Annotated in this window: 104 protein-coding genes and 2 other RNA genes (2 of these 106 cut by a window edge); 28 read left to right on the top strand and 78 right to left on the bottom strand. The window is 50.2% G+C overall.

Annotation, left to right across the window (positions count from 1 at the left end; all coding sequences use genetic code 11):
* From O4H47_RS09895 to O4H47_RS09870, 6 genes are all read right to left on the bottom strand, one after another.
* Window positions 1-779, bottom strand: partial view of a phosphoadenylyl-sulfate reductase gene (locus O4H47_RS09895; protein WP_269393820.1) — the 5' portion only. Its footprint begins 508 nt before the window's first position; 779 of the gene's 1,287 nt are visible here — the first part of the coding sequence; it begins with the start codon at window positions 777-779; its stop codon lies off the left edge, out of view.
* Window positions 772-2,418, bottom strand: a complete 1,647-nt coding sequence (locus O4H47_RS09890; protein WP_269393819.1) for a nitrite/sulfite reductase — start codon at window positions 2,416-2,418, stop codon at window positions 772-774. Before O4H47_RS09890 ends, O4H47_RS09895 begins: the two co-directional genes overlap by 8 nt.
* Window positions 2,405-2,722, bottom strand: a complete 318-nt coding sequence (locus tag O4H47_RS09885; protein WP_269393818.1) for a DUF2849 domain-containing protein — start codon at window positions 2,720-2,722, stop codon at window positions 2,405-2,407. Before O4H47_RS09885 ends, O4H47_RS09890 begins: the two co-directional genes overlap by 14 nt.
* A gap of 4 nt (window positions 2,723-2,726) precedes the next feature.
* Window positions 2,727-4,175, bottom strand: a complete 1,449-nt coding sequence (cysG, locus tag O4H47_RS09880; protein ID WP_269393817.1) for a siroheme synthase CysG — start codon at window positions 4,173-4,175, stop codon at window positions 2,727-2,729.
* Window positions 4,176-4,381: 206 nt separating this feature from the next.
* Window positions 4,382-4,702 carry a 2Fe-2S iron-sulfur cluster-binding protein gene (locus tag O4H47_RS09875; RefSeq protein WP_269393816.1) on the bottom strand — a complete coding sequence of 107 codons (321 nt, stop codon included), beginning with the start codon at window positions 4,700-4,702 and terminating at the stop codon, window positions 4,382-4,384.
* 135 nt (window positions 4,703-4,837) lie between these two features.
* Window positions 4,838-5,221: an Hpt domain-containing protein gene (locus tag O4H47_RS09870; RefSeq protein ID WP_269393815.1), complete on the bottom strand. Its 384-nt coding sequence runs from the start codon at window positions 5,219-5,221 to the stop codon at window positions 4,838-4,840.
* 352 nt (window positions 5,222-5,573) lie between these two features.
* Here O4H47_RS09870 and O4H47_RS09865 point away from each other — a divergent pair, with 352 nt between their 5' ends.
* A complete protein-coding gene (locus O4H47_RS09865) occupies window positions 5,574-10,676 on the top strand; it encodes a hypothetical protein (protein ID WP_269393814.1) in 5,103 nt (1,700 codons plus the stop codon).
* A 305-nt stretch (window positions 10,677-10,981) separates the two neighbouring features.
* Here the strand turns inward: O4H47_RS09865 and O4H47_RS09860 are convergent, their stop codons facing one another.
* From O4H47_RS09860 to acs, 6 genes are all read right to left on the bottom strand, one after another.
* Window positions 10,982-12,196: an MFS transporter gene (locus tag O4H47_RS09860; protein ID WP_269393813.1), complete on the bottom strand. Its 1,215-nt coding sequence runs from the start codon at window positions 12,194-12,196 to the stop codon at window positions 10,982-10,984.
* A 157-nt stretch (window positions 12,197-12,353) separates the two neighbouring features.
* A complete protein-coding gene (locus O4H47_RS09855; protein WP_269393812.1) occupies window positions 12,354-13,154 on the bottom strand; it encodes a UDP-2,3-diacylglucosamine diphosphatase in 801 nt (266 codons plus the stop codon).
* A 146-nt stretch (window positions 13,155-13,300) separates the two neighbouring features.
* Entirely contained in the window at window positions 13,301-14,392 is a 1,092-nt protein-coding gene (locus O4H47_RS09850) for a glycoside hydrolase family 3 N-terminal domain-containing protein (protein WP_269393811.1), read from the bottom strand.
* A gap of 67 nt (window positions 14,393-14,459) precedes the next feature.
* A complete protein-coding gene (locus tag O4H47_RS09845) occupies window positions 14,460-17,258 on the bottom strand; it encodes an EAL domain-containing protein (protein WP_269393810.1) in 2,799 nt (932 codons plus the stop codon).
* A gap of 100 nt (window positions 17,259-17,358) precedes the next feature.
* Window positions 17,359-18,996 (bottom strand): FecR family protein, encoded by a 1,638-nt coding sequence (locus O4H47_RS09840; RefSeq protein WP_269393809.1) that lies wholly within the window; start codon window positions 18,994-18,996, stop codon window positions 17,359-17,361.
* A gap of 176 nt (window positions 18,997-19,172) precedes the next feature.
* Window positions 19,173-21,116, bottom strand: coding sequence for an acetate--CoA ligase (gene acs, locus O4H47_RS09835; protein ID WP_269393808.1), 1,944 nt, complete (start codon window positions 21,114-21,116; stop codon window positions 19,173-19,175).
* Window positions 21,117-21,389: 273 nt separating this feature from the next.
* Between acs and O4H47_RS09830 the strand changes: the two genes are divergently transcribed.
* Complete coding sequence (locus O4H47_RS09830) at window positions 21,390-21,980, top strand: GNAT family N-acetyltransferase (protein ID WP_269393807.1); 591 nt, start codon at window positions 21,390-21,392, stop codon at window positions 21,978-21,980.
* Between the two features lie 18 nt (window positions 21,981-21,998).
* Here the strand turns inward: O4H47_RS09830 and O4H47_RS09825 are convergent, their stop codons facing one another.
* The 4 genes from O4H47_RS09825 to O4H47_RS09810 form a co-directional block, all read right to left on the bottom strand.
* Window positions 21,999-23,126 (bottom strand): lipid II:glycine glycyltransferase FemX, encoded by a 1,128-nt coding sequence (locus tag O4H47_RS09825; RefSeq protein WP_269393806.1) that lies wholly within the window; start codon window positions 23,124-23,126, stop codon window positions 21,999-22,001.
* Window positions 23,127-23,296: 170 nt separating this feature from the next.
* Entirely contained in the window at window positions 23,297-24,079 is a 783-nt protein-coding gene (gene nagB / locus O4H47_RS09820) for a glucosamine-6-phosphate deaminase (protein ID WP_269393805.1), read from the bottom strand.
* A gap of 75 nt (window positions 24,080-24,154) precedes the next feature.
* A complete protein-coding gene (locus tag O4H47_RS09815; RefSeq protein ID WP_269393804.1) occupies window positions 24,155-24,934 on the bottom strand; it encodes a GntR family transcriptional regulator in 780 nt (259 codons plus the stop codon).
* A gap of 142 nt (window positions 24,935-25,076) precedes the next feature.
* Entirely contained in the window at window positions 25,077-25,715 is a 639-nt protein-coding gene (locus O4H47_RS09810; RefSeq protein ID WP_269393803.1) for a cupin domain-containing protein, read from the bottom strand.
* A gap of 181 nt (window positions 25,716-25,896) precedes the next feature.
* On the opposite strand from O4H47_RS09810, the gene O4H47_RS09805 reads away from it, so the two are divergent.
* The 4 genes from O4H47_RS09805 (at window position 25,897) to O4H47_RS09790 (ending at window position 28,687) form a co-directional block, all read left to right on the top strand.
* A complete protein-coding gene (locus tag O4H47_RS09805) occupies window positions 25,897-26,331 on the top strand; it encodes a GAF domain-containing protein (protein ID WP_269393802.1) in 435 nt (144 codons plus the stop codon).
* A gap of 93 nt (window positions 26,332-26,424) precedes the next feature.
* Window positions 26,425-27,249, top strand: coding sequence for a mechanosensitive ion channel family protein (locus tag O4H47_RS09800; protein ID WP_269393801.1), 825 nt, complete (start codon window positions 26,425-26,427; stop codon window positions 27,247-27,249).
* A gap of 77 nt (window positions 27,250-27,326) precedes the next feature.
* Entirely contained in the window at window positions 27,327-27,704 is a 378-nt protein-coding gene (locus O4H47_RS09795; RefSeq protein ID WP_269393800.1) for a MerR family transcriptional regulator, read from the top strand.
* The gene (locus O4H47_RS09790; protein ID WP_269393799.1) at window positions 27,701-28,687 is read left to right on the top strand and encodes an aldo/keto reductase; all 987 of its coding nucleotides are present in this window, start codon (window positions 27,701-27,703) and stop codon (window positions 28,685-28,687) included. The genes O4H47_RS09795 and O4H47_RS09790 overlap by 4 nt, the downstream gene beginning before the upstream one ends.
* 29 nt (window positions 28,688-28,716) lie before the next feature.
* Here the strand turns inward: O4H47_RS09790 and msrA are convergent, their stop codons facing one another.
* The 4 genes from msrA to O4H47_RS09770 form a co-directional block, all read right to left on the bottom strand.
* Window positions 28,717-29,322, bottom strand: coding sequence for a peptide-methionine (S)-S-oxide reductase MsrA (gene msrA, locus O4H47_RS09785; protein WP_269393798.1), 606 nt, complete (start codon window positions 29,320-29,322; stop codon window positions 28,717-28,719).
* Between the two features lie 129 nt (window positions 29,323-29,451).
* On the bottom strand, window positions 29,452-31,011 hold the full coding sequence (locus tag O4H47_RS09780) for a 2-isopropylmalate synthase (RefSeq protein ID WP_269393797.1): 1,560 nt from the start codon (window positions 31,009-31,011) through the stop codon (window positions 29,452-29,454).
* Between the two features lie 375 nt (window positions 31,012-31,386).
* Entirely contained in the window at window positions 31,387-31,812 is a 426-nt protein-coding gene (locus O4H47_RS09775; protein ID WP_269393796.1) for a hypothetical protein, read from the bottom strand.
* An 80-nt stretch (window positions 31,813-31,892) separates the two neighbouring features.
* The gene (locus O4H47_RS09770) at window positions 31,893-32,789 is read right to left on the bottom strand and encodes a PhzF family phenazine biosynthesis protein (protein WP_269393795.1); all 897 of its coding nucleotides are present in this window, start codon (window positions 32,787-32,789) and stop codon (window positions 31,893-31,895) included.
* A gap of 113 nt (window positions 32,790-32,902) precedes the next feature.
* Here O4H47_RS09770 and O4H47_RS09765 point away from each other — a divergent pair, with 113 nt between their 5' ends.
* Window positions 32,903-33,217 (top strand): NIPSNAP family protein, encoded by a 315-nt coding sequence (locus tag O4H47_RS09765; protein ID WP_269393794.1) that lies wholly within the window; start codon window positions 32,903-32,905, stop codon window positions 33,215-33,217.
* 92 nt (window positions 33,218-33,309) lie between these two features.
* Here O4H47_RS09765 and ilvC read toward each other — a convergent pair whose 3' ends face one another.
* Together ilvC and O4H47_RS09755 are read right to left on the bottom strand one after the other, a co-directional pair.
* Window positions 33,310-34,329, bottom strand: a complete 1,020-nt coding sequence (ilvC, locus tag O4H47_RS09760) for a ketol-acid reductoisomerase (RefSeq protein ID WP_269393793.1) — start codon at window positions 34,327-34,329, stop codon at window positions 33,310-33,312.
* A 56-nt stretch (window positions 34,330-34,385) separates the two neighbouring features.
* Entirely contained in the window at window positions 34,386-35,012 is a 627-nt protein-coding gene (locus tag O4H47_RS09755) for a TetR/AcrR family transcriptional regulator (protein ID WP_269393792.1), read from the bottom strand.
* Between the two features lie 277 nt (window positions 35,013-35,289).
* On the opposite strand from O4H47_RS09755, the gene O4H47_RS09750 reads away from it, so the two are divergent.
* Window positions 35,290-35,781 (top strand): flavodoxin family protein, encoded by a 492-nt coding sequence (locus O4H47_RS09750; RefSeq protein ID WP_269393791.1) that lies wholly within the window; start codon window positions 35,290-35,292, stop codon window positions 35,779-35,781.
* A gap of 4 nt (window positions 35,782-35,785) precedes the next feature.
* On the opposite strand, the gene O4H47_RS09745 is transcribed toward O4H47_RS09750, so the two are convergent.
* The 3 genes from O4H47_RS09745 to O4H47_RS09735 all read right to left on the bottom strand — a co-directional run bounded on the left by O4H47_RS09745 (window position 35,786) and on the right by O4H47_RS09735 (window position 38,535).
* Window positions 35,786-36,070: a putative quinol monooxygenase gene (locus tag O4H47_RS09745; protein ID WP_269393790.1), complete on the bottom strand. Its 285-nt coding sequence runs from the start codon at window positions 36,068-36,070 to the stop codon at window positions 35,786-35,788.
* 506 nt (window positions 36,071-36,576) lie between these two features.
* Window positions 36,577-37,041, bottom strand: a complete 465-nt coding sequence (locus O4H47_RS09740; protein WP_269393789.1) for a hypothetical protein — start codon at window positions 37,039-37,041, stop codon at window positions 36,577-36,579.
* Window positions 37,042-37,266: 225 nt separating this feature from the next.
* Window positions 37,267-38,535: an O-acetylhomoserine aminocarboxypropyltransferase/cysteine synthase family protein gene (locus O4H47_RS09735; RefSeq protein ID WP_269393788.1), complete on the bottom strand. Its 1,269-nt coding sequence runs from the start codon at window positions 38,533-38,535 to the stop codon at window positions 37,267-37,269.
* 272 nt (window positions 38,536-38,807) lie between these two features.
* Here O4H47_RS09735 and O4H47_RS18135 point away from each other — a divergent pair, with 272 nt between their 5' ends.
* On the top strand, window positions 38,808-41,000 hold the full coding sequence (locus tag O4H47_RS18135; protein WP_419719611.1) for a vWA domain-containing protein: 2,193 nt from the start codon (window positions 38,808-38,810) through the stop codon (window positions 40,998-41,000).
* A 60-nt stretch (window positions 41,001-41,060) separates the two neighbouring features.
* Here the strand turns inward: O4H47_RS18135 and O4H47_RS09725 are convergent, their stop codons facing one another.
* On the bottom strand, window positions 41,061-41,270 hold the full coding sequence (locus O4H47_RS09725; RefSeq protein WP_269393787.1) for a cold-shock protein: 210 nt from the start codon (window positions 41,268-41,270) through the stop codon (window positions 41,061-41,063).
* A gap of 233 nt (window positions 41,271-41,503) precedes the next feature.
* Window positions 41,504-43,477, bottom strand: a complete 1,974-nt coding sequence (locus O4H47_RS09720; RefSeq protein ID WP_269393786.1) for a putative bifunctional diguanylate cyclase/phosphodiesterase — start codon at window positions 43,475-43,477, stop codon at window positions 41,504-41,506.
* Window positions 43,478-43,705: 228 nt separating this feature from the next.
* Here O4H47_RS09720 and O4H47_RS09715 point away from each other — a divergent pair, with 228 nt between their 5' ends.
* Complete coding sequence (locus tag O4H47_RS09715) at window positions 43,706-44,626, top strand: DMT family transporter (protein ID WP_269393785.1); 921 nt, start codon at window positions 43,706-43,708, stop codon at window positions 44,624-44,626.
* 3 nt (window positions 44,627-44,629) lie between these two features.
* On the opposite strand, the gene O4H47_RS09710 is transcribed toward O4H47_RS09715, so the two are convergent.
* The 3 genes from O4H47_RS09710 to O4H47_RS09700 all read right to left on the bottom strand — a co-directional run bounded on the left by O4H47_RS09710 (window position 44,630) and on the right by O4H47_RS09700 (window position 48,473).
* Window positions 44,630-46,117 (bottom strand): carboxypeptidase M32, encoded by a 1,488-nt coding sequence (locus tag O4H47_RS09710; protein WP_269393784.1) that lies wholly within the window; start codon window positions 46,115-46,117, stop codon window positions 44,630-44,632.
* 103 nt (window positions 46,118-46,220) lie between these two features.
* A complete protein-coding gene (locus O4H47_RS09705) occupies window positions 46,221-47,420 on the bottom strand; it encodes a multidrug effflux MFS transporter (protein WP_419719624.1) in 1,200 nt (399 codons plus the stop codon).
* A gap of 219 nt (window positions 47,421-47,639) precedes the next feature.
* Window positions 47,640-48,473 carry a universal stress protein gene (locus O4H47_RS09700; RefSeq protein ID WP_269393782.1) on the bottom strand — a complete coding sequence of 278 codons (834 nt, stop codon included), beginning with the start codon at window positions 48,471-48,473 and terminating at the stop codon, window positions 47,640-47,642.
* 122 nt (window positions 48,474-48,595) lie between these two features.
* Between O4H47_RS09700 and O4H47_RS09695 the strand changes: the two genes are divergently transcribed.
* Together O4H47_RS09695 and O4H47_RS09690 are read left to right on the top strand one after the other, a co-directional pair.
* The gene (locus O4H47_RS09695) at window positions 48,596-48,988 is read left to right on the top strand and encodes a VOC family protein (RefSeq protein ID WP_269393781.1); all 393 of its coding nucleotides are present in this window, start codon (window positions 48,596-48,598) and stop codon (window positions 48,986-48,988) included.
* Entirely contained in the window at window positions 48,985-49,509 is a 525-nt protein-coding gene (locus tag O4H47_RS09690; protein WP_269393780.1) for a methylated-DNA--[protein]-cysteine S-methyltransferase, read from the top strand. Before O4H47_RS09695 ends, O4H47_RS09690 begins: the two co-directional genes overlap by 4 nt.
* Here the strand turns inward: O4H47_RS09690 and O4H47_RS09685 are convergent.
* Entirely contained in the window at window positions 49,501-50,247 is a 747-nt protein-coding gene (locus O4H47_RS09685) for a pyridoxine 5'-phosphate synthase (RefSeq protein WP_269393779.1), read from the bottom strand. The genes O4H47_RS09690 and O4H47_RS09685 overlap by 9 nt on opposite strands.
* Before the next feature lie 173 nt (window positions 50,248-50,420).
* On the opposite strand from O4H47_RS09685, the gene O4H47_RS09680 reads away from it, so the two are divergent.
* Entirely contained in the window at window positions 50,421-51,002 is a 582-nt protein-coding gene (locus O4H47_RS09680; RefSeq protein ID WP_269393778.1) for a histidine phosphatase family protein, read from the top strand.
* A gap of 7 nt (window positions 51,003-51,009) precedes the next feature.
* Here the strand turns inward: O4H47_RS09680 and O4H47_RS09675 are convergent, their stop codons facing one another.
* Window positions 51,010-51,420, bottom strand: a complete 411-nt coding sequence (locus O4H47_RS09675) for a winged helix-turn-helix transcriptional regulator (protein ID WP_269393777.1) — start codon at window positions 51,418-51,420, stop codon at window positions 51,010-51,012.
* Between the two features lie 111 nt (window positions 51,421-51,531).
* On the opposite strand from O4H47_RS09675, the gene O4H47_RS09670 reads away from it, so the two are divergent.
* Complete coding sequence (locus O4H47_RS09670) at window positions 51,532-52,425, top strand: SDR family oxidoreductase (protein WP_269393776.1); 894 nt, start codon at window positions 51,532-51,534, stop codon at window positions 52,423-52,425.
* A 57-nt stretch (window positions 52,426-52,482) separates the two neighbouring features.
* On the opposite strand, the gene ilvN is transcribed toward O4H47_RS09670, so the two are convergent.
* On the bottom strand, window positions 52,483-53,034 hold the full coding sequence (gene ilvN, locus O4H47_RS09665; RefSeq protein WP_419719610.1) for an acetolactate synthase small subunit: 552 nt from the start codon (window positions 53,032-53,034) through the stop codon (window positions 52,483-52,485).
* The gene (locus tag O4H47_RS09660; protein ID WP_269393774.1) at window positions 53,009-54,766 is read right to left on the bottom strand and encodes an acetolactate synthase 3 large subunit; all 1,758 of its coding nucleotides are present in this window, start codon (window positions 54,764-54,766) and stop codon (window positions 53,009-53,011) included. The genes ilvN and O4H47_RS09660 overlap by 26 nt, the downstream gene beginning before the upstream one ends.
* Before the next feature lie 366 nt (window positions 54,767-55,132).
* Here O4H47_RS09660 and O4H47_RS09655 point away from each other — a divergent pair, with 366 nt between their 5' ends.
* Both O4H47_RS09655 and O4H47_RS09650 read left to right on the top strand, forming a co-directional pair.
* Window positions 55,133-56,524 (top strand): dipeptidase, encoded by a 1,392-nt coding sequence (locus O4H47_RS09655; protein WP_419719623.1) that lies wholly within the window; start codon window positions 55,133-55,135, stop codon window positions 56,522-56,524.
* Window positions 56,521-56,997: a YbaK/EbsC family protein gene (locus O4H47_RS09650; RefSeq protein ID WP_269393772.1), complete on the top strand. Its 477-nt coding sequence runs from the start codon at window positions 56,521-56,523 to the stop codon at window positions 56,995-56,997. Before O4H47_RS09655 ends, O4H47_RS09650 begins: the two co-directional genes overlap by 4 nt.
* On the opposite strand, the gene O4H47_RS09645 is transcribed toward O4H47_RS09650, so the two are convergent.
* Both O4H47_RS09645 and miaA read right to left on the bottom strand, forming a co-directional pair.
* On the bottom strand, window positions 56,994-58,211 hold the full coding sequence (locus O4H47_RS09645) for an MFS transporter (RefSeq protein ID WP_269393771.1): 1,218 nt from the start codon (window positions 58,209-58,211) through the stop codon (window positions 56,994-56,996). The two genes, O4H47_RS09650 and O4H47_RS09645, sit on opposite strands and share 4 nt — an antisense overlap.
* A 68-nt stretch (window positions 58,212-58,279) precedes the next feature.
* A complete protein-coding gene (miaA, locus tag O4H47_RS09640; protein WP_269393770.1) occupies window positions 58,280-59,164 on the bottom strand; it encodes a tRNA (adenosine(37)-N6)-dimethylallyltransferase MiaA in 885 nt (294 codons plus the stop codon).
* A gap of 25 nt (window positions 59,165-59,189) precedes the next feature.
* On the opposite strand from miaA, the gene serB reads away from it, so the two are divergent.
* Both serB and O4H47_RS09630 read left to right on the top strand, forming a co-directional pair.
* Window positions 59,190-60,065 carry a phosphoserine phosphatase SerB gene (gene serB / locus O4H47_RS09635; RefSeq protein ID WP_269393769.1) on the top strand — a complete coding sequence of 292 codons (876 nt, stop codon included), beginning with the start codon at window positions 59,190-59,192 and terminating at the stop codon, window positions 60,063-60,065.
* Window positions 60,062-60,595, top strand: a complete 534-nt coding sequence (locus tag O4H47_RS09630; RefSeq protein WP_269393768.1) for a GNAT family N-acetyltransferase — start codon at window positions 60,062-60,064, stop codon at window positions 60,593-60,595. The genes serB and O4H47_RS09630 overlap by 4 nt, the downstream gene beginning before the upstream one ends.
* Here the strand turns inward: O4H47_RS09630 and O4H47_RS09625 are convergent, their stop codons facing one another.
* The 9 genes from O4H47_RS09625 to O4H47_RS09585 all read right to left on the bottom strand — a co-directional run bounded on the left by O4H47_RS09625 (window position 60,596) and on the right by O4H47_RS09585 (window position 66,941).
* Window positions 60,596-62,053, bottom strand: coding sequence for a Do family serine endopeptidase (locus tag O4H47_RS09625; RefSeq protein WP_269393767.1), 1,458 nt, complete (start codon window positions 62,051-62,053; stop codon window positions 60,596-60,598).
* A 48-nt stretch (window positions 62,054-62,101) separates the two neighbouring features.
* Window positions 62,102-62,290, bottom strand: a complete 189-nt coding sequence (locus O4H47_RS09620) for a DUF2065 domain-containing protein (RefSeq protein WP_269393766.1) — start codon at window positions 62,288-62,290, stop codon at window positions 62,102-62,104.
* The gene (gene hflC, locus O4H47_RS09615; RefSeq protein WP_269393765.1) at window positions 62,290-63,180 is read right to left on the bottom strand and encodes a protease modulator HflC; all 891 of its coding nucleotides are present in this window, start codon (window positions 63,178-63,180) and stop codon (window positions 62,290-62,292) included. The genes O4H47_RS09620 and hflC overlap by 1 nt, the downstream gene beginning before the upstream one ends.
* Window positions 63,181-63,182: 2 nt before the next feature.
* The gene (hflK, locus tag O4H47_RS09610) at window positions 63,183-64,253 is read right to left on the bottom strand and encodes an FtsH protease activity modulator HflK (protein ID WP_269393764.1); all 1,071 of its coding nucleotides are present in this window, start codon (window positions 64,251-64,253) and stop codon (window positions 63,183-63,185) included.
* A gap of 77 nt (window positions 64,254-64,330) precedes the next feature.
* Window positions 64,331-64,840 (bottom strand): dihydrofolate reductase, encoded by a 510-nt coding sequence (locus O4H47_RS09605; RefSeq protein WP_269393763.1) that lies wholly within the window; start codon window positions 64,838-64,840, stop codon window positions 64,331-64,333.
* A complete protein-coding gene (locus O4H47_RS09600; protein WP_269393762.1) occupies window positions 64,833-65,162 on the bottom strand; it encodes a phosphoribosyl-ATP pyrophosphohydrolase in 330 nt (109 codons plus the stop codon). The genes O4H47_RS09605 and O4H47_RS09600 overlap by 8 nt, the downstream gene beginning before the upstream one ends.
* Window positions 65,159-65,953 carry a thymidylate synthase gene (locus O4H47_RS09595; RefSeq protein ID WP_269393761.1) on the bottom strand — a complete coding sequence of 265 codons (795 nt, stop codon included), beginning with the start codon at window positions 65,951-65,953 and terminating at the stop codon, window positions 65,159-65,161. The genes O4H47_RS09600 and O4H47_RS09595 overlap by 4 nt, the downstream gene beginning before the upstream one ends.
* 53 nt (window positions 65,954-66,006) lie before the next feature.
* The gene (locus O4H47_RS09590) at window positions 66,007-66,486 is read right to left on the bottom strand and encodes a YHS domain-containing (seleno)protein (protein WP_269393760.1); all 480 of its coding nucleotides are present in this window, start codon (window positions 66,484-66,486) and stop codon (window positions 66,007-66,009) included.
* A 137-nt stretch (window positions 66,487-66,623) separates the two neighbouring features.
* Entirely contained in the window at window positions 66,624-66,941 is a 318-nt protein-coding gene (locus O4H47_RS09585; protein ID WP_269393759.1) for a DUF2853 family protein, read from the bottom strand.
* Between the two features lie 109 nt (window positions 66,942-67,050).
* On the opposite strand from O4H47_RS09585, the gene ssrA reads away from it, so the two are divergent.
* The 3 genes from ssrA to O4H47_RS09570 all read left to right on the top strand — a co-directional run bounded on the left by ssrA (window position 67,051) and on the right by O4H47_RS09570 (window position 68,238).
* Window positions 67,051-67,408, top strand: a transfer-messenger RNA (tmRNA) gene (gene ssrA / locus O4H47_RS09580).
* A 107-nt stretch (window positions 67,409-67,515) separates the two neighbouring features.
* On the top strand, window positions 67,516-68,019 hold the full coding sequence (locus O4H47_RS09575) for an SspB family protein (protein ID WP_269393758.1): 504 nt from the start codon (window positions 67,516-67,518) through the stop codon (window positions 68,017-68,019).
* A gap of 9 nt (window positions 68,020-68,028) precedes the next feature.
* Window positions 68,029-68,238 carry a ribbon-helix-helix domain-containing protein gene (locus O4H47_RS09570; RefSeq protein WP_269393757.1) on the top strand — a complete coding sequence of 70 codons (210 nt, stop codon included), beginning with the start codon at window positions 68,029-68,031 and terminating at the stop codon, window positions 68,236-68,238.
* Here O4H47_RS09570 and O4H47_RS09565 read toward each other — a convergent pair.
* The gene (locus tag O4H47_RS09565) at window positions 68,235-72,002 is read right to left on the bottom strand and encodes an AsmA family protein (protein ID WP_269394376.1); all 3,768 of its coding nucleotides are present in this window, start codon (window positions 72,000-72,002) and stop codon (window positions 68,235-68,237) included. The two genes, O4H47_RS09570 and O4H47_RS09565, sit on opposite strands and share 4 nt — an antisense overlap.
* 135 nt (window positions 72,003-72,137) lie before the next feature.
* Between O4H47_RS09565 and O4H47_RS09560 the strand changes: the two genes are divergently transcribed.
* On the top strand, window positions 72,138-73,772 hold the full coding sequence (locus O4H47_RS09560) for a chloride channel protein (protein ID WP_269393756.1): 1,635 nt from the start codon (window positions 72,138-72,140) through the stop codon (window positions 73,770-73,772).
* A gap of 129 nt (window positions 73,773-73,901) precedes the next feature.
* A complete protein-coding gene (locus O4H47_RS09555; protein ID WP_269393755.1) occupies window positions 73,902-75,785 on the top strand; it encodes a PhoX family protein in 1,884 nt (627 codons plus the stop codon).
* 100 nt (window positions 75,786-75,885) lie between these two features.
* Here the strand turns inward: O4H47_RS09555 and O4H47_RS09550 are convergent, their stop codons facing one another.
* Entirely contained in the window at window positions 75,886-76,863 is a 978-nt protein-coding gene (locus O4H47_RS09550) for an NAD(P)-dependent alcohol dehydrogenase (RefSeq protein ID WP_269393754.1), read from the bottom strand.
* Between the two features lie 154 nt (window positions 76,864-77,017).
* Window positions 77,018-79,207: an esterase-like activity of phytase family protein gene (locus O4H47_RS09545; protein WP_269393753.1), complete on the bottom strand. Its 2,190-nt coding sequence runs from the start codon at window positions 79,205-79,207 to the stop codon at window positions 77,018-77,020.
* A 148-nt stretch (window positions 79,208-79,355) separates the two neighbouring features.
* On the opposite strand from O4H47_RS09545, the gene O4H47_RS09540 reads away from it, so the two are divergent.
* Together O4H47_RS09540 and O4H47_RS09535 are read left to right on the top strand one after the other, a co-directional pair.
* On the top strand, window positions 79,356-81,689 hold the full coding sequence (locus tag O4H47_RS09540; protein WP_269393752.1) for an ATP-dependent helicase: 2,334 nt from the start codon (window positions 79,356-79,358) through the stop codon (window positions 81,687-81,689).
* Window positions 81,690-81,700: 11 nt separating this feature from the next.
* Window positions 81,701-82,570, top strand: a complete 870-nt coding sequence (locus O4H47_RS09535; RefSeq protein WP_269393751.1) for a 50S ribosomal protein L11 methyltransferase — start codon at window positions 81,701-81,703, stop codon at window positions 82,568-82,570.
* Between the two features lie 10 nt (window positions 82,571-82,580).
* Here O4H47_RS09535 and O4H47_RS09530 read toward each other — a convergent pair whose 3' ends face one another.
* The 3 genes from O4H47_RS09530 to O4H47_RS09520 all read right to left on the bottom strand — a co-directional run bounded on the left by O4H47_RS09530 (window position 82,581) and on the right by O4H47_RS09520 (window position 83,283).
* Window positions 82,581-82,727: a hypothetical protein gene (locus O4H47_RS09530; protein WP_269393750.1), complete on the bottom strand. Its 147-nt coding sequence runs from the start codon at window positions 82,725-82,727 to the stop codon at window positions 82,581-82,583.
* Between the two features lie 39 nt (window positions 82,728-82,766).
* Window positions 82,767-82,910 carry a hypothetical protein gene (locus O4H47_RS09525; protein WP_269393749.1) on the bottom strand — a complete coding sequence of 48 codons (144 nt, stop codon included), beginning with the start codon at window positions 82,908-82,910 and terminating at the stop codon, window positions 82,767-82,769.
* A 238-nt stretch (window positions 82,911-83,148) separates the two neighbouring features.
* Complete coding sequence (locus tag O4H47_RS09520) at window positions 83,149-83,283, bottom strand: hypothetical protein (RefSeq protein ID WP_269393748.1); 135 nt, start codon at window positions 83,281-83,283, stop codon at window positions 83,149-83,151.
* An 88-nt stretch (window positions 83,284-83,371) separates the two neighbouring features.
* Between O4H47_RS09520 and O4H47_RS09515 the strand changes: the two genes are divergently transcribed.
* Both O4H47_RS09515 and chrA read left to right on the top strand, forming a co-directional pair.
* Window positions 83,372-85,201 carry an aminopeptidase P family protein gene (locus O4H47_RS09515; protein ID WP_269393747.1) on the top strand — a complete coding sequence of 610 codons (1,830 nt, stop codon included), beginning with the start codon at window positions 83,372-83,374 and terminating at the stop codon, window positions 85,199-85,201.
* A gap of 35 nt (window positions 85,202-85,236) precedes the next feature.
* The gene (gene chrA / locus O4H47_RS09510; RefSeq protein ID WP_269393746.1) at window positions 85,237-86,424 is read left to right on the top strand and encodes a chromate efflux transporter; all 1,188 of its coding nucleotides are present in this window, start codon (window positions 85,237-85,239) and stop codon (window positions 86,422-86,424) included.
* Here chrA and O4H47_RS09505 read toward each other — a convergent pair.
* The 26 genes from O4H47_RS09505 to O4H47_RS09380 all read right to left on the bottom strand — a co-directional run bounded on the left by O4H47_RS09505 (window position 86,421) and on the right by O4H47_RS09380 (window position 114,210).
* Complete coding sequence (locus O4H47_RS09505; RefSeq protein ID WP_269393745.1) at window positions 86,421-86,741, bottom strand: AzlD family protein; 321 nt, start codon at window positions 86,739-86,741, stop codon at window positions 86,421-86,423. The two genes, chrA and O4H47_RS09505, sit on opposite strands and share 4 nt — an antisense overlap.
* 3 nt (window positions 86,742-86,744) lie before the next feature.
* Window positions 86,745-87,464, bottom strand: coding sequence for an AzlC family ABC transporter permease (locus O4H47_RS09500; RefSeq protein WP_269393744.1), 720 nt, complete (start codon window positions 87,462-87,464; stop codon window positions 86,745-86,747).
* 40 nt (window positions 87,465-87,504) lie between these two features.
* Window positions 87,505-87,759: a helix-turn-helix transcriptional regulator gene (locus tag O4H47_RS09495; protein WP_269394375.1), complete on the bottom strand. Its 255-nt coding sequence runs from the start codon at window positions 87,757-87,759 to the stop codon at window positions 87,505-87,507.
* A gap of 5 nt (window positions 87,760-87,764) precedes the next feature.
* Complete coding sequence (locus O4H47_RS09490; protein ID WP_269393743.1) at window positions 87,765-88,367, bottom strand: AraC family ligand binding domain-containing protein; 603 nt, start codon at window positions 88,365-88,367, stop codon at window positions 87,765-87,767.
* Between the two features lie 69 nt (window positions 88,368-88,436).
* The gene (ligA, locus tag O4H47_RS09485; protein ID WP_269393742.1) at window positions 88,437-90,545 is read right to left on the bottom strand and encodes an NAD-dependent DNA ligase LigA; all 2,109 of its coding nucleotides are present in this window, start codon (window positions 90,543-90,545) and stop codon (window positions 88,437-88,439) included.
* Window positions 90,542-92,215, bottom strand: a complete 1,674-nt coding sequence (gene recN, locus O4H47_RS09480) for a DNA repair protein RecN (protein ID WP_269393741.1) — start codon at window positions 92,213-92,215, stop codon at window positions 90,542-90,544. The genes ligA and recN overlap by 4 nt, the downstream gene beginning before the upstream one ends.
* Before the next feature lie 33 nt (window positions 92,216-92,248).
* Window positions 92,249-93,073: an outer membrane protein assembly factor BamD gene (locus tag O4H47_RS09475; protein WP_269393740.1), complete on the bottom strand. Its 825-nt coding sequence runs from the start codon at window positions 93,071-93,073 to the stop codon at window positions 92,249-92,251.
* A gap of 113 nt (window positions 93,074-93,186) precedes the next feature.
* Window positions 93,187-94,143, bottom strand: a complete 957-nt coding sequence (gene lpxC, locus O4H47_RS09470) for a UDP-3-O-acyl-N-acetylglucosamine deacetylase (RefSeq protein ID WP_269393739.1) — start codon at window positions 94,141-94,143, stop codon at window positions 93,187-93,189.
* A 118-nt stretch (window positions 94,144-94,261) separates the two neighbouring features.
* Window positions 94,262-95,893, bottom strand: a complete 1,632-nt coding sequence (ftsZ, locus tag O4H47_RS09465; protein ID WP_269393738.1) for a cell division protein FtsZ — start codon at window positions 95,891-95,893, stop codon at window positions 94,262-94,264.
* A gap of 144 nt (window positions 95,894-96,037) precedes the next feature.
* The gene (gene ftsA / locus O4H47_RS09460; protein ID WP_269393737.1) at window positions 96,038-97,351 is read right to left on the bottom strand and encodes a cell division protein FtsA; all 1,314 of its coding nucleotides are present in this window, start codon (window positions 97,349-97,351) and stop codon (window positions 96,038-96,040) included.
* Window positions 97,351-98,244, bottom strand: coding sequence for a cell division protein FtsQ/DivIB (locus O4H47_RS09455; RefSeq protein WP_269393736.1), 894 nt, complete (start codon window positions 98,242-98,244; stop codon window positions 97,351-97,353). The genes ftsA and O4H47_RS09455 overlap by 1 nt, the downstream gene beginning before the upstream one ends.
* Window positions 98,232-99,152, bottom strand: a complete 921-nt coding sequence (locus O4H47_RS09450) for a D-alanine--D-alanine ligase (protein ID WP_269393735.1) — start codon at window positions 99,150-99,152, stop codon at window positions 98,232-98,234. The genes O4H47_RS09455 and O4H47_RS09450 overlap by 13 nt, the downstream gene beginning before the upstream one ends.
* Before the next feature lie 2 nt (window positions 99,153-99,154).
* Window positions 99,155-100,132 (bottom strand): UDP-N-acetylmuramate dehydrogenase, encoded by a 978-nt coding sequence (murB, locus tag O4H47_RS09445; protein ID WP_269393734.1) that lies wholly within the window; start codon window positions 100,130-100,132, stop codon window positions 99,155-99,157.
* A complete protein-coding gene (gene murC / locus O4H47_RS09440; RefSeq protein WP_269393733.1) occupies window positions 100,133-101,545 on the bottom strand; it encodes a UDP-N-acetylmuramate--L-alanine ligase in 1,413 nt (470 codons plus the stop codon).
* A gap of 12 nt (window positions 101,546-101,557) precedes the next feature.
* The gene (murG, locus tag O4H47_RS09435) at window positions 101,558-102,652 is read right to left on the bottom strand and encodes an undecaprenyldiphospho-muramoylpentapeptide beta-N-acetylglucosaminyltransferase (protein ID WP_269393732.1); all 1,095 of its coding nucleotides are present in this window, start codon (window positions 102,650-102,652) and stop codon (window positions 101,558-101,560) included.
* Window positions 102,649-103,821, bottom strand: a complete 1,173-nt coding sequence (locus O4H47_RS09430; protein ID WP_269393731.1) for an FtsW/RodA/SpoVE family cell cycle protein — start codon at window positions 103,819-103,821, stop codon at window positions 102,649-102,651. The genes murG and O4H47_RS09430 overlap by 4 nt, the downstream gene beginning before the upstream one ends.
* A 99-nt stretch (window positions 103,822-103,920) precedes the next feature.
* Entirely contained in the window at window positions 103,921-105,006 is a 1,086-nt protein-coding gene (gene mraY, locus O4H47_RS09425; protein ID WP_269393730.1) for a phospho-N-acetylmuramoyl-pentapeptide-transferase, read from the bottom strand.
* A 24-nt stretch (window positions 105,007-105,030) separates the two neighbouring features.
* Entirely contained in the window at window positions 105,031-106,431 is a 1,401-nt protein-coding gene (locus O4H47_RS09420; RefSeq protein WP_269393729.1) for a UDP-N-acetylmuramoyl-tripeptide--D-alanyl-D-alanine ligase, read from the bottom strand.
* Window positions 106,432-106,434: 3 nt separating this feature from the next.
* Window positions 106,435-107,877, bottom strand: a complete 1,443-nt coding sequence (locus tag O4H47_RS09415) for a UDP-N-acetylmuramoyl-L-alanyl-D-glutamate--2,6-diaminopimelate ligase (protein ID WP_269393728.1) — start codon at window positions 107,875-107,877, stop codon at window positions 106,435-106,437.
* Window positions 107,878-107,887: 10 nt separating this feature from the next.
* Entirely contained in the window at window positions 107,888-109,591 is a 1,704-nt protein-coding gene (locus tag O4H47_RS09410; RefSeq protein ID WP_269393727.1) for a peptidoglycan D,D-transpeptidase FtsI family protein, read from the bottom strand.
* The gene (gene ftsL / locus O4H47_RS09405) at window positions 109,588-109,962 is read right to left on the bottom strand and encodes a cell division protein FtsL (RefSeq protein WP_269393726.1); all 375 of its coding nucleotides are present in this window, start codon (window positions 109,960-109,962) and stop codon (window positions 109,588-109,590) included. Before ftsL ends, O4H47_RS09410 begins: the two co-directional genes overlap by 4 nt.
* Window positions 109,962-110,942: a 16S rRNA (cytosine(1402)-N(4))-methyltransferase RsmH gene (rsmH, locus tag O4H47_RS09400; RefSeq protein ID WP_269393725.1), complete on the bottom strand. Its 981-nt coding sequence runs from the start codon at window positions 110,940-110,942 to the stop codon at window positions 109,962-109,964. The genes ftsL and rsmH overlap by 1 nt, the downstream gene beginning before the upstream one ends.
* 164 nt (window positions 110,943-111,106) lie before the next feature.
* An RNA gene (gene rnpB, locus O4H47_RS09395) (RNase P RNA component class A) lies at window positions 111,107-111,481 on the bottom strand.
* Between the two features lie 53 nt (window positions 111,482-111,534).
* The gene (locus O4H47_RS09390; protein ID WP_269393724.1) at window positions 111,535-112,233 is read right to left on the bottom strand and encodes a molecular chaperone DjiA; all 699 of its coding nucleotides are present in this window, start codon (window positions 112,231-112,233) and stop codon (window positions 111,535-111,537) included.
* Window positions 112,234-112,328: 95 nt separating this feature from the next.
* Window positions 112,329-113,240 carry a methylenetetrahydrofolate reductase [NAD(P)H] gene (gene metF / locus O4H47_RS09385; RefSeq protein WP_269393723.1) on the bottom strand — a complete coding sequence of 304 codons (912 nt, stop codon included), beginning with the start codon at window positions 113,238-113,240 and terminating at the stop codon, window positions 112,329-112,331.
* A gap of 19 nt (window positions 113,241-113,259) precedes the next feature.
* Entirely contained in the window at window positions 113,260-114,210 is a 951-nt protein-coding gene (locus O4H47_RS09380) for a metalloregulator ArsR/SmtB family transcription factor (protein ID WP_269393722.1), read from the bottom strand.
* Between the two features lie 160 nt (window positions 114,211-114,370).
* Here O4H47_RS09380 and O4H47_RS09375 point away from each other — a divergent pair, with 160 nt between their 5' ends.
* Entirely contained in the window at window positions 114,371-114,679 is a 309-nt protein-coding gene (locus O4H47_RS09375; RefSeq protein WP_269393721.1) for an ArsR/SmtB family transcription factor, read from the top strand.
* Between the two features lie 29 nt (window positions 114,680-114,708).
* Here O4H47_RS09375 and O4H47_RS09370 read toward each other — a convergent pair whose 3' ends face one another.
* A protein-coding gene (locus O4H47_RS09370; protein WP_269393720.1) for a DUF2336 domain-containing protein crosses the window boundary here: on the bottom strand, window positions 114,709-115,343 show its 3' portion. It continues 499 nt past the right edge of the window; 635 of the gene's 1,134 nt are visible here — the last part of the coding sequence; the start codon falls outside the window, past its right edge; it ends in the stop codon at window positions 114,709-114,711.

Here is a 115,343-nt window from a genome sequence, read left to right as displayed (position 1 = left end):
GGTTTTTGCCCAATTTCAACTGTTGGATGGGCGATCTTGCCGCTCACATCAAAATGGATACCACATTCGGTTTTATCTTTGCCCCGCCAACGGCCAGAACGAGGGTCTTCCCCCTCTTTCACGATAGACGTGCAAGGCTCGCAACCGATCGACAAGAAGCCTTTAAGGAACAATGGGTGCGCAGGCAAGCCATGCTCTTGGCGATAAGCGGCCACATCATCATTGTCCCAATAGGCAAGCGGGTTCACCTTAACCCGCTCATCCGTGGTCAATTCAAAGTGTGGCAACACGCCCCGATCATTGGTTTGGAAGCGCTTACGCCCTGTCACCCAACCACCGTAGGTTTTAAGCGCTGTATCAAGCGGCTCGGTTTTACGAATATGGCAGCAGCTATCCGGATCGGATTTCCAAAGGTCACCCTTTGGGTCAAACCGCTCAACGTCTTTTGTGTCTGGCTCAAGAAAACGCACATTGGTCAAGCCAAGGTGCTTCTTCATGATCTCGATATACTCAAGCGTTTCAGCAAAATGCTTGCCCGTTTCCAAAAACAGAACTTCTTGATGCGGATTGATCTGCGCAACCATGTGCAACAAAACCGAACTGTCGGCCCCAAATGAAGAAACCATAGCAATGGGCGCAGGCGATACATCACCGGTCAAAGCATGACGCAATACGGACAAGCCGTCTTTTTCGTCAAACATGCCATTTAGCGCCACCAATTCAAGATCAGTTGGCCGGGGCTTTGCTGTTTGGGCGTGAGCCAGGTTTGAACTAGCCATAAAGCGCCTCCTTAAATGGTGCGTCACCCAACCGGCGGTAGGCTTGAATGAACGTCTCATCAGCGCTTTGCCGCTCCGCCATATAGCGGTCGAGTAATTTCTCAAGTGCACCGGGCACTTCTTCAGCCGTCACACCACGGCCCAAAATGGAGCCAACAGTCGCATGTTCCGTCGCATCGCCACCCACGGTGATTTGATAAAGCTCGGTGCCTTTTTTCTCCACACCCAAAATGCCGATGTGGCCCACGTGGTGGTGACCACAAGCGTTGATGCAGCCTGAAATTTTCAGCTTCAATTCGCCAAACTCTTCTTCGCGGTCCGCAAACTTCTCAGAAATTGCTTGCGCGATTGGGATCGAGCGGGCATTTGCCAAGGCGCAATAATCAAGGCCTGGGCATGCGATAATGTCAGAGATCAGGCCCGCATTGCCTTCTTGCAATTTGTTGGCCACCAGTGCGTCATAAACAGTGCGCACATCTTTGATCGCCACGTGCGGCAACACCAAGTTTTGCTCGTGGGAAACGCGCAACTCGTCAAAGCTATATTGCTCAGCCAAGTCTGCCACTGCTTCCATTTGACTGTCTGTTGCATCGCCCGGCACACCACCAATTGGCTTCAGCGAGATGGTGACGCTGGTGTACCCCTCTTTAGCGTGGGGGTGCAGATTGTGCTTTAGGAATCGCGCATAGGCACTGTCCGTTGCTTCAAACTGTGCGATGTCAATCTTGGTGTCAGTTTGCGGCTCAAACGCTGGCTCCGCAAAATACTCTGTGATCCGCGTCAACTCACCTTGCGGCAGTTTCAACACACCTTCTTTGATTTCAGCAAATTCGGCTTCAACTTGCTCACGAATGGTTTCAATACCTGTTTCATGCACAAGGATTTTGATCCGCGCTTTATACTTATTGTCGCGACGACCATACATATTATAGACGCGCAAAATCGCTTCCAAATAGGGCAACAAGTACTCATGCGGCACATAATCTGAAATCTCTTTGGCCACCATCGGCGTACGGCCCAAACCACCACCCACAAACACGCGCCAGCCAACGTCACCCGCATCGTTGGTTGCGGCCATCAGGCCAATATCGTGAAACTTCACCGCCGCACGATCTTGCGGTGCGCCAGTGATCGCGATTTTGAATTTACGCGGCAAATAGCTAAACTCTGGGTGCAAGCTCGACCATTGACGGATGATCTCAGCCACTGGCCGTGGATCAATAATCTCATCTCCCGCTGCGCCCGCAAACTGATCTGTAGTCACATTACGGATACAGTTCCCCGATGTTTGGATCGCGTGCATTTCAACGCTGGCCAATTCTTCCAAAATCGCTGGCACGTCTTTTAGTTTGGGCCAATTGTATTGGATGTTTTGGCGCGTGGTGAAGTGGCCATAGCCCCGGTCATAGGTGCGGGCGATATGGGCAAGCTTGCGCATTTGCGTTGAATTGAGCGTGCCATAAGGCACCGCAACCCGCAGCATATAGGCATGCAATTGCAAATAAAGACCATTCATCAACCGCAGGGGGCGGAATTGCTCTTCAGTCAATTCACCGGACAAACGGCGCTGCACTTGGTGAGAAAACTGCTCTGTGCGCTGACGGACGAAGGCCGCATCAAATTCATCATAGCGATACATGATCGGCTCCTTCTAGGGTCTGACGGGCAAAGCCACCAACAGTTGGGCCGTTGGCCCGAATTTGTTCACGCAAACGGTTGGCCCAAACAGTGCCAGTTTCGCTCACCTCAACAGCAATTGCTTCCACGCTTACAAGCCGTGGATTTTTCAACGTCTTTTCAAGCGATGCATCGCGCACATCTTGCTCGTCAGCTCCAAAAAGCTTGGCTTTTTGCAAGTCGACGCCAAATTCGCCAGTTTCGTAAAGGTACACAACGGCACCTGAAATCAATTCGTTCGCTGTAATCGCATTCATATTTTTCATTCCTCTACGCCACCTGCATGTCAGGGCGCGTATCCCCATCTAATTCTAATTCGTTTGAAGGCTGGTCAATCTCATTCAGCCATTTGCCGCTGGCGACAGCTTCCCCAACAAATACAATCGCTGGACCGTCTGCCAATTGCGGTGCTTGATTTGAAATCTCTTGAAGGCTCGACAAACATCGCGCGCTATTGGCGCGTCCTGCGTTCACCACAATGCCCACGTGCGTGGTGCTTGAAAGGCCTTCAGCAATAAGCTGAGCAGCAACCTCTTTCATGATCGACTTGCCCATGTAAATGCCAAGGGTCAGGCCAGACTTGGCCAATGTCGCCCAATGGGTCACGGCTGTGTCGTTAGCACCATGCGCCGTTGCGTAAACAACGCCAGATGCCACATTGCGCAAGGTCACGGGCAAATGTGCATCCGAAGCTGCAGCTGCCGCTGCAGTGACACCGGGCACGATGGCATATTCAACACCAGCTGCATCCATTGCTTCAATTTCTTCTGCTGCACGACCAAAGATCATCGGATCGCCAGACTTTAGCCGCACAACCTGTTTGCCCTCTTGGGCCAATTGCACGAGCAGTTTATTGATCCGCTTTTGGGTGAAGGAATGGCGACCCTTGGCTTTGCCAACTGGCACCCGCTCTGCGTCACGGCGGCCCATTTGCACCACACCTTCGGGCACCAATTGGTCGTGCACAATCACATCTGCGCTTTGCAACACCCGTTGTGCACGAAGGGTCAGCAAATCTTCAGCCCCCGGCCCCGCACCAACCAAATGCACAAAACCACTGCGCTGATCAACATTGGCGTGATCCACCAACAAATGATTGGCCCATTGATTGGCCTTATCTTGATCGCCAGCACCCAGCGCAACTTCAACCTGAGGTGATGCCAAAAGCTCCTGATAGAATTTCCGACGACGGTCGCCCGAATGAATCAATTTCTCAACCAGATGACGCAACCCACCAGCAAGACTTGCCAATTTGCCCAAATGCAAAGGAAGCGCTGCTTCAATTTGCGCCCGGACCAAGCGCGCTAAAACCGGCGCTTCACCTTCTGATGAGATGGCAACAGAAATCGGTGCACGGTCAACAATGGCTGGGGTGAAGAAATCACACAGGTCAGGTTGATCCACCACATTGAGCGGTAAACCGGCCTCTTTCGCCAACCGTTTGGCGATCTCCGCATCTGGACCCTCATCACCCACAAACACCAAAGCTGCATTGTGCAAATGATGGGCGGCGAACACTTCTTCGCGCACGTCGAAATGGACATTTTCAAGGTCAAGGGAGGAGAAATCAGCTTCAATTTTGCGGGCGATCACAACAACATGCGCATCGGTTTTGATGGCCAAACGCGCTTTGGCCAGCGCTTCAGCGCCGCCACCTACGATGATGATTTTCTTGCCCCGAACTTTGTAAGAAACGGGGAAAATGCCTAAGCGTGTCATATTGCGACCTCGATTAATCGATGCCGCTAAAATAGTGCAGACTCAAGCCAATGCCAAGTCACTGAAATTGTTAGATTTTTCTTTATTCTACCAATATCAAAGATGATGAAACGCCAAGGAAGCATTTCACCATATTCGGAGCAATTTGATCTCAATAATCACACAATCAGTAGAAAAATTCTTCTCAAATTGGATTTTGAGAAAACCTATGCCTGGTTTTCAGGTACATGCACAACAAGCCCATCCAGCTCATCTGAAACCTTGATTTGGCAAGACAATCGGCTGTTGTCATTCACATCAAAAGCAAAGTCCAGCATGTCTTCTTCCATTACAGAAGGGCCACCAGCCTTAGCTGTCCATGCATCATCCACATACACGTGACAAGTAGCACACGTGCAAGCGCCACCGCATTCAGCCACAATCCCGGGTACATCGTTGCGTACAGCATTTTCCATCACGGTAGAGCCATTTTCAGCTTCAACTTCGTGCCGGGTACCATTGGATTCGACATATGTAATTTTGGCCATGCAGGACTTCCTTTATCTGAACTCAGCCCGTTCTATATCGCCCAAATCAATTGTGGGCAAGCGGCGCCTCGCCCTAAGACAGCGCGATAAATAATCACACCAAAAAATGGAGCAGACGATTAGGCTTTAGTGTGCCTAAGTTTCAAGGAGATGGCTTATAAAGTCGCTAGTTTGTCGCACCGCTTGACGCAGGCGATCCATCCCGCCCGGTTGCACATGCCCGTTGCTGAGCAGTTCTTTTTCAGCTTTTGCAGCAAGTTGAGCAACTTCATTGGCACCAACGCCAAAAGCCGCGCCCTTGATCGTATGTAAACGCACCCGCAATTGTGATTCATCTTCCATATGAGCCAATTGTGCGAGATGAATTTCAAGTTGCGATTTAAAGAGCTTCAGAATTTCAATTTCGAGCGACTTTTGGCCCATTGTTTGGCGCCCCAGAAACACCAGATCAATCCAACGGTGGTGATCATCATTTTTGTAACTGGAAACTCCATTTGCCGCCAATACAGCTTTGGCCATTTTTACGCCCTACTCAATTTACTCAACAAAACTTTGCACAACTTTATCATTGAGGGGTGAACATGGGCTTAAGCGTCACAAATCCGGCATATTTGGACGTCTTAGTGAACCCATGCTTTGACGCGTTAACCATTTATTAATAAAAAGATAAGTTCAACGTCGAAAAAGTGTATAAAGAAATGATACCAACGTTCGGCGGCGTTGAGTGTTTGGCCAAAAACACGTTGTTTTTAAACGTGTTAGATTTCTCCGGGGGACGCTTCGGGCGTGTTTTAACCATCAAACACGAATTGCCAAAGCTCACCTTAGCCGCCTTGTTGGGACGTGTGCGGACGCAAAGGTAGTATCGAGTATGGCAAAGAATAGTGGTTCAACACCAAAAGACCCAGCATCACTCGCTTTCTCAGCAGTGGAAAGTGCGTTGGAAGGTTCAGCGGCGGTAAAGAACCCCGCAAAGGATACACCTCCCTCCCAACCCAAACCTACGCCAAGCCGTACCCGCTCTGCCGAGCGCATTGCTGCGCGCACGCAAGGCATCGCAAATGATGACCGCTCGAGCGCCGCTGGCATTCTTTATTCTTTGCAATCAAAATCGACATCCACGCCATATTGGGTCGCCGCACTCGCCTCAATTGTGTGGGCACTGATCATTCTCACATTGGGCTTTTTCCAGTTTGGCGCCGGATTTGGCGACACATCGCTTTTTGCTGAAACCCTGCGCACGCCAGAGTTTGCAACCTATTGCGCACTGCTGATCATTCCAGTTTTGGCATTTTTTGCAATTGCCACCATGACCAAACGCGCCAACGATTTACGTCTTGCCGCCTCTTCAATGACGCAAGCGGCCATGCGCTTAACCGAGCCTGAAGCAACCGCTTCTCAACAAATCAAAACCGTTGGTCAGGCCGTTCGCCGCGAAGTGAACGCCATTGGTGACGGGCTGGAGCGTGCATTGTCTCGCGCCAGCGAGCTTGAGGTCATGGTCCACAATGAAGTGAACTCGCTTGAGCGCACCTATGCAGACAATGAATTGCGCATGCGCTCGCTTATTGAAGAGTTGGCGTCACAACGCAATGCGGTGGTCACCAATTCAGAGCGTGTGCGGGAAGCCATTTCCGATGTACATGCCGATTTTGCCACAAAATTGGACACTGTTGGCAGCGCATTCGTTGACCAAATGAAAACCGTTGGCGGCAATATTACCTCAACGATCGAAACGCAGAAAAAAGACGTTACCCAAGCCGTCCATGCAGCAGGCACCACAATTGATGGCGCCATTGCTGAACGCGCCCGCAACCTTGATGAAACCATCCAAAACCGACAAGTTGATTTGGTTGCCGCACTTGAGGACAGCACTGAAAAACTCAACATAACAGTTGATGAACGTACCGCAAACTTGGCGTCCCTTATCGCCGAACGCACTGGCGAGTTCGATCACGTGTTGGCCAACCGCACCAACCAGCTTGAAGCATCAATTGAAGACAGAACTTCTGCATTGGACAGCACCCTTGCGGGCCGCACCATGGAGCTGCAGTCTTCATTTGATGAGCGCAACGAAAAGCTTGATCGCATGATTTCGGCGCGTTCTACGCAGCTTGACCAAGTTCTGCTTGAGCGCACAGACGGCTTTGGCACCTTGGTGGACGAGCAAATGCACAATGTTGCGCAGTTGCTCGACAAAAACACCAATGCCTTCACCAGCCTATTCGATCAAAAGTCCAATCTTTTGACCGCAGCGCTTGATAAAGGCACAGATCAATTCAGCTCGAACGTGGACAACCGCATTTTGGCCCTTACCGGCACGTTTGAGAATGGCGCTTCAGCCATTACCGCCGCCGTGGACACACAAAGCGCGAAACTAAGCAATGTCTTGCGGGCATCAGGCGAAGCCGTTCTGGTGGATATGACATTGCGCGGCGAAGAGATTTCAAACCAAATGTCCGCCGTTGGAAAATCTCTAGCCAAGAGCGTTCTGGACAATTCGGCCAGCGCCCAAAACAGCTTGAGCGAATTTGGCACACGATTTGACGAGACCCTAGCCATTCAAACCAACAATTTGGAAAGCAGCGTACAATCAGCGCTGCTGCAAATTGGTGGCGTATTGGAAGAGCGCGCAGAGGATGCCCGCATCTTGCTGAGAACAGCTGGTGACGAAACCGCTGCTCAACTTACATCGCGCGTAGACGAGGTCGCTGTGATTTTGGATAGCCGTCTAAAATCAATGGATGAGATCGTTAGCGAAAAAGGCGGCAAACTGATCGATACAATCGACCAAAATAGCGCTAGCCTCACCAAGAACGCCAAGGCGCTTGAGGAAACTCTTGTCACGCACACAGAAGCGTTTAATGAGCGATTGCAGTCTGGCGCCTCTACACTTAGCGCGCAAATGCATCAACGCACTGAGGAGCTATCAGCAACGTTTGATCTGTCTGGCGAGAAGTTCCGCGACGAAATTGATGCAAGCTTGCGCAACGTGAACCAAACAATGGAAACACGCACCCAGCAAGTGTCTTCCATGATCGAGAACAAAGTTGCTGAAGTGAATGCGCACCTTGGCACTGAAATTGATGGCGCGATTGCCCGTCTCTCAGACGCTGAACATGGCGTGGCTGGCAAAGTGACCAGCGCTATTTCAAGCATCGAAGAAAGCACCGACCGTCTGGCTGGCAAAGTTGAAAACGCCCTTTCCCAGTCAACTGAGACATTTGAAACAGCCACAACGCAATTGGATAAAACCATTGCAGGCCGCGTTCTCAAATCTGCGGAAACACTTGGCCGTGCAACCCAGCACCTCACATCGTCTATTGAAAATAGCGTGTCGAATAGCGAAGCCCGCCTGACAATGACCATGCAAGGGCTCACAAGTGAGACCGAAGAGCGTGTGGCAGAAACCGAAGAACGCCTCACCACCTCGGTCAATCAGCTCACGTCCAGCATTCAAGAGCGCGTGGCCGGAAGCGAAGCCCAATTCAACGAAGCGACGCAAAACCTTGTTTCATCCATTGAAAACCGGATGTCAGATGGCGAGCAACGTCTGTCTTCGTCAGTTGAAAATCTTACGTCAACTGTTGAAACCCGTGTGGCAGATAGCGAACAGCGCTTGTCCTCTACTGTTGAAAACCTTGCTTCAAGTGTTGAAACACGCGTTTCTGACGGCGAGCAGCGCTTGGCGGCAACGCTCAACAGCTTGAACAAATCTGTTGAAGGCCGCATCAGTGATAGTGAAAAACGCCTTGCCGCATCCGCCAGCAGCGCGGTTGAAAACATTGAATCAAGCGCAACACAGAGCGAAACAAGCTTGGCAGCAACGGCTGAAAACTTCAGCCGCACGATCGACGAAAAACTCGGCACCTTGCCAGACACAATTGCAGCGCGTGCAAACGCAACAGCAGAGCGCTTGAACGAAATCAACTCTTCGGTTTCCTCAGCCCTTGGCAAAACCATGTCAAACATCGATGAAGGCGCGGGCCGCATCGCTGCATCGCTTGAGGAAAAACTTGCCGGCATGACCGCTGACATTTCCTCTGATGTGGAAGTGACCGCAACCCGCATGGACCAATTGGTGCGCAACGCCATGCAGCAAATGAACGCTGTAAGCGACAAATTGCAAGATTTGGTGGAAGTGCGTGGCGTCGCCACGGCTCAAGAGCTTGCTGACAAATCAAGCAATATGAACCGCATTGTCGCCTTGCAGTCTGAAACCCTGTCGAAATTGATTGATCAAAAAGCCAACGAACTCGACGACCGTTTGGCCAACCATAAAAACGTGCTCAATGCCGCACTTGAAAGCTCTGCCATCAGTGCTGAGGACATTATGTCCACCTCAACAGCTCGCATTGAAGAAGATGTGACGCGCGCCTTGGCCAAACTCAACGATTCAAACATGCTCTTGCAGCAGGTGCTTGAGACATCGGGCAATAATTTGGCAACGCTTGAAGGCAACATCGGCCAGCACACTGCCCGCTACTCAGATGCAGTACGCGACGCGCTTGCAGGCACCGATGACGCGGGTCGCTTGATGAGCGATCACGTTTCTGCCCTCCAAGCCACGATCAGCGGATTGTTGGCAGAAGTTGGCGAGGTCAAACATTCACTTGAAGGGCAAGCACACGGCTTCACCGATGCCGCACGCGACCTTACAAGCGCCAGCATGGTATCTATTGAAACCATTGAAGGCGGCCGCACTGCACTTGATGCATTGGCACAAGGCTTTACAAACCGCGCTGAAGAAATTGACTCTCGTCTGCGGATCTTTGCCCGCTCATTGGCTGAAACAGTCAACGAGGCAGAACAACGGATCAACGCAACACAAGAAGCGTTGGACGAAACAGTTCGCGGTGCATCTTCATCTGTGTCCAACAACCTGCGCACCCTCACCGAAACTGCAGGCATCGAAAGCCAGCGCGCGCAAGCAGCTGTTCAGCAGACGCAAAAAGCGTTGGTGGAAGAAATGCAAGACGCTATCCGCCAGGCCACCGCTCAGTTCAACGAAACGGCACAAGCTATGCGCCAAACTGCCGGCCAAATGAACGAAGAACTGCAAGCCACCCGTGGCGAATTGCAGCGCGGTATGCTTGAGCTGCCTGAAGAAACAAAAGCAAGCGCTGCCGCCATGCGCCGCGTAGTTGCTGAGCAAATTGAAGCTTTGAGCGAGTTGAATAACATCGTCAACGCCCAATCAAGTTCACACAGCTACACAGCAGCTGCCGCCCCCACACGCCAGGAGCCGACACCTCCTGCACCAAAACGCGAAATTCCGCGCCAGCCAGTGCAACAAGAAGTGCAACAACCTGCACCGCGTCCCGTGGAACAAAGCCGGCCAACGCCGCCAAAACGCAATCCAGAGCCAGCAACACCGGCACGCGATGAGGATATATCTTCAGAACAGATCGCCGCCCTGCTGGAACGTCAGATTGAAGCTGAACAGCAAAAAACGCAGGCCCAAGCGGCTGCCCGCCAGCCCTTGCGCCAGCAAGCTGCACCAGAACGCGCAGCACCTGCGCCGGTTCAACCCAAACCAGCTCCTGCACAAAATCAGGATGGAGACAGCTGGGTGCGCAGCCTATTGCGTAACGCTGAAGCCAACCAACAGGCCGAAACACAGCAACAACAGCGCGGTGGCAACCTCAATAGCCTCACAAGCGAAATGATTGCTGCTGTGGACCAAAAAGCGCTGGAAGACGCGTGGATGCGTTATCAAAATGGGCAAACCGAAGTCTTCTCACGTCGCCTTTACACCCTTGCTGGCCAAGGCACATTTGACGACGTGCGCAAAAAACTAAAGCGCGATGATGAGTTTGCCAATACAGCACGCGATTTCATGAGCGAGTTCGAATTGCTGCTGCGCGAAGCCGCAAGTGGACAAAACCCTGTCCGCGACACGCAAGCGCAGCTCACCTCCGACCGGGGCAAGGTCTACACAATGCTTGCCCACGCATTTGGCCGCATTGGCTAAAAGCGAGTTCGAACTAGCTGACAAATTCAAAAAAGCCCGCATCGTTTGATGCGGGCTTTTTCATGCAAACTTGCTAAATCGACCGCGGAAAAGACGGGGACCAAATACGCGCGCGCAAACCAACACCCACAATTATTGGTCCCGCATCAAGCGCGGGACGGTAAGCTGGGTGAGTGTTTGTTTTATATTTTGCGGTCAGATCAGGTCATGTTCTGGGCCTTGATCCGCGCACCGTCCCGGCCAACGAGCCCGGACAAAGGAGGCAAACAACAACTACCCCAGTCGAAATCAAAACAGCGCGTTTGCTAAGCTTCAGAACGTGGGTTGACCAGCAAGAGCGATCCCATGACACAAAGCCCACCGATTGCAGCAATCGCTGCAGACAAGCCAAAGGCATGCGCCCCCAATTGGGCATAAACAAAACCAAAGCCAAACACCAAAGTGGCCAGCAACCCCTGCGCGAGAACCTGCACGGTGCTTTGTGCTTCAGCGGCAAATTTCTCAGCTGTCCAATTGGCCACGAAATTCAAAGTGCCCAAGTAAGTTACACCAAAAGAAAAAGCGTGCAGCATTTGCAAGATGAAATAGCCATAAACGGGCAATTCAAGTGTCATGCCAAACCAACGTAAACACGTCATAAAGGCTGCAAACAGGATCAAATGACGGGCCGAAAATCGTCGTGCAATCCGCGCAAACGCCAAAAACACCAAGACTTCAGCAGCAGAACCAATCGCCCATAAGGGGCCAATGACTTCTTTGCCGATGCCTTGTTGGTCCCACAACAGAGAACCAAAAGTATAGAGCGGGCCGTGAGAAGCGGTAATCAGCGCCGAGCCAATGATGGCGAGTACAAACCAGGGGCGAAACATATGCCGAAATTCTTGCGCCTGCAGAGGATGCGGCGGCGGCGCGTGTTTGGCCTCTTCTTTCATTTGCGCGTCTTCTGGTGCTGTGGCTCTAAAAGCGGGTAGCTGAAAAGCCACCATGCCGCGCAAAAAGCTTAGACCGACAAACAGGGGCAAAAACAACGCAATGCCTGCCCACCCCAAATACCATCCACCAATCAAATTGGCAGCCACATAACCAACGGTTCCCCAAACGCGGATCATCGCAAAATCGGAGCCGCGCCGTCTGGTCATGCGCACCGTGGCCGCATCAATGATTGGAGACAATGCCATGACCGGCAGCACACACAAGGTCCAAACAACAATGATTGGCCATACGTCATTTGTGGCAAACAAAAAGAACGGCGCAAACGCCGCAATCAAACTGCAGAGCAAAATAACTTGTCGCCAGTCTTTTGCTTTATCTGCCAAGCGCCCCACAAAGATGTTGATCAACACCATCGTCCACACAGGTATCGCGTTTAGAATGCCGATATCTGCGTCGCTGAACCCCTTGTGGCGCAACCAAAGCGGCAAGAAAGGCACAGCCACACCAACCGCCAAAAACATGGAACCGTAATAGTATGACGCCCGTGCCTCAGAGGAGGACAAGCGCGAAAGAACACCGATGGACATGAGCCAAACCTTGGAAGACGTGCAAGAAGCTTGGCATGGTTGCCCCGATTTTCACATTGGAGCAAGCAGTTTTATACTTTGGTATGAGAAAATTTTAAAAATTTAAACGATCTGACGCCCAAAATTGGCCAAAACCGCTTAAAGCGACATAGCCACCTCAGGCCACTTTTTGTGATTTTTTGGGACGTGCTTCAGTTTTTGGTGGCGCCATTTCAGTCCAACGGATCAATTCAAACTCGCCATCGTGATGTTCAACAATGGCTGTGCAGCTTTCCACCCAGTCACCTGTATTGATGTAGCGTGTGCCATAATCATCGTGAATATCGGCGTGGTGAATATGCCCACAAATCACGCCATCAACACCACTCCGCTTTGCTTCAAGCGCCAAGGCTTCTTCGTAACGGCCAATGAAACTAACTGCATTCTTCACCTTGTGCTTTGCCCATGCGGAAAGCGACCAATAGCCAAAGCCCATTTTGCGACGGATAAAATTAATACCAATGTTGAGCCGCAGCGCGGCGTTATATGCCCAATCACCCAAGTGCGCCAACCATTTGGCATGCAGCACCACAACGTCAAACTGATCGCCGTGAATAACCAAATAGCGTTTGCCATCAACCCCGTGATGAATCGTGCGGTCCACAATTTCGATATCACCGAAATGGGTACCCAAATAGTTGCGCAAATACTCGTCGTGATTACCGGGCAAATAAACAATGCGGGCGCCTTTTCGCGCTTTGCGCAACAGCTTTTGCAGCAAAATGTTGTAGGTTGCAGGCCAGCGCCAGTTCTTTTGCAAGCGCCAACCGTCGATAATATCACCCACAAGATAGATGGTTTCCGCGTCGTAGCAGCGCAGAAAATCAAGAAGCTGATCAACACGGATCGTTTTCATGCCCAAGTGCACGTCAGATATAAATAATGCTTTGACGTGTTTTGACTGGGTTTCTTCTGTCATTCTTGCGCTCGTTTCATGTTCTGCTGTGCCGCATCATAAATGCGATTCCGGCTTCAGATTTATGACAATGTATAGCGATCAAACGCGCCAAGCAAAAGCCTCATTGCCAATTGGATCTTGATCTCGATCTCAAAACCAACTTCAGCCTAGTTTAAGCGCGATTTTAGGGCAACAATGCGTCTGTAACTCGCTGAGATTTTGTCAGCAAATGTAGGATCGCGGCGCGCCTCAGCCTCCAGCACATCCAAAATGCGCTTCGGTAGGCCCAACGACGGCTTCACGGTATTAGAAAACAACAAAATATCGTTGCCCGCGTTCACCGCACGCACAATAGCTTCCTCAAAACCATAGTGTTTTGTAATCGCGCCCATTTCCATATCATCCGAAATCACCACACCATCAAAGCCCATGCCTTGGCGCAACACTTTGGTCAGCGCCACAGGGGAAAGACTTGCCGGCACTTGCCCCTCACCTTCACGCACATATCCACTGTGATAAAGGTGACCAGCCATGATCATATCGGCTTTGCCTGCCCCGATCAGCGTTTCAAAAGGTTCATACTCCGCACTTGTCCAGCTGCTTGAAATGTCTACAAACCCGAGGTGCGAATCCGCAGCACTGGAGCCATGACCGGGAAAATGTTTTAGCGCCGTAACCATCCCGGCGCGGTGATGCCCATCAACAAAGGCCTGTGCAAACTTTGATGTTATGTCAGCGCGCGAGGAATAAGCGCGGCCATATTTAGCAATAATGGGGTTATTTGGATTTGCAATCAGATCAACAACAGGACCAAAGTTAGTGTTGAACCCTAGTTTTTTCATCCGCTTTGCAAGGTCGGTGTAAAGCGATAAGGCACTATCTTTGTTCATATTCAGCGCAACGTCGCGCGCTCTTGGGATTTCCTCAAATCCTACAGAACTCGTCAATCTTTCAACAACACCACCTTCTTGATCAATGGCGATAAAAGGGGGAAAGTCACTACCAGTTTGCAAAAAAGCTTTGTTCATCTTGCTAACTTCGGCAAGGCTTTTAACGTTGTATTTCAAATACATCACGCCGCCGATTTGCCCATTGCGGATCAAAGCGAGCAATTGCGACTGCTGATCGGACTTTGCGCTGTCGTGCGAAAACCCGATCAAGATCATCTGGCCAGCCATTTCACGAATATTCTGTGCCTGAGCAGCTCCCGCACCAAAAAAACAAACCAGCAGAAACACAAGCCGCGAGCAAAAACGCATAATAGGATCCATTTGTTGAAAGATAAGGAAGACATGATATTTGCCGAAAATGGCAACGGCATGGCCATTAGCCGGTGGCTTTGAGCAAAAACTCACTTGGTTCATCGCGGCGCAAGAATTCACAAAAACTCTCGTTGGTTTGCGGACGCCCGAACAAATAGCCCTGCCCAATGCCACATCCTGCCAAGCGCAAAACCCAGGCTTGCGCTTCGGTCTCAATGCCTTCGGCAACAACGCGCTTGTCCATTGCAGCGGACAGCGTCAAAACAGATTGCACAATCGCCATGGATTGCTCGTCATCAGGCAAGTTGCGCACAAAGGATTGATCGATTTTCACCTTGTCGACTGGCAACCGGCTAAGATAGCTCAGGGAAGAGTAACCGGTTCCAAAATCATCCAACGCAACCCCTACGCCCATTTCAACGATCTCGTTGAGTGTTTGAATAAACTTATCCTGCTTTGTAACAAACACGCTTTCGGTAATTTCAATATCAAGTCGCTCGACAGGTAGCTTTGAAATTTCAAGTGCCTTTTTGATCGCTGCGACCACATCGCCATACTCAAATTGCACCGCCGACACATTCACAGCAAGCTTGCCCGGTTTTGGCCAAGTCATTGCGTCTATGCAGGCTTTTTCCAGCACCCAGCGACCAATTTCAATGATCATGCCGCTGTCTTCAGCAACTGAAATAAACCGATCAGGACGCACAGCCCCCATTTCCGGATGTTGCCATCGCAACAAGGCTTCCGCCCCCAAGCATAGTCCAGTCGCCATATCCACTTGCGGTTGATAGTGAATGTGCAATTCATCCTTTGATATGGCGTCCAACAATTCCATTTCGACCCGTTGTCGATCTTGGATCCGTTCGTTAAGTTCTGCTTTGAACAGAAAATGACTATTGCCAGGCATGTTCTTCGCTTCGGAGAGTGCCATATCAGCGTGTGAAATCAGGTTGTTGGGCAAAAAGCCAGAATTTCGCGTGTCCGTTAAACCAACACTTACGCCCAACAACGCGCGGTGACCATCAAGCGCATAGGGTTGCGTGATTGAAGCTATGATCTTTTCCGCAAACTCATCCGCTTGTGCCTCGTCCATAATCTGCGGATAAGCACCGGCAAAACGATCAGCACCCAAACGCGCAACGCTGTATAGACCAAAGTCGTTCATCCGCTTGGCAACTTCTTTAAGCACCCCGTCGCCGGCCGCATGCCCAAGCGTTTCGTTGATGTTCTTAAATCGATCCAAGTCGAGCAGGACAAGGGTCAGCGGCTGTCGGTTTGATGTGCTATCACCAATGTAGGCAATAAGCTCTTCTTCCAATCGGGCGCGTGTAAAGGCCTCTGTCAACGGATCGTGATTAGCAAGATAGTCCATCCGCTTTTGGTGAATGTAGCGATGAGTAATATCACGAAAGGTTAGACAGGCGACGTAATCTTTCGCCTTCTCTCGCACATTAGTTTCTTCGATTTTCGCGATGGTGGAAACCGTCACTGAGTACTCGATCACCAATTCTGGCTCGCCAAACTCACTGGTTTTTACAACATAGATTTCGGGCACAACCGAGTTTTCACGCAACTGTTTTGAACGTTCAAGCGCCAGCGAAACCTCATTATAAAGCTTATCTGGAAGTACAGATGTGTTTGCCCCAATCAAGCTATGCGTGGGACTAAACATTTGCTCTGCAGGTTGGCTGGCTGCCAAGACAACCAGATCACTATTTATAATGACAACGCCATCAAAGTTATCTGCAACTACCCGGTCAAGAATGACCTGCATGCGCGAGTGCTCGTCAGAAACGCGCCGAACAAGCAAGCGCTGAACATCCATAGCTTCAAGGACCTTGAGGACAAAAACCAAGACCAATGCAAAATGGAACCAAAAGGTGTCAAAGAACATCAACAGGTTGGCTTGAGCGACAGATGCAAGGACCTCAACGAAGACTGAAGTGCAAACGAACGCCATTGCCAAACCGAATACCGGCGGCTTGCGCATACGAGACACAAACAGCGCCAGCAAAAGAAAGACGACCCAACCAAGAACCGAGCCACCGTTTTCAATTTCGCGATTTTGCAGCCGGGTTTCAGCCGCCAGCACCTGCACCAATGGCCCAGGTATGCGGCCATAGTGCGGGACCTCCAGCAAATCACCCAGTTCGAGAGCCGACGCCCCAATAATGACCTTTTTGCCAGTCACACGATTTGGGTCAATTTGTCCATTTAGCAAATCGATCAAAGGCACGCGATCAATTGAGTTCAAATCTAAGGCATAATCGATGAAGTAGCTATTTTTGGAGTTCTTTTCCGTTTTCGGTGAAAAAACCGTAGGCAAAGAGGGAACGATGCGGTCTTCAATCATCCCATATTTCGTAAAACTCCATACCAACCCGTCTTTGAGCGTAACAACATTCACCAAAGCTATATCGGAGTGCTCTCTAAATTCTTCCAATGGCAGATTGGTGACCAATTCGCGCTCACCATTGGTGTTAAACGCAAGCTGTTGCAGTGCTGCTAAATAGGTAAAGCCACCTGCTTTGGCCAGCGCGTCAGCAAGCATTTGATCATTTTCCGGGACTGATCGGCTGGAGAAGTCGACATCAAACGCGATCTCATCAGCGCCATATTCAACCAGACGATCCAACACCCCCGCGTAAACCCAACGCGGCCAAGGCCATTGACCAATCTGATGCAAACTGCGCACATCAATATCAACCAGCACAATTTCGCCCGTTGTATCAACGCTATGGTTGGCAAAACGCCATTCCCGAAATGTATGATCAATGCCCTTAAAGAACCCATTTTGGCTGGCCATAAACGAGGCAATAGCCAAGAGAAAGATTGCTGCAAAGTTTCTCAGTGATGGGCGCATTACGCGGGTTACTCGTAGGATTAAACAAAGAGAACGCCATAATGCCCTAATTGCATTACGACGTTCTTAATTGGACCGACCAATAAACTAGATGAATTCTCTACTTGTCTTTTTTGTCATCGTCATCGTCATCGTCACCATTTAATACATTCTTGGCAGCCTTTTTTGCGTCTTTGGCCGCATCTTTAGCAGCCTTATCTGCCTCTTTAGCTGCATCTTCAGCCGCTTTAGCGGCGTCTTTAGCTGCATCCTCTGCAGCCTTAGCGGCCTTTTCGTCCGCTTCCGCTGCGGCTTTGGCAGCATCTTCGGCATCCTTGGCTGCGTCTTTGGCCGCATCCTCCGCATTTTTAGCTGCGTCTTTGGCCGCCTTTTCTGCATTCTTGGCCGCATCTTCGGCAGCGTCATTTGCCTTTTTTACAGCCTCTTCATTTGCTTTTGCGTCTTCTGCAGCTTTTGCGGCTGCAGCAATAGCACTTTGATCGCCAGATTTCTTGGCGTCGTCTAGCGCATCTTCTGCCGCTTTCGCAGCATCTTTAGCAGCGTCCTCTGAATCTTTTGCGGCGTCTTTTGCCGCTTTTTCAGCATCCTTTGCAGCTTTCTCAGCGGCTTTCTCTGCGTCCTTGGCTGCCTTTTCTGCGTCCTTGGCCGCTTTCTCCGCTTCTTTTTCTGCAGATTTCGCCGCTTTTTCTGCCGCTTTCGCTGCAGCTTCGGCTGCTTTTTCGTTGGCTTTCGCTTGAGCAGCAGCTTTTGCAGCTTCAGCTATAGCTGCAGCATCACCGCTTTTCTTCGCCTCTTTTAAGGCTTTATCTGCCTGCTTCTTTTCAACTTCTGCTCGCTCTGCGTTCGCCGCAGCTGAGGAGGCATTCTTTGCTGCTCGTTGTAAAACAGCTGTCGCGGCACCTTGAGCTTTTGCAGCTGCAGCTATTGTTTGATCATCCTGTTGCGCAATTTGTGTTGAAACAACCGCCTGAGCAATGGCCTTTGCATTTCCAGATTTTTTTGCAGCCTTTAGTTCTTTCTTTGCGGCATATTCACGATCAGACTTGGACAAGCTTTTGCCTTGCTGAGCTGCCAGTTTTTGCACCTCAGCAAGACTAACTGGAGACGCTGGACGTGCTTTTTCGACCTTTTGAATGACCTGACGAACAGACAGAACAGCATCATTTGCCGTAGACCGAATAGGCTCCTTTGTGCCGCGCCCCTCAACAGTCAAAATAGGCTTGTCACTGGAGTTCAATTCAACTTCTTGACGTGGTTTAACGTCAACTTTCATGCCAGCTTTATTGTCACGCGCCTCAACGCGGCCACGCTCAACTTTGATGCTTGCTTTGCCTTTGGTCGCTGTAACGGTAAATTTTGTGCCTTTAACCACCGCAGCGAGCAATGGTGCGCGCACTTCAAAGTGTTGCACATTTCGCTTTTCAACATCGACGGTAATCGATCCAAAATCTTGCGCCACCACTGTTCGTTTGGAACCGGTCCTATCTGAAATACGGATCCGTGTATCGCCTCGCACATCAATTGTTTCCTTGCCCCGGGCAAAAAGCACACGCGCGCCCTTCGCCGTTTGGATGGCACTTTCATCAGAAACCACGTGTCCGCGTTTAATTTGTACCCACTGACCGGTTTGGAAAACGAAAACGCCGCCGCGCAGCTTTTTCGCAACCCAATCGTCAGCGAACGCTGCGCTGCTCAACGCAACAAAGATAAGGAAGATACCGAAAACTCGCTTTAACATGATGTGCCCCTGTGTGACATGACGTCCAAAATTCTTGATTTCGGACATTTTGGGCGCAGGAGGTGAATAAAGCGGTTAACACCATCAGGATTCAGATATTGCCGTAAACAACACATTAAAAAGGCGCTAAAACCATGGTCTTAGCGCCTGTTTAGCTTTAAAATTGTAAACGATCTTTATCGGTTTTGACGATTCTCGATCAAGTCATCAACAACACTGGGATCAGCCAAAGTCGATATGTCACCAAGTGCTCCATAATCGTTCTCAGCGACCTTGCGCAAAATACGGCGCATAATCTTGCCGGAACGGGTTTTGGGTAACCCGGGCGCAAACTGCATCATGTCCGGAGACGCGATGGGCCCAATTTCTTTGCGCACCCAATTGCGCAATTCCGCTTTCAACTCGTCGCTTTGTTCTTCGCCCGCCATCAGAGTAACATAGCAATAAATGCCCTGCCCTTTTACATCGTGAGGATAGCCCACAACGGCAGATTCTGAGACCTTGGGATGAGCCACAAGCGCACTTTCGATTTCGGCGGTGCCCATACGATGGCCAGAAACGTTCAACACATCATCAACGCGGCCCGTGATCCAATAGTAGCCGTCTTTATCTCGACGACAGCCATCACCACTAAAGTAATAGCCCTTATAGTCAGAGAAATAGGTCTTGATGAAACGCTCATGATCACCATAGACAGAGCGCATCTGACCCGGCCAGCTATCTTTGATGCACAAAACGCCCTCAGCCTCAACGTTCGTGATCTCTTCACCAGTTGTTGGGTCAAGAATAACGGGCTGAACGCCGAAAAATGGTGTGGTGGCAGACCCCGGTTTGGTCGGTGTCGCCCCAGGCAAAGGCGTCAGCAAATGGCCGCCGGTTTCTGTTTGCCACCATGTATCAACAATCGGGCATTTGCCTTTGCCGATTACATCATTGTACCAATTCCAAGCTTCAGGATTAATTGGCTCACCCACGGTGCCAAGAATGCGCAAAGAGGAAAGATCACACTTTTGAGCATATTCATTGCCCGCGCCCATCAAAGCCCGAATGGCAGTTGGTGCAGTATAGAATTGATTGACTTTGTGCTTTTCGCAAACTTGCCAAAAACGCGATGCATCCGGATAATTTGGCACGCCTTCAAACATCAAAGATGTCGCACCGTTCGCCAGCGGTCCATAAATGATGTAGCTGTGGCCAGTGACCCACCCCACATCCGCTGTGCACCAATAAATGTCGCCATCATGATAGTCGAACACATATTCATGGGTCATCGCCGCATAAACAAGGTAGCCACCGGTTGTGTGCAATACGCCCTTTGGCGTGCCGGTTGAACCAGACGTATAAAGAATGAACAAGGGATCTTCTGCATTCATGCGCTCAGGCTTACAGAACTCATCAACGCCCGTTGCAGCCTCGCGCCACCAAACGTCGCGCCCGCCCTTCATGGCAACTTCATTGCCCGTATTCTCAACAACAAGAATTTTCTCAATGCCCAGCGCGTGCTTCGCCGCTTCGTCCACATTGGCCTTCAATGGCACGGTTTTGCCACCACGACGCCCCTCATCTGCGGTGATGACCACAGTTGATTTGCAATCATTAATCCGCCCGGCAAGGGCTTCTGGTGAAAAGCCCGCAAAAACAATCGAGTGCGCCGCGCCAATGCGCGCGCAAGCCAGCATGGCATAAGCAGCCTCAGGGATCATGGGCAGGTAAATGGTTACCCGATCACCTTTTTGCACCCCAAGATTGCGCAAAACATTGCCAAATCGGCTTACCCGACGGTGCAATTGCGCATATGTAATGTGCATGTCTGTGCCCGGCTCATCACCTTCCCAAATAAGCGCCGTTTGATCAGCGCGTTCAGGTAGATGGCGGTCTATACAGTTGACTGAGACATTCAGCTCGCCATCTTCAAACCATTTGATTGAAACACTAGAATGCTCAAAACTTGTATTCTTGATCTTCGTCGGCTCTTTGATCCAATCAAGACGCTTTGCGGCTTCGCCCCAAAATCCCTCAGGATCTGCGACAGATTTCGCATACATGTCTTTATATTGGTCTGTGTTGATTAGGGCGTGTGAGACGATCTCTTTAGATGGCTGATAGATATCATCACTCATCGAGCGACTCCTCCTCGTTTTAAAGTCTACTAACTAGGGCATTACTGCCGGACTTACGGTTGGCGACACAAAACATTTGCGCCGCACGTTGTCCCCACAACACCGTGCACAAATGGCTAAAGGGTTGGTAGCACTTGGTCAATATCTGTTGGCATCTTTTTGGACTTGTTATGCTCAAAAGCAACTATTTTGAGACAGTTTGCTCATCGAAACCAAACTTAAAGGCGATCAGGTTATTTTCCACACAACCCACAAGATAGAGACCAAATGCGCATGAACACCACAAACCAACAGTCAAATGACACCGCTGGCCCGGCGGAACTAGCCGACTTGGATTGGGTCCTCACCCACGTTCATCAAGCCATTGACGAGCTAGAATTCTACAATGACGAATTCAAAGCTTTTGAAAAACAACGCATCAATGCCAATTTGATCCGCGCTCTTTTTGAATATGACCCCCACCACCTTCTGATCCTTAAAAAGAACGGGGAACGGGCCGGATTCATGATTTCGGGGCCAGACAATGGTGTGGTGTTTCTCTATTGGTCCTACATTTTGCCCGCATTTCGCAATTCGAAATTGGCCATCGTCGGCAACACCTATTTCAAAGAGTATTTTGACAACGGCAATTGGCACAAATTATCGACCCTAACCCGCACAGACAACCGCACCGCACGAATTATCCTAAAGCGATTTGGATGGACTGAAGTTGCTGAGCTCAAAAAGCATATCTTTGGCGAGGACTATCTGGTTTTTGAAATTGAGACAAAAAAGACAATCCCGGGATATCGCCCATTTGCTGTAAAAGGTCGATTGGGTCGACTAACGCAACGTTTTAAGGACGCTTTTGGCCCAAAGAGTTAGCGCTTTTAAGAAATCGAATTAGTCGTTCGGGCCTATAGTTTTTCGGGATTTGATCCAACGCATAACTTGGGCCTTTGTATCGCGGGCAAAAAACAGTGTTTCGCCTAAAAGCCGTGGCAACATCCAGTGCGCGTAATTCATAACTCTTGGCACTTCAGACACAATTCCGGCTTTTCCAACCATTCCGTTTTTGAATTGGTGCAGCCCCAAAAAACCATCGGTCCCACCTAAGTCGTACCATTTGATGCGGTCTTGGCGCGCAAGCCAGCGCATGATTTCCCAATGCATCAAATAGCCAGCGCGAAGTGGCAAGGCCTCATCATTGGTTGCACCATATAAATAAACTGCGGTATCGCCCGTAGCAAAAATCACTGCGCCAGCAACTGGCTCGCCATCATGACGCACCAAAAACAATTCAGGCCGCGCACTGTCGTCAATATTTTCCATCAAATGATGCAAAGAATCAAATGCAGAATAATCCGGAAATTGTTTTCGGTCTGTCATAGACCGATAGAGGTCGTAAAACACAGGCATTTGCGAAACATCACAATGCTCGAACTCAAGTCCGTTTTTCTCGCTTTTTTTCAAATGCGCACGCCACTTTTGGCCAAAACTTGCGCGCATCGCTTCGTCATCAACATGAACATTCACGAAATAACGATTGGGAAATGGCAGCCCAAGACCGGGCTTAAAGCGGCGGGCCAACAGTTGTTCAGTGGCAAAATTGACTTCCGATGGCCTGGGCCGTGGCAATATCGAAAGCATCAAACGCCCTTCAATTGCATATTTTTGCACCAACGCGTCTATAGCAAGACCATGGATAGCTTCCGCATCCACTGCTGTAGTATCCAGAACAACGGGGCCCCATTTACACACCGCCAATCCGCCCAATCCCAAAGGCGCGGCACGATGCATGATCAAACAACCTGCTACCAATTCGCCATCGCGTAAAAAATGCAGGCAGTCCACATTCATCTGTGGCCAGCGTTCGGCAGCAAAAACATTCATTTGCTCTTGGCAAATATCATCAAATTGATGCGCGGTTTGATCCCAAACGCGCGGGTCGACAGCCACCACTTCAAGCGTAGTGTTTTCAGCAGTTGAGGCTTTATATTTGTTGATCATTTTTGTCGTCAAGTCAGCCATCGCAGCACAGTTCGCCTCTAAATGCGAGCGACGTGCGCTGCACAATTTGGGATTAAATAGTCGACGAATAAGAGCCCCAAAACACATAATTTGAAGTAAATTAGAATGGAAAAACCCCGTCCTCATCTAAGAACGGGGTTTCCAATTGCTTAACGCTGGGTTTGATGCGGCTACATTTGTTCCATGGCGATATGGCGTGTTTCGGCCCAAATCGCATAGTCTTTCATGCTCAACAGTTCAGCCGCGGCCTCATCAACCACAACAATGGCGTGTTGGTGTAATTGCAATGCTGAAGCCGGACAAGAAGCGGTAACCGCCCCCTCAACGCATCCTCTGACAGCTTCAGCTTTATGGGCACCAGTGGCCAACAGAACCACCTGCTTCGCATCCAGAATGGTGCCAATACCCATGGTCATTGAATCAGTCGGCTGACGTTCGTCCGGTCCAAAAAACCGCGAGTTCGCTTCGATCGTCGACTTTGTTAGGGTTTTCACACGCGTGCGAGATGATAGGCTAGAAAGCGGTTCATTAAACCCAATATGTCCATTGATACCAATGCCCAACAATTGCAAATCAACGCCACCCGCAAGGGCAATCATTTCTTCGTAGCGCTTGCACTCTTCGTTGGGGTCTTTTGCGACCCCATTGGGGACAAATGTGCGCCCCTTATCAATATCGATATGGTCGAACAATTGCTCATTCATGAAATGGCGATAACTCTGAGTGTGTTCGCCGTTCAAACCCACATATTCGTCCAGATTAAAACTGGTGACCTTGGAAAAGCTAATGTCTCCGCCTTGCTGGCGTTCAATAAGCTTTTTGTAAAGTGTGGTGGGCGAAGAACCCGTGGCGAGGCCAAGAATGCTATTTGGTTTTTCCAAGAGCTGACGCGCAAAAAGATCGCAGGCAAATTCTGCCACGTCGTCAGAATTCGGTAAGATAACAAGACGCAAGGGAATTGCTCCGTGTGATGATTGTGAACGTAAAACGCCAGGCCGATACTTTGCCTTCCCGGTCGTCCATTAAAACTAGATATCGTCTCCAACGTCGGTTGAATAAATGTAACGATCGCCACGGTAATATGAGTGTGTAAACTCCACCGCTTTGCCCGTGCGGTCAAACGAGGTCCGCTCCATATCCAAAATGGCGGAACCTTTTTCGACGCCCAAATAACCACTCAATTCTTTATCGCAGTTGGTTGCTTTGATCGATTGGCGCGCTTTAACAGGTCTAAATCCACGCGCATCAAGATGGGCATACAAGCTGTCACCCTCCTCAACATTTTCCGCATCGATCGCCTCTAATGGAAAATAGGCCAATTCGTAGGCCATTATGCTACCGTCCGCATAGCGGATCCGTCGGAAACAGGAAACGCGCATATGTGGCGCAACGCCCAAGGCCTCGCACACCTCAGGAATTGGTGCAACTAGTCCCTTAAAGACCAATTGCGAACTCGGCTCCATGCCCCTGTTGCGAATATCTTCAGAAAAACCATTCAAAAACTTCAGCGACTTCTCAAGGGATTGTGGGCGATTGCGTGGCACGTAAGTGCCCAACCCCCGCTTTTGCACCAACTGCCCATCGTCAAGCAACGGTTTAAAGGCGCGCCGAATGGTGACACGGCTAAGCCCCAGTTTTTCGGATAACTCTCGTTCGGCCAACAAAAACTCGCCAGCGGTCAAAATACCATTTTGAATGGATTGACGTAACGCTTCAGCGAGCAACTCATAGCGAACACCGGGTCGCTCTAATGCGGCGCGAAGATAGGTAATTAAATCTGGTTGTGTAGCTTCGCCAACAGTTGTCATGCGCGGCACCCCTCAGTCTTACTTTTTGGAACGCCACATCATTGAAGAATCGTTCATGTTCGGGCGCACCATACCTATCAAATACCAATATGCAACCAAACATGCAACAAGCAATACCAGTAGTTCTATTTAGGGTCAGAGACTACTTTGCCGACGCACCATTTCTGAAAATGGGCACGGTACCTGTCCAAAGGATTCTGCAAATGGCATCGCTCACATTTTCCCAGCTGTGTGTCCGGGTTGACCGGAAGTGCAAGCTGTCCCCTGCGCTCAAAATCACCTTTTCATTCTCAACGTAGGTAACGACTTCACCTTCAAGAATGTAAATGATCTCTTCGCCCTCATGGCTTACCCGCTCAGATTTATAACCAGCAGGTACCGTTATAATGAAAGACGACAAAGCTTTCCCTGCGAAATCCGCACCAAGTCGTTCATAGCGGAGCGAAGAATCATCAACAGAAAAGCTTTCACGCTCGCCTTGGCGTGTCCGTCCGCGATGCACGGCAGGTGAAGAAACAAAAAACTCCATTTCCACATCAAGGCCCTTGGAAATCATCGACAATGCACCCAGCGAGGGGGTCGCTTGATCACGCTCAACTTGAGATAAGAAACCAACAGATAGATTGGCCAACTCGCCCAGTTCTTTAAGCGTCATGTTCATGCCCCGGCGGCGTTCACGGATCAAACCACCAACCAGCGGTGTTCCAGAGTGATGCACCGGCTTTTCCTCAACTTCGGCGGCAAAAAACTCCGACCGTTGATCCAAATCAGCATTTATCATATCGAATTTCCTGCCCGTCGTTCCTCTTTGGTGTAGAATAGTGTTTACACCAACCCCTTCAACTCCCTAAATGCGCTTTAAACTCATTGTTGCAAACCAAGAAGCGCAGATGGGTTCGCTTAAACCAAACTGCAAGCAAACGCGACAAAAAAACCAAAAAAATGAGAAATTGGGGCCGATTTTGGACATTTCAAAACAATTCGATACCAGGGATCACAATGCAATATTTGAAAGGCTAAATGCGGCCGCTACAGTTGCACCTGGGTTCAAACTACTCACGATTATGGAATTAGACCTACCTGCTCAATTGGCCCGTCGTTCATATTCATCAAATCCTACCACATACCCAACCAGCGGCACCAAACCCATTCTCAAAACACAGTGGTTCAAAGATGTTGTGGAATCACAAAAACCATTTCTGGCCAATTCGCCTGATCAAATGGGCGATCAATTTCCTGATCTGGACATTATTAAAAGTCTTGGCTGCGGCTCAATTGTAAATGTCCCTGTCGTCAAGTCAGGGAAAACGGTGGCAGTCATCAACATATTGCACGAGACAGGCTATTTCACCGACCAACGGTTCAAAGAGGCATTGGCGCTCGCAAAATTTTTGTAAATGCCAAACAGGGCATGCATTGCTTGACTTGACGATCAGCATGACCATCTTAGAAAAAAAGCCAACACAGCCACTGCAAAGGACCAGACAGCCATGGAAATATCGCAAATCGCAACTTCGACCGTCGATTGGCTTAATGGTTATGGCATGAACATACTCACCGCCTTTGTTGTTCTGATTGTTGGTTGGTTCATTGCGAAGTGGCTTGCCCAACTTGTCGTACAGCTCTTGCCAAATACCAAAGCATTTGACGAAACTGTGGCCCCCATGTTTGGCCAACTGGTGCGCTACGGTGTCATTATCACCGCTCTGGTGATCGCCTTGAGCGGACTAGGTGTGCAAACAGCCTCTATTATCGCGGTCATCGGTGCCGCTGGCTTGGCCATCGCCTTGGCGCTGCAAGGCACCCTATCCAACATCGCTGCTGGTGTGATGATCATCTGGCTGCGCCCCTTCAGCGTTGGAGACTATATTGAATCAAGTGCGGTCAATGGCACTGTTAAGCAAGTTGGACTTTTTGCAACCCAACTACGTACGGTCGACGGGCTTTATGTGTTCACGCCAAATGCGAAAATTTGGGATGCAACAATCATCAACTACAACAAAGAAATGACCCGTCGTATTTCATTTGATGTCGGCATTGATTATAGCGCCGATATCGACTTGGCGCGTAAGGTTTTGTTAGAAGTGGCAACATCTGATGAGCGCGTTCTCACAACGCCTGAACCCGTTGTATATGTCATGAACTTGGGCGCAAGTTCTGTTGATCTTCAGCTGCGCGCATGGACCCGCACCGCGGACCATTGGGAAGCCCGCATGGCAATCAATGAAGCAGGCAAAAAAGCGCTCGATAAAGCTGGTGTGGAAATACCGTTCCCACACATGCGCATTCTGGCGCCAGAGCTGTCACCAAAATAATTTGCACACCACTATTGACCTAGAGCAGCTCCAACCCCCTATTTATCTGAGATAGTCAGATATGAAAGGGTGACCAAATGAATATTGGTGAAGCAGGAAAAAAGAGCGGACTATCTCCCGATACCATCCGGTTTTATGAAAAGCGGGGCCTAATCCTTTCAACCAAGCGGGACGAAAAGGGCCATCGCTATTACGCCGAAAACGATGTGGGTTGGCTCGGCTTGCTCGCCTGTTTGCGCGGCACCGGCATGCCCCTCGCCGAAACAGAGACCTTCACCCATCTGGTGCACGAGGGTGAACACACCGTGCCTGATCGCATTGATTTGCTTGAAAATCACCGCAAACGGTTAGCGCAAAAACGTGCAGAGCTTGATGCCTATGAAACCCATCTCGACGAAAAAATCGCCTATTACAATTCCGTGCTCGAAAAACAAAACAAAGAGGCAGCCCAATGAGTAAGCCAGACATCGCACTGTGGACCGGGCAAACCATTCCGCGTCTTGGTTTTGGTTGTTGGGCCATTGGGGGCCCATTTTGGGCAGACGCGATCCCTGTGGGGTGGGGCGTTGTGGACGATAATGAATCAAAAGCCGCAATTGCCGCCGCGCTTGATGCGGGCATTCGCTTTTTCGACACCGCAGACGTTTATGGCGCGGGCCACTCCGAAAAAATCGTTGGTGAGGCCTTAAAGGGTCGCGACGACGTTTTTGTTGCGACAAAGTTTGGCAATCAATTCAATGAAGACAACAAACAAATCACAGGCAAAGGCGCAGACCGCGCTTATATCCGCAAGGCCGTGCAATCTTCCCTTCGGCGCTTAAAACGCGATGTAATCGACCTCTATCAACTGCATATTGATGACCTTGATGGCGACGATGCAAAAGAAACCCAAGCAGCCTTAGAAGAGCTTGTGCAAGAAGGTTTGATTAAGGGCTACGGTTGGTCAAGCGACCACCCCGACAACTCGAGCCAATGGCTTGGCGCACCCAACTACCGATCCATTCAACATGACCTCAACCTTTTCACCCCGGCAAACGAGACGCTGGCCATTGTGGAAAAGCACAACATGCTGTCCATCAACCGCGCACCCTTGGCGATGGGCATGTTGGGCGGCACCTATAAGATCAACCATAGTTTTGGCGAAGACGATGTGCGCTCCGGCGGCGCACCCTGGCTCAACAAAATGGGCCATGTTCGCTCTACAGAAGACGCCCAACAACGCCTTGACGGCATTCGCGAAATCTTGACCACAGGCGGAAGAACCGTTGCCCAAGGCGCACTAGCCTGGATTTGGGCGCACAGCGACAAAGCGCTCCCCATCCCCGGTTTTAGAACCGTAGCACAAGCTGAAGAGAACGCGGGCGCGTTAGAGTTCGGTCCGCTGGATGTGGACACAGTGCAAGAAATTGACCAACTCGTTAGCGGTGAAATGATTTAGCCTAAACTGGGCGGCGAGGTGCCGCCCAATCAATGGTCTTTGATGCCCTGATAGGCCCGTTTTCCCCAGATCTGCTCCACTCGTTTGTTGCGGCCGCATGTGAAGCGATAAAAACTATATTTCAGCTTATTCTTCTTGTAATAGTCTTGATGATATCCTTCCGCCGGATAAAAGGTCATCGCAGGTTGCACAACTGTTGCCACATGACTCTTAAGCTCAATAGCAGCTTGCCGTTTGGCATCGGCTGCCACTTTTAACTGTCTATCATCCAGCGCAAAAATGGCGGTGCGATAGCTGTCCCCCCGATCACAGAACTGCCCGTCTGCATCTGTCGGATCGACCGAGCGAAAAAAGATGTCCACCAATTGACTATAGGCAATCACGGTCTCATCATATTCGATCTCAACGGCTTCAAAGTGCCCTGTGTTTCCTGCGGTAACCTGTTTGTAGGTAGGATTTTCTACCGTGCCACCGGTGTAGCCCGAGCGTGCTTCAATTACGCCGGTCACCTGTTCAAAATCACTCTCAACGCACCAAAAACAACCACCAGCGAAAATCGCTTTCTCTGCCGCCTGCGCCATGGTTCCAGTCAATAAAATCGCTGTAATTACACCAATGTTAAACAGAATTCGCATGTTACCGCCTTTTCGTTGCTCAGCCCATGCAACCACCTTAGCCGAACACAAACAATTCACATTGGTTTGAATCAAAAAGGGCGCGGCCAATTTGGACGCGCCCTAAGTTCGAGTTTAAATCAAACAGCACTAGCCAGCCATTACGCCCTGCGCTGATGCACCCCGCTCCATCAACAAGCGGTTATAGGCATTCAAATAGGCCCGGGCGGATGCCACCAAAGTGTCTGGCTCTGCGGTGCGGCCAGAAGCAATTTTGCCGTTCATTTCAAGCCGGACATGGGCATTCGCTTGTGCATCTGTGCCCCCGGTTACCGCATCAACACCATAATGGACAAGGTGCGGGTTGGCCCCAACGGCTTCTTTGATCGCATTGAAAATAGCGTCCACAGACCCAGTGCCTGAAACCTTGACCGACTTCGCGTCGCCTTCAACAGAAACAGTTAGCTCACATGTGTGATCCCCGCCAATGGCTGAAGAAACACTCATGGCCACGAGTTTGATTTTATCTTCGATTGAGCCCATTTCATCGTCGACCAAAGCAATCAAATCTTCGTCGTAAACATTCTTTTTGCGGTCAGCCAATTCTTTGAAACGAACAAAGGTTTCTTGGAATGCATTGTCACCCAACTCATAACCCAAGTCTTTCAATTTATCTTTGAAAGCCGCGCGGCCAGAGTGTTTGCCCATCACCAAGGAGGTTTCTTTAATCCCTACGCTTGCTGGGGTCATAATCTCATATGTCTCTGCGTTTTTCAGCATACCGTCTTGGTGGATGCCACTTTCATGCGCGAAAGCATTTTTGCCCACGATGGCTTTATTGAATTGCACGGGGGTATTGCACGCAGCAGAAACAATTTTTGACGCGCGGGCCAAGTGGGTCGCGTCAATCTCTGTATGGAAAGGCAAGGCATCGCCACGGGTTTTAAGCGCCATCACAATTTCTTCAAGCGCGGCGTTGCCGGCGCGTTCACCCAAACCATTAATGGTGCACTCCACTTGGCGCGCGCCGGCTTGAACACCAGCAATTGAGTTGGCAACAGCCATGCCCAAATCATTATGGCAATGGGTAGAAAATATGGCCTTGTCCGCGTTGGGCACAGTCTCAATCAATGTTTTGAACATCGCGAAATATTCTTCAGGGACGGAGAACCCAACGGTATCTGGGATATTGATTGTCGTTGCGCCCGCATTGATAGCGGCTTCAACACATTTGGCCAAATAATCAATCGGCGTCCGGGTTGCATCCATGGCCGACCATTCAACATCGTCGATCAAATTGCGCGCTTGCGTCACAGATTGTGTAACAAGTTCCAAGACCTCATCTTGGTTTTTATTCATCTGATATTTCAGGTGAATTGGAGATGTCGAAACAAAAGTATGGATGCGCCCACGCGGCGCCAACCGCACAGCGGCCCCTGCCCGATCGATATCAGCAGGAATGGCGCGCGCCAACCCCGCAATCACCGAGTTCTTCGAACGGCGTGCGATTTCCGAAACAGCTTCAAAATCGCCATTTGAAGCGATTGGAAACCCAGCTTCGATAATATCGACGCCCATATTGTCAAGCAACTCAGCCACTTGCAGTTTTTCTTCAAACGTCATTGTTGCGCCGGGGGCCTGTTCGCCATCGCGCAATGTGGTATCGAAAATGAAAACACGGTCAGTGTTGGATTGTGAAGTGCTGCTCATGATGTAGTCCTAATATGGTCGACCCTTGATAAAACAATCGGGCCGGAAAAATTCAATTTCTTTCGGCTTTTGTTTTGTCTCCCCTAAACACCCGCTCTCACGCTGAGAACTGTCGGTACTCAGGGGCAAATAAGGAGGAGGTCGAGAAGGAGAGTTTGGTTGTCGCGCGCAAGATCACTTGCCGCAGCCAATTGGCGGGCAGTCTTTTGATCTTCAATTTCAAACGCGTCGCGGATCATGCAACCATTGCTCCAAAGCACTCATCAAAAAATCAATGCGATTCAACGCATAGCAAATTTTTTTGGCCCTGCAAACGGCCTAATTCATCATTTCCGTCCACATTGGCCAAAACCAAACGCAGATTGTGCTTTACCCTTAGAACGTCAGCACCGCCAAAATGAGCGCCAATGTGGCCATCCCACCGTTGAGCATGCCAAGTCTTTTGGCCTTGGCTCTTGCGTCTGCATCCCCTGCAGCAACAAGCGGACCAAGCCGTCCCGCCACAAATATTGAAACGGTCAACACGATAACCGCCGTTATTTTGGCGAAAAACGTAAGTCCCAAATCCATTGGGTTTGGATAAGCCACTAAAAGCATTGAAATGCCGGTGATCCACAAGAGTATTATCGCCGCACGGCCCAAACCACCAAATCTCTTAGTGATGCCCAGAACGGCTCTACCGGCGTCGCTTTTGACATCGCCCAATTGTGCGGACGCAACCGCGGTCGCTATTCCAATGCCAATACCAATACACATTGAAAACAAGTGCACCATCAGCAAAATCTTCAATAGAATGTCCATGCTATCCCCCCTAACATGATTGAAAAACCTAGGCCCAGCACAAAATCAATGCAAGGAGCGGCTGTTATAGCAAACTGCTGCTACTCACTACCTAGGAACAAAGTACCCTCGCCCACCAAAATGGCGTTGCCGCCAATTCCAGCATGGGTCAACTGACCATTTTCAAGCTTAATCTGCGCTTCAATATAGCTCGGACGACCCATTTCCATCCCTTGGGCGATGGTGAAGTCTACTAGCCCCTCACCCTCATAATATTGTTGTGCCAACAACCCGCAAAGCGCGGCTGCAGCGGAACCGGTGGCAGGATCTTCTTTCAGATTGCCCAGCCCAATGAACGCCCGGGCCGCGAACTGCACGTTGCGCATATGATCAACGGGTGTAAAAACATAGACTTTGTCGCTGACACCACCATAAACATCAGTCCAGCCCCGCCGCTCTAATTTGATCGCGGCTAACGCGTCTTGGTCGCTAACTGGCACCAACACAAAAGGCACCCCGGCGCTATAAATGGTGGGTTGCATGCTCCCCCAACCAATTTGCTCCGGTTGCAAACCCAAAGAGCCAGCAATTTTGTCTATATCAGGTGCATCGCCAACCTGTTTGGGCAATTCAGGAAGGCCAAACCGTGCATGGCCACTGACTTTGTTCAATCGTTCTGTGATCGCAACAATTGTGCCGATTTTTTCTTCCAATCGAACGGCTGTGATCCGTTGTTTCAAACCAAGCAAGACCGCTGTGCCAACCGTCGGGTGTCCTGCAAATGGCAATTCTTCAGATGGTGTAAAAATGCGCAGATTTGCGACATGGCGTTCGTTCTTGGGCGAACACACAAATACAGTTTCACTCAAATTGAATTCTTTTGCGATCTCTTGCATTTGATTTGTTGGAACATTATCCGCATCAAACACCACCGCAAGTGGGTTGCCCTGAAGGCGTTTTTTGGTGAAAACGTCAATAATCGAATATGGCAACTGCATTGTGCTCTCCCACCGCCCGCGTCAGCAATAAATTGAACACATCAATAGCATTGATTCGACCATCTGTAATGCGCATGAACAAATTCTCTCGTGCAAAAACATCGGAGAGAAAAATGATCACCTGCTATGTCCAATATGAGATTGAGCCAGATAAACTTGACGAGTTTGAACACTACGCCAAACTCTGGGTTCCCCTTGTGCAAAAGCACGGCGGCTATCACAATGGCTATTTCATGCCCCACGAAAGTGCAAATGATCTAGCGCTGGCGCTTTTTTCTTTTGAGACACTTGCCGATTATGAGCGGTACCGCACTGATATTGCAAATGACCCAGAATGTGTCGCCGCTTTCCAATATGCAAAAGACACCAAATGCATCCGCCGCTATGACCGGCAGTTTTTGAAGCCATTTATGGTGCCAAACATGTAGCATGTTGGCACAAAAAAAGGGGTGGTTAAAAACCACCCCCAAGTTAGCTCTGGGAGAGCTAGGGTTTATTCTTTTGAAAGCTTGGTGCAGATCTAGTTGCGGTCTTTATCAACCAATGCACCAGCTTTAATCCATGGCATCATATCGCGAAGTTTTGCGCCAACTTCTTCGATTTGATGCGCGTCGTTGTTGCGACGTGTCGCTTTAAACTTAGCACCACCCGCACGGTATTCTTGAATCCACTCAGAAGTGAACTTACCAGATTGGATGTCGTCAAGAACACGCTTCATTTCAGCTTTAGTTTCTGAAGTGATAATGCGCGGACCAGTTACATACTCGCCCCACTCTGCTGTGTTTGAGATCGAGTAGTTCATGTTGGCAATGCCGCCCTGATAGATCAAGTCAACAATAAGTTTTACTTCGTGCAAGCACTCGAAATAGGCCATTTCTGGTGCATAACCAGCTTCAACCAATGTTTCAAAACCAGCGCGGATCAATTCAACAACGCCACCACAAAGAACAGCCTGCTCACCGAACAAATCAGTTTCGCACTCTTCTTTGAAAGTTGTTTCAATGATGCCAGAACGACCGCCGCCAACGCCTGAAGCATAAGCAAGACCAATGTCTTTTGCGTTGCCAGTTGCATCGTGGTGAATGGCGATAAGGCAAGGTACACCGCCGCCTTTTTGATATTCGCCGCGCACGGTGTGGCCTGGGCCTTTTGGTGCAACCATCAAAACATCGATGCTGTCTTTTGGTTCAATCAAACCGTAGTGAACGTTCAAACCGTGTGCAAAAGCAATCGCTGCGCCGTCACGAATGTTTGGTGCGATTTCATCTTTATAGATGTCCGCTTGCAACTCGTCAGGCGTTGCCATCATCATCACGTCGGCCCATGCAGCTGCTTCTGCAACGCTCATGACTTTAAGACCATCAGCTTCAACTTTTTTCGCCGTTGCAGAGCCTTCACGCAAAGCAACAACCAAATTGGTCGCACCAGAATCTTTAAGGTTCAACGCGTGCGCGCGGCCTTGGCTACCATAACCAATAATGGCTACTTTTTTCGCTTTGATCAGATTTAGATCAGCGTCTTGATCGTAATAAACACGCATTGTGTTATCCCTCTTAAATTATCTTATTATTCGGGCGAGATTGTTCTCACCTTGTTTCATCGAACGCCGTAAAGCGTCACAAATTGTTCAACCGCGCGCTTGGCATCGCGCACCACATCGGTCTCGCTTAACACTAGATCTTCGCCAAGCAGTAGTCGGATTTGCACATCTTTGATCACCAAACCAAAAAATGTGCGAAATGCTTCTTCTTCGTCGCTAAAGTGCAACAAACCTGCCCCACGCCCTGCTTTCAGCAACGGTTTTAGCCGCTGGCCAACCGCAAAACGGCCATTCATCAAAACCGTAGTACCCAAATTGCTCAATGGCCCGGCATGGGTAATGGCCAAACGATTCAAAGCAACTGAAATGTCGCCAGAAATCACTTTGAGCCAATCAAACGCAAATTGTTCTAAATGTGACTGCAAAGCCTCACGCGACATACGTTGTGGGCCAACAGGGACAGAGCGAACCTTTGCTGCCTGCCATTGCACAATCGCTGTTAGCAATCCATCGCGATCACCAAACCATTTATAAAGAGACTCTTTTGAACAACGCGCACGCCGCGCCACACCGGTCATGGTCAGCTTGTCGCCAACCTCCACCAAAAGTGAAAGCGCAATATCAAGCACATCCTGCTGACGCGCCGTCAATTCTTCATCGCCTAAACGCACGGCTTGAGCCAAAGCAAATCTCCAATGGTAAAGTAAACACTAACAGAACCGTACCGTACGGTTCGGTAAATTGCAAGCAGAAAATTGATATTTGGTTTTGATCCCGTCAAAAGCGTAAGACTGTGACGCACAGCACTTTTCAAATCAGTTGTCGAAAATCCAAAAACCGTCTCTTTATGAACTCCGCCAAAGAAAGAGCACCCGCCCAATTTCCCGGCAAACCTTGACTTGCATCAGGGCATATCCCCTGCGCCCCGTCTATCATTCACCAAATCTCGGGGGAAAAACGATGCGGACACTGATTATCTATTTTTCAAAAACGGGCAACTCTCAACAAGTGGCCCGACGAATGGCTGAACGTCTATCTGCCGACCTTCAAGAAATACTTTGTGATCAATACTTAGGATCCGCGGGGGACCTTTGGGCGGGTTTTGACAATATTATCGGGCGCACACCAAAACTTGCGCCAATCAATGACCTAAATGAATATGATCGGATCATCATTGGCGGACCAATTTGGCTTGGCCGTCCGTCAGCCCCAATTCGCGCTGCCGCAGAACAATATGCAAAAGGCAGAGTAGATTGTGGAATCTTTGTTTGTGGCATGGGTCCTGAAGATCTAGACAGCGCCGCCAAGCAGCTTGCCGCACTGTTCGACCACAAGCCAGCAGCGGTTTTTAAAACGCATGGTAGTATGTTGGGTTCTGCCGAGTTTGAGAATGAGTTGGACCGCTTTTGTGGCGAATTCACAAACCAACTTGAAACGACCAAACACGCGTAATCAGTTACTCACCGACCCGTATTTCATATTCGCGGGGAATCCCCTCAGTCACCTTAAACCATGCCGACGCTTTGGTTCGTTTCTGATGTGCCTCAAAGGCTGCCTGATCAACAAACAGCTCCGCCACCTTAAACCGCCCCTCAATTTGCGTGGATGGCACCACCTCAAACGAAACACACCCCGGCTCGCCACGCGAAAGCTCAATATGCAACGGCAACGCCGCTTCAACTTTAGCTATTCGGTCCTTCGGCACATCAATGTGGCCGTTTAGATATACCATTTGTGACATGTGGGTTTGATCTCGTGTGTATGATGGTTTGGGCAATGCGGTGCGAAGACACACTATTAGGTGTTGTAGATTTCGCCAATGTTTTTGTGTCGATGGTTACGTGCAAGGAATGGTGTTTCGTAGCTTAAATCATGAATACAAGATATGCTCATGCCACAACAACAATAAATGGTGCGGCCAAAAAGAAATGTCGTTTCGTCCCATACCAAAACAAAGTCCCAATTCCCGCATAGATCAACGAGTTTACTGCTACGGCAAAAAAGTGATGAATTAGCCAGACGTCATCTCTGCCGCCAATGTAAAGCATGCTAGCAGGCCAGAAGAAAAGCCGATTTTCCATTGGGTAGTGCTGATAAGGTTTGACGCCCAAATTTAACATGTTCAAAAATACAATACACGGTATCAAGCCTACGAGCGCAAAGATCCTGATGGTCACCGAAACAATCTCCCTTGTTACGACAAAATTGCGCATCTAGTCTGCCATTCAACTGGATGCAGACATCACCCTATTGAGATAAATAGATGCTATTGTTGTCAGTAACTAGCTGTTGAATTGAAGCCAGGTCTGAGGCGATCTCAACTTCCTCAAGTGCGGCATCTAGGTATGCAATTGTTGTCAAGTTGACTGTCGCAAGCAACTCAAACCCGCCCCACGTCTGTCTAAAATGGTGATCTACTAGATATTGAAGACTTTGTTCGTCATTTGTAGTCACCAATACATTTTCAGTTCCTTCCCTTCCATCAGCCAAATATCGAGCACCCGCGGGAAAATAAGAAACATGAACTAGCCGCTGGTAAGGCAGGGAAGCAAAGTACGCCAACCATTTTGAACCAGTCCACCAATGAGACTCCTGGTCGGAAAAACGCGCAGATGTAAGACCGTTTTCCTGCACGACATCCTTGTTTATCCCTGTTCCTGGAGTTGCTAAAGATTCAAAAATGTTTCTCTCGAATTGTGACCATTCGAACATATCAGTGCAGACCTACTAAATGAGTTTTCAACAGCTAGAATTACGAAATTGCGGTGACAGTTTACTTAATTCATTGCCCCAGCCTTCACCTATTGTTCCAAGAATGGGACATGCCAGTTCAGCACTTCGGCACACACAGACTAATTGAAAAACCCAAAAACATCCCAAAATATCATCAAAAAACACGGGCCGCACGTCGCCGCACGGCCCATAGTCAGCTAAATTCTAAACAGCAGCCAATGCCTGCTCAATATCGGCAATAATATCGTCAACATGTTCAATGCCAACGGAAATCCGCACAAGATCTTCCGACACCCCCGCCGCTTTCAACTCGTCTGCGCTAAGCTGACGGTGGGTTGTGGAGGCTGGGTGACACGCCAGAGATTTTGCATCGCCAATATTCACCAAACGCAAGATCATGTTCAAACCGTCGATGAACTTACCGCCGTTTTCGCGGTCACCCTTGATGCCAAAACTCAAAATGCCTGAGGCTTTGCCGCCGGAGATTTTGGCCGCAAGATCATGATACGGAGACGATTTTAGACCCGCATAATTGACCCATGCGATCTTGTCGTGCGCGACGAGATATTCAGCGACTTTTTGAGCGTTTTCGCAGTGGCGCTCCATGCGAAGGCCAAGTGTCTCAAGACCCTGCAAAATCAAGAAAGCATTCATCGGGGAAATCGCAGCGCCGGTGTTGCGCAAGGGCACAACCCGTGCCCGGCCAATAAAGGCCGCTTCGCCCAATGCTTCGGTGTAAACAACGCCGTGATATGATGGATCAGGCTCGTTCAACAAGGGGAAACGTTCTTTGTTCGCGACCCAATCAAACTTGCCACTATCAACAATAATACCGCCAATTGAAGTGCCGTGTCCGCCGATATATTTGGTGAGGGAATGCACAACAATGTCTGCACCATGTTCAAACGGACGGCACAAAAATGGTGTGGCAACAGTGTTGTCAACAATCACCGGAACCCCATGGGCATGAGCGATTTCAGCCAGTTTTTCAATATCAACAACATTGCCTGCCGGGTTACCAATACTTTCGCAGAACACGGCTTTGGTGTTTGCGTCAAACAGTTTTTCAATACCTTCAAAGCTGGCATCAACCATGCGCACATCAATGCCCTGGCGCGGCAATGTATGTTCAAACAGGTTGTATGTTCCGCCATAAAGCTGCGCCACAGAAATGATGTTGTCGCCAGCTTCTGCAATGGTTTGAATGGCATAGGTGATTGCTGACATGCCTGATGCAAGGGCAAGGCCCGCAATGCCACCTTCCATTTCCGCAACCCGTTGCTCCAAGACAGCGGTGGTTGGGTTCATAATGCGGGTATAAATATTGCCCGCAACTTTAAGGTCAAACAGATCAGCGCCATGCTGCGTGTCATCAAAAGTATAAGATGTTGTTTGATAAATCGGCACGGCCGCAGCCTTCGTGGTGGCTTCAGATGTATAGCCATGGTGAAGGGCGAGTGATTCAAGTTTCATCGGTCAGTCCTTGCTAGTGGTTTTCGACCTTCACACTAGCAATTTTTGCACAGACTAAGCTAGTCAGATTGCCGCACAATCGGAACACTGAAATGCTATTCTATTTGGGCCCAACTGCGCCAATTAATCATCTTGATAAATGTCATTTAATGGCCAATAGTGGTGCTCAATAATACTATTTGTGAAAATGATTTTTCCAAAAAGAAAACTAAATCGCTGAACATAGCGCACAATAAGAAAAGTCATTTGCACGGATTCTTGGGAGGAAGACCATGCATTTTAAGACTATGTTTCTTGGCGCTTGCATTGCACTTGCAAGTTCATTCGGCGCAGCGAGCGCGCAAGAGCGCACCATGATTGTTCTGGATGGATCTGGTTCTATGTGGGGCCAAATTGATGGCGTGCCCAAGCTGCAAATCGCCCGCGACACGTTGCGCGACGTTTTGAAAACCGTACCCGAAACGACAGAGCTGGGGCTAATGGCCTATGGGCATCGTAAAAAAGGCGATTGCACCGACATAGAGTTGATGGTTCCGCCTGCCACTGGCACGGCTTCACTAATCGCTGACAAAGCGGACAAGATGAAGTTTTTGGGCAAGACCCCCCTCACCGACGCGGTAAAACGCGCAGCAGAAGAACTAAGATACACCGAAGACACCGCTACTGTGGTCTTGATTACCGATGGTCTAGAAACCTGCAAAGCAAACGTGTGCGAACTAGGCAAATTGCTTGAATCCCAAGGCGCAAATTTCACCGCGCATGTGGTTGGCTTTGGTCTTTCAAAAGAAGAAGGCGCCCAAGTTGCCTGCCTGGCTGAAAACACTGGCGGTCAATATATTTCAGCAGATAATGGCGATGCCCTTGCTGAAGCATTGAAGGAAACTGTGGTCGCCATTGTTCCAGCGATCACTTTGATCCCTGTTGATCAAAACAACACAAAAGTTACAGACATTACGCTGAATTGGAGCATTCTGGACAAAGACGGCAACGAAGTTCTGACCGACTATGGGTTTGGCGACGCCCACGGACGTCTAGATGCGGGCACTTACAATGTTAGCGTTTCTGGCACCGCAGCTTCCGGCGGTGGCGCAATTGACATATTGGCGGACGTCGCAAAACAAAGCTTTGAAATCACACTTGAAGTGCATAGACTTGAGGCTACAGTAACCGCCCCTGAACAGGTTAGCGCCGGTGCTGAATTTGAAGTGAATTGGGAAGGACCGGATCACCAAAGTGACTATGTCACCATTGTTGAAAAAGGTAGCGATGAAGGCACATACAACGATTACGCCTACACCAAAAACGGCAATCCTGCCCAAATCGATGCACCCGATGGTTTGGGGGCTTACGAGGTGCGCTACGTGCATGGTGAAACCCGCAAGACTTTGGGCCGGGCCGACATAGAAGTTGTGGCCATAACTGGCTCTGTTTCCGCGCCCTCACAAGTTGGGGCAGGAAGCGAATTCGAAGTCGCCTTTACAGGCCCCGCCTATGGGTCCGATTACATCACCATTGTTGAAGTAGGTGCAGAGCAAGGCACCTACAAAGACTATGCTTACACCAAAAATGCCAATCCTGCTGTCATTCAAGCCCCGGATGGATTGGGCGAATATGAGGTGCGGTATGTCATCGGCAAAAGCAAGCGCACTCTCGCTTCAACAATAGTGGAAGTCACCGCCATTTCCGGCACGTTGGAATCACCCGAAAGCGTGCCAGCGGGTTCCGAATTTGAAGTGCATTGGACCGGCCCAAGCAACAAAGGCGACTATATAACCATCGTAGAAAAAGGTGCCGCTGAAGGCAGCTACAAAAGCTATGCCTATACCCAACACGGCTCACCGGCCAAAATCGCCGCGCCAGACGCAGTTGGAGTGTACGAACTGCGATATGTGATTGCTTCAAGCAAACGCACATTGGTCAGTCGCCCCATCACTCTAACAGAGGTCACAGCAACCCTGAGCTTTGATGGCACGCCCATTCCGGGTGGCAAATTGCGCATCGATTGGACGGGACCAAATACACCAAGTGACTACATCACAGTGGTTGAAATCGGCAGCGACGAAGGCAGTTATAATGATTACGCCTACACTAGGAACGGCTCACCAGCCGAAATAGACCTGCCAAAGGCTCTCGGAGCATTTGAGATTCGGTATGTGATCGGATCTTCAGATCGTACGCTCGCCGCGCTGCCTATCACACTAAAACCGGCCAGCGCCAGCGTTTCCGCCCCGAGCAATGCCAAGGCGGGCGACGCGATTGAGGTGAGCTGGACTGGTCCTGCCGCAAAAGGCGATACAATTGAAATCGTCGCAACTGGTTCGCCAGACAATGCCGCCCCGATTACAAGTGCGGGCACTGTTCAAGGCAGCCCATTGTTCATTTATGCTCCCGGCAGCTATGAAGTGCGGTACAAGGTCAAAGACACTGGTAAAACATTGGCAACAACGCCGTTGAGCGTTGAATAAACCACAAACAAAAAAGGCCACCCAAATGGGTGGCCTTTCAAACTCAAAAGCGAGTTGGACTTAGTCCAAAAGCTCAAGATTTGTAGCAGATTCACGACCGTCGCGACCAGCTTCAAGATCGTAAGAAACTTTTTGACCGTCTGCGAGACCTGAAAGACCTGAACGCTCTACAGCTGAAATGTGCACGAATGCATCTTTGCCGCCATCGTCAGGTGAAATAAAGCCGAAGCCTTTAGTTGAATTGAAGAACTTAACTGTACCGTTAGCCATGGTAATACCTATTGTAGTGATGTTTGACGCAACACACGCCAAACTAATTGTCCCTCATGCAACATGCACAAAGGGGTAACGTTCGCCATTATAAGGGGAAAACCATTCTAACCGGCAAGCCGGGCATCAAGTTAGCCAAAGACGGCTGAAAACGTAAGAAGCTCTATAACTCATTGACAAGAAAACGCAAGCTTTAAGTGTGGGGCGCCAACATTAATTGTCGCGCCGCCATATCAAGTATTTATAGTCGTTGCACTTTTCGGCGCATCCAGCGCAAGAGCAGCATCCAATGTAGACCCTCGAAAGTGCTTCAACAAATCCGCACCGGTTATTGGACGTGACAACAGAAAACCTTGCAGCAGCTGGCAGTCCATATCCAACAATAGCCGACGCTGCCCCTCAGTCTCAATTCCCTCAGCAACAACAGATATGTCCAGCTCATGTGCCAGCCGAACAATCGAGCGCACGATGCGACGAGTTTTGTCGTCGTTCTCAATTTCTGAGACAAAGCTTCGGTCAAGTTTCACGCGATCAAAAGGGAGTCGCTGTAAATAGCTCAAGCTTGAAAAACCAGTTCCAAAGTCGTCCATGGCGATATTACTGCCGAGCTCTTTCAACTTCGAAAGCGCCGCTTCAGCGCGCCCAAAGTCCTGTACAATGGAGGTTTCTGTTATCTCAAATGTAATGCGTTCTGCTGGGAATCGTGACCGCAAAACTAGGTCCGTAATGTGAGCCATTGTTTGGTGCGAACCGATATCCGCAGCGCTCAAGTTGAAGGACAAACCGACATCACTTGGCCATGCGCGGGCAGCTCGAAGCGCTTTTCGGAGTAATACTGACGTCAGTTTGCCCATAATGCCGCAACGCTCGGCCTGGCAGATAAACACATCAGGCGTAAATTGCACACCATCTCTTGACCACCTGGCCAAAGCCTCTACTGCGGATATACGGCCAGTCTCTTGATCATAAATTGGTTGAAATGCCAAAGTAAGCTCTTTGTCCAAGTCTGCATTTTTCAGTTCAGTCTCTACAAAGCTGCGTTGCCGAATGGCATTTTCATGTTCTTCAGAAAACATAACAATCCGACCGCGTTGGTTCTGCTTAGCAAAGTAGAGAGCATGATCTGCCTTCTCAAATAGCTGATTTGCTTCAGCAGAGTCACCGCCACCACTGATGATTCCAATGGAAGCCGTAACCCGCACACAGCTTGCCGCCAGCTGAATTGGATCTGCAATCGCATTACCAATTTTCTCCCCGAGCGCATGTGCATCTTCATCACTAAGCGCAGGGGTTGCCAAAAAACCAAACTCATCGCCGCCAAGGCGAGCAACTGTCAATCGGTCACTTGTGAAATCACAAAGTCGTCGCCCGATTTCCATCAACAATTGATCACCAACAATATGCCCGTAAACATCATTGATCGGTTTAAACCCGTCAATATCTAGCAGACCAACAGTAACAGGCGTATGATTTTGCTCACCTTCAACCCATCGCTTCAAGACATCAAAGAACACCCTGCGGTTCGGCAACCCGGTCAAACTGTCATGGTTGGCAAGCTTAAGATTTTCGTCGCTCAGTTTTGCCGTTTTGACGTTGCTAGAGATCAGCTGCGAGAAATCGTTATAGTAAGTCAACATGACATATACAACGGCGCTAACGACCACGATTGTATTCACCGCCATAGCAAAGTGAACTGCTTCTTGAGTTAAAAGGTAGTGACCAAAAAACGGAACCAACACCGATGTGGCCACCGCCAGCGCTGCTGCACGCAAATAGAGCAAGCAACACACAACTCCCACAACTGTTACAACAATAAAGAAAGCAATATAGGTGTGCAAAACCGCATCGCCATATCGATACAAACTCAAACACCAAATAACGAATGCGAACCCCAAAACACTGCCCAAGCGAACGGATGCTCGAAGCCGTGCAATAGCTGCCCGGTGGGTATAAATGCGCCCTTTGTCCATCAGCCAATAGCGCAACCGGGCAATACACGCCAGCACCAATATGAGCGGCAACGCGAGTGTTAGCCAAACAGGGGCGACGTCATAGTGAGTGAAGGATAGACCCGCAGCGCTGATACAGGTGATCAAGTAAACCAACGGCATACGGCGTGCCATTTCTTTGACCTGCGCCTGCGCCAACGCCCGATCGTTTATCGGCACGCTATATAGATCGGCAAATGCACGAAGATGAGTCAGCATCTTCTTCCCCACTGCTTGAAAACGATTTCAGCAGCATAGTGCGCACAGCAAATAAACATTGCGTTAAATGCCTTCATTACGGCTCGGCGTTCAATGATTGTGGCAACAACCCATTGCCGACAATCTTTACGATGTGTATCGTTTGAATTGTTCATTTGGACAGACCCCTGATTGCCAAATCTGTTTCGGGCGCGGTCGTCCACTTTCCAACGAAAGACCGCAAATCCTATGCCTGATCACAAAGCCTTTGCACAAAAGCATGCCAATCCGCGACTTGGCATGATCTTGATGATCTCAATGGCTTTGTTGCTGCCGGTTATGGATTCGATCGGGAAATACCTCACTGCATTTCTGTCGCCCGGCACCATTGCCCTGTTTCGCTTTATCATTCAGGCGGCATTGTTTATGGCCCTGCTCGGTGTTCGACGCCAGCTAGATTTCCCCCGACTTCATTGGCGCACACTCGTTTTGCTGGGGGGCATCATTTGTGTGGTCATGCTGACCTTAATGCTGGGTTTAAGCGTCTTGCCCCTGGCGACCTTCATCGCCATCTTTTTTGTAGAACCCCTAATATTGGTGTTTTTTTCGATCCTTTTCTTAGGCGAAAAAGTCGGGTGGCGACGCATCACCGCTTGTTGTGTGGGCCTACTTGGGGCCTTAATCATCATTCGCCCCAACTATGCAACCTTTGGTGTTTACGCGCTTATGCCCGTCATCACCGCTATTTGTATGGCGGGTTATTTCACCATCACCAAGCAACTTCAGGGCAAAATGGACGGCATTGCCGTGCAAGGATGGGCAACGCTCTTTGGGTCGTGTTTTCTTGCCATTGCGATCTTGGCAGGCACAATGTCAGGCATTGAAGATTTAAGTTTCAGCTGGCCCCAGCAACCCCATTGGGGATGGCTTGCCCTATCAGCAACAATAGGCGTGCTCGCTTATGTGCTCATCGCAGAAGCCTTCAAGCGCGCGCCTGCAAGCCTATTGGCGCCATTTCAATATATCGAAATCGTCGCGGCAACCATTCTTGGGTATTTGGTTTTCGGAGATTTCCCTGATGCTCTCACATGGCTCGGGATCGCGATCATTCTGGGCTCTGGCCTTTATGTGTTCTATCGCGAACAATATGCCGACCAGAGCCCAGATTAGATATTATGCGCCCAAATAACGTTCGCGCAGGTGTGCTTTAAAAATACCAACATCCAACGGCTTGCCGGTGGCTTGAGTAATCAATTCAGGCGTTGAATGCAGTGAAGCCTTGTGGTGCACATTTTCGCGCAACCACTTAAAGACAGACCCAAAGTCGCCTTTTTGCACATCATCCGCCCATGTTGGCACTTGGGCTTTAAGCGTGTCAAACAGCTGCGCTGCAATCATCGCGCCAATGGTATAGGTTGGGAAATATCCAATTGCGCCGCTGGGCCAATGGATATCTTGCATGCAACCGTTGCCAACGCCATCCGGCACCACCCCAATCGACTTTTTCATCTCGTCGTTCCAAGCCGCTTCCATATCATTGATCTGCAAATCACCAGACAGAAGCGCTTTTTCAAGACGATATCGCAACATCACGTGGAGCGGATAAGTCACCTCATCTGCATCCACACGGATCAAACCCCGCTCAACCTTGAGCAAAGAGCGCTTGAAGTTTTCAGCTTCCCAAGTATCACCGCCAACACCAAAAGTATCGCGTACAACTGGCAGCGCGTACCTTAAAAACTCGTCTGTGCGGCAAAGCTGCATATCAAGGAACAGGGATTGGCTTTCGTGCATCGACATGCCTCGTGCTTGCCCAACGGGCTGGCCGCGCCATTGTTCTGGCAAACCAAGCTCATACATCGCATGGCCTGTTTCATGCAAAACCCCATAAAGGCTTTGGCTGAACGCATCATCATTGTAGCGTGTGGTCAGGCGCACATCGCCGGGCACCCCACCGCAAAATGGGTGCGCCGAAACATCAATCCGACCGTGATTAAAATCGAACCCCAAGGCCGTCATAAAAGTGCGACCCAACTTCTCTTGCGCCTCAGTTGAGGTTTTGCCTTCCAAAGGCTTAAACTGGCGATGAGTAGCTTGATGATCCAACGCTTCGTTTAAAAAGTCGGGCAGAAATGCCTGCAACTCTCCAAAATATTGGTCCACCTGCGCAGCGCTCATGCCTGGATCATATTCATCCAACATCGCATCATAAGGGTCCAACCCCAATGCTTCGGATTTAGCGACAGAGGCTTCGCGCACAAGTTTAAGAACAGGCTCGAAGGCTTTGGCAAAGGATTCAAAATCGTTCTTCGGCCTTGCGGCCTGCCAAACGTGAGTACAGTGAGATGTAGCTTTAGTGAGTGCGGCCACCAAATCGTTAGGCAACGCGTTGGCATGGCGGTAGCTGCGGTCCATTTCGCGCAAATTCGCCGCTTCCCAGCCTTCAAGCGGTTCAGCTTTTGCAGCCTCGAGCAAATCACTTAGACCAGCATCAGTTATTTTTTCGTGTGCAACGCCCGCAAGCGCTGCCAATTGTTCACCGCGAACCCCAGCCGCGCCATCTGGCATCATGGTTTCAGCATCCCAGCCCAACATGGCCGAAGCGCCACGAATGGCTGAAATCTGGTTAAAACGATCAACGAGCTGACGATATGCCGACATATTATCCAACATTTTTTGATGAGACTAAAACGGTGTGAAATTTGAATAGAGCTGTTTGGATTTCAACTGTCAAATGCCATTTCCCAAAAACTCGGATTTTCGCCTATTCTGCCGCCGCGGTCTCTCGTTGCTGGCGCAAACTGACCATTGTGATGGTCAGCCCGATCAAGGCACAAGCGGCAATAGAGCCAACCATCGGCAAAGCCGTGCCATCAAACAATGCACCCGAAACAGCCATGGCAATCGCAGCGGTTGTCATTTGCAATGTCCCCATCATGGCAGACGCCGTTCCTGCATTTCTGCCGTGATTTTCCAAAGCCAAAACCGCTGTCACTGGCACAACAAGTCCCAAAAAGCCGTATCCAACAAACAAGAACGTGGACATAACGGGCCAAGCGTTAAACCCGATAGCCATCACCACAAACATCAAAATCATTGTGCTGGCAAAACCAAACACACCAAAACGGATCAGCGGCAGCAAACCATAACGCTTCGACAATATGCCATTGAGCTGTGAAACAGCAAAAAACGACACGGCATTAATGGAAAACGCAAAACTATATTGGGTGGGGTTAAGGCCGTAGTGGTCGATAAACACAAAAGATGAGTTGGCCAAAAACACCATGAAGCTGGACATGCCGAATGCGCCCACAAATGTCATTGCTAGGAAGTGCTTATCTTTAAGCACATCCCAATAGCTTGCCATGATCGCCTTCACATTGCCTGACGTGCGGGCCGCTTCTGGGTGGCTTTCTTCCATAAAAAACAGCACCATGAGGAAACCAAGTACGCCAGCGATCGTCACCACCCAAAAAATCGTGCGCCAATCACCAAAGGCAACGATGCCGGACCCGACCAACGGCGCGAGAATGGGCGAAATGGAAAAAACCAGCATGAGCAAAGACATAAGTTGTGCAGCTTCGGCACCGGTGTGCAAATCACGCACAACGGCCCGTGCAATTACGCCACCGGCGCAAGCGCCAACCCCTTGGAAAAACCGCAGACCAATAAGCCAATTAATATCAGTCGCCAGCGCACAGCCAACGCCACACACTGCAAACAATATCATGCCGAAATAAAGGGGTTTCTTGCGGCCAAAAACATCTGAGATCGGCCCATAAATCAGCTGCCCAACGCCCAAGGCGATGAAAAACGACATCAAACTGGCTTGAACTGCAGCGGTATCTGCACCCAAATCTTGCCCAATTGCAGGCAAAGCAGGCAAATACATATCAATAGCAAAAGGGCCAATTGCTGTTATTAGGCCCAAAATCAGGGCGTTCTTGAGCATTCTCGAATTTATCATTGCGTCACCAATCGGCGCACCTAAACGGCGCTAGAGAAATCAAAACTGTTGGTAGGTGCTTTGCACCACTTCAATAGGACGGCGAGTAGATTGAGCCCGCAATGGTTTTTTATTGGTCCTAATGTACTTCTACCCGTATCTGATTTCATCCGTTTTGCAAACACAAAAAAAGGCCAGCAGAAGCTGGCCCTAAAGTTTTCCGTCAGGAAGAAATACCTAGTGAGCGATCAAAACCGGCACTTCGGCTTTGGTCAAAACATCGCGAGTTACCCCGCCAAGCACCCATTCGCGGAACCGCGAATGGCCGTAGCCACCAATTACAAACATATTGGCGTCAGTGCGTTCAATCTCATTCAACAGCGCTTCACCAGCATTGTCCCAGCCTGAAATATTGCGCAGTTCAACATTCACGCCGTGCCTGTCCAAGTGGCGGGCCATATCAGCGCCTGACTCAATCCGCAGTTCTTCATTTGAATCAGCTTCATGCACCATGGCCAATGTGACCTTTTTGGCTTTTTGCAAAAATGGAATGGCATCAGCAACGGCACGCGCTGTTTCGCGCGAATTGCGCCAGCCGACCACAATGTCAGATAGTGGCTCTTTTGCCGGAATGGCCGGAGGTACGAACAGGCAAGCGCGCCCAGAACTAAACAGGATTTTTTCCATCAATTCAGGTTGTTCCGAAAAATGTCCGTAAGGACGTGTCGCCACAAAAACATCGGCCACGCGGGCCTCGTCAGCGATCGCAGCGCCCATCTGCGCCCCCACCGTGTCTATGCGGCGCAACTCGCAACGCACATCAAGTTTGGAAAATGCTTCCTTTAACGCGGATTCAGCTTTGTCACCATATTCGTCGGCTTGTGCTTGCAACTCTGCGGCAACCTTGCCCACCGAAAACACGCCATCCCCGGCACTGATTACATCTGGGATCTCCACGCACAAAAGACCGGTTAAAACCGCTTCATGCTGCTCAGCGATCGGCACAGCGTAGGAAAGCCGAACCTCGTCTTCCTTGCTCCCGTCTAAATAAACCAAGATGTCTTTAATCATTTTGTCTCTCCACCAAAAGATAAACCCAAAGTGCCCGTCCGAGGTGATCATGCATTCTTCGCTAGATCCGCGCGTTGATCTCAATCAACATGTTAATTAGAGTTAAAATAAGGAGTGCGGCAATGGAAAAAGTAACAGGAATTGGCGGCGCATTTTTTCGGGCCAAAGACCCAAAGATGCTCGCTCAATGGTACGAGGACCACCTCGGCATCGACCAATTGCCTGAAGAATATGGTATTTTAGGTTGGCGCCCAAAAGGCGGCGCAACTGTTTTCATGCCGTTTGATAGTTCAATGAAGGACTTCAAGAACATCACCAACCAAGACTTCATGTTCAATTTTCGCGTGGCGAATATGGACGCGATGGTCAAACAATTACGCAACGCTGGCATTGAAGTGAACGTTGGTGAAAAGCCTGAGCCAAATGGCCGGTTTGCTTTGTTGGCCGATCCTGAGGGCAACGTTATTGAACTATGGGAACCCGCTGGTGTTGAAAAAGATGTCGAGGAAAAGTGAGCGCTACAGCAAAAAATAGACGGCCCGATTTGCTCTATGCTCAAATGGACAGCCCTTTGGGCACGATAATGGTTGCGGGCACCAACAGCCATTTGCTCTATTTGGATTTTCCCCTCAACGGGAAACCACCTGCCTCGCACCCCAGTTGGCAGCATGATCAACCGCGTTTTGCCAGTGCGATCATGCAACTCAATGAGTATTTTGCGGGCGAACGAACAGTTTTTGATTTGAACATTCAACTTGAGGGCAGCGCCTTCAACAAATCCGTTTGGACCGCCCTCACCCAAATCCCATTTGGCGATGTGATCACCTATGGCGAATTAGCAGGACGCATTGGGCAACCTGAAGGGGCGCAAGCTGTGGGCAATGCAAACGGGCAAAACCCACTGCCCATAATTGTTCCGTGTCACCGGGTGATCGCCGCCAAAAACAATATTGGCGGCTTTACGGGAGGCGTCGAAAAGAAACAGTTTTTGCTTCAGCTCGAAAAAGCAAAAAACGTCCAGTTCAACCTATTCTGATAATTCTTTGCCCAGAGCCTTTTGATATTGGCGCACCGCTTCTGCAAAGCCCATCAACAAAGCATCAGCTGTTATGCCGTGACCAATGGACACTTCGGCCACATTTGGCACCTGTGCCAAAAATGCCGGCAAATTCTCAAGCGTTAGGTCATGCCCTGCATTGATCACCAAACCGGCAGCACTTGCTGCTTGTGACGTCACTTGCATGCGCTGCAAGTGATGGTCACCTTCCGGCGTACCAAAAGTACCACCAAATGGCCCGGTGTAAATTTCAACGCGATCGGCACCAATTTCTGCTGCATCAGGTGGAATGTTGGGGTCTTCATCAATGAACAAAGACACGCGGATACCCGCCTGCTTCATCTGGCGAATAGGATCAGCCAAGATATTGTGCGAGCCTTTAACATCCCAACCATGGTCCGAAGTGGCTTGGTTTGGATCGTCGGGCACAAAGGTTACTTGATGTGGCTTATTCTCTAAAACCAGATCAATCAGACCATTATCGGGATAGCCTTCAATGTTGAACTCTTTATCTGGATATTCGTCGCGCACCAGCGCCGCCAAATCATAAACATCTGAGCGTCGAATATGACGTTCGTCTGGCCGCGGATGCACGGTGATACCATCAGCGCCCGCGTCTAGGACCACCCGCGCCATGCCCACAACGCTGGGCCAAGGTAGGTCGCGTTGATTGCGCAACAGCGCCACTTTATTCAAATTTACAGAGAGTGCGGTCATCTGATCTCCCCACACTTACAAGGAATGATTATTCAAAGGGTTATGCGAATTTGCCTCAACTGGCAACCACACAACACGTAAAGTAAGACGAAGGGATGACAAATAATCGCCACTAAGCCATAAGAAGCGGACCTACCCACCAGCACGACCAAAACACATAAAGCGAGATATTTGTGAGCTACCCCAAGATCCTTTTGATGCGCCACGGCGAAACCGAATGGAACGTGTTAGGTCGCACGCAAGGCGTTCTAAACTCTCCGCTCACAGCAAATGGCCGCGCACAAGCCGAACAATTGGGCCGCATTCTATTTCGAGAAATTGGCTCTGCATCTGGCTTTGACCAATATGTCAGTCCATTAGGGCGCACGCTTGAGACTGCTGAGGGGATCAAAAAGCACTTTGATTTGGCCCCGAAAGAAGACGATCGCATCCAAGAAATCAATTTGGGCAAAATCGGCGGCATGACGCGATTTGAAGTTGAAAACGAAATGCCCGAGCAACTCGAGGGTAAAAAGGGATATGAGTGGTACTATGGCGCACCCGGTGGCGAAACCTTTGAACAAGTCTATGCCCGTTCAATATCTTGGCTCAACAGCCTAAAGGGCCCAACCATTGCCGTATCCCACGGCCAAGTCGGCAAAGTCATCCGCGGTATCTATTGCGGCTTTAGCAAAGCGCAAATGCTCGACCTTGGTGAACCCCAAGGGGTCGTGCATGTGCTCGAAAATGGGTACGAAACTTTGCTAAGAATCTAAGCGTTGCTCAACCTGCAGAGGAATCAAAATCCATATGCGACTTCTCGATGTCGCTCGCATGTAAGGCGGTCCAATCAACTAGTACTTTGATCGGGTGAAGCAGGGTTTCTCCACGCTCCGTCAACCGATATTCAACCGCTGGCGGACGTGTATCGTAGACTTTGCGATGTACTAAACCATCACGTTCCAAAGATCGCAACGTCACAGTCAGCATGCGTTGCGAAATACCGTCAACCGAGCGTAGCAAGGCCCGGAATCGAACCGGCCCAGCGCCCAACCGCAGAACAACCAAAACCGTCCACTTGTCGCCGATACGATCCAACGTATTGCGAACAGCGCATGGCACTTTATATCCAGCCTTTTCCCAAGCTTGATACTCAAGGCAAATACTGGGCATTTGTACAATATCGTCCGCCATAGGGTTACCTTTTAGTGCCTACCAAATCTCAAAGTGCCTTCTTTCGCACCTTCCAATTATGCATATATATAACAGTTCTAAATCGTAACCAACGTACAAAGTGGAACTAGTATGACTTACAAAGTCGCTGTCTTTAATGCCAATTCTTCCCAAGCCGGACCTGTCGTCACCCAAGCTCTTGATCGGGGCTATTCGGTTCGAGCAATTGTGAGAAAATTACCACCCAAAGACGAAAGCGTTTCCAATCAAAATCTGGAACATTGCAACGCAGATTTGCTGAATAAGCAACAAGTCGTCGACGCCCTGACAGGAGTTGATGCAGCGTTCTTGCACTTTCCTGTGCCAATGGATTTTTCTCATCCTGAGATTTGGCTTTCAAACTTTATTGAAGCCGCCCATAAAACCAAATTGCCGCTTCTGGTGTTTTCAACTTCAGGACCAGCGGGCGACAGCTTTGCACCAACACCAATGATTGATGGCAACACCGCCATAATGTCTACGCTGCAGGCAAGCGGCTTAAATGTCGTTTATTTGCTGCCGACCGTCTATTTGGAAAACCTGTTCGTGCCGCCTTTTGTGCCGCGCTTACACAGCGAAGGTGTGCTGAACTATCCCCCTATACCGGCGGACCAAAAAATCGCGCTGGTTTCGCATTTAGATCAAGCAACTATTGCAGCAGCAGCGCTTGAACGCCCTGACCTTGCTGGGCAGGTGTTCAAAATTGCCTCGCCGAACCCCATGACAGGGCCCGAACTTGCAAAGGAACTTGAGCAATGGGTCGGCAGAAAAGTCGAGTTTGCGCCGCAGAACCCAGACGAGTTTGGTGCTTATATCGGCAAGGTCTTAGGCAGTGAAGTCGCGGGCCAAGGGTTAGGTGGACTTTATAAATCCATCATTGCGGGTGGTGATGCAGTCGCTTCTATTGACATTGAGAGTCTTGAGAGAACTCTTGGCGTCAAGCTAACCAGCATTGCCGATCACATTGCAAGCTGGCCAAAACCATAAAAAAAAGGCTGCGCCAAAACCTCGGCGCAGCCAACGATAATTCAAACGCGAATACGCCTACATACCTTCCTTGCCCCGCGAAATCGCGGTGAGACCCGTACGAACCACTTCAACAAGCCCAAGCGGCTGCATCAAAGAGATGAACTGCTCTACCTTGTTTGGCCGACCAGTAATCTCAAACACAAAACTATCGATTGATGCATCGACAACGTTCGCCCGGAACGCTTCTGCCAACCGCAGAGTCTCAACGCGGTTTTCACCTTTGCCCGCAACCTTAACCAGTGCCAACTCGCGCTCAAGCGCTTTGCCTTCAGCGGTCAAATCATGCACCCGATGCACAGGCACCAAACGTTCCAACTGCAATTTGATTTGCAGCAAAACTTTTGGGGTGGCAACGGTCACGATAGTAATGCGCGACCGATGGCGATCATGTTCAGTTTCTGAAACTGTGAGGCTGTCAATATTGAAGCCTCGCGCAGAGAAAAGCCCCACGACACGGGCAAGGACACCCGGCTCGTTGTCGACAAGTACAGTCAATGTGTGACGCTCAACCAGCTGGTTGCGTTCTAAATCCCAACTTGGTTTAAACAAGGACCTTCCCCTTTTCATCAATGATGTTGCCGATATCTGCCGTGTCCGGCAAAATCATCTCATGGTGTGCCTTGCCCGATGGGATCATCGGCAAGCAATTTTCGTCTTTGGTCACGCAGCAATCAAACAGAACCGGTTTGTCGCTATTGATCATTTCCAAAATTTTGTCGTCCAATTCGGCCGGGTCTTCACATCGAATACCGTGCGCGCCAAACGCTTCTGCCATCTTCACAAAGTCTGGCAAGCTTTCAGAATAAGAACTTGAATAGCGACCGCCGTGCAGCAATTCTTGCCACTGACGCACCATACCCATGCGTTCATTGTTCAAAATGAAGACTTTAATCGGCAAACCATATTGAACCGCCGTCGACATTTCTTGCATGGTCATTTGCACGCTGGCTTCGCCAGCAATATCGATCACCAAAGCATCACGATGCGCTGCTTGCACACCAACCGCTGCGGGCAACCCATAACCCATAGTGCCCAATCCACCAGATGTCATCCACCGGTTCGGCTCATTGAAATGGAAGTGCTGCGCGGCCCACATTTGGTGCTGACCAACTTCGGTCGTGATGTAAACATCACGTTCTTTGGTCAATTCATAAAGGCGTTCAATCGCATATTGTGGCTTAATAACCTTTTCGGATTTCGCGTACTGCAAAGATTTCACATCACGCCATTCCCCGATTTGTTTCCACCAACCAGACAATGCTTCTGTACGTGGTTGGTTTGTACGTGATCGCCAAATCCGAACCATTTCTTCCAACACAAACCCGCAGTCGCCAACAATCGGCAAATCAACCGCAATGTTTTTGTTGATGGATGAAGGATCAATATCGATATGGATTTTCTTTGAGTTTGGCGAAAACCCATCAATGCGGCCTGTAATACGATCGTCAAATCGCGCACCAACACAGATCATCAAGTCGCAGTCATGCATTGCCATGTTGGCTTCATACGTGCCGTGCATGCCAAGCATGCCCAACCATTGGTCAGACGACGCTGGAAAGGCGCCTAATCCCATCAATGTTGACGTCACTGGAAAACCAGTTAGTTCCGCAATTTCGCGCAGCTCCACTGATGCCTCAGGGCCAGAGTTGATTACCCCGCCACCTGTATAAAGGATCGGCTTTTCAGCCTTCAACATCAAATCAACCGCCATCTTGATGGCTTCCAAATCGCCTTCAGTTTGCGGCTTGTATGTTGGATGTGAACCATTGTTTGGCTTGGCATAACTTCCAAGCGCAAACTGAACATCTTTTGGAATGTCGATGACAACAGGGCCCGGGCGGCCACTTGTGGCCACATAGAATGCCTCATGCAGAACCCGAGGCAAATCTTCCACTGACTTCACCAAGTAATTGTGTTTCGTGCAATTCCGGGTGATGCCAACTGTATCACACTCCTGAAATGCATCAGAACCGATCAACGGTGTGGGCACCTGCCCTGTGATACATACCATGGGAATTGAATCAAGAAGCGCATCTGCTAGGCCGGTAACCGCGTTGGTTGCCCCCGGGCCTGATGTCACAAGAACCACGCCACATTTTCCAGTTGAGCGCGCATATCCTTCTGCCATGTGTGTTGCACCTTGTTCGTGCCGCACCAGAATATGCTCGACTTTGTCCTGCTGGAAAATTGCGTCGTAAATCGGCAAAACAGCGCCGCCGGGATAGCCGAAAATGTGTTCGACGTCCTGATCGACTAACGCTTGAATGACCATTTCTGCACCGGTCATTTGCTGAGCCATCGTTCTATCTTCTCCTCAGTTGCCGTACCCAAGAGTACCTTAGATACGTTTTAGTCATAAAAAAAGGCCCCGCTTGGGACCTAGACATGCACCGACACTCGCAAACCTCCTCAGATGTTTGCGCCGCCGGTGCAGGTAATAACGAGTACGAGAACGGTCCGCATGGGACTCCCTTACATAAATTGCTTGTTGGGCAACATTGGTAAGGGCCAGAAATTTATCGGTCAAGCCCCAATTTACCCCAAATCCGTTCGGCACGACGTTTTTACTTGACTGGTCCAACCAAATTTGAAAGCAAAGATGACAAAAGCAACATTCTCCCCCTGTGGACCAAATGGTCCAAAATCACCGGAACACTATATGACTTTGAATAAACTTGCTGCTGTCACAAGCTATATTGACGACAACTTTGATCACTCTGTTGATCGCCTAATCGAATGGCTCAAGATACCTTCCGTCAGCACAGATTCTCAATTTGACGCAGAGGTGTTACGCGCAGCCAATTGGATGGCCGACCAACTGGCCGCGCTTGGGTTCGAAATCAAGCTGATTGAAACAGCGGGACACCCGGTTCTTTACGCAGAACGCAATTCCAAAACGGTGGATGCGCCAACCACCCTTTATTATGGTCACTACGACGTGCAACCGGGCGACCCATTCGAGTTGTGGGAAACCGCACCATTTGAGCCTGTCATCAAAGACAGCAAATATGGCAAAAAGCTTGTCGCTCGTGGCGCACAAGACGATAAGGGCCAAGTGATGACTTTCATCGAAGCCTTTCGTGCCTGGATTGAGATCGCTGGCGATTTGCCCTGCAACGTCAAAATCATGCTTGAGGGCGAAGAAGAAACAGGCAGCCCAAGTCTCGCTGGCTTTCTTGAGGCGAATAAAGACCTCTTAAAGGCTGATCTGTGCGTCGTGTGCGACACGGGCATGTGGGACATTGATACCCCAGCCATTACCTATTCGTTGCGCGGCCTGCTCGACGCAGAAATCAGCATCACAGGCCCGACGCGCGACCTGCATTCAGGCATGTACGGTGGCACTGTGGTCAATCCGCTGCACGCCATCTCCTCAATCGTCGCGCAATTGCATGATGAAAACGGCAAAGTCCAAATCAGAGACTTCTACGAGGGCGTACCAACCCTCACCCAAGAAGAACGCGCCGAGCTTGCAGCGCTCAAGCACGATGATGCTGGTTTCTTCGGCGAAATTGGCCTGTCGGGTCCAGCGGGCGAGCCTGAGTTTACAGCGCTTGAAAAACTTTGGGCGCGACCAACCTGCGACGTTAACGGCATGTGGGGCGGCTATATTGGCGAAGGCCACAAAACGGTCATCGCCTCAAAAGCCAGCCTTAAACTGTCTTGCCGTCTGGTCGGCAACCAAGACCCGCACGCCATTTTGAAAAACTTGGAGGCGTTCTTTAAAGAGCGCTTGCCAAAAGATTTCACGATGACCCTGAAAAACCACGGCACAGGTGTAGCCGTTAAGCTGCCTGTTGATAGCCCCTACCTAAAAGCGGCAAAAGCAGGTCTGGATCATGAGTTTGACAACCCGACCAAACTGACCGGCATGGGCGGCTCAATCCCAGCTGTTGGCCAAATCAAAGAAACATTGGGTCTGGACAGCGTGATGGTTGGTTTTGGCCTGTCCGACGACAATATCCACTCGCCAAACGAAAAATACGAGCTGACATGCTTACAACGCGGCATTCGCTCACATGCTGCCATTTTAGCCAAGATCGCTGAGGTAAAATGAGCGACCTCTCTGCATCCGAAAAGCGCGTAGACAAAGTTCTGCGCGCCTCAGGCTCTAAGGCAGAAATCGTGCAGCTTGAAGAGCTAGCCCACACGGCTCTTCAAGCAGCCGACGCTCTCGGCGTTGATGTGGCGCAGATCGTTAAATCCCTCGTGTTTAGGGGCGCAGAGACGAACAAAGCTTATCTGCTGCTGGTTTCAGGTGCCAACCGCGTCCACGAACGTCGGGTGGGCAGGCAATTAGGCGAAAAACTTGGACGGGCCGATGCCGACTTTGTGCGCACCCACACAGGGTTCGCAATCGGCGGTGTTTCACCACTCGGCGCAGTGGGCAATGTCAACATCTACATCGACCAAACTCTTTTAGATTTGGGCAAAATTTGGGCCGCAGCTGGTCACCCTCGCTCTGTATTCCCAACCACCGCCGATGAATTGATATCCATTACCGGCGCAATCCCAATTGATGTGCGCTAAGACGCTGCCACAACCGACTTTGGCCTGATCAACAAGATTGCCACCGCGCACACCATACCAATACCAAAGACAGTGGGCCAAATCATTTCAATGCCCCACTTATCGATAAACAATCCGCTCAACAGCGGGCTCATGCCATAACCAGCGCCAATGAGCAGATTGAGCGTGCCGGACATCCGACCGCGAAAGTTCTTAGGACTTTCATTGGCAATGTGGGCTTGCGAATTGGTTGCTGACATCACCTCACCGAAGGTGAAGACTGCGATCGACATGGACAAGAGCATAAAACTGTTCGTGCTGCCCAAAAGACTAAATCCAATACCATAACAAACCGCCGCAATTGCGATGTTGAAATATGTTGAATACCGTCCAGATAAGCCCGCAACAAATGGTGTAAAAACCACCACCATCAAAGCGTTGACCATCCACAATTGTCCAAATATGGCGGGCCCGTCTGCCCCAAAGGTTGCGTCCAAATGGATTGGCACGCTAAACGCCATCTGCCCATAGATAAGGTTTAAGAAATAACCCACAAGCGCAAACAACAATAGGCGTGGGCGCGACAGCAATAAGGACCACATGCCGCCTTCATGCGCTTTTTCGGCCTCTCGCTCCGGGCTTTCTGTTTCTGTTTGCTCTGGCTTTTCGTGCGGCAACAAAAACAAGATCAACACCATCGCACAAAACGTGGTGAAGGCGTCGCCCCAAAACATCAATTGGAAGTGGTTGTTGAACAACAATCCAGCCACCGCAGGGCCAATAGCAAAACCAAGGTTCCAGCCGAAATAGGACGTGCCAAAAACCATTTGCCTGTTTTCTGGTGTTGAGTAATCAGCCTGCCAAGCCTGCATCACCGGGCTCACCATCCCGTTCATAAAAGCTATGGCAAACAAAAAATAGATCAGCTCAAACTGATTGGCATAAAAGCCCGCACAAGCCGTTGCCAAAATCTCCAAACAAATGGCACCAATATAAACCGTCTTGCGTCCAATTCGATCGGTCAGCCAGCCGCCCAAAATGGTGGCGGGCACATAGGCGACGAAAACAATATTGACGTAGAACGCAGCCTCAAGTGTCGACATGCCCAATTTCTTGGTCAGCATCAATGTAAGGAACGGCATCACAAATGCGCCAGCCGCAATTACAAAGTTCGATACTCCAAAAATATAGGCGATCCGCGGCAAGCGCCGCCACTTATCAATAAAAGAATGCATTGAAATGTTCCGAAAGATTACGCAACCCAAATAGCTGCATTAGACAAAGTGCGAACCAAAATAGGTCTTTATGCCAAAGGGTCAACCCACTGCCAGTCCGTCATGCGATTGCGAAACCACGTGCGTTGACGCTTGGCATATTGTTGCGTGGCGATAATTGATTTCTCCCTCGCCTCGTCCAGTGTCATATCGCCGCGCAAATAGGCAGAAATTTCCGGCACCCCAATGGCACGCATGGCGGGCAATGTGGGATCAAGGCCTAGGGCTGTGATCGCCTCAACTTCTTCAATCGCACCTGCTTGCATCATCAAACCAAAACGCTTTGCAATCCGGTTGCGCAAAATATCGCGTTCGGGATTGAGCACAATTTTCTCAAGTTCAAAGCCCTCAAGAATTGAAGGTTCATTTGGCTCGTCTTGCCAATGCGCTAACGATTTGTTTGTAGCTTCCATGACAGATATGGCCCGCGCAACGCGCTGCGGATCAGGCGCTTGCAAGCGCTTCGCCATTGCGGGGTCTTTTTGAGCCAACAATTTGGCCCGCTGATCTGCATCTAGCGGTTGAATCATCTCTTCAACTTGTTGAATCACTTCTTGAGGTACGTCGGGTATCTGCGCGAATCCATTTATCAACGCATCAAAGTAAAGCCCTGTGCCACCAACAAAAATAAGCTTCTCGTAGTTAGCACCCTCGCCTTGAATCAATGCTTGAACATCACGCAGCCACGCCCCGGTTGAAAACCGCGTCACCGGTGGCACATAGCCATACATACGGTGCGCCGCTTGCGCCATTTCTTGTGCATTTGGGCGCGCAGAAATGACATTGAGCACATCATAGACCTGCATTGAATCAGTATTGATGATCAGCGATTTCTCTTCCGCCGAACGCTCAATCGCCATCGCTGTCTTGCCGCTTGCGGTAGGACCCGCTATCAACAATGCGCGTTGCGCCATTTTACGTATCCTTTAAAGGAATGACATGTCGATTCTTGTGCTTACAACTAACCCGGCAAACCCGAAATTAGACGAAGAATTGGTTCGCGCCATACATGCTGAAATTGGCGGCACCGTCAACTGGCTGCACCAATCTATCGCGATTGAATTCATCAATCCAAAAGCTGCAGCATCGTTGCAAATTGCAAGAGACATCATTGGTGACACCAAGGTCGATGCCAATTTGGTGCCGGTCCTAAACCGGCGCAAAAAACTTCTGATCGCTGATATGGATTCAACCATGATCAACGAAGAGTGCATTGATGAGTTGGGCGCAGCGCTTGGCATCAAAGAGCAAATTGCAGAGATCACCGAACGTGCCATGCGCGGCGAATTGGACTTTGAAGAAGCGCTTGATGCACGTGTTGGCTTGCTCAAAGGCCTGCCGCTTGATCAGGTCAAAGAAGTCCGCCGCGAACGCATTTCCTATGCGGCTGGTGGCCGAGTGCTGATCCAAACCATGAAAACCCACGGCGCATATACAGCGCTCGTCTCCGGCGGCTTCACGCTGTTTGCAGATTATTTCGGCAAACGCATTGGCTTTGATGAAGCAACGGCAAACGTACTTGAATTCAACGACGACCGTTTAACTGGAACGGTTGCGCGCCCAATTGTCGACAAAGACACGAAATTGGCAAAATTGCAGCAGCTCGCCGCCGAACAAAACCTGTCGCTAGATGACACCATGGCAGTTGGCGATGGGGCCAATGATTTGATGATGATCAGGGCCGCTGGCATGGGTGTTGCCATCCACGCCAAACCAATTGTTGCCGCTGAGGCACAATATCAATTCAATCACTCGGATCTAAGTGGTTTGCTGTATTTACAAGGTTATGAGGAAGCCGATTTAGTGCGGCAATGATTGAAACTGAACGCCTTATCCTGCGGCCATTTGTAGATGCCGATACCGACACATTCGCCAGCTTCACCGCGGACCCTGAGGTCATGCGCTTTTATCCCGATGTGCAAACACGCCAAGAAGCCGAATTGTGGCTAAGCCGTTGCGCCGAACGGTTCGCAAAACACGGTTTCCACATGATGGCGGTTGAGCGCAAATCCGATGGTGCCCTTTTGGGCCTAGCAGGCTGTGGCCGCATCCCTTATGACGTCCCTGGGCCAAGCGATGTTGAAGCGGGCTGGTTGTTCGGCAAACAATATTGGGGAAAAGGCTATGCCACAGAAGCCGCAAGCGCCGCGATCGCCCATACATTCACCAACTTTGATGTGCCAGAAATCGTTGCCATCACCTATCGTAACAATTGGCCCTCGCGCAAAGTGATGGAAAAGCTGGGCTTCATCCACAACCCTTTGCGCGACTTTGAGCACCCTCAATTGCCACGGGACAGCAAAGTGCTGCCCCATGTTCTCTATTCTTTGAGAAAGCCAATCTAGTTACTTGTTGAGCCGCACGGCAACGAAGCGACGTGAACCCGTTGGGTCCGCCAACTTGAGCAAAATCACTTCGCGTCCCGTTTCAGCCGCCGTGCCAACAATTGTCTCCACATCTTTGACCGAAAAGACCGTCTGTTGATTAACTTCAACCACCGTATGGCCAATCCGAATGCCCTTGTCGTCGGCATCAGACCCTGGCTCGACCTCGGTCACCACGACGCCGTCTATGCGGCCAGAAATAGCAAACTGCGCGCGCAGCTCGTCGCTCAAAACCGAAACTGTAAGCCCCAGCAAGGAATCCGCATTGGCCGGAATTTCTTCCGGTGGCAAATCCTCAATTTCTGCGAACAGATCAACCGGTTCCAATCGACCAAGCGTAATGTTCAATTTGACATCTTTTCCACGCCGCAGCACGCCAACCACAACCTCTTTGCCAACGGCTGTCTCCGCTACAATCCGCGGCAGGTCACGCATCTTGGTCACAGGCCTGCCATCAAAGGTCAAAATCAGATCGCCTTCTTCAACAACCCCTTCACTAGGAGAACCGGGCACAACGGTTGAAACCAATGCACCCGCATTGTCGGGTCGCCCAAGGCTAGAGGCAATATCATCGTTTACGTCTTGTATTTCAACGCCTAACCAGCCCCGTCGCGTTTCACCAAACTCGATCAATTGATTGATCACCGGTTTGGCAAGATTGATCGGGATTGAAAACCCAATACCTAATGACCCGCCAGATTGGGAGATGATTGCCGTATTAATGCCAACAACTTCACCATCCATATTGAACAATGGGCCGCCAGAGTTACCCTGATTGATCGCCGCATCTGTCTGGATGAAATTATCATAAGGTCCGGAACGAATATCCCTATTGCGCGCAGATACAATGCCCGCGCTCAAGCTGCCACCCAATCCAAACGGATTGCCGATCGCAACCACCCAATCACCCACCAGTGCCTTATCGGAATCGCCCATTTCGACAAAATTGAGTTTGCGCCCAACATCCACGCGCAACACCGCCAGATCCGTCTTCTCGTCAGCACCAATCACCTTGGCTTCAACGCGCGTTCCATCGGTGAAGGCGACAAAAATCTCGGTTGCGCCTTCAATCACGTGAAAGTTGGTTACAATGACCCCATCCGGGTCGATTACAAAACCAGAACCAAGCGAACGGCTTTCAATCGGCTCTTCAGATTCAAGGGGTTGCTTGGGTTGCAATTTGTCGAAAAACTCGCGCAATGGCGAGCTTTCTGGCACGTTGGGAAATGGAAAACCGCGCCCGTTTGAGCTGATCAGGTGGGTGGTAGAAATATTGACCACAGCACCTTGCAATTCAGCCGCGAGTGGCGCGAATGAAACGGGGCCACGGGCAAATGTGGCCATCGCACTCGCCAGCACCAAAACCAGCGCCAGCGAAATGCGCAAACACGAACACATCGATGCTTTCAAAATCGGCATAAAACCCTCCCTAACAGCACCGCAGCAGCAAGGGTTCTTGCGACCCTTTTATCCTTGGCGGAGCCAAAATAGCACAATAAGCCCAATAATTGCAGTTGTAAGCCCGATCACACGAATTTGCGCGTCAGGCGATTGCAGGATTGTTGCAATCGTTTTCTTCATAAAAACAGGAAAGGCTGCATAAAGCAGCCCTTCCAAAACCATCGCCAATGCGAGTGCTACAAATAAATCTTGCATCACTGCCCTGTAGACGTCTTTTTCGTATCAGATTGGAAATACTGGAAGAATTCCGAATCTGGTGACAGAACCATAGTCGTGCCATCGCTCTGTAGCGCTTCACGATATGACTGCATTGAGCGGTAGAATTCAAAGAATTCAGCGTCTTTGCCATAGGCTTGGGCAAAAATATTGTTTCGCTCACCTTCGCCTTCACCGCGAAGAATGTCAGCATCACGTTGTGCGGTCGCCACAAGTTCAACGGCTTGACGGTTAGCTTGCGCCCGAAGGGTTTGGGCCAACTCTTGACCACGTGCGCGCAAACGCGCCGCTTCTGCCAAACGTTCCGCTTTCATCCGGTCATAGGTTTGTTGCGATACTTGTGCGGTCAAATCAGTTCGCGTCACACGAACGTCAACAACAGCCAGGCCAATAGTAGCCAAAGCAGGCTCCACTTGGTCGCGCACTTCACGCATCATCTCAGAGCGTTGCTCAGAAAGAGCCGCGTTAAAGTCACGCAAACCGTAAACGTCACGAAGGGCGTTTTCTAGCGCAGTGTCAACACGATCTTCAGCGGTTGAAATTCGACCAAATACAGATTCACGGAAGCGAACCGGATCAACAATCTTGTAGGTCAAAAAGGCATCAACAACATAGAACTTGCCGCCCTTAACCTGAACACGCAAATCGTCAAGTTCGTAACGAATTACTCGATCGTCGATTATTTGAACAGTTTCAACAAAGTCTGTTGGAATTTTGAAATTTAGGCCCGGCTCTTTTTCAACCCGAACGATTTCACCAAAGCGCAATACAATTGCTTGCTGGCGTTCAGTCAACACAAAGATTGACGACATGAACACATAGAAACCAGCAACAATGATTACGGCGAGAATTGCTAAACGATTATTCATGATTAGTTCCCCGCATTCGAGTTAGAGCGCGCATTGATTTCTGGCAGCGGCAGGTATGGGACAACACCTGAACCAGCACCGCTTTCAATGATCACTTTTTCTGAACTGCCGAGCACAGTTTCCATTGTTTCAAGGAACAAACGCTTGCGCGTCACTTCAGGAGCTTTTGCATATTCGTTATAAACCGAAACGAACCGAGCAGCTTCACCTTCTGCTTGCTTAACGATTTGATCTTTATAAGCTGCAGCTTCTTCACGAAGTTGCGCCGCTTGACCGCGTGCCTGGCCCAAACGAGTGTTTGAATATTGGCGCGCTTCTTCTTGGAAACGATCTTCATCCTGTTCAGCACGTTGAACTTCGTCAAATGCATCAGCCACTTCAGTCGGGGGCGCCGCGTCTTCGATTGAAACACGAATAACGTTGATGCCAGTACCATAGCTATCAAGAATGGTTTGCGTGATCGTGCTTACTTCCAAAGCGATTTCCGCACGTTTGTCGCGGAACACGTCTTGTGCAGGCCGACGACCAACCACTTCACGCATCGCGCTTTCAGAAGCGGCCCGAAGCGTACCTTCTGGGTCTTGCACATTGAAAAGATAATCAGACGGATCACCAACGCGCCATAGAACGGAGAAGGCAACATCAACGATGTTTTGATCGCCAGTCAGCATCAAGCCTTCAGCGCTTTGCGAAGACCGAATGCCACGCACCGAACCAATACGAGTTTGGTTTTGCGTTGTATTGACCTTTTCAACCGTCTCAATTGGCCAGAAATGGAAGTGAAGACCTGATTGGGAAAATTCAGCCTTTGGCTTACCGAAAAGCAACTCAACGCCAACTTCTTGCGCTTCAACTGTGTAAACAGCCTGAGAGAACCAGACACCGATCAAAACAACAATAATGCCCAGAATGCCCCATCGGCCACCCGGCACACCACCTTTGAATTGATCGCGCCCTTGCGAAAGAATATCCTCAAGCTTTGGAGGCCCATTAGGACGTCGAGGTCCACCACCACCGCCACCGCCGGGAGATTGGCCCCACGGGCCGCCATTATTATTTTCGTTCCAAGGCATTGGAAACCCTTCGATTAATTTAAACTGTAGTTGTTATATAGGAAAACCGCGCGTTTGGATCAATGTGAACGCGAATTTTATCTTTTTTCGTAAACCGAAATCTCATATTGAGCCGTATCTTTTTCGTGCGGCTCAACTTTGGGCTTTTCAACACAGGCCCAACCATCGTCAATTTGAGGAAAAACAACATCTCCCTCAGGCTCAGCATCAATATGCGTTATATATAGTCGGTCCGCAATCGGCATGGCCAATTTATAAATCTCGCCGCCCCCGATCACCATCACTTCATCTACGCCATCAGCAACAGCAATAGCTTTTGCATGTTCAATTGCTGCATCAAAATCATTGATCACAATGACCCCGTCCGGCTGATAACCCGTTTGACGCGTAACGAGAATATTGGTTCGGCCGGGCAAAGGCTTACCCACGGTCTCAAACTGTTTGCGGCCCATCACCATGGGCTTTCCCATGGTTTGCGCTTTAAAGAATTTGAAATCTGACGGCAAATACCACGGCATTGAGCCATTTGCACCAATAACGTGATTTTTGGGCACTGCAGCAATCAGCGAAATTTTAGGTTCAATCATGGTCATTCTTGTCCAAATACACGAACCATTTTTCGCGTAACTCTTTTTCTAAATCGATATTGTTGTTTTGGGCAAAAAGCAGCAGATGAGCCAATACATCCGCACATTCGGCCCCCAGATCATCCCTAATTTGGGGGATAGTTTTGCCCTTGGTTCGCCCGCGTCCTGTCAGCCGCAAATATTCAGCGTTTAGTTCGCCAACTTCTTCAACCAATTTCAGCGCATACCAATCATCGTCGCGCCGGATATCACAGCGCTTCGCATATCTATCGCTGACCAATGCCACCTTTTTTGACAGCGCATCGATGGGAACCCCGCTCATACGGCAATCGGCGCTTTGATCGAAGGATGCGCTTCATATCCATCAAAAGAGAAATCCTCGAACTGGAAATCAAAAATCGATGTGCGTTCCTTGTTCATCAAAAGCGTTGGCAACGGTTTTGGCGAACGGCTAAGCTGCAGCCGCGCTTGTTCAAAATGATTGTGATAAATATGCGCATCGCCAAACGTGTGCACAAATTCGCCAACTTCAAGCCCTGTCACCTGTGCCACCATGTGGGTGAGCAACGCATAAGAAGCGATATTAAATGGCACACCCAAAAAGATGTCCGCTGATCGTTGATAAAGTTGGCAGGACAATTTGCCATCCGCCACAAAGAATTGAAACAAACAATGGCACGGCGGCAGGGCCATATGTTCTATTTCGGCCGGGTTCCACGCGCTTACAATGTGCCGACGTGAATTTGGATTTTCTTTGATCCCCTCGATCAGCCGTTCAATCTGATCAATGGTTTCCCCATCACCAGCCGGCCAAGACCGCCATTGCGATCCGTAAACAGGACCAAGATCACCGTTCTCGTCTGCCCACTCATCCCAAATGCGAACGCCATTTTCTTTGAGATAGGCAATGTTTGTTTCGCCCATCAAAAACCACAACAGCTCGTGAATAATCGACTTGAGGTGAAGCTTTTTGGTGGTGAGCAGCGGAAAACCTTTTTGCAGGTCAAACCGCATTTGATAGCCAAACACGCCGCGCGTGCCCGTGCCCGTGCGATCGCCCCGATCAACACCATTTTCCAAAACGTGACTGAGTAAATTCAAATAGGTCTGCATGAAAGCGACATTAGATGATTCTCAAACCACCGTTGAGTCTTTCCATGATCGACCTACCACTCCGTGACATTTGGCCAAGTCTCAAGCAATTTGGGAAAATTCGTATTCGCCTTTTCAATATGTCCCGGAATATCTTGCTGCCAAATGGACCGCACAGATTTGGAGAAATTGAGGTAAAGCTTGCCCTCATAGATTGTCCAGGCTTCAGGATCGCCCTTTGCCAACGCCCCTTTAGAAGCAGCATATGCACAATAGCCACCATATTGCGGTGCATATTGGCTTGGCGCTGCAAGAAATGCATCAAGATTCTCTTGGCTCGCAAAGCGCCACTCGGCATTCTCGTAGTTGGTCACAAAAGCGCCATCGCCCAGCTTTGCCTCCCCTGCCGAAAAATAAGCAACCGCATCATATCCGCCAATGGCAACACCAGGAAGCAGGCCGGTAAAAAACTTTTCGGCAGAAAACGCTTGGTTTGAGAACAAAATCAAACTGGTTGCCGCAACAGCAGTTGAAATAAAAGCACGTCGATCCATTGACCAATCTCCTATGTCGATCTTCCCCATATTAGCAGGACAAGAACAGCAGTGATCTCAACTGTGCATCACAAATCCGCGAAGAAAAACGGCGCCCTCAGGGCGCCGCGCAATTGCTTTTGTTCGCAAAACGTTTTTTACGAGAATACGGACAATTTGCCTGCTTTTTTGGCGCACAGATAGTAAAACGTCAGACGTTCTTTCATACGATCTGCTTTCATATCCTCAACAACTTCAGCAATAATGGCGTCAAGTTTGTCGTCGCTATCTTTCATGCCGAGTTTCTTTTTCAAGAAATTCTCGCGCACTGTTTTCAACTCTTTCTCATCACTCGCTGCAACAAATGCACTGTCGCGCTTGCTCAGCACCAGACGATACGTCTTAGCCATTTTGTCCACAATTGCCGCATCGGCCTTTGCATCATATTTCTGAATTTCTTCCAAGTGCTTGCTCATCGCCACACTACTCCCTCAAATTTGCCGCCAATGGCCAGATTTATATGGCCCCACCACCCAGACGATTCCACAACAAAATCGGCAAGTAAAGTCATTTAGATGCAAGCTGTGGATTGCATTTTTAGGAATCGCGCCTATATTGAAGGTGCTGGAAACAGCTACGGCGATAAATCGCGATCGTAATAAACCATTCGGACCCGGGGGCGGTACCCGGCGCCTCCACCAAAACATCTGATGCTCTGCTAAAGCACGGATTTTGGGGGCGAAATAGGATCGACGAGGGTGTAAAGGGTTTGCTTTCGCTCGGCATGGTACCACCGCATCGGGCCATTATGATAGTTGCAAATGACAACTTCGCTGAGGCACGTTTGGCTGCGTAATGCGGTTCGACACCTCGAATTGAAGCCCTATACTCCTAGCAGGGTATAGGCGGGGTTCGCAGGTACCTGGCAACAGAAACCTGCACTCAATATTTACTGCATCCCCAGTTTCAGGTACCTATCCGCTTGCAATTGCAACAAATTTAGGGCTGATATGGTCTTGAATTGGATTCGATAAAAAATAGGGAAAAGCGATGTCCGAAGACCTCATTCGCTACGACGTTTTAGCACAAGAAGCACTGCGCGGCGTGGTCCGCAAAGTTCTTACTGAGGTTGGAAAAACCGGGCTCCCCGGCGAACATCACTTCTTCATCTCATTTGTTACAACGGCACCAGGCGTGCGCATTTCAGAAAAATTGCTTAAGCAATATGAAAATGAAATGACCATTGTTTTGCAGAATCAATATTGGGATCTCAAAATCAACGACACCGGTTTTGAAGTTGGATTGTCGTTTGACGGACAGCCTGAACTGCTTGTTGTTCCCTATTCTGCGATTAAAGGCTTCTTTGATCCTTCTGTTCAATTTGGCTTACAATTTGACGTTATGGATGAAAATGGTGACGTCACCGCCCCTATCGAAGAAGCTGATGATAGCGACGACGAAGACGACGTCAATCAAGCCAAAGCAAAATCTGGCGATGATGACGACGAAACAGAAAACGTCGTTAGCCTCGATTCGTTCCGCAAAAAGCCTTAGATCATCAAAATGAAAAAGCGATCTCTAACAATTGCAGGGCATCGCACAAGCGTTGCCCTTGAGCAAGAGTTCTGGGATGAAATTGATGCGCTAGCAAAAGTGCAATCGCTAACCCTTTCCCAATTGATCGAGCAAATTGATCAAAACCGTGACACCGAAAACCTTGCCTCTGCTTTGCGTCTAGCCGTGCTCAGATCGCTCAAGAGCCAACAAAACTAATTCCCACCCTCAATAAGATCTATAGGCAGTTGCTGATCTGTAGCGCTTGGATCAAACGGCGCATTGGGATCAAACAAGGCGTCAAGATCAAGCAAGGGCAATGGCTGGTCATCTGGGTTGATGGGCGGAACTTCAACGATACTTGAGTTCGTGTCTTGTTGGATAGCGGCTTCCGCCGCTGCTTTGGCTGCGGCCTCGGCTTTTTTCTTCTGCCGTTCAGCTTCAACTGCAGCCGCTTTTGCGGCCTCTTCTTTTGCCAATTGCGCAGCTTGTTCTGCCATCCGACGCTGTTGCTCTTCCGCTTGCGCCAGCGCCCTCGCTTCTTGCTCAGCTCTTAGTTTTTCAAGCCGCTCAACTTCCAATTCGAAGGCCTTTACCTGAATTGAATCAACCATTTGTTGAATATCAATTTTGTAGATAGGTGCATCTAAGGTACCAGAAATCAAAGCGTCCACCCGCCCGGTGGTTTCATCCAATACTGAGCCATCGCCAATATTTTGGGTTGGGGTAAGCGACCAGCCACTCTCAAGCCCTAAATCCACCAATGCTAAACTCGCATCACCAAACAAGCGTGTGCGCTCATCTTCCATTGCCACATTGGAGATCAGCACTTTGCCCGCCGCAAGACTGAAAATACCCTCAAATCCGTTTGACAAATAGGGCGCGCCCTCAAGATCCGCCAAAACCTGCGCCTCAAGCTGTTCAGCCTCTAGTTCAAGTACATTTTCGACCGCATTGATTTTTTCAAAAATCTTGGGATCAAAATTTTCAATTGCGACATCCATGACGGTAAAGCTACCTTCGCCGCCCAATTTCGCCACAACACTGGCAAAATCCTCACCAGCGCCTGAGAACTGACCGCTACCAGACAGTTGGCCCGACACACGATGCGAAACTGCTGCTGGGAAAATATCGTCCAGCGAAACCCCGTCTACAGCAAATCGGCCAGAAACTTGCTTTTGTGCAACCCCGCCATGACAACAAAGAGAAATATCCGCAGTAATTTCCCCCTGCCCACGCGCACCAACAAGGTTGCGAATGCGGTTTTCTGCATTCGTCCAAGAAACATCAAATCCGGCTTCTGTAAGCAACACGCCACCGTTGATCATCAACAATGGTGTTTCAACGTGCAATCGCCCTCTTGTATTACGGGCATCACCATTTACGCTGAAGGGGCCATCGGGCCAAATTTGCTGCCCGGTTTTCAAGGTCGATGCATTGCCCCCAAGGAATGCGGCAAATGCTTTAACGTCCAGACGGCCAATGTTTAAATCACCCGTGATCACTTTGACATCGCCAAGTTGGCGCAGCTGCATGGCGCCAGCCACGTCTTCATCACCAGCGCGCAATTGGATGTCTTGCAACTCAATATCGTCAGCGCCAACAAATTTCAAAGTGGCTTTGCCGTTTACAGTTGGAACTTGAAAACTCTCCAGCCCCACCCACGCCGCAAAACCTTCGGGGTCGCTTAATTTCGTTCGAAGTTCACCCGTACCACGCAACCGATCCAAATCACTCACGATCAGCGATCCTTGATAACCCAACGCCTCTTCAGCGCTTGAATAGAGGGCGGTCAGTTGTACACTGTTGAAAATTGTTCCTTTGTATTCAACTTCCAACTTGGCGGGAAGCTGATCGTCGAACAAAGCGCTCTCAATGCCCAATTGCGAGAAAAGCGAGTTCGCAGAAGGAGCATTTATCTCAAATGAGCCAATTGTTGGCGACGTAAATGCGCCGGTTAATCCCGCGCTAAGCGCCACATCAGCATTCATGCTCAACTCGCCTGCACTGCTGGTCAAAATCAGTTTTTGCTCATTCGCACTGCCCGGCTCGGTCAATTCAAAGTCAAATCGGGCGGGACGGTTTGCAGAAAAGATACGCTCGATAGAGGGATGTAACTTAGGTAGCGGCAAGACGCTCCAGAGGGCGCCAATGTCGGCCTGTGGCTGAAAATCCGTGCGCAATGCGCCACTTAAGCGCGGTTGGTTGAGCGGCCCTTCAATTTGACCATGCCCCTCCATGCGGATGTGCGCGATATCATCTACTCTAACGTGGGCAACATCTATCGCATTTTCATCCCATTGCCCCTCTAGCAGAACACCGTTTGCCAGTTGCCCGGCAATGTCTATGCTTTGGGCCGATACTCTAAAAGCACCGATGGGAAAGCTGCTGTTAAACTTCCTTGGTCGGTTGGGATCAGGCAACAACCCGATAAGTTGTGCTGTGGCCAAATCATCAAAGGCACCAAAGTCAGCATTGATTGAAAGCAGACGTTTATTCTCTTCGCGCCAGTCCACTTTTCCCGTCGCCTCAAATCCATCTAGATTGAGATTGAGGTTTGAAAAAGTGGCGCCCGAATTGGAGAAGTCCACATCACCAACCAAGCTCGCTTTTGCGCCAAACAAGGGGTTTGTTTCACCAAAAGCACGCCACGAACGAGCCAAAGCATCCAACCGTTCGGTTTCCATCGAAAACCTGCCATCAAACGCGGCGTTCCCTTGGGCACTTATCAACTCGCCAGACAGACTAAGCAAAGTGTCACCGGGCAATTTTGCGCTAAAGCTCTCTACCGTCCAATTTTGACCATCTGTTTTGGCATCAAGCAAAACATTTCTAAGGCCCAATGCCTTTAGGCCCAATTCTGTTACATCAACGGACACATGGCCCGAAACATTGCCCAGCGCCGGCGGCGCGGGTAATTGGGAAAGCAGAGACACAAGTGCATAAGGGTCGTCGGCCGTTGCACTTAGCGCATCGTCAGGGAGCAAAGGCACAACACCGCCCGACAGCACAACATCAAATTCTCGATTTTCACCAAGCCGCACATCCACCGCCCCCGTCAAACGGGTGCCCGCCCGGTTTTCGTCTGGCTGCAGCGTATACTCGGTCAACTTGAAGCGATCCGGGGACAATTGCACCTTGCCATCCAAAATCATGTCGCCGCGCACTTCGTTTTCCGCCAGATTTTGCGGCGTAATGCGCAAGGTCAACTCGCCATCAAAAAATGGAGACAACGATGCGGTTGTTAATAAACCCTCTGTGGACAGCGAAAATGATTTATCGGATGGCGAAACAAAAGTGCTTATTCGGATATCACCGCGCTCATTCAGATCTGAAGTGTTGATACGAAGCGCCAACTCGTTTTCCTCCAACCGTCCTGATCCGGTAAACTCAAACGGCCCGCGCATGGCCGCTGCGCTTAATTTACCTTTTACGCCCTCCACCATCCAATGTTCATCGGCGCGGGTATCGCTAAGCAAAAACGAACCATTGATGATTTGCGCGTCTTCAATCGCAACATTGTCACGCCCACCATTTTGCGCCAGTGCCAAGGGCAGTTCTAATCCACCATCTTGGGCAATACGCAAATGGAATGATGGGGTATCCAAAACCAATTTTTGCACATCATATTGATCGCGCAAGAACTGCATCAGCGCCAAATGTGCATCAACACGTTCAATTTGCAATATCGGAGAGTCGGTTGGTCCAACAGCCACTTGAGACATGACCATTTGTGGTTGTGGCAATAAGACGAACGAAAGATCGCCATTGATCCGAACATCTGTCCCCAACGCATCAGAAGCTATTTGCTCCATTCGCTGGCGATAAGGCGACCAGTCATAAAGACGCGGCACCACAAATGCTGCCGTGAGCAGCAATATGAGAACAACACCAATTACTATATAAACCCGATTTAACAACGAACTGACCGCAGCAATTCTGGAACCATGCAAAATCCTATGCGTTTGCGTATCATTCGTCACCCCAAATTGTCGTAAAATCTGCAATTTGGCATTTGAAATCACACCTTTATCCCATTTACCCTTGCACTAGTACGCCAAACGGGCCTATCACCGAAGGGTGTTCAAGTGCGGTTTTAAGGGGGATCGCGCAAGATTATGGCAAAAAACGCCCGTCTAATTTATCGTGTCGTCCACCGTTGGGTGCAACCCCATCTGGCCTCGTTTCAGGCCGCCCAACAACCCAAAATGTGGCTATTATCAATCGGTGCAGGCCTTGCCGGCGGTATTGTGGCGATTCTATTTCGCTCCATGATCGGATGGCTCCAGTTCTTGTGGATCGGAACAACCTCTGAACGCATCTTGGACCGACTTGCACAACTCCCATGGTGGTTCACTATGGGCGGACCAATTTTGGCTGGTGGCATTATTGGCATCATTTTATTTTTCCGCCCACGCTCCCGATATGGCGGTGTCGCCGATGTTATTGAAGCACGCGCACACGACGGGAAAAAGCTATCGCTCAAAGAAGCGATTGTGGGCACTGCAATTTCTCTTATCACGCTTGGCTTTGGCGGCAGCGCCGGGCGCGAGGGACCTGTCGTTTATTTCGCAGCGGCTGTGTCAAAAGCCTTATTCCGCTATTTCGAGCTGCCCCCGTCCGCCCGCCGGATCATGCTTGGTTGTGGTGTAGCAGCCGCCATTTCGGCAAGCTTTAATGCGCCAATCGCAGGGGTATTGTTTGCACACGAGGTCATTCTTGGGCATTTTGCGATGTCCGCATTTGTGCCAGTTGTTATTGCCTCAGTTATCGCCTCAACCATGTCACGCGCCTGGTTTGGTGATAACCCAGCATTTCTGGTGCCAGACTTTCAAATCACCTCCTATTGGGAAATTCCAGCTTTTGCTTTGCTCGGCGTAACATGCGCCATCGTTGCAATCTGCTTCCAATCCTCCCTTATTGGCGGCGACTGGATAGCACGCCATTTCAAAATCAAAGCCTACTTGCGCCCCGTCATCGGTGGCGCCGCCGTTGGTTTCATCGCGCTCGCGTTCCCACAAATCCTGGGGGTTGGCTATGAGGCAACCGACTCGGCTCTAACAAACCACTGGTCCTTGCAAACCATGTTGGCGCTAATTATCGCAAAAACGGTAGCCACATCCATCACCCTGGCCTCTCGAATGGGCGGCGGTATTTTCTCGCCCTCACTCTATCTCGGCGCGATGACAGGTGGTGCATTCGGCCTTATGGCGGCAAGTGTGTTCCCTGAGCTGGCTTCATCCGAAGCGCTTTACGCCATAATTGGCATGGGGGCCGTGGCCGCAGCCGTGCTCGGCGCACCAATCTCTACAACGGTGATGATATTTGAACTCACGGGCGGTTTTGCCTTTTCAATTGCTTTGTTGTTTGCGGTTTCAATTTCAACCGGCATCAGCCAAGCAGTCATGGGGCGCTCATTTTTCTACTGGCAGCTCTATACGCGCGGCATCATGCTTGAAGAAGGGCCACACAAGCACTTTGTTAAATATTTCAAAGTGCGCGATTTCATGAAGCCATTTGACAAAGATGGCGAAGAAGAACCATTCGACATACTGTCAGGCGAACCCTGGCTGAAATCCAATGACACTTTGGAAAACGCCCTACGCGCATTTGATGCAACCCACAAAGAATGCTTGCCCGTGATGCAAGGCACCGGCAAGCGCATGCGACAAGTGGGATGGGTGACCCATGTTGATGCATTATCGAGTTTCAACAAAGCCCTAGTGGAACAAAGTCGCGAAGAACACCTTTGAGCAAAAAGCGTTATAAAAGCTTCATACAGATGTCACCGATTTGAGACGACGTGGCTCTATCTGTTGCAAAATCCCAAGGCAACTACCGGCCCTTGGGCAATTGACGTTATGCAACAGGGGGACACAAACGTGGCCGACAAAAATTTGGTCGATCTTTCATGGGACGACTTTGATGAGCACCGCGATCCGCGGCCAGTTTCCAACCAATTTGACGCCGTAGTTGAGCGCGCCATATCGCGCCGCGGTTTCCTGGGTGGTGCAATTGCATTCGGCTCAGGTGCAGCGGTGTTTGGCACAGGCTTATTCTCCAACACACAAGACGCTTTGGCTCAAGAAGCCAGCCGATTTGCTTTCAAACCGATTGATATTGCAACAGATTTTGCAATTCATGTACCTGACGGCTACCAGTCAAAAGTCTTGGTACGCTGGGGCGATCCTCTTTGGTCAGACGCCAAAGACGCCTATTCTGCCACCCAAGGCGTACCGGTTGATATGTCGGATCGGGTGTTCGGGGAAAACACCGACGGCATGGAGCATTTTGAAGTTGATGGTCGTCAAATCATCGCCGTGAACTCTGAATATGTGAACCCTAAAATCAACCTGCCCGAAGCCTCTGAAGGCGTGCCACAAACCGCTGACGAAGTGAAACTGTTGAAGAACCTGCAAGGTGTCACCGTGATGGAAGTTGCCGACACAGGCGCAGGGTTTGAAGTGGTATTGGATAGCCCATACAACCGACGTATTACCCACGAAACAGAAATGACTTTGGCAGGGCCATTGGCTGGACACGCGTTGGTCAAAACCAAAGCAGACCCCACAGGCAAACTGGTCAAAGGTACAATGAACAATTGTGGTTCTGGCAAAACGCTTTGGGGCACTTACCTAACGTGCGAAGAAAACTTCAACGGCTATTTTGGAGCAACCGGGGTAGAACCCGAAGGCGAAGGCTATTCACGCTACGGCATCGGCGGGCAAGGCCGCTACGCTTACGAATTGTTTGACCCCCGCTACGATATTTCAAATGAACCAAACGAACCGCATCGTCATGGTTTCATCACTGAAATCGATCCCAAAAACCCAGAATCTGTGCCAATCAAACGCACAGCGCTTGGCCGTTTCAAACACGAAAACGCTGAAATGGTGCATGCAAAAGATGGTCGGGTTGTTGTCTATTTGGGCGACGATGAACGCGGTGAATTCTTGTACCGCTATGTATCAACTCAGACATATACGCCCGGTGGTCCAACAGAAAGCTTACTTGATGAGGGCACGCTTTACGTGGCCAAATTCAACGATGACCAAACCGGCGAGTGGCTGCCTTTGACCCCTGAAACCACAGGAATGGACGCTGCTGAAATCTTGTGTTTCACCCGGATGGCAGCTTCTGCAGTGGGCGCAACGACAATGGATCGCCCGGAATGGGTTGCTGCAAACCCACTCAAAGCAGAGGCTTACTGCGCACTTACAAACAACAAGAACCGGGGTGTAAAGCCCAACGCTGGCGGTGATGACACCGCCGCAAACGGTCCAAACCCGCGCGAAACCAACAATTATGGCCAAATCGTTCGTTGGACACCTGAGCAAGAAAACCACGCCCACGATCGTTTTTCTTGGGATCTATACGTGATGGCGGGCAACCCCACTGTCTATGACAATGAATATTCTGGCTCTGCCAACATCAACACAGGCAACATGTTCAACTCCCCTGATGGCATGGCGTTTTCTTCTGATGGTATGCTGTGGATACAAACAGACGGCAATTACAAAAACGAGGAAGAATTTGAAGGTATGGGCAACAACCAAATGCTGGTTGGTGACCCTGAAAGCGGGGAAATCGCCCGTTTCATGACCGTACCTTACGGCGCGGAAGTGACAGGTCTTTGCTGGTCTTCAGACAAAAGAACTGCCTTTGTTGGCGTTCAGCACCCGGGTGGGTCTTGGCCAGATAACGAAGGCAAACCGCGCTCTTCTGTAGTCACCGTGTGGCGTGAAGACGGCATGCCAATTGGTTAGTGAGTTTGAAGTCGGGTCTTTTTAAAAAGGCCCGACTTTTCGCCTATCGGCCTAAAATCTAAAACAGACAGCACTGCCAATGCGCGCATAACTCAAAATGCTAAGATCCGATCCTAACCACAACCGAACCAACCTTGTGGCCCGTATCCACGTGATTATGCGCAGCCACAATATCGGCAAGCGGATAGATAGCATCGATTACGGGTTTCAGCGCCCCTTGGGTAGTTAAGCTCATCAATTCATTGTACATTTTTCCAGACATAACGTCTTTTTCATCCTCACCACTCAATAGTAGCGCACGTTTGTTGAAGCTGTTTTTGATCATTTCCCAGCCATTTTTGAAAATCACCACCAGCAATTTTCCATCCGGCTCAAGCAGATGCTCAATTTCATTGAACGGGGCATTGCCCACATTATCCATGATGAAATCAAACTTCTCGCCCGACGATTTAAAGTCCGCTTTGGTGTAATCAATCACTTTGTCGGCACCAAGCGAAGTCACCAGTTCTGCATTTTTGCCGCTGCACACAGCGCTCACATGCGCGCCCAAATGCTTGGCCAGGGTTACCGCCGCCACGCCCACTGCGCCCGACGCGCCATTGATCAAAATCTTATCGCCCTTCTTAAGCCCAGCCGCATCAAAATAGGCTTTTGCTGTCGCGCCACCAAAAAGCACTGAAACTGCTTCTTCGTGGCTCAATTGCTCGGGCTTTTTCGCAATAGCACCGCTTGCTTCAAGGCAAACATATTCCGCATGACAACCAAACTTAAAACCTGACGAGCCAACAATTTCATCGCCAACTTTAAAAGAGGTCACGCCCTCGCCTAGCGCTTCCACCACGCCAGACAATTGCAAGCCAAGCACCGGATATTTGGGTTTAAAAGGCCCCATGGCCAATCGCGTTGGAAGGGCAAGGCCTTTGGGCACCCGAATAGCCCGCACCCGCACATCGGCAATATCAACGGTGGATGCAACAACCTTCACCAGAACCTCGCCCGCTTTGGGCACGGGCTTAGGCATTTCTTCAATTTTGACATTGTCGGCAGCGCCGAACTTGCGGCAAACCGCGGCTTTCATTTCAGGCTCCATAGACTATGTTTGCAATTGATTGCCTTACAAACATAGCGCGACTGGTCCCAGTTTCAAGGTTCATCCGTTTTTCAGCACCGCACGCAAAAATGCCCGAACCAATGGGCCCGGGCATTTCACAGATTAAACTCTCTGCGACTAATTACATTTTATCAATCGAAAAGAACAATGTTTCACCCGAATGATCATCAACACCATCATTGTCGGTCATCGCAAAACCTTCGCCAGACGCATCGATGGCAAAGCCTTCAATTTTGTCCTGAACATAACCATTCAAAGACTGAAGGTTTGGAACAAAATCGTGCACTTGTTCTTTTGCAACAACAGGCAAGTCTGAACCAAGGGCCGCTGGCTGCAAATCGGCAAGCTTCACACGATATAGCTTTTTGATTTTCGCATTTGCGCCGATTTGATTGTCCCGCTCAATCACATAAGCATAATCGCCGTGCGCAGTAATCTCAGAAAGACCAACCCAGCCTTTTTCGCCTGCATCAAGCTGATAGCGTACCGCACCCCATTCGCCTGTTGAAGGCTTGTAAGAAACCAACTTGACCTGGCCCTTTGGGTCGTCTTGCCATTCACGCTGGATGGCGATCCACAGCACCATCTCATCGCCAGATCCAACCGCTGTAATGCCTTCAGAACCGAAACGCTTTTCAACAGCAAGCAATTCAGCTGGGAACGGCACTTCTTTTTTGATCTCACCTTTGGCATTCACGTTGTAAATCGCATGTGGGATCAAACGATCCGTACGTCCTTCAGAAGCCAACCAGAACCCGCCATTTCCGTCCAGCGCAATGCCTTCTAGATCAAGCTTTTGTGCTGGCGCGCCATCACGCGTTACACCGATGCGTTTAACAATTTTTGCCGGCTTTGATGTTGCATCAATCTCATAGATTGAAGGTTGAGCACGCAAAAAGCTGTCATTCACGGCGTAAAGCTTGCCCGGTGTTTGTGCATCTGCCACCAAACCCGATAAAGCAACCCAGCCAATTGGTGTGTTCTCATCTGCCATTTCAGACATGATTTGCGGGTAAGCTGCTGGCGCGTCCTGCAATTCATAAATCATCACGTGTGAACGCACGCCACCATCTTCTATCAAGTCAGCTTCATTTGCTGACACAAACAAGTTGCGCGAAGGAATGGTCAACGCACCCTCTGGGGCGATGCCTGATGGCAAAAGCTGCACGAATTCTGGCTCTGCACCTGTGTCTTTATAAACCCCCACAAGCGAAGCCCGCTCAAGCAGCACAAAGAAATACTTTTGATCGCCAAATGTGCCCGTTGCTAGCCCCTCAGGTTCCACACCCTTGTTGCCAGAGCGCTTTTCGGGATAGTGACCTGCACGCGCCGCAAGAACCTCCAAAGAAGTCCCCGATTCAAATGAAACAGATCCATCTTTATTGTAGATCGTAAAGCTGCGTGAACCGCCGTTATAGTCACCTTCGTTGGCGCCCACGAAGCGATTATCATCAAGCCATTTCACCGCGTCAGGCTCACGCAGACGTTGGGTTTGCGCCCCGTCAAATGTAAACGCGCGCTCCTCTTCAACGTCAATAAACGTCAGATCAACAGCACCAGCTGAGAAGTGGTTTTTAACCACACCAGTTGCACCATCGATGATCGCGTAATGGTTGTTTTCCTGCATAGAAACAACGATCTCGTTCATCGAATTGAAATCAACAAACTCTGGCTCAGGATCAGATGCGCCAATCAAGGCCAACCCAGCAAGATCGACAACTCGTTTGCTGCTACAATCAGCAACTCCATTCGCGATATCAAAGATAGTGACAAAGCCAGCTGGCAATTGAGGAAGTTCCCCTTCGTTCAAATCCTCATCGCGCTCATTTTCAATCGCCACCGCAACCAATGACCCGTCACCAGAAACCGCAACGCTGTCAGGTTGACCGCCAAGATCGCAAGAGGCCGTTACCGTTTTTGAGGCAATATCAACAATCGCCAAGTGGCCCGATGGCGCAACGTAGCTTTCAGAAGTATTGACGCCAACAAACGCTTTTCCGCCCAAAATCGAAACCGATGTCGGTTCACCGTCTAACGCCAAAAAACCCTGTGCAACCGGCGCTTTTGGGTCAGCAATACCCACAAAGCCAATGCCGCCCAAAGGGCTATCTGAATAAATCAATGTCATGCCGTCTTCAGTCGCAGCAATAATTTCAGATGATGAAACGCTTTTTGCGTCCATATCAGCGGGAATATTGCTGGCCACTGGAAAACTAGAGATACGGTTGAAGTGCGGCGCAGCAGCTGCATTTAAAGCCGTTATGCTGACCGCGCTAAACGCCAATGCGCCAAGCAAGTGTGAAGGTTTCATGATTGAGCAGTCCCTTGGTTGTGAGCTAAATCGCCCTTGCCAATAGGGTCCCAATGCTACATTGAGATGACAAATCTAACTTCACCTCCGCATATACAAATATTTGCAGGTGACTTATAAAGAACAAAACGAGATTCGAGCGCACGTAATGATTGCAAGGCCGGGCAAAGCCCCCAGTTCACAACCAGGACCGATTACGTCGCAGTTTGGCGGCGGCGCACCGCGCTATCTTGAGGGTATGAACGCTGAACAGCAAGATGCTGTTGAAAGCATCGACGGACCGCTACTAGTGCTGGCAGGTGCGGGCACCGGTAAAACCCGCGTATTGACCACGCGGATTGCACATATTCTGGCGACACGCCGTGCGCGCGGCCACGAAATCCTTGCGGTAACCTTTACCAACAAAGCGGCCCGCGAAATGAAAGAGCGGATTGCAAAATTCGTTGGCGGCTCGGTTGAAGGCATGCCTTGGCTTGGCACGTTCCACTCCATCGGCGCAAAAATCATCCGCCGCCATGCCGAACTGGTGGGCCTAAAGTCTGATTTCACCATTCTTGATACAGACGATCAGATCCGGCTGTTAAAGCAGCTCTTACAAGCTGAAAATGTCGATGAAAAGCGCTGGCCCGCTCGCCAGCTGGCGCACATGATTGATGGGTGGAAAAACAAAGGCTTACAGCCCAAACAATTGGACGCTTCTGATGCAGGCGCATTCGCAGATGGTAAAGGCGCAAAGCTTTACGCCGCTTACCAAGCGCGCTTAAAAACCCTCAATGCCGCTGATTTTGGCGATCTGTTGCTTGAATGCATTCGCTTGCTCAAAGACAATCCAACGGTGCTCGAAGAATTTCATCGCCGCTTTAAATTCATGCTGGTGGACGAGTATCAAGATACAAACGTCGCCCAATATTTGTGGTTGCGCCTACTCGCGCAAGGCAACTCCAACGTTTGTGTGGTGGGTGATGATGACCAATCAATTTACGGCTGGCGCGGCGCTGAAGTTGATAACATTCTGCGGTTCGAAAAAGACTTCCCCGGCGCAAAAGTTATCCGCCTAGAGCGCAATTATCGCTCCACTTCAAAAATCCTACGTGCTGCATCGCACTTAATTTCGCACAATGAAGATCGCTTGGGCAAAACCTTGCAGACGGATGTGGGCGAAGAAGGCGATCCGGTCAGTGTCACCTCTGTTTGGGATTCTGAAGAAGAAGCCCGCCACATTGGCGAAGAAATCGAACAGTTCCAACGCCAAGGCCATCAGCTCAACTCCATGGCGATCCTTGTACGCGCGTCTTTCCAAATGCGCGAGTTCGAGGAACGGTTCATCAAACTGGGCCTCAATTACCGCGTTATTGGCGGACCACGCTTTTACGAGCGCAAAGAAATTCGCGACGCCCTCGCCTATTTGCGTGCCACCGCACAGCAAGCTGACGATTTGGCGTTTGAGCGGATCGTCAATGTGCCAAAACGGGGTTTGGGGGACGCCACCATCCGCTTGCTGCACGATGCAGCACGGGCGGCCAACGTGCCAATGATCCAAGCCACGCGCGATCTGATTGAAACCGACGAATTAAAGCCCAAACAACGCTCAACCTTGCGTTTTTTGATCAGTCAGTTTGACGATTGGGCCAACCGGTTGCAAAACCAGCCCCACGCAGAAGTGGCTGAAGCCATTTTGGACGAAAGCGGCTACACTCAAATGTGGCAGAACGACCGCTCAGCGGACGCGCCAGGTCGGCTTGAAAACTTAAAAGAACTCATTCGCTCCATGGAAGAGTTCGAAACACTTGGCGGATTTTTGGAACACGTTTCCCTTGTGATGGACCGCGATAGCGGCGATGGCTCAGACGATGCCGTTTCCATCATGACATTACACGCGGCGAAGGGCCTTGAGTTCGACACCGTGTTTTTGCCCGGTTGGGAAGAAGGCCTGTTCCCCCATCAACGCTCGCTCGATGAAAGCGGCAAGACGGGATTGGAAGAAGAACGTCGCCTCGCCTACGTCGGGATTACCCGCGCCAAAAAACGCGCCAAACTGACGGTCGCACAAAACCGCCGCATCCACGGCCTTTGGCAAACCTGCATCCCCTCTCGTTTCTTGGACGAATTGCCCGCAGACGCCGTTGAAGTCAAAGACACAGGTTCAAGTTATGGCGGCTACAACTATGGTGGCCGCAACACAGCCTCAAAATTCGATAACCGCGATCCGTTCGACAGTGTTTATGAAACACCGGGCTGGCAACGCGCGCAAAAACAGCACAAATCCCGTGGCACAGATCGAGGCCCGACGATTGAAGGTGAGCTAATCGCACGTTCTGGCTCTGTCAGCTCATCCTCATCAAGCTTTAAACAAGGCGACAAAGCCCTTCACCTTAAATTTGGCGAAGGCATTGTGGCCAGTGTCGATGGCAATAAACTCACCATTGACTTTCCCTCTGTAGGGCGCAAAAAAGTCCTCGAAAGCTTTATCAAGCGGGCATAAAGGCCAATCAAATGACCCTAGAACAAATCACCGTCCCCATGTCTAAACAAGATGCATTTGCGCTGGCTGATGCAGTGATGGAAGAATACGGACTGGCCTTGTCCGCTTCGGCATTTGAAAATGCTGATGGTGATTGGGTATTTGAAGCCACATGTGATCAAAAACCAGACATTGCGCGCTTTAACGAACTTGCGCAGCGGGTTTTGAACGGCACGGTTGAATTTACACTGGCAAAAGTGCCAGACAAAGATTGGGTGGCCCATTCTCTTGAAGGTTTGTCAGCAATCGATACGGGCGAGTTTTTTGTCCACGGCAGTCATGTTGAGGCGCCAAATCCTGATGATAAAATCGCCATTAAAATTGACGCGGGCCAAGCTTTTGGCACCGGACACCATGAAACCACAACGGGCTGCCTTGAAGCCATTTCATTGATTGCAAATTCTGGTGTGCAGCCTGAAACGATTTTGGACTTGGGTACTGGCACGGGTATTTTAGCCATCGCGGCAGCAAAACGGTTCAACAACAACGTGCTGGCCACCGACATTGACGCCAAAGCGATTGAAGTCACAATTGAAAATACGCAAATTAACGGCGTAAAGGACATGATCGAAACAGCGGTATCAACTGGCATGGATCACGAGATCTTTGAGCAGCGCGGCCCGTTTGATTTGGTGCTGGCCAATATTTTGGCTGGCCCATTGGTCGAATTAGCACCAGACATTGCCAAACACACAAAAGTTGATGGCATTGTGGTTTTGGCAGGACTTTTGAATCGCCAAGCAAATAGCGTTATTGAAGCCTATGCAGAAAACAAAATCGCCCTTCTCGAACAAGTCGAAAAGGGCGATTGGACAATCCTGAGATTGCAACGTCAAGCTTAAGGTTTAAACCTTAGAAGCCGTTGCGTGAACGATCTTCGTTCAGCAAATTGCGGTAGCCATGTGTTTCAACAAAGCGAGCAACTTCGCGCTCTGCATGTTTGCTGCGTGATGTTACAATCGCGTCCATCACGTTGCGAAAGAAACCAGTTTTAGCCATTTTGTGTATCCTAAAAGAGCAAGGCGAAAGCGCCTAAAATCAAAATCCGTTCATACGATCATTGTTGATCGCATCATGTCCGTGGGTTTTCAAAAACTTCGCAACTTGACGATCTGCATGCTTGCTGCGTGATGAAACCATTGCGTCTACTACGCCGCGGAAAAAACCAACTGTCTGTGCCATTCTCGTCTCCTACAATTTCAACCAAAAGTGGGGTTGCTTTTTTGAATTCTTGAAACCAATGTAGCCATGTAAAAAAATTTAGGTAGAGGCAGAACCGCACCACAGCCATGCGTTTTCAGCATACCGAAAAAAGGCACAACTTTTCGTTGGAGAAAACAAAACGCGCAACGAACTTAATCATTGCGCGAACAAACAAATAAGGACCCCCTTGGGCCAGTGTTGGCAGTTTACACCAGCTTCACAAAGAGCGATTTCGATTGGTGTCATAATGTTCAACTTCTGCAAAATGATCGATATCGCGATCAACTGCTTTGGCCCGAGACTTCATCATCGAAGAAAACAGACCAAACATGAACGCTAATGGATTTGCCATTTCTATCTCCTGTTTGGTTGCTTAAAGCATCTTCGATGCACAAAAATTTCGACGCGCCAAAAATGCGATCTAGAGGATAACGTACCGCATGTTCAACAACGACAGCTCAATCCAATTTCAACAATTTGATGAAAAAGCTGATCCATCTCTGGTGAAACCTCGACTGGCGCACCTTCGTGCTGCGATGGAAAGCGCCAATGTAGATGCCTTTTTGATCCCACGTGACGATGCGCACAGGGGCGAAAATGTACCTGCCGGCGACGAACGTCTAGCCTACATGACTGGTTTCACCGGCTCTGCGGGCTATGCCATTGTCACCAAAGATCGCGCAGCGCTTGTGGTTGATGGGCGCTACACCATTCAAGCGCCCGCCCAAACAGATACAGACGCGGTTGAATGCGTTGAAATGAAACCAGACGCGGCCCAAAAATGGTTGGCAGACGCCCTGCCAACAAACGCACGCGTGGGTTTTGATGGCTGGTTACACACCCCCAACGCCATCGAGACCTTGCGCGATGCGCTGAAAAAGTCTGAGATCGAATTGGTCGAATGCACCAATTTGGTCGATGAGATCTGGCAAGACCGACCAGCCCCACCAACAGATAAAATCTTTACGCTTTCGTTGGAACAAACCGGAAAGTCTGCTGCCGACAAAATCTCAGATCTTGCCAAAACCATTGCAGAGCGTAACGCAGACGCGTTGGTGCTCACCCTGCCTGATAGCTTTTGCTGGCTGTTCAACATCCGGGGGTCTGATATCCCCAATACGCCAGTTACGCTGGGCTTTGCGACAATTGAAAAATCAGGCACCGCAAAACTATATGTGCAACCTGAAAAGATCACATCGGTTCTAAGTGCAGAGTTGGGCGATGCAGTTACCCTTTGCCCCATCAGCACCCTTGAAAGCGATCTTAAGGGACTTGCTGGCAACAAAACAATTTGGATGGATGGCAACACTTGCCCATCAAAACTCTCCAACATTGTTATTGAAGCAAATGGTGAGTTGTTGAATGAAGCCGATCCCGTTTTGGCCATCAAATCACGTAAAAACGCAACAGAGATCGAAGGCATGGTATCAGCCCAACGCACTGATGCCGCCGCGATGGCCAAGTTCCTTTCGTGGCTAGACGCTGAAGCGCCAAAGGGTGAACTCACCGAAATCGCGATCGTCAAGCAACTCGAGCAAATTCGCCGACAAGCCAATTCGTTGGTCGACATTAGCTTTGAAACCATTTCCGGATCTGGCCCAAATGGCGCGATTTGCCATTACCGGGTGACCGACAAAAGTGACAGGACCTTAGTGCCGGGCGAATTGATGCTGGTGGATAGCGGCGGCCAGTATCTTGAAGGCACCACCGACATCACCCGCACCATGGCGACCGGCCCGGCCACAAGCGAACAAAAAAAGCACTTCACGTTGGTGCTCAAAGGCATGATTGCCTTAAGCGTTGCAACTTTCCCCAAAGGGACGACCGGCACACATTTGGATGTACTTGCCCGTCAGTTCTTGTGGGCAGAAGGCTTGGACTACAATCATGGCACGGGGCATGGTGTAGGCGCATTTTTGGGCGTGCATGAAGGTCCGTGTGGGGTTTCCCCACGCAATCATTCGCCGCTTGAAGTGGGCAACATCATCTCAAACGAGCCCGGCTACTATCTTGAAGGCAGCCACGGTATCCGTATTGAAAACTTGCTGGTGGTCAAAGAAAGCGACAAAAGCACTGAAAATGCTCCATTCCTGTCGTTCGAAACGATCACCTTCACCCCAATCGACGTGCGCCTAATCGACAAGGACTTGATGACCCCAAGCGAAATTGCTTGGCTCAACCATTATCACAAACAATGTTTTGAAATCGCAGCGTCACAATTGGGCGATAGTGACAAAGCGTGGCTGCACCAAGCAACGCAACCGATTTAGGCAAATCGTGGCGTGGCCAAAGGAGAAACTACCTAATGTCACGCCCGCTTCCTGAAATATTCGCCGCCTTTACAAAACTTGGCCTCACCTCCTTTGGTGGGCCGGTGGCACACATGAGCTTTTTTCGCGCAGAATTTGTTACCAAGCGCAAATGGCTATCCGAAAGCGCCTATGCAGATTTGGTGGCGCTGTGCCAGTTTCTGCCTGGGCCTTCAAGTTCACAAGTCGGTTTTGCTTTAGGTCTTCAGCGTGGCGGACTGCTGGGCGGCCTAGCGGCATTCACCGCATTCACTTTGCCGTCCGCTGTGTTTTTGGTCCTGTTTGCGCTGTTTGCTGACACACTTTCGGCACTCTTTGGCACAGGTCTCATCCATGGGCTAAAACTTGTGGCAACCGCTGTAGTCGCCCAAGCGATTTTGGGCATGTCACTTTCCCTATGCAACACCCGCACAACAGCAACCATCGCCATTTTATCCCTCTTGATCGTCACAATCGTCGTCGGGCCGCTCGGCCAAATTGCAGCCATCCTTTTTGGCGCAATTTTGGGACGTTTCGCGATCAAATCGGTTCAAAGCGAACCAAATGAGCATGTTTCACCCCTACTTATCCCCGTTTCAGCGGCAAATTCAGCGCTGATTATTTTTGTAGTTCTACTGTTCGGATTGCCTATTTTGGCCCAAAATACGACCGACTTGCGGCTCGAGCTTTTTGACAGTTTTTATCGTGCGGGCGCACTGGTTTTTGGTGGCGGCCATGTGGTGTTGCCCTTGCTTGAAACCGAAGTCGTCGCCACTGGAATTGTCAATAAAGACAGTTTCTTAGCAGGATATGGCATGACCCAAGCCGTGCCGGGCCCCATCTTTAGTTTTGCCGCCTTTTTGGGCGCAGCAAGCGCACCATTTCCCGACGCAATCTTCAATGCAATCATCGCCACCATCGCGATATTCCTGCCAGGTTTTCTATTGGTTTATGCCATTATGCCTTACTGGCAAAAATTCAGAACAATGCATGCCGCAAAATCACTTCTATCCGGCGCAAACGCCGCTGTGGTGGGGCTTTTGGGTGCTGCGTTTTTCTCACCCATTTGGCAAAGCACGGTGCTCAACCCGCTCGATTTCGCGCTTGTTGCGATGGCTTTTGTTCTGCTCACCAAGTGGAAAGTTCCGCCTTGGTTGATGGTGCTGGTTGGCGCAATTGTCGGCTCTTTGCTGGGTATGCTTTAAAGCAATCCAAGTGCCGCCCGAAATAGCGCCACAGAAACAACACCTACCGCCACAACCCCAAGTAAAGGCAGGCGAAATGCCGCAAGCATAGTCACCACAGCCGCTGCTGTTTCTGCTGGTCCGGTTGCTAAAACTGTAGGGGCAATAACAGACATTAAAACCGCCACAGGCACCGCCTCCAAAGCCGCACGGGTGCGCCCCTTAAGGTCGATATACCGCACCAGAACAAGGCCCGAAATACGGGTCAAATAGGTAGCGACACCCATGCCAAGAATGGCCAATAAAGTCAGAGGATCTGTTTGAAAAAATGCTTCCATGATCTATGCCTCCAAACTTTCAGGATCGGCTAAAACCGCGGCGACCAAAACGCCAGCAACGGCCCCTGCCGCAATGTACCAAGCGCCGGGTACAAAGGCTTTGCACGCAATTGCGGCCACCCCGCTAGCGCCCAAAATAACACCTGTTTTTTGGCCCTGCCAAAACCCCATAATCAAGCCAATAAAGATCGCCGGGAACGCAAAATCAAAGCCCCATTTGGCCGGGTCAAGATCAGCCAACAGAGTGCCCAAACTGGCCCCAACCCCGGTCATCACAAGCCAATTAACGTAAAATGGTATGGCCAATCCCATCATGAAAGCAAAGCTAGTGCCTTGTTTTCGCGCGCGATGTTCAGAGAGCGCCCAAACTTCGTCAGCCAAAAACCCAAAGGCAATCAACTGCCAACCAAAGCCCATCTGTTTGGTTTTTGCGCCCAATGATGCACTCATCAAGACGTGGCGTATATTGACCAACAAAGCGCTGATGGTGATAGCGACCCAAGGCACCGGCGTGGCCCAAAAATCAATTGCCACAAATTGCGAACCACCGGCAAAAACCACGCTACTCATCAACATGGTTTCAAAAGGCGACAGCCCTTTTTGCGCCGCCAAAGCGCCAAACACCAAAGCGATGGGAAATGCCGCAACCACCAATGGTGCAATGGCACGAAGCCCATCAGAAAAATCACTTCGGCGCGTCAAAGCTGATCCAGAAACACTCATTTTTCTCTCCAAGGGCGTGCCACCCAGCAATCAGATGCAATTAGTGCGCATGCATGTTTTTGTATGCACCAGGGGTGGTGCCAATACGGCGTTTAAAATGCCGGTTGAGGTGAGATTGATCAAAGAACCCGCATTCAATAGCCACACCCATTGGGTCTTGCCCTTCGTGAAGCATTTTGCGGGCAGCCCGCACCCGAATATCGGTAAGATAGCTGTGGGGCGTTTGGTTCATATGTTTGGCGAATAGGCGCACAAAATAGGCACGGCTCATCCCGGCAACATTGGCCAACATCACAAGGTTCAATTCCTCACCAAAATGGGCATGCATATATTCGCAAACCCGCTCAATGGCTTTTGGTTCGCGCTTTTCCAAAACACTGGTGGACCAGCTACCATATCGCTCCACAAGCGCGCCAAACGAGCGAAAAGTGCTTCATCTTTTTCAAGCGGGTCTTTGCTGTTTTCAAGCACGTCATGGGCAGCGATGAGCCCTGCAGCAATATTCTTGTCACTACACATGAGCTCGCGGAAAAACAACGAACCAGATTGACGCGCGCGGGGCAATTCAGCAGCGATTTCATCCATCAGTCTCACCGAAGGATAAAACATACGATAGCTGTAACCCTGCTCCATCGGACGGCCATCATGCACATCTTCGGGGTTCAACATGAAGACCGAACCCGGGCCACCAACTGACTCGGCCCCCTTCAATTTGTGCCGCTGATAGCCTGAAACAACCGCACCAATTACAAATGTGTCATGCGTGTGGGGTGAAAACTCGTGCCGTAAAAAGGTCGCCTTAAGGCATTCCAAACTGTCATAGGTTTCCTCGCGCCAAAATTTGGCGCGCTCCCCCTGCTCTAGCTCCATGTTTGTGGCATCTTGTTGCGAAATCATCTCCATGGTGCAAAGACTATCCCAAGACAGCAAAACCGTCTTGGACAAAATTGCACATGATAAATTCGCTAAGGTTTAGCGCCCAACAAGATCAAACCAGCCTTGTTCATCGGTGGTTTCAACGCCCAAATCTTGCGCCTTTTTAAGCTTAGACCCAGCGCCTGGCCCGGCCACCAGCAAATCGGTTTTGGCCGAAACCGACCCGGCAACTTTCGCGCCTAACCGTTCCGCCATCGCCTTTGCTTCAGATCGCGACATTTGCTCAAGCGATCCTGTAAACACCACTGTTTTACCCGCCACCGGGCTTTCATCGGCTGAGGCAACCACATATTCGAGTGGTGAAACTTGCGCCAAAAGCGCATCAATTGCGGCCCGGTTTTGTTGATTGACAAAAAAACCAACCACAGACTGCACCACCGTTTCGCCAATACCATCGATGGACAAAAGGCTTTCGCGTGCCGCCATATCCCCTTCGCCTGCTGCAATGCAAGCGCTCATCCAAGCGTCGAACGTGCCATAGTTTTTGGCGAACATCGCACCGGTTGTGCTGCCCACATGGCGAATGCCAAGTGCAAAAATGAATTTGTCGAGTTCTGGTTTGCGCCGCTCATCAATCGCGTCGAACAGTTTACGAACTGAGGTTGCGCCCCAGCCCTCCTGGTCTTTAAGCTTCTTGAAGCTCTGTGCATCCCGCTCACGCAAGGTGAAAATGTCAGCAGCGGTTTTGATCCGCCCTTCTTCATAAAAAGCAGTGACCTGTTTTGTGCCCATGCCGTCAATATCTAGCGCATCGCGGGCAACAAAATGCTTGAGTTGATTAACCGCCTGTGCCGGGCAAATCAGTTCGCCAGTGCATCGACGCACCACGTCCAACTTGCCCGTCTTTTCGTTCAACTCACGCTCAGCCGGCGAGCCACATATTGGGCAATGGGTTGGAAACTCAAACTTTTTCGCATCCGCTGGGCGTTTTTCAAGCACCGGACCCAATACCTGTGGGATCACGTCGCCTGCTCGCTGAATGATGACCGTATCACCAATCAACACGCCTTTACGCTCAATCTCATCTTCGTTGTGCAGCGTCGCGTTCGACACAACCACACCACCCACGGTAACGGGTTTCAGCTTCGCCACAGGGGTTAGCGCCCCGGTGCGGCCCACTTGAATTTCAATATCTTCAAGAATGGTGGTGGCTTTTTCTGCTGGAAACTTAAAGGCAATCGCCCATCGCGGTGCCCGCGCCACAAAGCCCCAACGGGCCTGCAAATCCAATCGATCAAGTTTGAACACAACACCGTCAATATCATAACCAAGCGTTGCGCGTTGCTCGCCGATTAAGGTGTGGTGGGCAACCATCTCCTCAACAGTTTTCACTCGACGCATCAAGGGGTTGACCTTAAACCCCCAACGCTGAAACGCCTCAACCACGCCCATTTGCGTGTCCGCGGGCATGGTCGAATTGTCGCCCCATGCATAGGCGAAAAACTTCAGGTTACGACTGGCAGTTACGTTGGAATCAAGCTGACGAAGCGACCCGGCCGCAGTGTTGCGCGGGTTAACGTATGTCTGCTTTCCTTCGGCCTCTAGCTTTTTGTTGAGCGCTTCAAAATCCGCGTGCGACATATAGACTTCGCCACGCACCTCAAACACATCTGGCACATCATCGCCAATAAGCTTTTGCGGTATGTCTTTGATGGTCTTCAGGTTTTCGGTTATGTCTTCGCCTTCAGCCCCGTCACCTCGGGTCGCCCCTTGCACGAAAATTCCGTTTTCGTAGCGCAAGCTGGCGGAAAGTCCGTCGATTTTCGGCTCTGCCGTAAAGGCCAATTCAAGCCCTGCATCTTTGGCGAAAAACTTGTGTGCTCGGCCAACATAGTCCGCTAAATCTTCATCAGAAAAGGCATTACCAAGCGAAAGCATTGGCAGCCGATGGGTTACTTTTTTGAAGCCATCGGCAACAGCGAAACCAACTTTTTTGGTTGGACTGTCTTCACGAACCAAATCCGGAAACTCAGCTTCAAGCGCCTCATTGCGGCGACGCAGCGCATCATATGCCGCGTCAGAAACGACTGGAGCATCTTTTTGGTGATATGCCGCATCATGCTTTGCAATTTCGCTGGCCAATTGGGCAAGCTCTTGCGCCGCTTCTTCGCGGGTCAAATCAGCGACAGGTTTTTGCTCGGTCACGCCGAAACCTCATCAATCAATCTATGAGCGGCAGCGCGTGCCTCATCTGTAATGGTGGAGCCAGCCAACATGCGGGCAACTTCTTCACGTCGGCTCTTGTCATCAAGTTCAGCCACATGCGTGCGGGTTAAGCTGCCTTCAGCAATCACTTGCTTTTCAATCAACAAATGGGTTGCAGCGCGGGCCGCAACTTGGGGCGCATGGGTGACCGAAAGCACTTGCACTTTGCTCGAAAGCCGCGCCAAGCGCTTGCCGATCGCGTCAGCAACCGCACCACCAACGCCAGTGTCGATCTCATCAAAAATCAGAACAGGTGCCGAGCCTTTATCGGCCAACACAACTTTAAGTGCCAACAAGAAACGAGACAGTTCGCCACCAGAAGCCACCTTCATCATTGGACCGGGGTGCGTGCCAGGGTTTGTTTGCACGTGAAATTCGATCACATCAAACCCATTGCCACTTTCACGACTATCATCGATCTGATGGTCGACAATAAAACGAGCTTGCCCGAGTTTAAGGTCCGGCAACTCAGCTTCTACTGCCTGCATGAGCTTTTTGCCCGCCATCGCCCGTTTTTCAGAAAGGCCTTTTGCGGCAGTTTGATAATTTGCGCGCGCAGCATTTAGCGCCGCACGCAGCGCGGTCAAATCATCACCACCCTGTTCCAATTCAGCAATGGCTTGCTCATATTTGTTTAAAAGCGCCGGCAATTCATCGCACGAAATTTGGTGCTTGCGGGCGGCTGCACGCAAAGCAAACAGGCGCTCCTCAGTGCGTTCCAACTCAAGTGGATCAAAATCCATTTGCCGTTTGATCTCTTCAAGCGCCTCGGAACTGCGATCAAGCGCAATCAGCGTCGCATCCAAGCTTTCCACCAAAGGCGCAAACAGACCGCCTTCGGCCTCCCCTTTGCGCATTAATTGGCGCATCAGGCCAGCCAACCCACTTGAAGCTGCATTGGGACCATTGAGCACCTGATCCGCGTCACGTACTTCGTCAGCCGCCTTTTCGAGCGACATTAGGCGTTGTCGGGTGGCGGCAAGCACCTCCTCTTCGCCAACTTCAGTATTTAGAGCCCCAAGTTCGGCAATAACGTGTCGCGCGAAGTCTTCGTCTTCTTGCGCTTTGGCGAGTTTTGCCTCTTGCCTGTTGAGCGCGTCTTGCGCCACACCCAAGGCTTTAAAGGCGGCGCTGACTTTGCTCAGGGCGCTTTGGCAGTCGCCAAAGGAATCTAGCAGTGTGCGGTGGGTGCTCGGATCAACAAGCGCACGATCATCATGTTGCCCATGAATTTCAATCAACTGCTCTCCCAGCTGCCGCATGAATTTGGCGGAAACCGGTTGATCATTAACAAACCCGCGTGTGCGGCCATCGGCATATTGAACCCGACGAAGCATAATCTCTTCGTCATCTTCGATCTCGTTCTCGCGCAACAAATCACGTACATGATGGTCTGAAGGCAAATGCAGGGTGGCCACTACTTGGCCTTGCGGGCAGCCTTTACGCACCAAAGACGCATCGCCACGCCCGCCCAGCGCCAATGACAGCGAATCAAGGAGAATGGATTTCCCCGCCCCCGTTTCACCGGTAAGCGCAGTCATACCCCGATCCAGCATAAGATCGAGCTGATCAATCAAGACTATATTTCGAATTGAAATGGCACTTAGCATGCCACGGAATCCATCACAAATTGCGCGTTCTGTCTAGCGATCTGATAACCAATTGCCTTCAGCAACTTCAGGGGCCAGGCCCTGTTTTTGCAAAAGCTTATAAGCATCTTCATACCATTGGCTAGAAGGATAATTGTGGCCCAAAACAGCTGCTGCAGTTTTCGCCTCATTCACCAGACCAAGTGCCAAGTAACTCTCAGTCAAACGCAACAATGCTTCTTCCACATGGGTTGACGTTTGATGGTCCTCAACAACCGTTCTGAAACGATTGATTGCCGCTGTGTAATTATTGTTGCCAAGATAATAGCGACCAACCGACATTTCTTTGCCAGCAAGTTGATCCTTAGCGATCAAAATCCGCTCTTTTGCGTCCTTCGCATAGCGAGAACCCGGGTAATTATTGATAATCGTTTGGAAAGTAGAAATTGCATCTTCTGCGGTTTGCTGGTCGCGCGTGATGTCTTTCATTTGATTATATTGCGCTGCGCCCTTCATATACATCGCATAAGGAGCATCCTCTGACGAAGGATAAAGAGCCAGGAACCGATCAGCCGCAAGAATGGTCTTTTCATATCGGCCAGTCCGCGCGTTAATATAAACGGTCATCAAACGTGAACGCTCTGAGTACTCAGAATATGGGTGTTGGCGCTCCAGCTTATCAAAAGTCTTTTGCGCTGAAAGATAGCGCTGATTTTCTACCTGCAGGATCGCTTTGTCGTAAAGCTCTTCTGCAGGAATGATATCCTCTTCAACGATTTTCTTTTCGCCAAAAAGGTTAAAACCCGCACAAGCAGAAAGAGAAACGGCCAAAACGGCAATCAAAACGAACTGAAATGAAGTCCTAAGTGTACGCAACATCTTCGTATTTCCCATACCCAATAAACGCCTTCACTTCAAAAGCACGGCACCAACTCTTTGTCGACTTGCAACTATACGGCAAAACGAACGAAACTATGGCACAATGTGTGATATTAGCCAACTGAACGAATGTAACCTTGTGAGGATAACCCCAAAGGCATATCTTCCAGCGCGTCAAATTCTAATGGCAAGTTTTCAGCATTAACAATTTCATAGTTTTGCTCACTGGCAAAAAGACCATTGAGCACCAAGGCATTGAGACCGTGCCCGCCCTTGTAGGAGCGGAACTTGCCGTAAATTGGCATGCCCGCTAGCGCCAGGTCGCCCACGGCATCGAGCAGCTTGTGGCGCACAAATTCATCTTCAAACCGAAGTTCGCCAGAATTCATGATTTTGTCATCGTCAACGGCGATGGAATTTTCCAAAGAAGACCCAAGCGCGTAGCCTGCCTGACGTAGGATTTTCGCATCACGCAAAAAGCCAAAAGTACGCGCAGTAGAAACATCGCTCGCATATTTTGCAGGCGTCCAATCAAAAATCATCCGTTGACGTCCAATGACGTCATTTTCAAAATCAATCTCAACATCAAACGCGCGCCCATTATAGGGCTCAAGCGCTGCAAAGGCATCGTTCGAGCGCACAAGAATGGAACGTTTGATTTTGATAAATTTCTTTTCGGCGGGCTGAACAACTAATCCAGTTTCGATTATTGCCTGCACATAATGGGCAGCACTGCCGTCCAAAACAGGGCACTCTGGACCATCGACCACAAGCAAAGCATTGTCGATTCCAAGACCAGAAAGGGCAGAAACCACGTGTTCAATCATTGAGATTGTACCAGCGTCGCCAAGATCCACAGCCGTACAAAGATAGGTACGCGCAACACGATCATGCACAAGAGGGAACGCCTCCGAAAGACGCCCATCTTCAAATTTGCGGCAAATAGAATAACCACTATCTACGGCAGCAGGCTGGATAATCAGGCTAGACGGCAGCCCATTATGTACGCCAATCCCCGTAAAACTCAGTGCTTCAGCAATAGTGCACTGTTTGGTGGCAAGTCTCTTCATACTTATAACCCCAGCATCTCACGCCCCGAGCGCGCCGCCTCTTTTTTCGTACTAGTAAACAAAAAACACCCGACGCGAAAGCCGCGCCGGGTGCTTTTTTATAAAAATCTCGATTTTTTTAACCGTGACGTTTCAAGAAACTTGGAATTTCAAGTTGTTCTTTTTTCGGTGCATCCGCAGGTACAGGGCGACCAGAACGATCCAAATTTCCTTTTGCACCGGGTGTTTCAACCCGACGGCTTGGCGCACTGGCTTCCACTGCGCTGCGGGCAGCTGCGTCATCCGCAGACACTGGCGCAACATCGTCGCCTTTTGTTTGCAAACCAACATTGCTGGCCAAGCGACGGAACAATGCACGGGCGTTTCTGGGTTCTGCTTCAGGCGACTGTGCTTGCGCAACCGCTTCACGCGCAGGCGTTGGCAGTTCGTCAGCACGAGGCATACGGCGTGGACCTGTTGGACGCTGTGCAGATTGAGGCACATATGTCTTTACGGGTTCAACATCGTTCACACGAGGCCGATCTTCAAGTTCAGCCTGCACAGGCTCTGCAACCGGAATGTAGGGCTCAACAGTAACGTCGCTCTCTTTGGCGAGATGGGCATGCCCTTCTTCAAGCGCTTTATTGACAGCTTGCTGCATTGCTGCATCCAACTCATCAACAGGGCTTGGCGCAGGCGCTTCCATTTTAGGTGTTTCAGCAACAGGCTCAGAGGCCTTTACTTCGCGCTTGATGTGAATGGCACGATCAGCGTTTGGCTTCACAGGATCCATTGCCTGCACCATAGCGGCATCCGTACCTGTAGCAACAACAGACACCCGGATTTTACCATCCAAGCTATCATCGAACGTTGCACCAAGAATGATGTTCGCATCAGAATCGACTTCTTCGCGAATACGGCTTGCCGCTTCATCAACTTCATAAAGGGTCAAATCGCTACCGCCGGTGATCGAAATCAACAAGCCGCGCGCACCTTGCATGGACACATCGTCCAACAATGGATTTGCAATTGCTGCTTCAGCAGCGTGACGTGCACGATCTTCGCCCTCAGCTTCACCAGTACCCATCATGGCTTTGCCCATACCGCGCATAACGGCACGAACATCAGCAAAATCAAGGTTGATAAGGCCTTCTTTGACCATCAAATCGGTGATGCAAGCAACACCGGAAAAGAGCACCTCGTCTGCCATAGTAAACGCATCAGCGAATGTCGTTTTATCGTTGGCGACGCGGAAAAGATTTTGGTTTGGAATCACGATGAGCGTGTCGACGTGGCGATGCAATTCATCAATACCATCGTCGGCAAGGCGCATACGGCGCGCGCCTTCAAACTGGAACGGCTTGGTTACAACACCAACCGTCAGAATGCCTTGCTCGCGAGCTGCGCGGGCCACAACAGGCGCTGCGCCCGTTCCCGTGCCACCGCCCATACCAGCGGTAATAAACGCCATGTGCGATCCGCTAAGATGGTCGTTGATCTCGTCAATTGTTTCTTCGGCAGCTGCTCGCCCTACTTCTGGGTGCGAACCTGCGCCTAGACCCTCGGTAACCCCTACACCAAGCTGCACAACGCGTTGTGCTTTGGAGAGTGCCAGTGCTTGCGCATCTGTGTTGGCTACAACAAATTCCACACCTTCAAGGCCGGAATCGATCATATTGTTGACGGCGTTTCCGCCGGCCCCACCAACACCAAATACGGTAATGCGTGGCTTGAGTTCGTGAATATCTGGAATTTGAAGTTTGATGCTCATTTCTGGCCCCATTGTGCTCCTGAACTCCAGAATTACGCTTAGATCGTTAAGTCATCCCTAACATTTGGACCATTTTCATAAAGTTTAATGCAAATTGCGTTACATTTTCGCCTTATTAAACAAAGTGTTTAGCTTAACGATACCTTAAAAACTGGTGCGGAGCCAATTTCCGATCCGCGCAAAATAGCCATCTGTGCCGGTGAGTTTGCGTTGCGCTACGGGCTCTACATACTCCAATTCACACACTTGCGGGTAAATCAACATGCCCACAACGGTCGAAAATGCAGGCCCTTTGGCAACAGCGGGAAGATTGCCAACACCAAGTGGCCTCCCCTGGCGCACATTACGCGCCAAGATGCGTCGCGCCAGTTCGGACAAGCCAGCCAATTCACTGGCGCCGCCCGTTAAAACAAACCTGCGGCCACAAACATCCATCATGCCAGTTGCCACCATGCGATCGCGCAGAACAGTAAGAATTTCTTCAACCCGCGGACGCACGATCCGGGTTAAAGTTGCGCGTGGAATTTGAGTAGGTGCTTCATTTTCTTCGGACCCAACCGGCTGAATGGGCACCAAATCGCGCTCATCACTCTGCCCCGGCAGAACACTCGTATAAAGCGTTTTAAGCCGCTCTGCATCTTCAATACTCACAGAGAGTTGTCGCGCGATATCAAGGGTTATATTGTGCCCGCCAACCGCAATGGCATCTGCATAGACCAGGTATCCATCTTTAAAGACACTCAAGGTGGTCGTAGATCCACCAAAATCAATTGCAGCAACCCCAAGCGAAGCTTCATCATCCACAAGTGCAGAAAGTCCACTTGCGTAGGGTGTTGCCATAAATGCTTGCACCTGCAAATGGCAGCGGTTTAACACCAACTCAACATTGCGCATTGCAAGTGTTTCCGCGGTGACAACCGACACATCAACGCCAAGGGTTTGCCCCACCATACCCCGCGGATCACGGATACCCGCGTGCCCATCTAACGAATAGCCAATCGGTAAGGCGTGCAAAACAGCGCGGTCATCGCGCACCGAACGGTCATTGACGGTGCGCAGCACCTTTTCTAGATCACGATCTTCTACTTCATGCCCGTCCAACGACACACTGGCTGAAAATGTTTCCGAGCCCAAACGGCCAGCAGAAATATTGACAACAACCGACTGAACCGTAACCCCTGCATTGCGTTCGGCCATGCCAACCACCGAGCGAATGGCATGTTCGGCTTGATCAAGATCGGTCACAACCCCACCTTTAACACCTGCAGACGGTCCGTATGCAAAGCCCAAAACCTCAGCGCTGTGGGTGCGACCCTTCAACGCCTTTCCCTCATCACGAGGGGTCAAGCGCGCGACCATGCAACAAATCTTTGTGGACCCAATATCAAGTACGGAAATTAGACTGGAACGACCCGGTTGCAGCGGTTTCAATCGTGCGGTCATTGCATCGGTGAGCATTATTCAGGTTCCACTTCAGCGCCCTCAGCCGGCGTACGGTCAACAGGACGAACAGCAATATAGTCATTAAGACGCAAATCAAGCACGGCAATGTCACGCTCAAAAACCTGATCTTGCGACTGCAGCTGCATCAGTTTTTCCATTGCTTTGGCCACTTTTGTTTCGGGCAACATCACACGCAACCCAACGTCATAAATCAAATCCCAGCGCCGATCGCCAATGCGGCTCGATGCTAAAAGACCTTCATTCAAATCAGGAAACTGCGCCAGCAAGGCAATCATTTCAGGCACGTCGTCCGCGGCACCATCGCCGACAAACAAAGGCAGTCCTTCAATTGGCATATCAACAGGCGAAATCTTGTCGCCGTTGCCATCAATTGCAAAATTGACACCATCAACAGTCCAGATAGCAACCGGTTGTTTTTCAACCAGATCAACAATCAGTGAGTTTGGATAAACCTTCCGAATTGTCGCGCTTTCAATTGAGGGCAACGCTTCCAACCGCAATCGTGCGGCCTCTGCGTCAAAACTGACCAAAGAGCGGCTTGATTCTAGACCAACGGCACCAAACAGCAAATCCTCGTTTGTAAGGGCATAGCCTGACAACGACAACTCAGCCACAGAAAGGCCAGCTTGCGCGAACAGTGCAGAAACTCGGCCTGAAACATCAATGAGATAGTTGCCGATATGGCCACGATAGGCAATACCCGCCGCACCAATGCTGACCACCAGCACAAGCGCAATCAATCGAACAGCAAGCTGCTTGTGCAACACCCACAGGTTACGCGATTGTGCGACAAACAAATGTGTCGCTCGGCGCACCACCAAATCCGCACCAAGTGGTTTTGCCACAGCAATGGATTGGCTTGAATGTTCTGGCTTTACCTGTTGCAACTTGCATCCTCCACAATCCAAGACACCAATTCTTCAAAACTGTGTCCGGCATGTTTAGCAATCTCTGGCACCAACGACGTTGGCGTCATCCCGGGCTGAGTGTTGATCTCCAAACAGATCAATTCACCTTCACGGCCCTGATGTTCGGTATATCGAAAATCAGTTCGTGTGACCCCGCGACACCCAAGAGTCTCATGTGCTTTAAGCGCTAGTCTTTGAACATTCTGGTAAATTTTCGGTGAAACTTGGGCTGGTAGAATATGTTCTGACCCACCAACCTCATACTTTGCTTCATAATTGTAGAAGTGCAAATCAGTAACGATTTCAGTGACACCAAGCGCAACCCCACCCATTACCGCACAGGTTAATTCACGTCCCGGAATATAGCGCTCCACCATCAAATGGTCTTCACCCTGCCAGTCAGTGCGCAATATTTCTTGTGGCGGATGAGAGGTGCCAGTTTTGACAATAAACACACCAACGCTAGACCCATCATTATAGGGTTTCACCACGTATGGCGGTGGCATTTGGTGCTTGCCAGCAATTTCATCGCGATGGGCGATTATGTGATCCGTAACAGGAACCCCTGCGGCCTTGAACAGCATTTTGGATTGATGCTTGTCCATTGCCAATGCAGATGCCAAAACGCCGGAGTGGGTATAAGGAATGCCCATGATCTCTAGCATCCCCTGCACGGTTCCATCTTCGCCAAAACGACCATGCAGACCATTGAACACCACATCTGGTTTTACTTCTGCAAGACGTTGAGCCAATTGGCGATCAACATCAATCAGCGTAACTTTATAGCCGGATCGCTCAAGCGCTGCTGCGCATTCGCGCCCCGAAGACAAGGAAACTTCCCGCTCGCTTGTCCACCCGCCATAAAGAACCGCAACATGCTTGCTCATACTCAAACCTGACCGGTGAACACATCACCATCTAAAAACTCGCGGACTTCTTTGCCGGGCACAAAATGCCCCATGCGCCGAATTTCCCACTTCAGCTCAATACCTGAATTTTCGCGAACCTTATGGCGCACCGTTTCGCCAAGCGTTTCAATATCGTGCGCTGTTGCATCACCAATATTGAGCAAGAAATTACAGTGCAATTCAGACACTTGAGCGTTGCCAACTTGCAACCCACGACCACCCGCAGCATCAACCAATTTCCAGCTTGAGTGGCCTTCAGGGTTCTTAAAAGTCGACCCCCCAGTGCGCGAACGGGTAGGTTGTGAGCTTTCACGTTTTTCAGTGATTTCCTTCATCCGCGATTTGATATCGTCTGGATCCCCGGCAAAACCTTGATAGACAGCAGAAGTGAAAATGATATCACGCGGTCCGTTGTTTTTCCGGTATCTGTAACCCATGTCTGCATTGGTCAGGGTCACCACTTCACCGTCACGCGTTATACCACGCAACTCAACCATCCGGTCTTTCGTTTCGGTGCCATAACACCCAGCATTCATGTAAAGTGCGCCACCGATGCCACCAGGAATACCGCGGTAAAACGTCAACCCATCAATACCTGCATCGGCTGCAGCGGTTGCCACCTTAACGTCGGGCAACGCGGTGCCAACCCGCAATTTGTGGTCATCAAGAATTTCAACCGCACCAAAGCCTTTCGCGGACAGGCGAATAACAACTCCATCAAGCCCACCATCGCGGATCAATAGGTTTGACGCCAAACCGATCACTGTGACCTTGATGTCCTTTGGTAGATGCTTGAGAAAATACTGTAAATCTTCTTCGTCTTTGGGCTGGAAGAACAATTGGGCAGGCCCACCCACCCGAAACCAAGTGATTTCGGATAACAATTGGTTGGGCACCAATCGGCCACGTACGCCATCAATCCAATCAGCAAATTGGGGCAAAAGGTCAGGAAAACTCATCTATTTATCTCCGATAAGAGCTTGAAGTTCACTTGGCAGCTTCGCCGCCCATTGTGTGATCGAGCCTGCCCCCAGACACACCACATAGTCCCCCTTATTCACCCGTGACGCTAGAATGGGCGCTAGGGCTTCTGGCCGATCAACAACCCGCGCATCGCGGTGGCCCTTGGCCCGAAGTCGCTCAACCAAACTCTCATGGCTAATGCCATCAATCGGCTGCTCCCCAGCTGCAAAAACAGGCGCCACCAGCACCGTATCCGCATCATTGAAACAGCTCGCAAATTCTTCAAACAAATCTTCTAAACGTGAATAACGATGCGGTTGCACCACAGCAATCACATCACCTTTGGCCGAAGCCCGCGCTGCCTTGAGCACGGATGAAATCTCAACTGGATGATGAGCGTAATCGTCAATCACCCGAGTACCCGCAACCTCACCCACAGTCGTGAAGCGACGCTTAACACCAGAGAAATTATCCAAACCGCTTCGAATGTCGTCCGCATCCACGTGCAATTGATGTGCAACAGCAATGGCCGCTGTCGCATTGAGCACATTGTAAATGCCCGGCATTGGCAAAACCAAATCCTTGATGGTTTCGCTCGTCCCCGCCAATCGGTCACGAATTTCGACCGTAAAAACAGATTTACCGTCTTTATTGCGCACGTCTTTTAACAGAACATCAGCTTGCGGATTTTGCCCATAGGTGATGATGCGACGGTCGGTAACTTTGCCGACCAAATCCTGAACCGTTGGGTGATCAAGACACATCACGGCAAAACCATAAAACGGCACATTTTCAACAAAGGTCAAAAAGGCGTTTTTGACCGCTTCAAAATCACCATAGTGGTCCAAATGCTCGGCATCCACGTTGGTCACTATCGCAACGTCAGCAGGCAATTTGACAAAGGTGCCATCGCTTTCGTCCGCTTCAACCACCATCCAATCGCCGTCGCCCAAACGCGCATTCGTGCCATAGGCATTAATGATACCGCCATTGATCACCGTGGGATCAACACCGCCAGCATCCAACAGGGTGGCAACCATAGATGTTGTTGTCGTTTTGCCGTGGGTTCCCCCAATAGCAATCGCATTTTTGAACCGCATGATTTCTGCAAGCATTTCAGCTCGACGAACGACAGGCAAAGAACGTGCTCGTGCCGCAACAAGCTCTGGGTTGTCAGACTTAATTGCAGACGAAATCACCACAACTGCAGCACTTTCGATATTTTCGGCACGCTGGCCAATGTCAACGTGAATACCTTTTTCTTGCAACCGTTGCACGTTGGGGTTCAGCGACAAATCGGAACCGCGCACTTCATAACCTTGGTTGTGCAGCACTTCAGCAATTCCGCTCATGCCTATGCCGCCAATTCCGACAAAATGCACCGGACCAATATTTTGTGGCATCTTCATTTTGACGCTCTCCTATTCTTCTTCATTGGCAGCGTCTTGCGCAACCAAAGCGAGCTTAGCCACAGCATCCTGCGTGGATAGCTTCTTGGCATTTTGAGCCATTGTTTTAAGCTTTTCGGGGTCACACAGAATCTTGGTGAGTTCGGTCGCTAGCAAATGGGGTGAAAGATTGCTCTGCTCTAGAATAACACCGCCCCCCACATCAACCATATTCTGTGCATTGTGCAATTGGTCTTGGTCCAACGAGCCTGGCAGCGGCACGTAAATAGCGGGTCGGCCGATCTGCGCAAGTTCAAAAATAGTGCTGGCTCCGGCCCTGCAAATCACCAAGTGCGCATTTGCAATTCTGCGGGGCAAATCTTTAAAGAAGGGCGCAAGCTCAACGTTCAATCGCGTTTCAGCGTAAACTGCAGTTGCCCGTTTCAAATCATCCGCCCGACATTGTTGCACCAAATGTATGCGAGAACGGAGTTGATCTGGAATGTTCATCATTGCACCTGGCAACATGTCAGAGAACACTTGCGCCCCCTGTGAGCCCCCCGTGACCAAAACATTGATCGGCCCATCATCATGCAACGCGGGATAAGGTTTTTTTGCGGCCTCAACCACAAGATCACGTACGGGATTGCCCGTTACGATGCATTTGTCCTCAAATTTCTCAGCAAACTTTGTCTTGTCAAAGCTCAACGCGATGATATCGGCAAATCGCGCGGTCGCCCTGTTGGCCCGACCTAAAACTGCATTCTGCTCGTGCAGCACTGTTGGAACCCCCCGCAGCGTTGCCGCAATAAGGGGGGGAAAGGTTGGATATCCACCAAACCCAATTACCGCATCAGGGTCTTCCCGTTTTAGAATGCCATAGGCTTTTGCAATGCCCTGCAATATGCTGATCCCAGCCTGAAAAGCTTTTGCTGGCGCGCGCAAATTCGGCGTCGCTGCCGGAATAATATGTGTCTTTTCAGCCGGAAATTCCGCCACAAAACTGTTTGCGCGCTTGTCCGTCATCAGTTGAACAGTATGCCCGCGGCGCATTAGCTCGTGAGCAAGAGCTTGGGCTGGGAACAAATGTCCCCCCGACCCGCCAGCAGAAACGATAAACTTACTCATGCGACCTCTTGTGCGGCGCCAACGCGAAACGCGGGCAATCCGGATTGAATTGTGTGTTCAGGCTTACGACGCGTCAGGCCCAACAAAATCCCCATGCCAAAAGCAATGGCGATCATGGACGTGCCGCCAGAAGAAACAAATGGCAGTGTCATGCCTTTTGGGGGGATGAGATTGAGGTTCACCAACAAATTGATACATGCTTGCATACCGAATTGAATGGCAATTGCGCTAACCGCCAGGCGTGAAAAAAGGTTTTGCTGCAATTGCGCCAAATACATGCAACGGGCCACAACAAACGCCATCAAAGCGACCAAACCAAGGCAGAACAAAATCCCAAATTCACCCGCAGCGGCTGAAAAAACAAAATCCGCATGCGCATCAGGCAAAGCGCGTTTGGCCACGCCCTCGCCCGGCCCCAAACCAAACCAACCGCCCTCCAATAGGGATTGCAGCGCTTTCTCAACCTGATAATTGTCGCCCGTCTCTGGGTTCAAAAACGCGTCAAACCGCCGTGTCACGTGCGGAAACATAAAATAAGCGCCAGTGATGCCCGCGATTGAAAGGCCGCCCAACGTCAAAATCACCCACCATGAAATGCCTGAAATAAACAACAGGCCAGCCCACGTCAAAAGAACAAGTGCGGTCTGTCCAATATCGGGCTGCAAAAGCAATACGCCAACGATACCTGCAAGAATACCGAACGCCATCAAATGCCCCGGCATTTCTGGCGATTTCATCTGTTCAGATATCAACCAAGCAGCGATGATCGCAAATGCAGGTTTGACGAATTCAGATGGCTGAATAGAGAACCCCAACAGCGATATCCAACGTTGTGAACCCTTGATCTCTGTGCCAATAAACAGTGTGAGCACCATCAAAACGGACATGATGATGAGGACCGCCAACGCCAAACGTCGGGCGGGCCGCGAAGTCAAAAACGATCCTGCAATCAACACACCAATTGTTGGCACCAAAAAAATGATGTGCCGAACGGTAAAGTGCCATTCGTTTAAGCCAATGCGAACCGCAACCGCCGGGCTTGCCGCAAAAGACATCATCACCCCAGCAGCCAACAGCCCAATAAGCGCTGCCAACAACGGGCGGTCAACCGTCCACCACCACTCTGCTAAAGGGGTTTTTCGCTCTCTCGAAAACTCGCGTAAAAACATGTAGTTAACCGCACACCATTATTGGTCCTAAACTTGGTGTATAAAAATACACCAAATTTGGTTACCAACTCGCAACGATTTGAAAATTTTCAACGATGACTAGCGCAGTTTCAAGGAAGACAAACCAATCATTGCAAGCACAAAGGATATGATCCAGAAACGAATAACGATCTGGCTTTCTGTCCACCCCAAGTGCTCAAAGTGATGGTGAATCGGCGCCATTTTAAAAATTCGCTTGCCCGTCGTTTTAAACGAAATCACTTGCACAATGACCGAAACGGTCTCAAGGACAAACAACCCACCAATAATGCCCAACACGATCTCGTGCTTCGTCGCAACCGCAATTGCGCCCAACATACCGCCAAGGGCCAATGAGCCGGTGTCGCCCATAAAGATCGAGGCTGGCGGCGCGTTGAACCACAAGAACCCAAGCCCTGCGCCAATTAGTGCACCGCACAATACAGCAAGTTCACCGGTACCGGGCACAAAGTTAATCAATAGGTAATTTGAAAAGACTTCGTTACCCACCAAATAAGCAATCAATCCAAACGATCCTGCAGCAATCATCACAGGTACAATCGCCAATCCATCAAGCCCATCCGTAAGGTTTACCGAATTGCCCGCTGCAACAATGATAAACCCGCCAAAAACAACAAAGAAAATGCCTAAATCCACAGCGAAATCTTTGATGAAGGGAAAGGCGAGCGACGTGGAAAAAGGGGCTTCACCCATGGTTGAGACCGCATAACACGCGATTGCAGCAATAACGGATTCAAGCACCAACCGTTGCCGACCACCAAAGCCAGAGTTCGTGGCTTTGCTAACCTTTAGATAGTCATCATAAAACCCAATGGCACCAAACCCGGCTGTGACAAACAATACAATCCACACATAAGCGTTCGATAGATTTGCCCACAAAAGGGTAGATATCAGCACACTAACCAAGATCATTAGCCCCCCCATGGTGGGCGTGCCCTTTTTGGTAATCAGATGACTTTGCGGTCCATCCTCCCGGATGGGCTGACCGTGCCCTTGGCGCAACTTAAGGTGTGAAATGACCTGAGGGCCGAAAATAAACACGATAAACAGCGCAGTAATGGTCGCGCCACCGGTGCGAAAAGTCAGATACCGAAATACATTCAGCGCCGCAAACTGATCGCCAAATTCCTGCAAAAAATAGAACATGGAGTTCCCAACCCTGTAACTTGCCTAAATCGAAGAGTATCGTGTGCGTAGCGCTTCAACAACCGGACTTAGCTTTGTGCCTTTTGACCCTTTGATCATAACAACATCGCCGGGGGCAAGAGCTTCGCCCAACAAATCTGCGATATTGCCAGCATTTGCATAATGGGCAACCTCCAGTTTTGGCGCCAACACCTCGGCGAGCCCCTGCATCATCGGCCCCACCAAAATCAGTTTTTCAAATCCGGCGTCTAAAACGCTTTGCGCCAAATCTATGTGCAATTGCCCTGAGGTTTCGCCAAGTTCTAGCATATCGCCCAGAACGCCGACTTTTCGCCCGCTTACCGGAAAGTTCTTCAAAATCTTCAAGGCCGCGCGCATGGAAACGGGGTTCGCATTAAAGCTCTCATCCAACAAAACTACGTCGCCCGTGCCAATGACCAATTTGACAACATTACCGCGCCCGGGCGGCGCCTCAAAATCACGTAAGGCTGTGGCAACTTGGTTCAAATCGACGCCCAACTGCCCAGCAACGGCAAAACAAGCGACCCCATTCACAAGCGCATGTATTCCGAACTGAGGCACGAGCACATCAAAAACACCTTTGCGCGACAATACTCTTCCACTCATTCCCAAATCGGTGGGCGACACGTTCTCCAAGCGGTAATCGGCAGCAGCAGACCTGCCAAATGTCACAATATTGGTGATGCCAAGCGCCAGAGCTCGTGCCCGCAGAGGTTCCACATATTCGTGATCTACGCCCAGAATCGCAGCCCCATCCGGCTCAAGAGCTTCAAAAATCTCGGCTTTTGCTGCAGCAATACCGAATATATCTTCAAAATTCTCCAAGTGCGCTGCGCCCACATTGGTCACCACCGCCACATGAGGCCTGATCATATTCACTAAGGGTCGAATTTCATTGGCATGGTTCATACCCACCTCAAACACAGCATATTGTGTATCCGCGGGCATGCGAGCCAACATCAAAGGCACACCCCAGTGGTTATTGAACGATTTGATTGACGCATGCGTGTGCCCGGCTGCTTCTAAAACCAGCCTGATCGCTTCCTTGGTAGAGGTTTTCCCCACACTACCAGTTACAGCGACCACTTTGGCATCCGTGCGCGCCCGCGCGGCTCTTGCCAAATGTTCAAGCCCAATCAATGGGTCGTCAACAACAATCAGAGGTAAGTCTTTAGGAGCTTTCTTCGCCCAAATAGCGCCAACAAGTGCCGCGCCAGCACCATTTTTGATGGCTGCTTCAACAAAGTCATGTCCGTCAAATCGGTCCCCCGCAATCGCGACGAACAGATCACCAACTGACAAATCCCGAGAATCGATTGAAACGCCACCAAATGCATCAAGCTTGCATGCCAAAGCCTTGCCGCCTGTGGCTGCAACAATCTCATTTAGTGTCCACAAAGGCATGGCTCAAGCACCAACCGCCTTCAAAACAACTTCATGATCAGAGAAGTGGTGCTTGGTTTCACCAATGATTTGATAGTCTTCGTGGCCTTTGCCCGCAACCAGCAAAACGTCGCCTGGACCAAGCAAGGAGATGGCATGCTGAATGGCGTCACCTCGCCCAGCGACTTGAACCAAACTTGGATTGTCTGCCAATACCTCTGCCCGAATTGTTGCCGGGTCTTCCGTCCTTGGATTGTCGTCCGTCAAAACTGCGATGTCAGAGTTTTTGACCGCAGCCGCGCCCATTGGACCGCGCTTGCCCTTGTCTCGATCACCTCCACAGCCAAACACAGAGATCAATCGCTCTTTGGCGAATGGACGAAGTGCCTGCAAGGCAGTTTCCAGCGCGGCAGGCGTGTGCGCGTAGTCCACAAAAATCGCAGCCCCATTGTGTTCTGCGACAAGCTCCAAACGCCCTTTTGCCCCTTCAAGTTTTGAAAGACTTTCGAGCGCATCATCTTTGTCGATCCCAGTAGAAACAGCCATCGCAAAGGCCACCAAAGCGTTGGTCACCTGAAACTTACCAGCAAGCGGCAAATAGAATGCAGCCTCTTCACCCACCAGACGACCAGTCACACGCTGACCATAGCCTTCAGGCTCAATCTTGGTCACTTCAAAATATGCGCCATTTTCCCCAACAGTGATCACCGTTGCCTCACGTTCCAATCCTGCGAACATAAAGGGCGTTGCTTCTTCATCGTCCATGTTGATAACGCAGGTACCACCAGCAACCATCAATTCTTTGAACAACCGCAACTTGGCATCGTGATAGGCTTCCATCGTTTCATGGTAATCCAAATGATCCCGCGAAAGATTGGTAAACCCAACTACTTTGAATTCCATGCCGTCTAGACGACGTTGATCAAGTCCGTGGCTTGAGGCCTCCATGGCGACATGATCGATATTAGCGCTTTTGAGTTGTTGCAAGGTTTGGTGAAGGCTCATTGCCCCCGGTGTCGTCAGTTCCCCACCGGTTGTGTGTCCGTCCACCGTAATGCCCAAGGTGCCAACGCTTGCCCCTCGAATATCGTTCATTTCCCAAATCTGACGGATGAACGAAACGACAGATGTTTTGCCGTTTGTCCCCGTTACTGCAACCGCAACCTCAGGTTGTGGCTCACAAACACGTCGCGCAGCCCGCGCAAAACACGCGCGTACATCGTTCACAAGGTAAACTGGCACACCAGCGTCAAAGTCTAGTCCCCGGTCTGTGATGATGGCTGCAGCGCCCAATCGCACCACATCGCGCACAAAATCGTTGCCATGCATTTTAACGCCTGGTAGCGCGAAAAATGCAAAACCCTTCGCCACTTTTTGCGAATGTGAGGTAATGCCAGCGACATCCATATCGTGGAAATCTTGTGCGGCACTCGCACCATCTAACAACATTTTGAGGGAATGTCCCATTATGTGTCCCTTATCGTAATTCTACTGGTACAAGTTGTGCATCGAGTTCTGGATCAAGATTAGGCACAATTCTTAGCATTGGTGCAACCCTTTCAATGATCCGGCCCGTCACAGCGCCGGCGTTCCACGCAGCAGTATGACCACTGCGTTCATCTTCTTTTTTTGGCTCATCCACCAAGATGACCATCGCATATTGCGGTGCATCCATTGGAAATGCCGATGCAAAAACATTTAGTAGTTTATCGTCGGAATATTTGCCATCTACCACCTTCTCAGCGGTTCCGGTTTTACCACCAACGCGATAGCCATCCGGCGCAGCTTTGCGGCCCGATCCCTCGATCGCGTTTAAGCGCAGCAAATAGCGAATTTGATCGCTAGTGCGTTCATTAATAACCCTTTTGCTGTTCGCAAGCGCAGCAATTCGGTCCCGTGGCAGCAATGTTGGCGCAATAAAATCACCACCATTTACTAGTGCTGCATAGGCAGTAAGAAGTTGCAGCGGCGTGATAGAAAGCCCGTGCCCAAAGGAGGCTGTGGCAGCCCCAACTTCAGAGAACTTATCTTTAATCTGGCTTTGCGTCTTTTCAGGCAATTCGATGACCGGCGAACCATCCATACCAACGTTGGCTAAAAACGCGCGGAAACGCTCTTTACCCAACGCCTGCATCATTTTTATTGTGCCAATGTTTGATGAGTATTTGATCACTTCTGGCAAACTAAGAACACGTTTTTTGGCGTGAAAATCGCCAATTCTAAATCGGCCAAATTGTACTGGTTTCGTCGCATCAAACTTATCAGTAATCTGCACCAAACCAGAATCGAGCGCAGCGGCGGCGGTAATTGGCTTCAAGGTCGAACCAAGTTCAAATTTACCCGCTGTAATTCGGTTTATCCGGCCCTCTTCAAGGGCACCAGCTGGCATATTCGGGTCAAAATCGGGTAGAGAAACCAAAGCGACGATTTCGCCGGTTCTCACATTCATCATGGCACCGGCAGCAGCGATTGCTTGGTAGCGTGTCAGTGCATCCACAAGTTCATTATGCATTACATGCTGCACACGTAAATCAATGGACAATTCAACTGGTTGCAACGAACGATCTCTGGCAAAGCCGAGATCTTGCAACAATGCAACTTCACGTTGATCCAGAAATCGCTCCAGGCCAGCAATGCCAACATTGTCGACATTCACCGCACCCAAAATATGCGCAGCAACATTACCACCAGGGTAAAACCGTCGCGATTCTGAAACAAAATCAATGCCAGGAATGCCAAGCCGCAGAATTCGCTCTTTTTGCTGGGGTGTTAGTTCACGGCGAAGCCAAACAAATCCTTCGTCCCCATCAAGCCTGCCCCGCAACCACTTGCGGTCCATGTCTGGGAATTCAATTGAAAGGGCTTCAACCGCTTCATCGACATCAATTATCCGACGGGGCTCGGCAAATAGCGAAGGCACTTGAATATCAAGCGCAAGTGGGCTGCCATTTCGGTCGACCAATGCGGGTCGAGTAGCGGTTAGCGCAGGCCGCGCTTGCCCCAGCGCCACATCATCCACTTCAACCGCTGCAAGCATAACCAAGCGGACAGCAACTATTGAAAACACAAGCATAGCCAGGGCGACTGTCAGCCGAATGCGGCTCTTCGTCATATGCCCGCGCGATTTGCGGGCTCCATCTATGGCAATTGCTGGTCCAACATCATGCATCACGTCACTCATTGGCTCGACAATCCATCAACATTGCTCGGATCAACTCCGGCGCCCAAAGACATCAGCAGAGCATCCAAACCCTCAACGTCTGGCGCAACAGGCCGCATTGGGATGTCTTGGATGGATCCATATTGCGCAATAACGATTGGCGCGACGTTTAATGCATCTGCATGACGCTCAACAATGGCTTGCAAACGACCAGGCTGATTAAGAAACGCCCATTCAGCATCTAGGGCGCTCAAGACTTGTTTTTGTCCCGCAATTTCATCCTGCAACTCAATCACTTGTGACTGCACTTCTTCAGTACGGTACTTTTGGCCATAAACCATGATCAGCGCCAAGAAACTTGTACAAAGAAGAAAGAAATTAAATGCGCGCATTAGGAGGCAAACTCCCTTCTGGCGTAACCAGGCACACCTAACCCTTCAATGCTCAACTCCCGGGCAGGTTCACTATTGCGCGTGGCAAAGCGCAGAGTCGCAGAGCGCGCACGCGGGTTCGCATCCAGTTCGTCTTTGCCCGCTCGAATGGCCTTAGAAATATTGTCCCAAGGCAACAGGTTCTTTGTTTGCATGGGGGCGTGACGCGACCCTTTTTCTTGTGGCTTAAAGAAGCGCTTCACAATCCGGTCTTCAACTGAATGGAACGAAACCACTGCCAATACACCACCTGCTGGCAACAGCCGTTCCGCAGCAAATAGTCCACGCACGAGTTGACCATATTCAGCATTCACCGCAATTCTCAACGCTTGAAAGCTTTTCGTCGCAGGGTGTGATCCACCCGGCTTACGCCCAAGTTTTTCGCCAATCAATTCTGCTAGCTCTGCCGTGGTTTCAAAGGGTTTTTCATCCCGTTGGGCAACTATGGCGCTGGCGATCTGCCGTGCACGTCGCTCTTCGCCAAGCTCAAACAAGATATCGGAAATCTCGCGCTCATCGCGTTCATTGACCAAGTCTGCCGCACTTTCACCGGATTGCTCCATGCGCATGTCTAGCGGCCCATCTCGCATAAAGGAAAAGCCGCGCTCCCCTTCATCCAGCTGCATTGAGCTCACGCCGATATCAAGCACGACGGCATCAATGGGGGCGATATTGTTTTCTTGCGCCAAGTCTTCGAGATCGGCAAAGCGCCCCTGAACAAATCTGAAGTCGTCACCAAATTCTGCACTTAGGTTTTGCGCATATGGCAAAACATTTGGGTCACGATCAATACCAGTAACACGGGCACCCGCTTGCAAAAACGCGCGCGAGTAACCGCCTGCTCCAAATGTACCATCCACCACATGGCGCCCTTCAAGCGGTGAAATAGAACGAATAACCTCGTTCAGAAGAACCGAAATGTGGGGTGAATCTTGCGCCAAACAAATCTACGCCGCGTGTAAGAACACGTCGAGCTGTACTCCCTATGCGCCCAATACGCGGGCGGTGCTGCTCCATAAAATCATTCTTAAGAAAAAAACAATTTTGCCGAGCAGTTTCTATGATGAGGCTTAATTTTGTGTTGCTTTTGAAGCAATTGGGTAAAAAAGCCAGTTGGTCTATAAGCCGGATTTTGTAAGGCATAGCAAAGCTATACGCGGCAACCATTCATCTAGGGCATTTGTTACCAAATGCCTCATGCAACCTACCCGGATGACTAGCCTGGAAACGGGCCGGTCTTGCGACCGCGTCATCCCTATTTGGTTTTGCTCCCGGTGGGGTTTACCTTGCCAGAGCCATTGCTGGCCCTGCGGTGCGCTCTTACCGCACCCTTTCACCCTTACCATGCATCGCATGGCGGTTTGCTTTCTGTGGCACTTTCCCTAGGGTCGCCCCCGCCGAGCATTACTCGGCACCGTTTTTCCGTGGAGTCCGGACTTTCCTCTCCAGCTTACGCTGCAGCGGCTGCCCGACCAACTGGCACCTGTGGCATATGGGGCGCGGTGCAATACGTCAAGCGAAAGAACTACCCAATTAGTCGCGGCGACTATCCAAGATTGCGTCATAGGCAGAATTTATTGCCGCCATCTTTTTTGAGGTTACTTGCACCAAATCACTTGGCACCCCCTTGGCGATCAAACGATCAGGGTGATGCTCGCTTACCAATTTGCGATAGGCAATTTTCAAGTCTTTGTCTGAAGCATCCGGGTCCACGCCCAGAATGAAGTAAGGATCCGTACTCGAAAGGACCACATGCCGGGCAGCCAACCGTGCAAATTCTTCATCCGTGAAACCAAAAATTTCGCCGACAACCTGTAAATAGGCAAGCTCGTCTTCGTGGACCAAACCATCAGCTTCAGCAATGTGGAACAGGCCGTCTAACACATGTTCCAATGCGTCTTTGTCGTCATGGAACAAGCGCTCAATGCGTTTTGCATAGGATTCATAGCCGGCAACATCTTGCTGTGCGAGATCAAATATCCGCTCAACCTGATCTTCAGCGCCCGCTGGAATTTGAACATTCTGCCTGAAGGCACGAATCTCATCGGCAGTGACGACACCATCAGCGGCGGCCATTTTTGCAGATAGAGCCACAAGGGAAAGGGTAAATGCCGCTTCACGACCACCAAGCAGCCAGTTTTCCGGATCAAACAATTGCGCCAGAGAGCCAGCGATACCTGTACCCTCGGCAAAAGAGCCAATCTTCTCTGCAATAACCTGCCAAACTGACATTCGTTCACCCTCTTCAACCCGACAATTCGCCGAATTGGCCTAGATATAGAACAAATACGGGTACTTTCTAGGGCGAAAGCACAAATTCCTTGCCTTTATGCCGGACGACGACCCAATAGCCGCGCCAAAGCAAAGACCAAAGACGATCTGTTCATGGTGTAAAAGTGAAATTCTGTTACCCCCCGATCCACTAGCTCTGTCACTTGTTCCGCAGCAACGGCGGAGGCCACCAAAGCGTGCGTTTCGGGATCGTCTTCTAACCCATCAAACCGGTCCGCAAGCCAATCAGGAATGCTGGTACCACATCGTTTGGCAAAGTTCGCCACCTGGGTAAAATTGTGAATGGGCTGGATACCGGCCACAATAGGTGCATGCACGCCTGCATTGCGCGCTCTGTCCACGAACCGCAGGTAGTCGCTATTGTCAAAAAACATTTGCGTAATGGCGCGGCTAGCCCCCGCATCAATTTTGCGTTTCAAATTCTCAATGTCGCCGTGCCAATCCGGGCTTTGCGGGTGCTTTTCAGGATAGCACGCCACCGAAATATCAAAATCTCCAATTTCACGAATTCCTGCCACCAACTCCGCAGCATTTTTATAGCCCTGAGGGTGCGGCTGAAACGGCATTCCCACACCTTCTGGCGGATCGCCGCGCAGGGCCACAATCCGGGAAATGCCTGCTTCTTGATAGCCACGCACAACATCCCCAACTTCCTCTTTCGACGCACCAACACAAGTCAGATGCGCGGCGGCATTCACCCCAGTGTCTTTTTCAATCCGTGAGACAATTTTTGTGGTCCGGTCACGCGTTGTACCTCCAGCGCCATAAGTCACGGAAACGAAACGCGGATTCATTGGCGCCAACTTGTCCATAGCAACCCAAAAACGCTCTTCCATCTTATCGTTCTTTGGAGGGAAAAACTCGAAAGAGAGTTGAAGTTGTTGCAACTCATAGTCCGATTGCCGAGACAATCGTTCTGGCTGGCTGAAAATTGGTGTATCACTCATGGTCTATATCCGGTCCGTTTCAGGATTGGTCTGTCAAATGCCAAATGCAAACTGTTAGTCCGCCACCTGGTTTGTTATGGGGTATTTCTCGTGCGTCTGTAACCTTAAGGTGTGCGGCCTGCGCCCACGCTTGCATCTGTTCATGTGACAAGCCGAGGCGCTTATGAGCCTGCTCTTCGCGCAAAAACTCGAGCTTGTGGGGCATAAAGTCGACAACGACGATTTTGCCACCAGGTTTGAGCGTTTGTCGCGCGTTCAACAGGGCCTTTCCAGGATCAAGGAAATGGTGCAGCACCTGATGCAGCATCGTGATATCGGCACTGGCGCTATATTCATCCAACTGCGCGATATCGCCAAGCCGAACAAAGACGCTTTTTTGACCTGAACGTTCGAACTTGGAACGAGCAACCGAAATCATCTCCCGACTTGAATCGATCCCAACACCTTTTTTGAAATGTCCATCAAGCAATTCCAACATCCGGCCCGTACCGGTGCCCAAATCTATGAACATCTCAACGCTTGTGCCCTTCATCATGTCCACAATGGCTGCCTCCACCGCAGATTCGGGCGCATGTAAGGAACGAACACGATCCCAGTCTCGGGCAACTTTGGAGAAGTAGGTTGCAGCACGCATTTGATGATCGCGCCGAACAGCTTCAAGCCGCAAAACATCTGCTTGTAGCACTGGGTCACTGGCATCAAGCTGCTCAAGTAAATGTTGCACCAACACTGCGGCGTTGGCTTCATCAGATAGCCGAAAGAATGCCCACGCCCCTTCTGCATGCCGCGACACAAGTCCTGATTCGGTCAATAGTCGTAAATGTCTAGACACGCGAGGCTGACTCTGATCAAGGATTTCGGTAAGATCTTTTACCGAGAGTTCCCCCGCAGCAAGTAGCGAAAGCAGCCGTAGCCGGGTGATTTCACCCGCGGCACGTAGGATATCAACAAACTCTCTAAGTTCAGCCACATTCAGCCTCAAATCAAAACGAAGGATATAAAGCTATCTTTATATCCATAATACAGAATTTAGCAATAAAATAGGTTAAAGCACTTACACCGTTTAAATAGACGACCTGGTTTGCAAGAACCGAAATTAAATCAAAGATTAAATAAGAGTCGTAAAAAAGATGACAAAAAAAAGTCACGCCACGGGGGAGGAAAAGCGCGAAAAAATGCTAAAGCTCTGCTCCATCCTCAATGCACTTTCAGATCCTGTACGTATCTCAATCGTTGAGCAACTCGCATCACACGGGGAGCTTTCCGTAGGCACACTTAGTGAGCCATATGCTATCACTGCCCCAGCAATTTCGAGACATCTGCGCGTCCTAGAATCAGCAGGACTGATTGAAAGACGCATAGACAGGCAATGGCGCATCTGTTCGTTGAACAAAGATGCGCTATCGCAAGTTTCAAATTGGTTGGAAGTCAACGGCTAGGCTAGAGTTCATCTAGCCAGCCATTTCACCTAAGCGACGTTGACTGTTTGCTGGCGCTCGGGGCTACCCTTTTTTGCGAACGAATGGGACCGCCACATTTCAAAAATGTCGTGCGCATCCTTTTGCGATAGTGAATCATATTTCTTGACCGCCAAGCCGGCATCTTCAGGCAAGATTTTTTCGCGCCAAGGCAAGGAAGAGAAAACGCGCTGAAACAGTTCGGGTTTGAAGTTCATTGCCCGCACCGCAACAATCAGGGCGCCAGTGTCTTGCGTAGCGAGCCACTTCACCAAGACCTCTGGCTTGATCCGCAATAAGATTGCCAACGCACTGGCCACATGGTGGCCATAACCAAAGCGGCAAAACCGCTCAAGCGCACTCAGATTAAACTGACGGCGATCTGCCATTGCCTTGACCTGCCCCCATGCAACTTTCCATTCCGTCGCATTAAAGCCGGCTTCGTTTCGGGCGCGATTGAGAACCACGGATTGTGCTTCAGCAAGACTATCCTCATCAACTGGCACTTTGGCCTCAGCAAGGCTCTTCAGCGCGCGTTTGCCCGCCTCTGAAAGCTTGGCGTGAATTTGACGCCAATCCACATCCTTGCGCCCGCCAATGCTTGCCGCAATGCTCTTGTCATTCACCGCACGTGCCAACAGCCCAG

It is taken from the genome of Maritalea porphyrae (assembly GCF_027213965.1).
Taxonomy (GTDB): Bacteria; Pseudomonadota; Alphaproteobacteria; order Rhizobiales; family Devosiaceae; genus Maritalea; species Maritalea porphyrae_A.
Note: the sequence above shows the minus strand (reverse complement) of the source record. Positions and strands in the feature narration are given on the sequence as shown.

Bases quoted from the DNA above. Each gene is read 5' to 3' on its own strand.
- O4H47_RS09890 (WP_269393819.1), bottom strand. From the start codon at position 2,418: ATGTATCGCTATGATGAATTTGATGCGGCCTTCGTCCGTCAGCGCACA.
- O4H47_RS09885 (WP_269393818.1), bottom strand. From the start codon at position 2,722: ATGAAAAATATGAATGCGATTACAGCGAACGAATTGATTTCAGGTGCC.
- cysG (WP_269393817.1), bottom strand. From the start codon at position 4,175: ATGACACGCTTAGGCATTTTCCCCGTTTCTTACAAAGTTCGGGGCAAG.
- O4H47_RS09875 (WP_269393816.1), bottom strand. From the start codon at position 4,702: ATGGCCAAAATTACATATGTCGAATCCAATGGTACCCGGCACGAAGTT.
- O4H47_RS09870 (WP_269393815.1), bottom strand. From the start codon at position 5,221: ATGGCCAAAGCTGTATTGGCGGCAAATGGAGTTTCCAGTTACAAAAAT.
- O4H47_RS09865 (WP_269393814.1), top strand. From the start codon at position 5,574: ATGGCAAAGAATAGTGGTTCAACACCAAAAGACCCAGCATCACTCGCT.
- O4H47_RS09860 (WP_269393813.1), bottom strand. From the start codon at position 12,196: ATGTCCATCGGTGTTCTTTCGCGCTTGTCCTCCTCTGAGGCACGGGCG.
- O4H47_RS09855 (WP_269393812.1), bottom strand. From the start codon at position 13,154: ATGACAGAAGAAACCCAGTCAAAACACGTCAAAGCATTATTTATATCT.
- O4H47_RS09850 (WP_269393811.1), bottom strand. From the start codon at position 14,392: ATGCGTTTTTGCTCGCGGCTTGTGTTTCTGCTGGTTTGTTTTTTTGGT.
- O4H47_RS09845 (WP_269393810.1), bottom strand. From the start codon at position 17,258: ATGCGCCCATCACTGAGAAACTTTGCAGCAATCTTTCTCTTGGCTATT.
- O4H47_RS09840 (WP_269393809.1), bottom strand. From the start codon at position 18,996: ATGTTAAAGCGAGTTTTCGGTATCTTCCTTATCTTTGTTGCGTTGAGC.
- acs (WP_269393808.1), bottom strand. From the start codon at position 21,116: ATGAGTGATGATATCTATCAGCCATCTAAAGAGATCGTCTCACACGCC.
- O4H47_RS09830 (WP_269393807.1), top strand. From the start codon at position 21,390: ATGAACACCACAAACCAACAGTCAAATGACACCGCTGGCCCGGCGGAA.
- O4H47_RS09825 (WP_269393806.1), bottom strand. From the start codon at position 23,126: ATGGCTGACTTGACGACAAAAATGATCAACAAATATAAAGCCTCAACT.
- O4H47_RS09815 (WP_269393804.1), bottom strand. From the start codon at position 24,934: ATGACAACTGTTGGCGAAGCTACACAACCAGATTTAATTACCTATCTT.
- O4H47_RS09810 (WP_269393803.1), bottom strand. From the start codon at position 25,715: ATGATAAATGCTGATTTGGATCAACGGTCGGAGTTTTTTGCCGCCGAA.
- O4H47_RS09800 (WP_269393801.1), top strand. From the start codon at position 26,425: ATGGAAATATCGCAAATCGCAACTTCGACCGTCGATTGGCTTAATGGT.
- O4H47_RS09795 (WP_269393800.1), top strand. From the start codon at position 27,327: ATGAATATTGGTGAAGCAGGAAAAAAGAGCGGACTATCTCCCGATACC.
- O4H47_RS09790 (WP_269393799.1), top strand. From the start codon at position 27,701: ATGAGTAAGCCAGACATCGCACTGTGGACCGGGCAAACCATTCCGCGT.
- msrA (WP_269393798.1), bottom strand. From the start codon at position 29,322: ATGCGAATTCTGTTTAACATTGGTGTAATTACAGCGATTTTATTGACT.
- O4H47_RS09780 (WP_269393797.1), bottom strand. From the start codon at position 31,011: ATGAGCAGCACTTCACAATCCAACACTGACCGTGTTTTCATTTTCGAT.
- O4H47_RS09775 (WP_269393796.1), bottom strand. From the start codon at position 31,812: ATGGACATTCTATTGAAGATTTTGCTGATGGTGCACTTGTTTTCAATG.
- O4H47_RS09770 (WP_269393795.1), bottom strand. From the start codon at position 32,789: ATGCAGTTGCCATATTCGATTATTGACGTTTTCACCAAAAAACGCCTT.
- O4H47_RS09765 (WP_269393794.1), top strand. From the start codon at position 32,903: ATGATCACCTGCTATGTCCAATATGAGATTGAGCCAGATAAACTTGAC.
- ilvC (WP_269393793.1), bottom strand. From the start codon at position 34,329: ATGCGTGTTTATTACGATCAAGACGCTGATCTAAATCTGATCAAAGCG.
- O4H47_RS09750 (WP_269393791.1), top strand. From the start codon at position 35,290: ATGCGGACACTGATTATCTATTTTTCAAAAACGGGCAACTCTCAACAA.
- O4H47_RS09745 (WP_269393790.1), bottom strand. From the start codon at position 36,070: ATGTCACAAATGGTATATCTAAACGGCCACATTGATGTGCCGAAGGAC.
- O4H47_RS09740 (WP_269393789.1), bottom strand. From the start codon at position 37,041: ATGTTCGAATGGTCACAATTCGAGAGAAACATTTTTGAATCTTTAGCA.
- O4H47_RS09735 (WP_269393788.1), bottom strand. From the start codon at position 38,535: ATGAAACTTGAATCACTCGCCCTTCACCATGGCTATACATCTGAAGCC.
- O4H47_RS18135 (WP_419719611.1), top strand. From the start codon at position 38,808: ATGCATTTTAAGACTATGTTTCTTGGCGCTTGCATTGCACTTGCAAGT.
- O4H47_RS09725 (WP_269393787.1), bottom strand. From the start codon at position 41,270: ATGGCTAACGGTACAGTTAAGTTCTTCAATTCAACTAAAGGCTTCGGC.
- O4H47_RS09720 (WP_269393786.1), bottom strand. From the start codon at position 43,477: ATGCTGACTCATCTTCGTGCATTTGCCGATCTATATAGCGTGCCGATA.
- O4H47_RS09715 (WP_269393785.1), top strand. From the start codon at position 43,706: ATGCCTGATCACAAAGCCTTTGCACAAAAGCATGCCAATCCGCGACTT.
- O4H47_RS09710 (WP_269393784.1), bottom strand. From the start codon at position 46,117: ATGTCGGCATATCGTCAGCTCGTTGATCGTTTTAACCAGATTTCAGCC.
- O4H47_RS09700 (WP_269393782.1), bottom strand. From the start codon at position 48,473: ATGATTAAAGACATCTTGGTTTATTTAGACGGGAGCAAGGAAGACGAG.
- O4H47_RS09695 (WP_269393781.1), top strand. From the start codon at position 48,596: ATGGAAAAAGTAACAGGAATTGGCGGCGCATTTTTTCGGGCCAAAGAC.
- O4H47_RS09685 (WP_269393779.1), bottom strand. From the start codon at position 50,247: ATGACCGCACTCTCTGTAAATTTGAATAAAGTGGCGCTGTTGCGCAAT.
- O4H47_RS09675 (WP_269393777.1), bottom strand. From the start codon at position 51,420: ATGGCGGACGATATTGTACAAATGCCCAGTATTTGCCTTGAGTATCAA.
- O4H47_RS09670 (WP_269393776.1), top strand. From the start codon at position 51,532: ATGACTTACAAAGTCGCTGTCTTTAATGCCAATTCTTCCCAAGCCGGA.
- ilvN (WP_419719610.1), bottom strand. From the start codon at position 53,034: ATGAAAAGGGGAAGGTCCTTGTTTAAACCAAGTTGGGATTTAGAACGC.
- O4H47_RS09660 (WP_269393774.1), bottom strand. From the start codon at position 54,766: ATGGCTCAGCAAATGACCGGTGCAGAAATGGTCATTCAAGCGTTAGTC.
- O4H47_RS09650 (WP_269393772.1), top strand. From the start codon at position 56,521: ATGAGCGACCTCTCTGCATCCGAAAAGCGCGTAGACAAAGTTCTGCGC.
- O4H47_RS09645 (WP_269393771.1), bottom strand. From the start codon at position 58,211: ATGCATTCTTTTATTGATAAGTGGCGGCGCTTGCCGCGGATCGCCTAT.
- miaA (WP_269393770.1), bottom strand. From the start codon at position 59,164: ATGGCGCAACGCGCATTGTTGATAGCGGGTCCTACCGCAAGCGGCAAG.
- serB (WP_269393769.1), top strand. From the start codon at position 59,190: ATGTCGATTCTTGTGCTTACAACTAACCCGGCAAACCCGAAATTAGAC.
- O4H47_RS09630 (WP_269393768.1), top strand. From the start codon at position 60,062: ATGATTGAAACTGAACGCCTTATCCTGCGGCCATTTGTAGATGCCGAT.
- O4H47_RS09625 (WP_269393767.1), bottom strand. From the start codon at position 62,053: ATGCCGATTTTGAAAGCATCGATGTGTTCGTGTTTGCGCATTTCGCTG.
- O4H47_RS09620 (WP_269393766.1), bottom strand. From the start codon at position 62,290: ATGCAAGATTTATTTGTAGCACTCGCATTGGCGATGGTTTTGGAAGGG.
- hflC (WP_269393765.1), bottom strand. From the start codon at position 63,180: ATGAATAATCGTTTAGCAATTCTCGCCGTAATCATTGTTGCTGGTTTC.
- hflK (WP_269393764.1), bottom strand. From the start codon at position 64,253: ATGCCTTGGAACGAAAATAATAATGGCGGCCCGTGGGGCCAATCTCCC.
- O4H47_RS09605 (WP_269393763.1), bottom strand. From the start codon at position 64,840: ATGATTGAACCTAAAATTTCGCTGATTGCTGCAGTGCCCAAAAATCAC.
- O4H47_RS09600 (WP_269393762.1), bottom strand. From the start codon at position 65,162: ATGAGCGGGGTTCCCATCGATGCGCTGTCAAAAAAGGTGGCATTGGTC.
- O4H47_RS09595 (WP_269393761.1), bottom strand. From the start codon at position 65,953: ATGCAGACCTATTTGAATTTACTCAGTCACGTTTTGGAAAATGGTGTT.
- O4H47_RS09590 (WP_269393760.1), bottom strand. From the start codon at position 66,486: ATGGATCGACGTGCTTTTATTTCAACTGCTGTTGCGGCAACCAGTTTG.
- O4H47_RS09585 (WP_269393759.1), bottom strand. From the start codon at position 66,941: ATGAGCAAGCACTTGGAAGAAATTCAGAAATATGATGCAAAGGCCGAT.
- O4H47_RS09575 (WP_269393758.1), top strand. From the start codon at position 67,516: ATGTCCGAAGACCTCATTCGCTACGACGTTTTAGCACAAGAAGCACTG.
- O4H47_RS09570 (WP_269393757.1), top strand. From the start codon at position 68,029: ATGAAAAAGCGATCTCTAACAATTGCAGGGCATCGCACAAGCGTTGCC.
- O4H47_RS09560 (WP_269393756.1), top strand. From the start codon at position 72,138: ATGGCAAAAAACGCCCGTCTAATTTATCGTGTCGTCCACCGTTGGGTG.
- O4H47_RS09550 (WP_269393754.1), bottom strand. From the start codon at position 76,863: ATGAAAGCCGCGGTTTGCCGCAAGTTCGGCGCTGCCGACAATGTCAAA.
- O4H47_RS09545 (WP_269393753.1), bottom strand. From the start codon at position 79,207: ATGAAACCTTCACACTTGCTTGGCGCATTGGCGTTTAGCGCGGTCAGC.
- O4H47_RS09540 (WP_269393752.1), top strand. From the start codon at position 79,356: ATGATTGCAAGGCCGGGCAAAGCCCCCAGTTCACAACCAGGACCGATT.
- O4H47_RS09535 (WP_269393751.1), top strand. From the start codon at position 81,701: ATGACCCTAGAACAAATCACCGTCCCCATGTCTAAACAAGATGCATTT.
- O4H47_RS09530 (WP_269393750.1), bottom strand. From the start codon at position 82,727: ATGGCTAAAACTGGTTTCTTTCGCAACGTGATGGACGCGATTGTAACA.
- O4H47_RS09525 (WP_269393749.1), bottom strand. From the start codon at position 82,910: ATGGCACAGACAGTTGGTTTTTTCCGCGGCGTAGTAGACGCAATGGTT.
- O4H47_RS09520 (WP_269393748.1), bottom strand. From the start codon at position 83,283: ATGGCAAATCCATTAGCGTTCATGTTTGGTCTGTTTTCTTCGATGATG.
- O4H47_RS09515 (WP_269393747.1), top strand. From the start codon at position 83,372: ATGTTCAACAACGACAGCTCAATCCAATTTCAACAATTTGATGAAAAA.
- chrA (WP_269393746.1), top strand. From the start codon at position 85,237: ATGTCACGCCCGCTTCCTGAAATATTCGCCGCCTTTACAAAACTTGGC.
- O4H47_RS09505 (WP_269393745.1), bottom strand. From the start codon at position 86,741: ATGGAAGCATTTTTTCAAACAGATCCTCTGACTTTATTGGCCATTCTT.
- O4H47_RS09500 (WP_269393744.1), bottom strand. From the start codon at position 87,464: ATGAGTGTTTCTGGATCAGCTTTGACGCGCCGAAGTGATTTTTCTGAT.
- O4H47_RS09490 (WP_269393743.1), bottom strand. From the start codon at position 88,367: ATGGAGATGATTTCGCAACAAGATGCCACAAACATGGAGCTAGAGCAG.
- recN (WP_269393741.1), bottom strand. From the start codon at position 92,215: ATGCTAAGTGCCATTTCAATTCGAAATATAGTCTTGATTGATCAGCTC.
- O4H47_RS09475 (WP_269393740.1), bottom strand. From the start codon at position 93,073: ATGTTGCGTACACTTAGGACTTCATTTCAGTTCGTTTTGATTGCCGTT.
- lpxC (WP_269393739.1), bottom strand. From the start codon at position 94,143: ATGAAGAGACTTGCCACCAAACAGTGCACTATTGCTGAAGCACTGAGT.
- ftsZ (WP_269393738.1), bottom strand. From the start codon at position 95,893: ATGAGCATCAAACTTCAAATTCCAGATATTCACGAACTCAAGCCACGC.
- ftsA (WP_269393737.1), bottom strand. From the start codon at position 97,351: ATGCTCACCGATGCAATGACCGCACGATTGAAACCGCTGCAACCGGGT.
- O4H47_RS09450 (WP_269393735.1), bottom strand. From the start codon at position 99,152: ATGAGCAAGCATGTTGCGGTTCTTTATGGCGGGTGGACAAGCGAGCGG.
- murB (WP_269393734.1), bottom strand. From the start codon at position 100,132: ATGAGTTTTCCTGACCTTTTGCCCCAATTTGCTGATTGGATTGATGGC.
- murC (WP_269393733.1), bottom strand. From the start codon at position 101,545: ATGAAGATGCCACAAAATATTGGTCCGGTGCATTTTGTCGGAATTGGC.
- murG (WP_269393732.1), bottom strand. From the start codon at position 102,652: ATGAGTAAGTTTATCGTTTCTGCTGGCGGGTCGGGGGGACATTTGTTC.
- O4H47_RS09430 (WP_269393731.1), bottom strand. From the start codon at position 103,821: ATGTTTTTACGCGAGTTTTCGAGAGAGCGAAAAACCCCTTTAGCAGAG.
- mraY (WP_269393730.1), bottom strand. From the start codon at position 105,006: ATGTTCTATTTTTTGCAGGAATTTGGCGATCAGTTTGCGGCGCTGAAT.
- O4H47_RS09420 (WP_269393729.1), bottom strand. From the start codon at position 106,431: ATGCCTTTGTGGACACTAAATGAGATTGTTGCAGCCACAGGCGGCAAG.
- O4H47_RS09415 (WP_269393728.1), bottom strand. From the start codon at position 107,877: ATGGGACATTCCCTCAAAATGTTGTTAGATGGTGCGAGTGCCGCACAA.
- O4H47_RS09410 (WP_269393727.1), bottom strand. From the start codon at position 109,591: ATGAGTGACGTGATGCATGATGTTGGACCAGCAATTGCCATAGATGGA.
- ftsL (WP_269393726.1), bottom strand. From the start codon at position 109,962: ATGCGCGCATTTAATTTCTTTCTTCTTTGTACAAGTTTCTTGGCGCTG.
- O4H47_RS09390 (WP_269393724.1), bottom strand. From the start codon at position 112,233: ATGTCAGTTTGGCAGGTTATTGCAGAGAAGATTGGCTCTTTTGCCGAG.
- metF (WP_269393723.1), bottom strand. From the start codon at position 113,240: ATGAGTGATACACCAATTTTCAGCCAGCCAGAACGATTGTCTCGGCAA.
- O4H47_RS09375 (WP_269393721.1), top strand. From the start codon at position 114,371: ATGACAAAAAAAAGTCACGCCACGGGGGAGGAAAAGCGCGAAAAAATG.